Source organism: Polymorphobacter multimanifer (assembly GCF_014205635.1).
In the GTDB taxonomy this organism is placed as follows: domain Bacteria; phylum Pseudomonadota; class Alphaproteobacteria; order Sphingomonadales; family Sphingomonadaceae; genus Sandarakinorhabdus; species Sandarakinorhabdus multimanifer.
In genome coordinates, this window is record NZ_JACIIV010000012.1 from 56,073 (window position 1) to 137,320 (window position 81,248).

Here is an 81,248-nt window from a genome sequence, read left to right on the forward strand (position 1 = left end):
CGCTGCCGGGGCCGCCGGTGCCGCTCTCGGCGGAGACACGCTCGACACTGCGCGAGATTGCCGATCCGCAGCTGCGCGCCACGCTGGAGGCGCTGGCGCAGGCGATGGCCGAAGGGCGCGGACCGCCGGTGATCAAGTGACCCCACTTTCTTGGGCGGCGGCTCTCTGTTAGCGTCCGGCCAAACGAGGAGTGGTATTGATGCGGATGTGGATGGTCGCTGCGGCGGCTTCGGTGGTGATGGCGCCCGCGGCAGCGCAGAATTGGGCTGAGACGGTGAGCGTGACGCCCAAGGGCGGCGTGCTGATCGGCAATCCGGCGGCCAAGGTGAAGCTGGTCGAATATGGATCGCTCAGTTGCGGCACCTGTGCGCAGTTCCACACCAATGGTTTGCCGCCGCTCAAGGCCAAATATCTGGCTGGGGGCAAGGTCTCCTATGAATTCCGCAGCTTCGTGCGCAACGGGCCTGACTATGCCGGCTCGTTGATCGCGGCGTGCCTGCCGGCAAAGCCGCAACTGGGGATGCTCGATGCGATGTTCGAGGGGCAGGGCGCGTGGCTGCAGCCCTATATGAAGGTGCAGCCCGCCGACATGCAGGGCGTGGCGGCGTTGCCGATGGCGCAGCAGTTCGTGCGGCTGGCGGAGCTTGGGGGGCTTTACGGCTTTGCTGCGACGCGCGGGCTGCCCGAGGCGCGTGCCAGGGCCTGCCTCGCCGATGCGGCGCTGATCGAGAAGGTGGCGGCGAACCGCAAGGAGGCGGTGGAGGTGCATGGGTTGACGGGAACGCCGACCTTTGTGCTCGATGGCAAGACGCTTGATGGGGTGCTCGACTGGAGTGCACTCGATCCGAAGCTGGCAGCGGCTGTGGGCTGATATATGGCGGCTGACTTGTGGGGGCGATGGACTTTGCCCTAGGCAATGACGCGGATGGTTTTGACGGGAAGGTTGTTCATGCGGATTTCGGCGTTTTCTGTTGCGGTGGTGGCGTTGGTGCTGGCCGGCTGTGGCGACGACAAGGCGGCAGCGCCGGGTGCTGCGGGCGATGCCACTGCCGGTGCGACATCCGGTGCGGCCGTGGTGCCACCGCCTGCCGGGAGCAACTGGACCGAGGTGACCGCCATGACGCCCGAAGGCGGGTTTCGCATGGGCAACCCCGATGCGAAGGTGAAGCTGGTCGAGTTTGCGTCGCTGACCTGCCCGCATTGCAAGGATTTTCATGAGGCAGCCTCGGAGACGATCAAGAACCGCTATGTAGCTAGCGGCGAGGTGAGCTACGAATTCCGCAACTTCGTGCTCAACGGGCCGGACTATGCGGCGAGCCTGCTGGCGCGCTGCCAGGGCCCGCAGGCGTTTTTCGGGCTGCTCGGGGCTTTCTTCAACGACCAGGCGAACTGGCTTGAGCCGTTCACCAAGCTGACGCCCGAGCAGCAGGCGGCATTGTCCGCGCTGCCGCAGGAGCAGCAGATGGCGGGGCTGGCGGCGGCTGGCGAGCTTGATGGCTATGTTCGGACGCGCGGCATTCCCAAGGCGAAGTTCGACCAGTGCCTTGCCGATGAGGCCGCGATCAAGACGCTCGCCGACCTGCGCACCCAGGCGACCGACAAGTACAAGCTCACGGGCACGCCGGGCTTCGTGATCAACGAGCAGACGCAGGAAGGCGTGTTCGACTGGAAAACGCTGGAGCCCAAATTGCAGGCGGCGCTGCAGTAGACGCTGAAGAACTCAGGATTCAGGACTCGGGGGAGGGGCACACATTGGAGTTCAGGCGGCTGCGGCTGGCGGGCTTCAAGTCCTTTGTCGAACCCGCCGAGTTGCGGATCGAGCCGGGGCTGACCGGCGTTGTCGGGCCCAATGGCTGCGGAAAATCCAACCTCCTCGAGGCGTTGCGCTGGGTGATGGGGGAGGCCAGCCCGAAGTCGATGCGCTCGGGCGGCATGGATGATGTGATATTTGCCGGCACCGGCAAGCGGCCGGCGCGGAGCTTTGCACAGGTGACGCTGGGGCTGGCTGGGGCGGCGGGCGAGGAGCTTGAGGTCGCGCGTCGGATCGATCGCGGGTCGGGCTCGGAGTATCGGCTCAATGGCCGCGAAACGCGGGCGCAGGATATTCGGCTGCTGTTTGCCGACAGTGCGACGGGGGCGCATTCGCCGGCGATCGTGGGGCAGGGGCGGATCAGCACGATCATCGCTGCCAAGCCGGTCGAGCGGCGCGCGTTGCTCGAGGAGGCGGCGGGGATTGCCGGCCTGCACGTGCGGCGCCGCGAGGCGGAGATAAGGCTGCGGGCGGCCGAGGCCAATCTGCTGCGGCTCGATGATGTGGTGAAGGCGCTCGAAAGCCAGATCGGCGCGTTGCGGCGGCAGGCGCGGGTGGCGGAGCGCTACCGGGCCTTGTCGGACCAGTTGAAGGGGGCGGAGGCGCGGCTGGTCTATGCACGCTGGCAGGCGGCGCGGGCGGCGGCGGAGGCGGCGCAGGCTGCTGTGCAAGCGGCCGATGCGGCGGCGGATGAACGGACCAGGGCAGCGGCGGTGCTGGCGGGGCAGGGGGCGGATGCGCAGGCGCTGTTGCCGGCTCTGCGCCAGGCCGAGGCCGATGCGGCGGCGGGCGTGCAGGCGCTGCGGCAGGCGCGGGCGCTGCTCGATGCCGAGGCGGCGACGGGGGCGGCGCGCATGCAGGCGCTCACCGGGCAGCTGGCGACGATTGCGCGCGATGCGGCGCGCGAAGCGGGGCTCGCCGATGATGCGGCAGCGGCGGAGGCACGGCTGGTGGGCGAGGCCGATGCGCTGGCTGCGGCCCGGGCCGCGGCGGATGCGGCGCTGCCGGCACTGCGGGAGGCTGCGGCGCGCGACAAGGCTGCTGCCGATGACGCGGAGATTGCGCTGACGGCGGCGCTCGATGCGCATGCAGCGGCGGCGGCGGAGGGCCGGGCGCTGGCCGAGGCGGCGCGTGCCGCTGCGGGGCGGGTGGCGCGGGTGGAGGCGGAAGTGCTTGAACTTGCAGCGCGCCGCAGCCGGCTGGCGCCGCTTCCCGACACATCCTTGCTGGCGGCGGCGGTGCAGGCAGCGGACGCTGCGGCCGAGGCGGCCGGAGGTGCACTTGCCGAGGCGGAAGCGGCACGGCCGGCGGCGGATGCGGCGCGCGAAGCGGCGGCCGAGGTGCTGGCGGCGACGCGGGGGGGGCTCGCGGGGCTGAAGGCCGAAGCCGAGGCGCTGGCGCGGCGGCTGGCGGCGGATGCGCCGAAGGGGCCCGGGAGCCATGGGCGCATTGCCGACCGCATCGAGACCGATGCAGGCCATGAGGCGGCACTGGCGGCAGCGCTGGGGGACGAACTCGACGCGGGACCGGCGGATTCGGGGGCGCCGCGGCGCTGGGCGGGGGCTTTTGGGGAGGGTGATCCACCGCTGCCGGTGGGCGTGAGGGCATTGGCGGCGCATGTGCGGGCACCCCCCGAGCTGACGCGGCGGCTGGCGCAAGTCGGCGTGGTCGAGGCTGAAGCGGCGGAAGTGCTGCTGGCCCAGTTGCGTCCGGGGCAGCGGCTGGTGAGCCTCGATGGCCGGATGTGGCGTTGGGACGGATTCCGCGAGGCAGGCGGCAAGGGTGAGGCGGCGGCAGCGCGGCTTCGCGCTCGGCGGCGCGCGGGCGAGGTGGCGGCCGAACTGGCCGAGGCAGAGGCCGAGATGGCGGCCGCCAATGCGGCGCTGGCGGTTGCCGTTGCGGCGGCGGGGGCGGCGCAGGCGGACGAGCGCGGTGCGCGGGCGGCGCGCGACGGGGCGGCGCGGGGGCTGGCCGAGGCGCGGGCGCGGCTGGCGGCGGCGGATACCGCGGCGAGTCGGCTGGCGGGCGAAATCGCCAGCCTGGCGAGTGCTGGCGAGCGGCTCGACGGCGAGCGGGCGCGGCTGGTGGCGGATGCCGAGGCTGCGGCAGCAGCGGTGCCCGATGCGGGCGCGCTGGCAGAGTTGTCCGAGGCACTGGCGCGGGCGCGGTCGGCGGCGGATGCGGCGCGGACGGTGCTTGCGGGGGCAGCGGCGGCGGTCGATGGGCGTGCGCGCGAATCGGCGGTAGCGAGCAGCCGGCTGGCCGCGATCGCTTCCGAACGCGAGCGCTGGCAGGTGCGGCTGGCGGCGAGCAGTGGCCAGGCCGAGGAGCTGGGCCGGCGCCGGCTGGCGGTGGAAGCGGAGAAGGCCGCACTGGCGGCGCGCGCTGCGGCGATCGGCGCCGGACTCGCCGGGCTGGCGACGCGCACAAGCGATGCGGAGGCGGGGCGTGCCCTGGCTGCCGACCGATTGGCGGGGGCGGAGGCCGACGCCAATCGGCTGGCGGCGGCGGCGCGGGCGGCGGACGAGGCTGTGGCGGCGGCGCGCGAGCGGCGGGCGACGGTGCGCGCCGAGGCCGACCATGCTGCTGCGGCGAAAACCGAAGTGGAGCGTCAATGCGGCGAGCGCTTCGGTTGCCCGCCGCCGCTGCTTGCGGGGCGGTTCGATTTCGACCCGCACGGGGTTGCCGGTGGGGACGCTGCTGCCCTGGCTGCGGCGCATGAGGCGTTGCTGGCCGAACGCGAGCGGCTGGGGCCGGTCAATCTGCGCGCGGATATCGAGCTGCAGGAGTTGAGCGCACAGGCGGAGACCAGCGTGGAGGAGAAGGCCGAACTGGAAACGGCCATCGCGCGGCTGCGCGGCTCGATCGGCAGCCTCAACCGCGAGGGGCGGGGCCGGCTGCTGGCGACCTTCGAGGCGGTGAACGGGCATTTCACGACGCTGTTCACCGATCTTTTCGGCGGCGGCGAGGCGCGGCTGGCGTTGATCGATGCCGAGGATCCGCTCGAGGCCGGGCTCGAGATCATGGCCCAGCCGCCTGGCAAGAAGCTGCAATCGCTGACCCTGCTTTCGGGCGGCGAGCAGGCGCTCACCGCCACTGCGCTGATCTTTGCGCTGTTTCTCGCCAATCCGGCGCCGATCTGCGTGCTCGACGAGGTGGATGCGCCGCTCGACGACGCCAATGTGGAACGCTTCTGCGATCTGCTCGACCGGATGGCCGCCGATACCGCCACGCGATTCCTGATCGTGACGCACAATGCCGTGACGATGAGCCGGATGCACCGCCTCTATGGCGTGACAATGGGCGAACCCGGGGTGTCCCAATTGGTGAGCGTCGACTTGCAGGCGGCCGAAAGGCTGCTTGCGGATTCCTGAAAGGGTTCACCCCTCATTCAATCGAATCATGCGATTTCCAACTACAGATTGGAGATTGCCATGTTGCGTGCTCGTGTTTTTGGACTTGGATTGCTGGCGATTGCAGCCATGGGCGTCGGTGCATGTGCCGATCAATATGCTTATGGACGCGCGCCAGGGTATGGCAACACCGGTGGCTATGCCGACTATAATCAGTATTGGGGTGATCCTTATGGATACCGCAATGTCCCGGTCGGCTATGTTGGCCAGGGCTTTGGCTGGAACAATGGTTATTATTATCCTGGCAACGGCAATTTCGTTTACGATCGCCGTGGATCGCGCCGTGCGTGGAACCAGCAACAGCGTTCCTATTGGCAGCCGCGTATCGTCACGCAGCGGCCGGTGATCGGCAACCGTATCGGCGGTGCCATCGCCCGGCAGGGTGTGCCGCAGGGACAGATCCGGCAGCAGCGTCAGCTCAATCGCCAGCAGGTGCAGGTCGATCGCCAGCGCACGCGTGTCGAGCGGCAGGCCAATCGTGTCGAGCGGCGCGGCAACCAGGTCCAGCGGCAGGGCAACCAGGTGCAGCGCCAGCAGAACCGGGTCGTGCGTCAGCAGCAGCGACAGGAGCGTCGCAACGATCGTCGCAACTGAGGCGATCGGTATAGCGAGAAGGACAAGGGGCGCGTGGCCGAGAGGCCACGCGCCCTTTTGCAATGCAGCAACCAAAGGCTGCTGCGGTTGACAGTGTGGCAGGTGGCGGATAGACGCGCGCCGACAGCTTGGCAGGGTGCTTGACGCATTCGGCCGGGTGTCGATGCAGTGCTGGCGGATGTTTCGCGGGTGCAGCGTTCGAAGTGATCCACAGGGGTTTTCCCATCTTGGCCGAAGACAGCAAGCCTGATGATGCGCTCGCAAGGCGCATCGCGGCGGCAAGAGCGGCCGAAGCGGGGAAGCGCGACGAAACCAAGCGGGCGGAAAGCGCCAGCTGGTCGGTCGCTACCGAATTCGTGGGTGCGATGCTGGCGGGTGGTTTCATCGGCTGGTTCATCGACCGGCAGTTCGATACTGGCCCCTGGGGTTTGATCGGGCTGCTGCTGCTCGGGTTCGTGACCGGGCTGCGCAATGTCCTGCGCAAGCAGGATTCCGGGCAGACACCGGAGAATGAGGAGTAACATGGCCAACCCGATGCAGCAGTTCGAGATCGAGCGCATAGGCGCGCCGATCATCGTCGCCGGGCAGGACCTGTCGTTCACCAACAGCGCATTGTGGATGCTGCTGGCGATGCTCACTGTTGCCGCGTTCCTGTTCATCGGCACCGCGCGCCCGCAGCTGGTGCCGGGCCGCGCCCAGGCTGCTGTCGAATACATGTACGAATTCATCACCGACATGGTGCGCGAGAATGTCGGTCGCGAGGGCCTTCGCTATGCGCCGCTCATCTTTGCGCTCTTTGTGTTCGTGCTGGCGTGCAACCTGCTCGGCATGGTGCCGTTCGTGCACAGCTTCACGCCGACGAGCCATATTGCCGTGACGCTGGGGCTGGCGACGATCGTGTTCGTTCTTGTGCTGGTGGTCGGGTTTGCGCGGCACGGGCTGCACTTCTTCTCGCTGTTCCTGCCCGAAGGCACGCCCTTGTTCGTGCTGCCGCTGGTGGCGGTGATCGAGTTCCTGTCCTTCCTGTCGCGCCCGTTCACGCTCGCCATCCGGCTTTTCGCCAACATGACCGCAGGCCATGTGCTGCTGAAGGTCGTGGGCGGCTTTGTGGTGACGCTGGGCAGCATCGAGGCGCTTCCCTATGTGTTCGGGCTGGTGCCGCTTTCGGTCAACGTCGCGCTGACCGCGCTCGAGCTGCTGATTGCGCTGGTGCAGGCCTATGTGTTTGCACTGCTCACTTCGATCTACCTCAACGATGCAGTGAATTTGCACTGACAACTGGTTTCAACGGAAGGACTTTTTAAATGGACGTCGCATCTGCAAAGCTTATTGCTGCCGGTCTTGCCGCCATGGGTGCCGGCTTCGCAGCCATCGGCGTGGGCCTCATCTTCGGCATGTTCCTCCAGGGCGCATTGCGCAATCCGGCTGCTGCCGACAAGCTCGGCGCCCGCCTGATCTTCGGCTTCGCCGTGACCGAAGCGCTCGGCCTGATCGCTGCGGTGGTTGCGCTCGCCCTCGCCTTCGGCTGAGGCTGACCGACCGTGCCCCAGTTCGATACATCGACCTTTATCCCGCAGCTGTTCTGGCTGTCGCTGATCTTCGGCGTGCTCTATTTTCTGGTGGTGCGCCCCACCCTGCCCAAGGTCGGGCGGGTGATCGATGAGCGGGAAACGCGGGTGAAGGGCGATCTCGACGCGGCGGAAGCCGCAAAGGGCGCGGCAGATGCCGTGCGCCTTGCCTATGATGAAGGCATGGCGGCGGCGCGCAAGACCGCCCAGGCCGAAGTCGCCACCGCCCGCGCGGCGGCGGCCAAGGCTGCCGAAGCCCGCATGGCAGCACTTGCTGCCGAGCTTGACGGCAGGACCGATGCTGCAATGGCGACACTGGCCACGGCGCGTGCCGATGCCAGGGCCGCCCTTGCGGCGACGGCGGCCGACCTGACGGCGGATGCCGTGCGTCGGCTGGCCGGGATCGACGTGACTGCGGCCGATGTGGACGCAGCACTGGCGGAAGGCGTGCGCCATGGATGAGACCGTGCAGAATGACCCCGTGGCGCCGGCGCTCGAAATGCCGGGCGCTTTCGGCGCTGCGCCGCTCGAAGGGGCGGAACTGATGGCATCGACCGAGGCGGCACCGCACAGCGAGGCTTCCCTGCTGGGGCTCGAGGCGGAAACCTGGGTTTATATCTCGGTTGCGATCTTCATCGTGCTGGCGATTGTGCTCGGCAAGGTGCCGGCGCGCATTGCCGGCGCGCTCGATGCCCGCATCCTGGCGGTGCGGCGGCAGCTTGATGAGGCCAAGGCACTGCGAGCCGAAGCCGAAGCCTTGCTTGCCGATGCGCGGGCACGCTCCGAGGCGGCAACGAAGTATGCTGCCGCCATGGTGGCTCGTGCCGAGGCCGAGGCTGCCGAACTGATCCGGACCGGCGAGATTGCGGCGGCCGAGACGATTGCCCGGCGGACCGCTGCAGCGGAAGCGCGGATTGCCGCTTCCGAGCGCAGCGCCGAAGCCGAGCTGAAGTCCGAAGTGGCGCGGCGGGTGACCGCGGCGGCAGCAACGCTCATCGCCACCAAGGGCGACCAGTCGATGCACGACCGACTGACCGAGGATGCCATCGCCGGGCTGGAACGCCGACTGCATTGAGCGCGGCTGGCGGCATTGATTGCGCCGCGGCGCAGCACGTGATAGCGCGCTGCGGATGACGAAACCTTATCCGAGCCGACGAGACTGACCCGCCATTGCGTGCGGCGCCGTCTTGTCTTGTCGTTTCCGGAAAGAATTCACCTTCATGTTTGAACTGATGACCGCGCAGGCGACAGACCTGCCCGATATTGCAGCGTTGCTCGACGATCGCTTCGGCGTGTCGCGGCACGAGCGCACCGCCTATCGGCTGCGCGACGGGGTGCCGGCAATTCCCGAGCTCTGCCTGGTGGCGCGTGATGGCGATGGTCTCGCCGGATCGGTGCAGTGCTGGCCGCTGATGCTGGATGGCGAGGACGGACGTTGGCCGCTCGTGCTGCTGGGGCCGGTCGCGGTGGCGCGGCGGGCCGAGGGGCTTGGCCTTGGCTCGCAGTTGATGACATCGGTGTTGGCGCTGGCGGATGCGGCAGGCTTTTTCCCGCAACTGCTGATCGGCGATGCTGCTTATTATGGCCGCTTCGGCTTTGTGGCTGGTGCCGGCCTGCACTGGCATCTGCCGGGACCGGTGGAGCGCGAGCGGCTGTTGCTGCGAGGCGATCTGAAGGGGCTTCCGGCGGGAGGAACGCTCGGGCCCGCACTTGCAGGATCGTCGCGGGCAGCGGCCTGACGCGATTCGCGCCATGACGATGGCCGGCGCGGGCGGTATGAAGACCTCATGAGTGATGAACAGACAGATTCGGCGCACGGCTCGCTGGCAGCGCTTGCTGCGGCGGTGAGCGCAAAGGCGCTTCCCCCCGTGCATCTCTGGCACCCCGAGCGGTGCGGGGACAGCGAGATGCGGATCGCAGTCGATGGCACCTGGTTTCACCAGGGGACGCCGATCGGGCGGCCGGCGCTGGTCCAGCTGTTTTCGACGATCCTGCGCCGCGAGCCCGATGGCTCGTTCGTGCTGGTGACACCGCATGAGAAGCTGGACATTGCCGTGGAGGATGCTCCCTTTGTGGCGGTGGAGGTGCAATCGATCGGCAGCGGCGAGGAACGACGGCTGATCTTCCGGCTGAACACCGAGACGCTGGTCGAGGCCGGTCCGGACCATCCGCTGCGGGTGGATGTGGCGGCGGATGGGACACCGCGGCCGTATCTGCTGGTGCGCGATGGACTCGAGGCGCTGGTGGCGCGGCCGGTGTTTTATGAGCTGGCGGATATGGCGCTGGCGGAGGATGCACTGGTACCGCGGCTTTGGGCCGGGGGCGCCTGCTTCCCGTTCGGGCAGAGCTGATGCCGATCGAGGCGTTGCGGGCAGCTCTGCTCGCCGGCGCTTCGGCGGATGGTTTTGGTGGCGATCATGCAGTTTCGGGCCATCCGGAAGAGCCGCCGGAAATCCGGGGGGCGCTGGCGCGCGCGGCGGTGCTGATGGCGGTGACGACCGAGCGGGAGCCGCAGCTGCTGTTGACCCGGCGCCAGGCGCATCTGAAGCGCCATGCCGGGCAGATCGCTTTTCCCGGCGGCCGGATGGACGCCGGGGATGCATCGCTGGTGGTGACGGCGCTGCGCGAGGCGGAGGAAGAAGTGGCGCTGGCGCGCGAGCATGTCGAGGTGCTGGGGATGCTCGAGAATTACACCACCGGGACGGGATTTGCGGTGACGCCGGTGGTGGGGCTGGTGCCGCCGGGGCTGCTGCTGCATGCGCACGCCGGGGAGGTGGCAGAGATGTTCCATGTGCCGTTGGCGCATGTGCTCGATCCGCGCAACCATGAGTTGCGGATGGGCGAGTGGCTGGGCAAGCCGCGGCGGACCTTCGTCATCCGCCACGGCGGGCGCGAGATCTGGGGGGCGACGGCGGGGATGATCGTCAATCTGTCGAAGCGGATACGGCTGTGAAATTGCCGATCCCGGCCTGGGTGGGCACCGAGGACGGGAAGGCGCTGCTGGCTGCGCTCGATGCCGAGGCCGGCACCAGCCGGTTGGTGGGCGGCAGCGTGCGCGACCCGCTGCTCGGACTGGAGGCTGCCGACATCGATCTTGCGACAGCACTTGCACCGCACGAGGTGATGGCGCGGCTGCGGGCGGCGGGGCTGAAGGCGTTTCCGACCGGGCTGGCGCATGGCACGGTGACGGCTGTGGCCGGCGGCATCAAGGCCGAGGTGACGACGCTGCGCCATGATGTGACGACCGATGGCCGGCGGGCCGAAGTGGTGTTCACCGATGACTGGCAGGCGGATGCGGCGCGGCGGGATTTCACGATCAACGCGCTTTATGCGCGGCTGCCAGGCGGGGAGATCGACGACTGGTTCGGGGGGTTGGAGGACCTTGCGGCGCGGCGAGTGCGGTTCATCGGCGATCCGATGGCACGCATTGCCGAGGACCATTTGCGGATCTTGCGCTTCTTCCGCTTTTCGTCGCGGTTCGGGCAGGGGATGGATGCCGAAGGGCTGGCAGCTTGTGCGGCGCGTGCCAATGACCTGATGGCGCTCTCGCGCGAGCGGGTGGCGCTGGAGCTTCGGGGGCTGCTGCTGGTGGCCGATCCGCTGCCGGTGCTGGTGCTGATGATCGAGCACGGCATCTGGCGGCCGGTGCTTCCGGAGATCGGTCGGCAGGACGCGCTGGGTCGGTTGGCGGTGCTGATGGCGAGCGAAGCTGCACTCGGGCTTGCGCCGGACTGGCGCCGGCGGCTGGCGGCATTGTTGCCGGCCGATGCAAAGATGGCCGATGCGGTGGCGGCGCGGCTTCGTCTGTCCAACGCCGACCGGATGCGTGTGGCACGGGCGGTACTGCCGGCTGATTCGATGCCGGTTTATGCCGCAGCCTGGGCGGTGGGGGCCGATGTGCTGCTAGATCGGCTGCTGATGGCGGGCCGGGTCGAGGATGCGCGGCAACTGCTGGCCTGGGAGCGACCACGCATGCCGGTATCGGGCAAGGACTTCGTTGCGCGCGGGGTGGGGCCAGGGCCGGACGTGGCGGCGCGGCTCGTGCGCTTCGAACGCGAATGGGTGGCGGCAGGATTTCCGATGGATGCGGACGCCGTCGCAACATTGGTCGACCGGGCGATGGCTGCAGCGTTGTAGCGGGGCCCGCCCGACGTGGGGAACGCCGGGCGGGCAGGCTGTCAGTTGGCCTGGTTCGCGTGCTTCATCGCGCTGAACGTATCGTGCCCTGCGCGGACCGACGCATAGGCCTTCTCGACGACAGCGCGGGTGTTGGTGCTGATGTCGGCCGTCATCGCATCTTCATACTTGGCCTTGATGACGTCTTCACCGGCTTCTACTTCTTCGATCACCCGGGCGCGGCTCGAGCCGAAGACGCTTTTCAGTCGAAGGAAGCTGCGATGGGCGCCGGCAAGGATCGAACCATCGTCCTCGGGTTCGCCGCCGAGCAGCGAAACCTGCGACCGCAGATCGGTGACGGCGATGCGACGCTCGTTGCCGAAGCGGCGGAAGAGATCGGCGAGGTCGGCGCTTTCGGCGTCGTTCTGCGCGGTCTCGGCAGCCTGTTCATAGCCATCGGCCGAATCGATGGTGGTTTCGATTAGATCGTTGAGAATCTTGATGTCGTTGTCCTGGGTGGCCATTTGGCGCTCCTTGTTGAGAGGTGCCGGTGCAACGCGGATTATTGCCCCGCGTTCCGTGACTTACGACGAACCGCCGCATTGCGGGGTCCGGATATCAGCGGCGCGCTGCGGAGCGGTCATGATGCTGCCGGCGGGCGGCCGCGTTTGGGGAGATCCGCCGGGGCGAGGCGAATGCCGCGCCGCGCCAGCGCCTCGCGCAGCAGCACCTCGATCTCGGCATTGGTGCTGCGCAGGTTGCCGGCTGCGGCGCGCTGGATGGCGTCGTGGAGCGCCGGATCGAGGCGCAGGGCAAAGGCCTTTCGGTCCGCCACTATTGGTAGAGGCTCCCGGTGTTGACGACCGGCTGGGCTTCCCGGTCCCCGCAGAGGATGACCATGAGGTTGCTGACCATGGCGGCGCGGCGCTCGCCATCGAGCTGGATGATGTCGCGCGCGCTGAGCTGCTCGAGCGCCATCTCGACCATTGACACCGCGCCCAGCACCAAAGTTTCGCGCGCCGCGACCACGGCCGCGGCCTGTTGCCGGCGGAGCATCGAGCCGGCGATCTCGGGGGCATAGGCGAGATGGGTGAAGCCGCACTCGTCGACGGTGATGCCGGCGACCTTGAGCCGCTCGATGAGCTCGGTGCGCAGCTCGCCGGCGATCTGCTCATGGTCGCCGCGCAGGGTCACTTCCTTGTGTTCGAAATCGTCATAGGGGTAGCGCGCACCGATGGTGCGGACGGCAACCTCGACCTGCGCCAGCACGAATTCGGCATAATTGTCGACATCGAAGGTCGCCTGAGCCGTGTCGGTGATGCGCCAGACGAGCTGTGCTGCGATCTCGATCGGGTTGCCGCGCAGATCGTTGACCTTGATCTGCTGGCTGATGAGATTGTGGGCGCGGCAGGACACTTTCTTGCGGGCGATCCAGGGCCAGGTCCAGCGCAGCCCGGTGCCGCGGTCGGTGCCGCGATAGGCGCCGAACAGGGTGAGCACGCCGGCCTCGTTGGGCTGCAGCTTGTAGAAGCCGAGGATGAGGAAGATGCCCAGGATAGTGACCAGCGGGAGGGCGAGCAGGACCGTCGGATCGTCGGCGGCGACGATGGCACCGAACAGGCCGAGCAGGATGCTCGCCAGAAGCAAGGCAAGGGCTGGAAAACCGCTGGTGCCGGCGCCGGCGTGCTCGCGGCTGGGCGTGGAGGGTTGCATCGTTCGTCCCCGTTAAAGTGATATCAAATTGATATCACATTCAACGCGGCGTGCAAGATAACTCAGTCGGGGTCCCTGGAGCCGGGGCGATGGTCGTGGTCGACCTCGGCGGGTTCGGGTGCGGGCAATTGTTCGTACTTGGGCTTGGGGGCGCCGCGTGCCGCAAAGGCGATGACGACGAGCGAAAGCAGCAGCAGGCCGATGATGACCATCAGCGTGCCGGCGGATCGGTCGGGTCGACCGGCTTGTCGCGCCGCTTGCGCAGATTGGCGGGGTCCTTGACGATGAGCCGCACGACCCAGGCGCCGAAGGCGAGGTTGAGGAGGAGGACGATTGCGATGCCGATCATGTCGAAACCCTAGCGCGCGGCGGTGGGGGTGGCGAGAGGTTGTGGTTGTCGCGGGTCAGGCAAATTTGTTGTCGCGCGGGAAGCCCGTCGGCGGCATTCGCCCGGCACTCGCGCGCGCCCCCTGCCAGAATCCCAGATCGGCCTCGGTCCGGGTTCGCGCCGTGGCACCGCCCATCGGCCAGCTCAGTCCATCGGCCATCACGAAGGTGCGCGCATCGGCAAGCCCGCCATCCTTGAACTTCTGCAGTGCCACCCCCTGGCCGCGCGCCATGGCGGGAAGCTCGGCAAGGGCAAACACCAGCAGCTTGCGGTTGTCTCCGATGGTGGCGACCATGTCGTCGGTGGGTGCGACCGGCCGGACGAGCTTGAGGGTGGCGCCTGCGCGCGGCACCATCACCTGCCGCCCCTTGCGGGTTTCGGCGAGCACATCCTCGGCCTTCACCAGGAAACCGCGCCCGTCCGAGCTGGCGAGAAGCAGCGTCGCATCGGCGCGGTGGGGCATGAGGGTGACGACATGCGCCGTCTCTCCGAGGTCGATCATCAGCCGCAGCGGTTCGCCGAAGCCGCGCCCGCCGGGCAGCTTGTCGGGCGAGAGGGTGAAGAAGCGGCCATCCGAAGTGGCGAGCATCAGCTTGTCGGTGGTGTGCGCATGGAAGGCGAAGGCGGGGCCGTCCCCCTCCTTGAACTTGATCGCATCGGCGCTGCCGAGGTCTATATGGCCCTTCATCGCGCGCACCCAGCCTTTTTCCGAAGCGATGATGGTGAGCGGCTCGCGCTCGATCATCGCTTCCAGCGGCACGAAGCGCACGTCGGGGGCGGTGGCGAGGGTGGTGCGGCGGCGGCCGAGCTCGGTGTCCGGCCCATAGGTTTCGCGCAGCCTGGCGAGGATGGCGGTCAGCCGCTTCGTCTGCTCGCCCGGGCTGTCGAGAAGATAGCGCAGGTCCCTGGCTTCCGCCGTCAGGGCGGCGTTTTCGCGGGTGATCTCCAGCTCGTCGAGCTTGCGCAAGCTGCGCAGCCGCATGTTGAGGATGGCTTCGGCCTGGGTGACGGTGAGGTCGAAGGCGGTGATCAACTCGGCGCGGGCATCATCGGCTTTGCGGATGATGCGGATGACCTCGTCGAGGTTGAGATAGGCCTTGATGAGGCCGCCGAGGATCTCCAGCCGCGCATCGATCTTGCCAAGCCTGAAGCGGGCGCGGGCGATGAGCACCTCGCGCTGGTGGACGAGCCATTTGCGAAGGACTTCGCCCAGCGACAGGACACCCGGCCGGCCATGGTCGAGCACGTTCATGTTGAGGGGCACGCGCACTTCGAGATCGGTGAGCTTGAAAAGGCTCTCCATCAGCAGCTCGGGATCGACGGTGCGGGCGCGCGGCTCGATGGTGATGCGCAGCTGCTCGTCCGACTGGTCATCGAGATCGGCAACGAGCGGCAGCTTCTTGTCGTTGAGCAGATTGGCCAGCGTTTCGATGAGCTTGCCCTTGACGACCTGATAGGGAATCTCGCTGATCTCGATGTGCCAGAGGCCGTTCTTCGCCTCGACCTTGCGCCAGCGCGCGCGCAGCCGGAACGACCCGCGGCCCGTGGCATAGGCTTCTGCAATGCTGGCGCGCGGCTCGATGAGGATGCCGCCGGTCGGGAAATCCGGGCCCTGGACGTGCTCGAGCAGCCGTGCATCGGGAAGGTCGGGTTCGGCGAGCAGCGCAAGGGCGGCGGCCAGGATCTCGGCGGCATTGTGCGGCGGGATGCTGGTGGCCATGCCGACCGCGATGCCCGAAGCGCCGTTGGCGAGGAGGTTGGGGAAGGCGCCGGGAAAGACCTCGGGCTCTTCTTCCTCGCCATTGTAGGTGGTGCGGAACGGCACCGATTCCTCGTCGAGCCCGTCCATGAGTGTCGCGGCGGCGGCGGTGAGGCGCGCCTCGGTATAGCGCATGGCGGCGGCGTTATCGCCATCGATGTTGCCGAAATTGCCCTGGCCGTCGATCAGCGGATAGCGCAGCGCGAAATCCTGGCTCAGCCGCACCAGCGCATCATAGATGGATTGGTCGCCGTGCGGATGATATTTGCCCATCACGTCGCCGACGACACGGGCGGATTTCTTGTAGGCCGAGGCTGGATCGAGCCGCAGCAGCCGCATGCCCCACAGGATGCGGCGGTGGACGGGCTTCATGCCGTCGCGCAGGTCGGGCAGCGAGCGCGCTGTGATCGTGCTCAGTGCATAGACGAGATAGCGGTCGGACAGCGCTGAATCGAACGGGGTGTCGAGAACATGGTCGGCCGGAGGGCCGGCGGGTGGTGCAGGTGCTGTCGTCTTGGCCATGCGGCTTGCTAGCCGGATGTTCCGCTTTCGTCCACTGGCAGCCGTGCAGTGAGGCGGTCGCGGGCCGCGAACAGCCGGGCGGCGCTGCCGGCGAGGATGTCGCGCGCCAGGAAATGGCGGGTGAGGACGAGGGCGGCGTGCACATCGCTGGCATCGGGCCGATGGTCGGTGATGAGGAAGGCGGGGAGCGGCAGCAGCCGGGCAGCCCAGGGCAGGCCTGCGGTGCGGCTGACGGCCTGGCTGGACCTGGGCGAGACAAAGGCGAGGTCCTGCGTGGTGCCGGTGGCCGCACAGCTTGCAAGATCGAGCCCGAAGCCGGTTTCGGCGAGCAGCAGCAGCTCGTAGCGGGCGAGGGCTTCGGCCGTCTGCACCGGCGGCGCTTCGGCGGCGAGCATGGCGACGAGGGCATCGAGGCCGGCATGGAGGGCAGGGTGGGGTGCCCCCTCGGTGAGTGCTGCGGCGGTCAGGATTGTGGCCCATTCGAGCGTGGCGAGGCCGAAGCTGCCGGTGATGAGGGCAGCGCGGGCCTCGCCCAACTCGACCGTGGCGCTGGCGAGCTGGTTATCGAGGCGGGCGGCGAGGGTGAGCGCCACGATGTTGCCCGGCTGGAGGACCGGCCGGAGCCGGCGCCCGCGGCCGCCGCGGATATAGCCGGCGACAAGGCCATCCTCGGCGGTGAGGAAGCGGCCGATCACCCCATGCTCGCCGTGGCCCAGCAAGGTGCAGACGATGGCGCTGGTTTTGAGCTGCATCAGTGCAGTCTACTGCCCGGAGCGACTGCCGCAATGCGGTGGCCGGCTGCTATTCGACCCAGTCCAGGCCGGAGTCGCGATAGACGGCGCGGTCATCGGCCCAGTCTTCCTTCACCTTCACGTGCAGGAACAGGTGTACCGGGCGGCCGAGCAGCTCGCTGATGCCGGCGCGCGCGGTCGCGCCGATCTCCTTGATGCGGCTGCCGCCCTTGCCGAGCACGATGGCGCGCTGCGTCTCGCGCTCGATGAGGATCTGCTGGTGGATCGCCACCGACCCGTCGCGCCGCTCTTCCCACTTCTCGGTCTCGACCGTGCTCGCATAGGGCAGCTCGGCGTGAAGCTGGTTGTAGAGCTGCTCGCGGGTGATCTCGGCGGCCATCATCCGGCTCGTGGTGTCCGAAAGCTGGTCCTCGGGAAAATGCCAGGGGCTTTCGGGCAGGCGGGCGGCGAGGGCGGATTTGAGCTCGGGGATGCCGTCGCCGGTGTTGGCGGCGATGAAATAGGTCTCCTCGAAGGCGCAGATTTCATTGGCTTCGGCGGCGAGGGCCAGCAGCTTGGGCTTGGCGGTGATGTCGACCTTGTTGAGGATGAGGATGCGCGGCTCGCGGCGGGTGGCAAGCGCCTCCATGATGGCGCGCGGCTCGTCCTTGATGCCCGATTTGGCGTCGATCACCATCGCGATGAGGTCGGCACCCTCGGCGCCATCCCAGGCGGCCTTGACCATGGCGCGGTCGAGCCGGCGGCGGGTGGTGGAGAAGATGCCCGGCGTGTCGATGAGCAGCAGCTGCGCGGTGCCTTCGGTGGCGATTCCGATGAGCCGGGTGCGGGTGGTCTGCACCTTGGCCGACACGATGGCGACCTTCTGGCCGACGAGCGCGTTGACCAGGGTGGACTTGCCGGCATTGGGGGCACCGACAACGGCGATCGAGCCGCATCGAGGCGGGGTTGCGGGGCTGGTGGTATCGGTCATTTGGGCAGACTTTCGAGGAGGATGAGGGCAGCGGCCTTCTCGGCCTCCTGCTTGCTGGTGCCCGAGGCCTTCGCCGCAGGCTCGCCGCGCACGCTGGCTTCGATGGTGAAGATGGGGGCATGGTCCGGCCCATCGCGGCCCAGGACGACGTAGCGCGGCATTCCGCGCCGGCGCTTGAGTGCCCATTCCTGCAGACGGGACTTGGGATCGGACAGCGCCTGGCGGCCACCGGCTTCGAGCCGACCCCATTGCTTGAGGACGAAGGCCTGCGCCACCGGCCAGCCGGCATCGAGGAACAGGGCGGCGACCAGCGCTTCGGCGACATCGCCGAGCACGTTCTCCGAGCGGTTGAGGCCCTTGAGGCGCGCGCTCGGCTCCATGATGAGCCGGTCTTCGACGCCGAGGTGGCGGGCGACTTCGGCATTGGCGGGGCCTTCGACAAGCGCATGGAGGCGCGCTGTGAGCTTGCCCTCGGCCTCGTCATGGCCTTCGAACAGCATGGCGGCGATGGCGCAGCCGAGCACCCGATCTCCGAGGAATTCGAGCCGCTGGTAGCTGGCGGCGCCCTGGGCGGCGCTGCTGTGGGTGAGGGCACGGCGCAGCAGGCTCGGGTCGGTGAACCGGTGGCCGAGCTGTGCGGCTGCCCAATCCTGCAGGGCTTGCTCGGATGCGGTTGCGATCATGCCGGGATGCCGATGCGGCAGAGCGGGCGGGTGGGGCAGGCGGTGGAAAAGAGGATGATGTCGGCGCGGCCGAGAACATTGGCGAAGGGCACCATGCCGATCCCGCCCTCGGCGAGGGGGAAGCGGCTGTCCGCCGAGGCGCCGCGATTGTCCCCGAGCAGGAACAGCATGCCGGCGGGAACGACGACCGGCCCGAAGGGCGCCATGGCATCGGCGGCATCGGCGCGGATGGTGATGGTGCGGCCGGCGGGACCGGGCAGTACCTCGAGAAGGAGACCGCAGGGCTCGCCGGGGCAGGCCGAGCCATAGCCGAGCGGCGCCCCGTTGAGCCAGAGCTTGCGCTGGCGGATCTCCACCCTGTCACCGGGAAGACCGACGACGCGCTTGATGAAATTGGTGCGATTGTCGCGCGGGGTCTTGAAGACGATGACCTCGCCGCGGCCGGGGGTATGGGCGAACAGCCGCTTGGTTCCGTCGATGCCGAGAAGCTGCGGCCCGAGCGGGAGCGTGTGGACACCATAGCCATAGGGCCATTTTGCAACGAATACCGTGTCTCCCGGCACCAGCGAAGGTGCCATCGACCTGCTGGGGATCGAGAAGGGCGCGTAGAAGAGCGCGCGCAGCACCAGGGCGCCCACCACCGCGAACAAGGCGATACGCGCCAGCCGCGCCAGCCGGCGTCGCAGCCGGGCGGTTGTCGCATCGTGCAGGTCACGGGCTTGGGCGAGGTCCATCGCCGCATGGCGTGGCGCGGTGCGGCGGCAACGTCAAGGCAAGTGGGTGAAGTTGCGTGGGGCAAGTCGAGTGGGTGAAGTTCTGGGGTGATGTTGAAATGATGTTGCGGGCGGCCTTGGCGGCGCGCGGGCATTGCGCCATTAAGGCAGGATGGACGCAGGGGTATCATCGATCGAAGCTGCTCTGGCAGCGCATGCGGCAAGCGAGCGGCCGCCGATTCGCACCCGCTTTGCCAGTGAAGAGGATCGAATGGCGACGCTGCGCCTGAAGCTGGCGGGCATTCGCTTCGATTGGTCGCGGCTCGATATCGATACGCAGGCGCTTGCGTTGCTCGGCCGGCTTGCCGATGCGCGTGGCCTGGCCGGGGCGCGGGAACGGCTCGCAGCGGGAGGGCTGGTCAACACCAGCGAGCACCGTGCTGCAACGCACATGGCCGAGCGTGGATCGGGCAACGCCGCGCTGGTGGCCGAAGCTGCTGCCGGCGACGCGGCGCTGGTGGCGTTGGCGACGCAGTTGCGCGGCGGGGCGATGCGGCATGTGCTCCACATCGGCATCGGCGGCTCGGCGCTGGGGCCGGCACTGTTGCTCGATGCGCTGGCGCGCGACGGCGATGGCCCGGCGGTGGAGGTTGTCTCCAATATCGATGGCGAGGCGCTTTCGCGCGCGATGGCACGGTGCGACCCGGCAACGACACTCATCGTTGTTGTGTCCAAGACGTTCACCACTGCCGAGACGCTGACCAACGCCGCCAGCGCGGTGGCATGGCTGGAGGCCGCGGGCGTGGCGGATGCGCGCGCACGCTGCGTTGCGGTGACCGCCGCACCCGACAAGGCTCGTGCCTGGGGGGCCGGGCATGTGCTGGGTTTCGCCGAGACGGTGGGAGGGCGCTATTCGCTCTGGTCCGCGGTGGGGCTGCCGTTCGTGCTGCGCGCCGGGCCCGACGCCTGGGCGGCGCTCAAGGCGGGTGCCGCGATGATGGATGCGCATTTTCTCGGCAGCGAATGGACGGCCAATGCGCCGGTGCTGGCGGCGATGGCCGATGTATGGGCGGCGCGCTTCTGCGGGCAGGCGACGCGCGGCGTGTTTGCCTATGACGAGCGGCTGCGGCTGCTGCCGGCCTTTCTCCAGCAGCTCGAGATGGAGAGCAATGGCAAGCGGGTTACGGCGGAGGGGGTCGCTGTCGACCGGCCGACCGCGCCCGTCACCTGGGGGGGCACCGGCACCGATGCCCAGCATGCGGTTTTCCAGCTGCTCCACCAGGGGACGGTGATCGGCCCCGTCGAGCTTCTGGCGGTAAGAACGCCGGGGCATGCGCTCGATCCCGCGCATCATCGCCAGTTGCTTGCCAACTGCCTGGCGCAGGGGGCGGCGCTGCTGGCGGGTCGCAGTATGGAGGAGGCGCTGGCGCTGGCGGGCGGCGATGCGGCTCTCGCGGCAGCGCGGACCTTTCCTGGAAACCGGCCCTCGTCGACGATACTGCTCGATCGGCTCGATCCCCATACGCTGGGCGCGCTGCTCGCCTTTTACGAGCATCGCACCTTTGCAGCCGCGGTCCTGATGGGAATCAACCCCTTCGATCAATGGGGTGTGGAACTTGGCAAGGAATTGGCCGACCGGGTGATGGACGGTACCCTCGGCGACCTCGACCCCTCGACTGCGGCGCTGTTCGAGGAGGCACTATCGGAGCAGGCCGGACCCGACTGATCGCGCGAACGGCTGCCAATGGCCGCCGACAAGGATTTCGGCGGGCTGGTAGCGGGTCTTGTAGGCCATGCGCGCGCAATCCTTGATCCAGTAGCCGAGATAGACATGCGGCAGTCGCGCGCGGCCGGCGCGGATGATATGATCGAGGATGATGAAGCTGCCGAGGCTTTCACGCGCGCCCGGCTCGGTTTCGTAGAAGCTGTAGATCATCGACAGGCCGTCGGACTGCTTGTCGGTGAGGCAGGCGCCGACGAGCTTGCCGGGGCGGCCATCGACGCCGGGCTCGCGATATTCCACCACCACCGTATCGACCGGCGATTGCTCGACCATGTCGGCATAATCATGCCCGTCCATTCCGGTCATGCCGCCATGGGGGTGGCGAGTGCCGAGGTACCGGCGCAGCAGTTGCCATTGCTCTTCGGTGGCCCAGGGCTCGCAGGCATGGACTTCCAGATCGGCATGGCGGCGGAGCAGCTTGCGCTGGCTCGGGCTCGGCCGGAACGCCGTTGCCTGCACGCGCAGCGAGATGCACGCCTGGCAGAAATCGCAGCTGGGGCGATAGACGACGTTCTGGCTGCGGCGGAAGCCGATCCGGCCCAGCGCCTCGTTCATGTCGGTCGCGTCGCTGCCCTTGAGTTCGGCGAAGACCTTTCGCTCGCTGCGGCCGGGGAGATAGGGGCAAGGCGAGGGTGCCGTGACGAAGAAGCGCGGGAATCGGAAGGTCTGGTCTGTCATGCGGCCACGCCTGCTCTTGCTGATGATTCCCGGCCCCTCATCCTAAGGTGACCTTGCAGTGGGGGGCCATAGAGAAAATGGGCGAATCCAGGTTAATTTCATCCGGATTCGACCATCTGCACGTCATAGGCGGCGGCACGAAGCGCTTCGATGAGGCGATGGAGATGATCGCGGTCGCGGGTTTCACACTCGATCTCGGCGATAAGCCCCTTGGCGGGCAGGCTGGTGAACACCCGCTGGTGATAGACTTCGAGGATGTTGACCTGCTGCTGGTCGAAAATGCGCGCCACTTCGAAGAGCTGGCCCGGCCGGTCCTTGAGCCGGATGCGGAGCCGCGCGAGCCGGCCCGAGCGTGCCAGCTCGCGGAGCAGCACATTGGCGAGCAGCCTTGTGTCGATGTTGCCGCCGCACAGCACAAGACCGACCCTGGTGCCGCGGAAACGGCGCGGATGGGCGAGCAGGGCAGCGAGGCCGGCGGCGCCGGCACCCTCGACAACCGTCTTCTCGATGGTGAGCAGCAGCGACACCGCGTGCTCGAGATCGCGCTCACCGACGAGCAGGATTTCCTCGACCAGCGCCTTGACGACCTGGCGGGTGAGCATGCCCGGCGTCTTGACGGCGATGCCTTCGGCCAGGGTGTCCCCGTCGCAGGGGGCGGGCTTGCCGGACATCAAGGAATGCATCGAGGGGTAAAGCTCGGCCTGGACGCCGATAATGTCGATCTTGGGATTGAACGCCTTGGCATAGGTGGCGATGCCCGAGATGAGGCCGCCGCCGCCGATGGGGACGATGAAGGTGTCGAGATCGGGCACGGCTTCGAGCATTTCGAGGCCGACGGTGCCCTGGCCGGCCATCACCAGCGGATCGTCGAAGGGGTGGACGAAGACGAAGCCGCGCTTTTCCGCAAGCGCCAGCGCATGTTCGCCGGCCTCCTCGAACTTTTCGCCGTGAAGGACCACATCGGCGCCATGGCCTTCGGTTTGCTGGACTTTCACGATCGGGGTGAAGCGCGGCATGACGATGGTGGCGGGGATGCCGAGGCGCTTGGCGTTATAGGCCAGCCCTTGCGCATGGTTGCCCGCCGAAGCGGCGATGACGCCGCGGGCGCGCTCCTCGGGCGTGAGCGAGAGCAGCTTGTTGAGGGCGCCGCGCTCCTTGTAAGCCGCTGTGAACTGGAGGTTTTCGAACTTGAGCCAGACCTCGGCACCGGTCATCGCCGAGAGCGTTTCGGATTTGAGGCAGGGGGTGCGCACGATATTGCCCGAAATTGCCTTTGCGGCTGCCTCGACATCGGCGCGGCTGATGGGCAGGGAGGGGTTTGTGCTCATAGGGGATGCGCTTAGCGCGCGGCCTGCGACGTTGGAAGGGCTGGCATGAAGATCGGATTTCTGGGGCTTGGCGTGATGGGGGCGCCGATGGCGCGGCATCTGCTGGCGGCGGGGCATGAGGTGGCGGTGTGGAACCGCACCCATGCGCGGGCGCAAGCCTTTGTGGATGCTCATGGCGGGCGGTTGGCGACGAGCCCTGCCGATGCGGCCAGGGGTGCCGATGTGGTGGCGGCGTGCGTTGGTGCCGACGCCGATGTGCTGGCGGTGACGGTGGGCGATGCCAGCAATGGCGGCGGCGCGTTTTCGGGGATGCGGGCCGGGGCCTTGTTCATCGACCATACCACCGCCTCGGCCGAGGTGGCGCGGCATCTGGACGAACAGGCGGCGGCGCGAGGGCTGTTGTGGCTCGATGCACCGGTCTCCGGGGGCCAGGCCGGGGCGGAATCGGGTAGCTTGTCGGTCATGTGCGGGGGGTCCGAGGGGGCGTTTGCGGCGGCCGGGCCGGTGCTGGCGGCGTATGGCAAGACGATCGGGCACATCGGGCCGGCGGGGGCCGGGCAGCTGGCGAAGATGGTCAACCAGGTGGCGATCGCCGGGGTGGTGCAGGGGCTCGCGGAAGCGCTGGCATTCGGCCGTGCCGCGGGGCTGGACATGGAGAAGGTACTCGGCGTGATCGGTGGCGGGGCGGCGGCGAGCTGGCAGATGCACAACCGCGCGCCGACGATGCTGGCGGGCAAGTTCGACTTCGGCTTTGCCGTCGACTGGATGCGCAAGGACCTGGGGCTGGTGCTGGCCGAGGCGGCGCGGCTGGGGGTGGAGCTGCCGGTGACCGAGCTGGTCGATGGCTATTATGCCGAGGTGCAGGCGATGGGGGGCGGGCGCGACGATACCTCGTCGCTGATTCGGCGCTTCCCGGCTGGATGAACGGCTGGGCATTGGACGAAACCGGGCCTATCTTGCACGCAAACACGAAGACCTGTTGGGGGAACGACCGTTGAAGACCTTTGCGACCATGTTGCTGCTCGGCGCTGCGATGCCGGCCGGCGCGCAGACCGTTTACACCAATGCCAATGGCTACACGCTCGATGAGGCGGGCGCGCTGCAGCGCTTCGCGACGCTGGTGGTGGGGCGCGATGGCAAGGTGGCTGCGACGCTGCCGGCTGGCGCAGAACTGCCCCGGGGCAAGAAGATCGACGTGGGCGGCAAGACGCTGCTGCCGGGGCTGATCGATGCGCATGGCCATGTGATGAGCCTGGGGGAACTGGCGCTGCGGGTGGATCTGAATGGCACGGGCTCGCTTGCCGAGGCGCAGGCGCGGCTGAAGGCGTACAGGAGCAGCGGCGGCTGGGTGCTGGGGGGCGGCTGGAACCAGGAGCGCTGGAACCTCGGGCGCTTCCCGACTGCGGCCGAACTCGATGTCGCGATCGGCGACAAGCCGGCGTATCTGACGCGCGTCGATGGCCATGCCGCCTGGGTGAATGCACGGGCGCTGGCGCTTTCGGGGATCACCAGGGACACACCCGATCCTGCCGGCGGGCGCATCGAGCGTGATGCGCAGGGGAATGCCACCGGCGTGCTGGTGGACGCGGCGATGAAGCTGGTGCGTGACAAGATTCCGGCTCCCACGGTGAAGGAGCAGGATGCGGCGCTTGCCAAGGCGCTGGAGATCATGGCGTCGGTGGGGATGACCGGCGCGCATGATGCCGGCATGGGGCCGGCGGACTGGGCCCGCTACCAGCGCTTCCTGAAGCGCCGCAAGCTGACAGCGCGGATCTATGCAATGGCGCGCGGACCCGATGCCGTGGCGGCGATTGCGCCCAAGGGGCCGATCGGCTGGGATTCGAAGGACATGCTGGCGATGCAGGCGATGAAGCTGCAGGCCGATGGCGCGCTGGGCTCGCGCGGTGCCTGGATGCGCGCGGATTATTCGGACAAGCCGGGCGAGAAGGGCCTGCCTTTTTATGAGGAAGGGTTGCTGCGCCGCATGATCATCGACACCTCGGCCAAGGGCTTTCAGGTGAATGTCCATGCCATCGGCGATGCCGCCAATGGGGCTGTGCTGGCGGCCTTTGCCTCGGTGCCGGCGGAGCAACGGGGGGCGCTGCGCCACCGCAACGAACATGCGCAGATCGTCAGCCTCGATGATCTGCCGCGCTTCACCCGGCTCGGGATCATCGCCTCGATCCAGCCGACGCATGCGACGTCGGACAAGGGAATGGCCGAGGCGCGGGTGGGCGAGCTGCGGTTGCAGGGCGGCTATGCATGGAAGACGCTGATCGATTCGGGGACGAAGATTGCCGGCGGATCGGATTTTCCGGTCGAGCCGCCGAACCCCTTCTATGGCCTGCATGCGGCGGTGACGCGGATGGACCGCAACGGGGCGCCTCCGGGCGGCTGGCGGGCCCGCGAAGCGCTGACGATGGTGCAGGCGTTCCACTCGTTCACGCTGGGGGCGGCCTATGCGGGCCATGCCGAGAGCAAGGTCGGCAGCCTGACGCCCGGCAAATGGGCGGACTTCATCATCGTCGACCGGGATCCGTTTGTGGAACCCGCGGCCGGGCTTTGGCGGACGGGGATCGAGAGCACCTGGGTGGCGGGGAAGCCGGTGTTCAGGAAGAAATAGCCTGCTGCGGCCGCCGGGGGGCTCAGCGGCCGTAGAGGGTTTTCGTTGCGCGGCGCGCGAGCACCAGTCCGAGGATGAAGGTGACGATGGCGGCGATGAGCAGCGGCGCCATCCGCGGCGCGTCGACGATCGCCCAGGCGCCGAAGCAGCCGGACAGGGTGAAGCCGGTTACCGACCCGATGCGGGTGAGGACCGTCTGGCGATCGGTCTGGCGGCTGGTGCTGTTGCGCATGGCGATGGCCTAGCCGATTTGGCGGCGTGCGCAAAGGCCGGGGCGGCGCGGGTGCGGCGGGCGGTCGCAGCCGATGCGGTCGGGCCGCGATGGCCATCGGCGGACCCGGCCCACGATATCGGAACCCAAGTGGTGGTCGGGCTGTACTGTTGGTGTCAGCAACAAAGGAGATCCGCATATGGACGGCGCCGGCATTTCGCGACGGGGTTTCATCGGGCAAGCGCGCGACACGGCGGTTGTCGCGCTCGCTGCTGCGGGCGCTGCCGGATCGGTTCTTGCGCAGACCGGAGGCGGGGCGGGCGGGAGCGTCGTCGCTCGTGGCCGTCCGATGCCCGATGGCGTCAGCCTGCCTTCCTCGCCGCTGCGTCCGAAGCGGCAGGACAGCGTTGGCTATGCGGTCGTCGGCCTCGGAGATTACGCTCTCAACCAGATGATGCCGCGCTTTTCGCGGTCGGAACGGTCGCATATCGCTGCGCTGGTATCGGGCAATCCCGAAAAGCTGCGCCGCGTCGGGGACGCCTATGGCGTGCCCGCCGATGCTCGCTACTCCTATGAACACTATGAGCGCATTGCCGCCGATACGCGTATCGACGCGGTGTATATCGTGCTGCCGAGCGGGCTTCATGCCGAATATGCGGTCCGCGCCTTTGCCGCGGGCAAGCATGTGCTGTGTGAGAAGCCGATGGCGCTCAACAGTGCGGATTGCGAGCGGATGATTGCCGCCGGGGAGCGTGCGAACCGGCGACTGATGATTGCATACCGCGTGCATTTCGAGCCCCACAACATGGAGGCGATGGCGTTGATGCGGCGCCAGGCGGCGGGCAACATCCGCTTTGTGCGGACCGAGCAGCTTTCGCGCACCGACCCGAAGTCGCGGCCGGCGGAGAATTGGCGGATCGACCGGGCGCTCGCCGGCGGCGGGCCACTGGAGGATTTCGGCATCTACGGCCTGCAGGCGGCGCTGTACCTGACCGGCGAGATGCCCGAAGCCATCACGGCCACCACCTTTCAGCCGAGGAACGACCCGCGGTTTGCGCAGGTCTTTGCCTCGGTGGCGTCGCAGCTGCGCTTTCCCTCGGGCGCGATCGCGCAGCTGATGACGTCGTACGACTCGGACGGATCGAACATCGCGCATGTTCGCGGCGACACCGGAGCGCTGATCATGGATCCGGCAACGGGCTATGAGGGCCACAAGATGCGGCTGGAAGGGCGCGAGAGTCGCGACTTTTCGCTCGGCGATCCGACGGTGCAGTTTGCGCGGCAACTCGACAATTTTTCGGACGCCGTGCGCGACAATGCGACGATCCGGACCCCTGGCGCGATGGGCCTGCGCGACGTCCGGCTGATCGAGGCGATCTATGCTGCCGCCGGGACAGGGAGCGTGGTGCGCTTGAGCCCGGATGGCCGGATGCGCCGTTGACGAGGGCAGGGAAAAGGCTCCCGCGCGCTGGAGGGAATTCCGCTTTCTTTCGTAAGGTCCGGGCCCCCGCACTGCCGCTTCGCGACTGTCCCGCCTGGCGTGGGGGAGGGAGGTGTGGCGCTCGGTGGTCGGCACACTTCGGGGTTTCGTTAGTGCCCGTGCCCGTCGTCGGAACCGGCTTGCCAGGGGCGCGTGCTCCCCGGATTGTCTTTCAGCTCTGATCTGTTGAGCGCCGGTTTTCCGCTTCGGCGGACCAGTTTGCCGGGTGCTTCGACTTCCGTGAGGAGGTCGAGCGGGTGGTGATCAATGGGTCGCGCGCACATTGCCGGGATGATTCGGCGGTGACGATGCTCGACACGGTGGAGCTGCGGTTCTGCCGGCACGCTATCGAAATCGGGCTGCTGGGGACGAATCCGGCAAGTGCGACCCTGGTCGATCGGTTCGGCCGACATGACAAGGAAGGCGCCCCGCTTTCGGCGGCGCATTGCGGGCAGCGGCGGCTATTCGCGGAGGCGCAGCACCTCGCCGACCTGGGTGGCGGCGATTTCGGCCTTGGTGAAGGGGAGGCGGTTCCACTGCTTGGCGGAGTATTGGCGGGTCTGGTCCCCATACCATGGCGAGGCGGGATCGGTGGACTGGGAATAGCTGAGGACGGCGTCGGCGACCGGGCCGGTTTCATCGAAGGTGACGACCTGGATGTAGCTGGTGCCATGGACGGGGTTGAGGCCGCCGGGGACGGCCATGCTGCGCTGTACGTTGAGGACGCCGTGATCGCCCTCGCCGCCGTGGATGGCGATCTTCTCGCCGCCGCGCGGGGCCCATTGGACGTCGCCCCACGGGGCATCGAGCGCGAAGCCGGCCTGGCGCACGTCGGCCATGGCCTTGGCGATGATCGCCTTGAGCTTGGTGCTCTGTTCGCCGCTGGTGACGAGGGTGTGGGGGGTGTTGACCGGATCGGCGACGCTGAAGGGCGTGGCCCAGAGGCCGGGGATGTTTTGAGCGGCCATCCAGATGTGGTGGAAGAGGAAGGCGCCGCGGCTGCTGTTGTCGAACCGCTGGTCCCAGCCTTTGAGGGCGGTGGCGGCGGGGCCGAGGGCTGGATCGGATTCGGCCAGCGTGATGAGGGCGGGCAGCGCCAGTTCGGCGGCGAGGCTCTTGTTGGCGAAGGCCATGGTCTTGGCAGTTTCGGGGGTCATCTTGCCCGCGGCGAGATTGCGTTCGATTTCGAGAAGGCCCGAGCGGGTGCGGAGCGTGCGGACGGTTTGGGATGAGCCGAGAATTGGGGAGAGCGGCGTGGCAGGGGCCTTGGGAGTGGTGAGCCAGTAGCTGTCGTTGGAGTTCGCGACCCAGTCGCGGCGGGCGAAGACGGCCTGGTCGGTGGCGGGCATGAGGCCGGCGACGGGGGTACCCTTGGCTGCGGTCCAGTCGCAGCTCGACTTGCTGCCATCGAGGAGGACGAAGCGGGCGGCGACGCGCGGGCTGAGCGGGGTGGCGCAGGCCTTTATCTGGTCGGCGCTGACATTGGGGACGGCGGTGACATCGGCGAGCAGGGCGTTGCCGGCGCTGTCGGCGGCGATGGTGTTGACCCATGGGATGCCGAGCGTGGTTTCCACCGCCTGTCGGATATCGGCAGTGCTGCGTGCGGTGGCGATGCCGAGCCAGGCGGTGAGGCCGCGCTGGTTGCCGCGATTGGCCTCCTTGAGGGCATAGGCGGTGGTCTTGCTCCAGCCGAGGCCTGCGGCAGGGGCCATGACCATCGGGCCGAAACGGCTGGCGTAAACGGTGCGGGTGATGGGTTGGGCGCCGGCGGGAACGGGGACACTGATCGTCTGCGCGGTCATTTTTTCGGGTCGGCCGTCGACGATGTAGGTCATGGGGTCGGCCGCATCGAGGGTGAGGGCGTGGATGGTGAAGTGGCGGGCGGCGGTCACAGTGTGGGTCCAGGCGACATGCTTGTTGAAGCCGAGCGACGGGAAGGGGGTGCCGCCGATGCCGACGCCCATCACGTCGAGCATGCCGGGCACGGTGGTGTGCATCTGCCAGAAGCGCGCCGAGCCGAACCAGGGGAAGTGCGGGTTGCCGACGACGAGGCCGCGGCCATTGGCGGTGCTGTCCGCACCGAAGGCCCAGCCGTTGGAGCCGAGGCCCATTTCGGTGGGGATGTCGATGTTGAGCGCGGTCTGCCCGCTGGGGGGGGCGGCGTTGGCGATGGCGGGGGCGAAGACGAGACTGCCTGCGAGGAGCATCTGCTTTTCGTTGAGGCGGAGCAGATCGTCGGTGGTGATGGGGCGCACCCAGGGCTTGCCGCGGCAGGCCTCGGGGACACGCGCGGGGCCGAGATCGCGGAGGAGGCGGTTCCAGCCGGCGGCGAAGCCGGTGAACAGGTCGCGCTCGCGGGCGCCGGCGCGGCGCCATTGGGCCTTGAGGGCGGGGAGATCGAGGGTGCTGCGGAAGAACACGTCTGACGAGACATTGTCGACGGTCTGGAAGCCGAGCGTGGCGCTGCCCGCCGGGCCGAAGTGGAGGCTGCGGGTGCCTTCGACGGTGGCGAATTCCTCGGCGAGGAGGCAGAGATTGTCCTGCCCATAGGCATAGGCGACGCCATAGCCGAGGCCGGCGAAATCGGGCGCGGTGATGTGCGGGATGCCATGCGCAGTGCGGACGATTTCGGCGCGGAAGCCGCGGGCTTCGGCGGCGGTGCCGGCGAGAAGGACGATGATGACGGCGGCGGCGCGCATGGCTGTTTCTTCCCCTATTTTCTGGGGTGGGTAGGGTTTCAGCCGGGGGTTGGCAATGCTGACGTGCCTAGATGCCGATGCCGCCATCGATGGTCTGGGTGGTGCCGGTGATCATCGCGGCGGCGGGGCTGGCGAGAAACATCACCAGTGCAGCGATTTCGTCGGCACGGGCGTGGCGCTTGATGGCCATGGCGCTGTGCATGTGCCTGGCCATCGGGCCGGTGGCGGGGTTCATGTCGGTATCGACCGGGCCGGGCTGGACGACATTGACGGTGATGCCGCGCGCTCCGAAATCCCGCGCAAGGCCGCGACCGATGCCCTGGACGGCGGATTTGGAGAGCGAATAGGCGGTGGTGCCGGGCCATGGCACACGGTCCCCATTCACCGAGCCGATGATGATGATGCGGCCGTTGTCGGGCATCTTGCGGCTGGCCTCGACGGCGGCGTGATAGGGGGCGCGCACGTTGATATCGATCAGCCTGTCGACGGCGTCGGGATCGAGCGTGGCGGGATCGCCCATCATGGCGACGCCGGCGTTGATGACCATGATATCGAGCGGGCCGGCGGCGGCGACGGCGGCGATGACGGCATCGCGGTCGGCGCTGTCGGCCTGAACGGCCTCAGCCCCGGTTTCGGTGGCGATGGCGGCAGCGGCTTCGGCCGAGCCCATGTAGGAGAAGCGGACCTTGGCGCCGGCAGCGGCGAAATGGCGGACGATGGCGGCGCCTATGCCGCGGCTGCCGCCGAGCACCATGACGGACTTGCCCTTGAAATCGCTCATCGTCGCTGCTCCCGATGCGGCCTGGTTCAGCCGGGGTATTTGACCGAGCAACCATAGGGCTTGGTGACCGCCGGCGACGGTGCCTTGCCGGCCTTCACCGCAGTGAGAGCGGCGAGAGCATAGTTGGTGCCGGCGAGCGCATCGTCCTTTTCGGCGGTGGGGCGATCGTTGATGGCGCCGTTGTAGGCGAGCCGGCCTTCGGGGGTGATGACATAGATGTGGGGCGTCGTCTTGGCGGCGTAGAGGGTGCCGACAGTGCCGCGCGGATCGAGAAGGTAATGGGCAGGCGCCGACTTGTCGGTGGCAAGCTGGGCCCTGGCCTGGGTGCCGGTCATATGGCCCTGCTTGCCGGGGGCGCCGCTGTTGATGGTGAGCCAGACCGCGCCTTCGGCTTTTGCTTTTGCCTGGGTCGCCTGCATGTTGCCGCTGTCATAATGGCCGCGGACGAAGGGGCAGCCGGGATTGGTCCATTCGAGCACCACGGTCTTGCCCTTGAAATCGGTGAGGCTGACCGGCTTGCCGTTGGCATCGAGGGCAGTGAAGGCGGGAGCCGGCTGACCGACAACCGGGGCAGCCGAGGCGACGCTCGACATGGCGAAGCCCGAGGCGATGAGGGCGAAGGGGAGCAGCGGGTTCATTGGGGATCTCCGTGGGAATGCCCAGCCTATCTTGGGTGCCGCGGTTCAGGTCGCAAGGCTGGTGAGATCGGATTCGGAGAGAATCTGGGGCAGCTCGCGCTCGCTGCCATCGGGCGCGTAATAGGCATAGACCGGGATGCCGGCGCGCTTGTGCTCGGCGAGCCAAGCGGAGATGGCGGGATTGGGGCGGGTCCAATCGCCTTCGAGCACCTTGATGCCCTTGGTCTTGAACGCCTGTGCCACGGTGGCGCTGCCGAGCGCACCCTTTTCGTTGACCTTGCAGGTGATGCACCAGTCGGCGGTCATGTAGAGGAACACCGGCTGGCCTTCGGCGCGGAGTGCGGCAAGGGCTTCGGGGGTGTAGGGGCGGGCGTCGAGGCTGCCGGCGACTTCGGTGGGCGCGGCCGTCGCGGACGGGGTGGTGCCGACGGGGATGAGCAGCACGGCGGCGACGGTGGCGGCGAGGGCGGCGCCGGTCGGCAACCAGGTGCTGCTGCCGCCGTGCTGGCGCGCACCCAGCCACCAGAGGAACAGCCCGAGCAGGACGGCACCGAGCAGGCCGATCGCCATGCCATCGACCCCGGCCTGGCGGCCGAGGACCCAGGCGAGCGCAAGCGCGGTGAGGAACATCGGCACGCTGAGGATGGCGCGCAGGCGGTTCATCCAGGCGCCGGGTTTTGGCAAGCGGCGGCGCAGGGCGGGCACGAAGCCGATGAGGAGGAACGGCAGTGCCAGGCCGAAGCCGAGGCCGGCGAAGACGAGCAGGCCGGCGACGGGGGGCAGGACGAGGGCCGCGCCCAGCGCGCCGGCCATGAACGGGCCGGTGCAGGGGGTGGCGATGAAGGCAGCGAGGGCGCCCGTGGCGAAGCTGCCGACGGCATCGCCGCGCGCCGTGACGCTGCTGCCGAGGTTGCCGGTGGTGAGGTTGATCTCGAACAGCCCGGCGAGGTTGAGGGCGATCGCGGTGACGAGGAGCAGCAGGAAGCCGATGACGCGCGGATCCTGCAACTGGAAGGCCCAGCCGATTTCGCTTCCGGCGGCGCGAAGGCCCAGGACGAGGCCGCCGAGTGCGGTGGTGACGAGGATGACGCCGGCGGCATAGGCAAGGGCGTCGGCGCGGGCCTTGGGGGCTTCGACATTGCCCTTGGCGAGGCTGAGCGCCTTGAGGCTGAGGATGGGGAAGACGCAGGGCATGATGTTGAGCACGAGCCCGCCGAGAATGGCGAGGCCGAGGATCGGCAGCAGGCCCGACCAGTCGGCGGCTTCGCCGTCGCTGCCACCGGAGCCGGAGGCGGCGAGTGGTGTGCCGGCGGCGGGGACGGCGCCGGGCTCGGCGGTGAAGGTGAAGCCGAGGGTCTCGCCGGCCTGGCGGTCGATGCGGATGAGGCCGGTGAGGGGGGCGGCGAGATCGGGCATCGACGCGGCGGTGGTTTCGATGCGGAGCTCGTCGCCGATGACGGTGACGGTCTGCGGGGCGGCATAATCGATGATGCCGTCGCGATCGGGGAAGAAGTGCGCAGCCTTGACGTCGCCGGGGTTGGCGAAGGGCATGGCGAGGATGAAGCGGTCGCCTTCGGTCTTGTGGCGGATCTTCCAGTCGACCGGCTTGGGAAGGGCTTCGCGCGCCTTGGCGAAGGCGGCCGACGCAGCGGCATCGGCGGCGCCATCGCCGATGGTGAGTGGCAAGGTGAGGGTGGCGAATTCGGGGACGCACTGCTGGTCCGAGCACACGAGCCAATCGATCTTGACGCTGATCGGGAAGCTGGTCCCCGGCGTGAGGCCTGCCGGTGGCGTGACTTCGGCAACGAGCGCGTTGGGGTGGGCATAGACATGGTTCATCAGCCCCGAGACGAGCAGCGTTTCGGGCACCGGATAGCGCGGCTCGGCCGGGGCAGGGGTGCCTTCGGGCAGGGTCCATTCGAGGCGCGTGGGGGCGCCGGCATCACCGGGGTTCGACCAGTAATTGTGCCAGCCGTCCTTGGGGCTCAGCGTGATGATCAGGCTGAGCGGCTGGCCGGGGGCGGGGGTGCTGGTTTCGGCAGCGATGCTGATGCGCGTGTGTTCGAGATCGGCGGCGGGTTGCGCCGCTGCAGGAAAGGCGAGCAACGCCAGAAGGGCAATGAAGAGGCGAATCATGCGCGGCTTATGCCGCACTCGGGGGTGCGGTGGAAGCAGTGTGACTTTTCCGCCTTTGAAAGGATTTGTTTCAGGGCGCCGCGACGCTTCGCTGGCCCGAAGGCATGAAAAAAGGGCGCGCCGGCGGTGACCGACGCGCCCTTTCGGAAGATGGGAGAAGCGATCAGCGCTTCGAGAACTGGAAGCTCCGGCGGGCCTTGGCCTTGCCGTACTTCTTGCGCTCGACGACGCGCGGATCGCGGGTGAGGAAGCCGGCCTGCTTGACGACGGTGCGCAGCGTCGGCTCGTAGCGGGTGAGCGCCACCGAGATGCCGTGCTTGACCGCACCGGCCTGGCCGGAGAGGCCGCCGCCGACGACGGTGCACATCACGTCATACTGGTCCCGACGTTCGGCAACGTCGAAGGGCTGGTTGATGACGAGGCGCAGCGTGGGGCGGGCGAAATACACCGTCTGGTCCTTGCCGTTGACGATGATCTTGCCGGTGCCTGGCTTGAGCCAGACGCGCGCGATGGCGTTCTTGCGCTTGCCGGTGGCATATGCGCGGCCATGGGCATCGATTTCCTGCTCACGGATCGGCGGGGGCGGGTTGTTGCTGTTGGCGATGCTTGCGGGAACATTGCCCTCGGCATCCTTCATGGAGCCGAGATCGGCGAGGGACTGACGCGAGTCCTGGGCTTCGGCGGAGATGATGTCGCTCATTATTCAGCGGCCTTCGCGGTAAGGGTGGTGTTCTTGCGGTTCATTGCGGCAACGTCGAGCACTTCGGGGCTCTGTGCTTCATGCGGGTGGGTTGCGCCGCCGAAAACGCGCAGGTTGCGCATCTGCTGGCGACCGAGCGGGCCGCGCGGCACCATGCGCTCGACAGCCTTGATGAGCACGCGCTCGGGGAAGCGGCCTTCGAGCACCTTGGCGGGCGAGGTTTCCTTGATGCCGCCCGGATGGCCGGTGTGGCGATAATAGCGCTTGTCCTGCGCCTTGTTGCCGGTGAAGCGGACCTTGCCGGCGTTGATGACAATGACATTGTCTCCGCAATCGACGTGCGGGGTGTAGCTGGGCTTGTGCTTGCCGCGCAGGCGGTTGGCGATGATCGAGGCGAGGCGGCCGACGACCAGCCCTTCGGCATCGATGATCAGCCACTTCTTCTCGACTTCGACCGGCTTGATCGAAGCGGTGATGCGGGTGAGCGCACGGGTGGGATTTGGCTTGGACATGGGAGACAGCATCCGGTTCGTGAAATGAAGACGCGCCGGAGGGATGCCCCGACGCGAATGACGCGGCATATGCGCGAAGGCGGGAAATGCGTCAAGGAATTCCGTCGTTTTCGGATGCGGTATCAGGATACCGTATAATTCAGCGTGGCTAGGCAGGCGGCAAGGCGTTGCTGCAAATGGGGAATTGCTTGCGGGTGGGCCAGGAATTGCGTGACCGGCATGAGGGTTGGATCGCACCCTTCCGAGCCGAAGCGGATGGCAGGGATGTCGGCCGCTTCGAGGTGCAGTGCCAGGAAATGCGATGGCAGCGGGGTGTCGTGGCTGTTCGGATAGGACCTGGCATAGATGATGCGGGCGGGCGGCAGGTCGAGGCCGAACTCCTCGTGGAGCTCGCGGAGCGCGCATTGCACGGGGGATTCGGTGCCCTCGCGGCCACCGCCGGGAAGATCGATACAGCCGGGGAAGGGGATGGTGGGGATATCGTCGCGCCGATAGACAAGGACATGACCGTGGTGGAGGGCTGCGAGCTTGGCGCCGCCAAACGGTTCAGCTTTCAGCATGTGCCTGGAGATGGCCGAGGGCGGTGATCTCGAGGGTTTTTTCGTGGGTGGCTTCGAGGACGATGTCGGGGGCGAAGCCGGCGCGGCGGGCTTCCTCCCAGCGCGCGGCGCACAGGCACCAGCGGTCCCCGGGCTGGAGGCCGGGGAAGCCGTATTCAGGCCGCGGCGTGGACAGGTCGTTGCCGGCGGTCTTGCTGAACGCGAGGAACTCGGCGGTGACAATGGCGCAGACCGTGTGGATGCCGCGATCGAGCGCATCGGTGTTGCAGCAGCCGTCGCGCTGCCAGCCGGTGAGCGGATCGGTGCTGCACAGCTGCAGCGGGGTGCCGAGGACGTTTCTTGCGGTCATGATCGTGAGCTCACGGGTTTCTGCACCGACCAGTGCGCCGCCCAGACGGTGGCGGCCACAAGGAGCGCGCCGCAGGCCTGGTGGGCGACGCCGAGCGGCAGCGCCACGCCGCTGAGGACGGTGGCGACACCGAGGGCGAATTGCGCGGAAATGGTGACGGCGAGGGCTGCGGCCTGCGGGCGGGCGCCGGCCTGCCAGAGACGCACGGCCACCAGCAGGGCGGCGGCGGCGACGGCGAGGGCAAGGCTGCGGTGGATGAAATGGACGGTGAAGGGATCGGCCGTCAGCCCGGCCCATCCGCCGGCGAGACCCGGCGGGACGAGGGCGCCGGCCATCTGCGGCCAGGTGTCCGACGCATGGCCGGCGCGCAGGCCGGCGGTGAAGGCGCCCCAGACGATCTGCACGGCAAGGACGGCGGCGAAGGGGATGACCCAGCGATGCGGGCGGGGTGTGGTGGAGCGGGCAGTGCGGGTGAGATCGAGTGCAGTCCAGATCAGCCCGGCCATGATGGTGAGGGCGGTGCCGAGGTGCACGGCGAGGCGGGTGTGCGCGACTTCGGTGCGGCCGACGAGGCCTGACGATACCATCCACCAGCCGATCGTGCCCTGGAGTGCGCCCAGCGCCAGCAGCGCCAGCAGCCGCGGCTTGTAGCCGGCGGGTATGCGGCCGCGGAGCCAGAACCAGGCGAGTGGCAGGGCAAAGGCGAGGCCGATGACGCGGCCGAGCAGGCGATGAACATATTCCCAGAAAAAGATGCCCTTGAACGCGGCAAGGCTCATCCCGCTGTTCATGAGCTGGTATTGCGAACTTTGCCGATAGGCGGCGAATTCGGCGGCCCAGGCGGCGTCGGTGAGCGGTGGCAGCGTGCCGGACACGACATCCCAGCGCACGATGCTAAGGCCGGATTCGGTGAGGCGAGTGATGCCGCCGACCACGACCATCGCGAACACCAGTCCGGCGACGCCGAGCAGCCATCCGGCGACCGCTGCCGGTGCTGCACGCGAGGCCGGTGCGATGGAGGTGTTCAACCGGGAGGCGAGTGTGGCCATCCGCCGCTCTTAGCCGCAAAATCGACTTGCGTTCAATGTCGTCACGGTCGCAGAGCGGGGTGCGGCATCGGCAGCTTTGGTCGGCGCGGTCATGGCAGTTGTGCCGGCGCATGAGACAATGTAACAGAAGCTGATGAAGACCGGGAAGAATTCCAACCTCGACCGCGCCGCGATTCTCTTGTCGGGCCTGTGTCTTGTCCATTGCCTTGCAGGGGCGTTGCTCGTGGCGGGACTGACGCTTGCCGGCGGCTGGATGAGCCATGATGTGCATGCGATCGGCCTGGCGCTGGCGTTGCCGCTGGCAGCGGTGGCGCTCTGGCGGGGGTTCCGGCTGCACGGGCGGGTTGCGGTGCTGCTGCTCGGCGCGGCCGGGATCGGGCTGATGGCGGCATCGGTTTTCATGGAGCATGCGGAGCATGCCGAACTGACGCTTTCGGTGGCAGGGGTGATCGTGCTGGCGCTCGCGCATCTGTGGAACATGCAGGCCGTGAGACGCTGACGCCTTGCCGCAGCGGGAGGAAACACCGATATGGGAGGCATGGCTACGCATTCCATGAATTCACCGGCTGCCGATGGTGGCCGCGCGCATGATCATCGCGATCGCAAGGGCATGGCGCTGATCGAGGCGGCCGAGCAGGCGCTGGTGGCGACCGGAGAGCAATGGACGCCGATGCGCGCTGCCGTGTTCACGGCGCTGGCATCCTTCGATCGGCCGGCGAGTGCCTATGACGTGACCGACGCCGTGAGTGCAGCGCAGGAGCGGCGGGTGGCGGCGAACAGCGTGTACCGCATTCTCGATCTGTTCGTGGCGCGCAACGTGGCGATGCGGGTGGAGAGTGCGAATGCCTATGTGGCGAATGCGCACCCCGATTGCTCGCACGATTGCATCTTCCTGGTGTGCGACTCCTGCCGCCGGGCGACGCATGTCGATGACGATGCGCTGGGGCACATGCTTCGCGACCAGGCCGAGAAGCGCGGGTTCCGGCCGGCGAAATCGGTCATCGAGCTGCGGGGCCAGTGCGAGGCCTGCCGGGACGCGCCCGACCATTGATCGCCCCGCCGGTCGCCGTGCGGCATCGGCAGGCTCGTGACAGCGAGGGCGGTTATCGCTAGCAGTGTCGTATAGACTCAACAATTCTGGCAGGCCTGTGACTCAACGACCCCAAACGCCCTTGCTCGACACTGTCGATGTCCCCGCTGACCTGCGCAAGCTTTCGCACGGCCAGCTGCGCCAGCTGGCAGACGAACTGCGGACCGAGATGATCGACGCCGTCTCGACCACCGGCGGCCATCTCGGCGCCGGGCTGGGGGTGATCGAGCTGACGGTGGCGCTGCACTATGTTTTCAACACGCCGCAGGACCGGCTGATCTGGGATGTCGGCCACCAGGCCTATCCGCACAAGATCCTGACCGGCCGCCGCAAGCAGATTCGCACGTTGCGTCAGGGTGGGGGGCTTTCAGGCTTCACCAAGCGCGCCGAGAGCGAATATGATCCGTTTGGCGCGGCGCACAGCTCGACGTCGATTTCGGCAGCGCTCGGCTTTGCGGTGGCGAACAAGATGCAGGGCCGGCCGGGCAAGGGCATCGCCGTGATCGGTGATGGCGCGATGAGCGCCGGCATGGCTTATGAGGCGATGAACAACGCCAGCCAGGCGGGGAACCGGCTGGTGGTCATTCTCAACGACAATGACATGTCGATCGCGCCGCCGGTGGGGGCGCTTTCGGCGTATCTGGCGCGGCTGCTGTCGTCGCGAAGCTTCATGGAGCTGCGCGAGGCGATCAAGCAGATTGCCCGCAAGGCACTGCCCAGGCCGCTGATGAACGCGGCGCGGCAGGCGGACGAATATGCCCGCGGCATGGCGCAGGGCGGCGGCACGCTGTTCGAGGAGCTGGGCTTCTATTATGTCGGGCCGATCGACGGGCACAATCTCGAGCATCTTCTGCCGGTGCTGGAGAATGTGCGCGATTCCGCCGAAGGGCCGATCCTGGTTCATGTCGTGACGCAGAAGGGCAAGGGCTATGCGCCGGCCGAAGCGGCGGCGGACAAATATCATGGCGTGCAGAAGTTCGATGTGGTGTCGGGGGCGCAGCAGAAGTCCACACCCAAGGCGCCGGCCTATCAGAATGTGTTCGGCGATGCGCTGATTGCCGAGGCGCAGCGTGATCCGACGATCGTCGGCATCACCGCTGCCATGCCTTCGGGCACCGGGATCGATCGCTTCAACAAGGCATTTCCCGAGCGCACCTTCGATGTGGGTATTGCCGAGCAGCATGCGGTGACCTTTGCGGCCGGGCTGGCGGCCGAGGGCATGCGGCCGTTCTGCGCGATCTATTCCACCTTTCTGCAGCGCGCCTATGACCAGGTGGTGCATGATGTGGCGATCCAGAACCTGCCCGTGCGCTTCGCGATCGACCGTGCCGGGCTGGTGGGGGCGGATGGCTGCACCCATGCCGGCGCCTTTGATGTGACCTATCTCGCCACGCTGCCGAACTTCGTGGTGATGGCGGCGGCGGATGAGGCCGAGCTGGTGCATATGGTCCACACCGCCGCGATGCACGACAGCGGGCCGATTGCGGTGCGCTATCCGCGCGGCGAGGGCACCGGCGTGCCGCTGCCGGCGGTGCCGCAGCGACTCGAGATCGGCAAGGGCCGGATCGTGCGCGAGGGCAAGACCGTGGCGATCCTGTCGCTGGGCACGCGGCTTGCCGATGCGCTGAAGGCGGCCGACGAGCTGGAGCGCAAGGGCATTTCGACGACTGTGGCAGACCTGCGCTTCGCCAAGCCGCTCGATGTGGCGATGATCCGCTCGCTTGCGGTGTCACATGATGTGCTGGTGACGGTGGAGGAGAATGCCATCGGCGGCTTCGGCGCGCATGTGCTGACCTGGCTTTCGGACGAGGGGCTGACCGATGCCGGGCTCAAGGTGCGCACGTTGCGCCTGCCCGATATCTTCCAGGATCATGACAATCCGGCGAAGCAATATGCCGAGGCCGGGCTTGATGCGACGGCGATCGTGGCGACGGTGCTGGAAGCGCTGCGGTTCAATTCGGTGAATGTGGTGGAGGGTGCGCGAGCCTGAGTTTTCAGGATTGCGCTTCGTGCACATGCGCTTCGAGCAGCGCCGCGATACGGCGCTGCCAGCCCGGGCCGGTGCTGCGGAAATACGCCAGCACATGCGGTGGCAGCCGCATCGTGACGGGTTGGCGCGCGGCTGATCCGAGCGGCGGGCGGCCGATGGGGCGGATGCCATCCTTGGTGAGCACGCCGGTGGCGGGGCGGATGACCTTGTCGCCATGGCGGATCTCGGCGTGGGCGAACATTTCGTCGGTCCACTCGGGGGCATCATCAGGATCGATCCATTCGCCCGTATCGGGCTTGCTCGCGGTCATTGGCTTTCCTCATTGAAATGATGCGGCGTCCGGTCTTCGCTTCGGTCCAGACCAGCATGACGAGCCGGCCACGCAGCCAGCCATAGGTTTAAAATCGCTCCTCCCCATATTGTAGTCTGTCGTCTCGCAGCGAGACATGGTCACCCGCAAAGACCAACGCCGCATCGGCGAAATCGAGGCCGCGTTCAACCAGTGTGCGGTCGCGTTTCGCCAGGTCGAAGCTGATCTCCACTGGCGAATTAATGTATGCACAAAAATTGCGAAGTCAATGGTGGGGTTCGACAGGCCTCGACCGGAGGCGCTTTCATGCCTATGCCGCAGTGCATCATGGAAATAGCTGCTCCCTCCTCGCGTCAGCCCACAAGGGGCGAGCTGCTGCTGCTCGGTGCGCTGACCGCCTTCGGGGCGATGACGATCGATCTGTATCTGCCGACACTGCCGGTGATCGCGCGCGATTTCGGCGCGACGCCGGCGGCGGTGCAGCTGACTTTCACGGCGTTTTTCATCGGCATGGCGGCGGGGCAGCTCGTTTATGGTCCGGTGAGCGACCGAATGGGGCGGCGACCGGCGATCCTGTTCGGCTGCGTGCTGTATGTGGTGGCGTCGCTGGCGTGCGCTTTCGCGCCGACGATCGAATGGCTGGTGGCAGGGCGCTTCGTGCAGGCGCTGGGGTGCTGCGCCGGCATGGTGGTGGCGCGCGCCGTGGTGCGCGACCGCTATGACCATCGCGATTCGGCGCGGATCTTTTCGTTGCTGGTGCTTGTGCTGGCGGTGGCGCCGATGATCGCGCCGAGCGTGGGTGGTTGGCTGGCGGCGGTGGTGAGCTGGCGAGCGGTGTTCGTGGCGCTGGCGCTTTTTGGTGGCTGCATTCTGGCGGCGGTGTTCTGGCGGCTCGACGAAAGCCGCTCGGCGGCAACCGAGGCCAAGGCGCGCGGTGAGAAATGGTGGGAGAGCTATGCCGATCTGTTCCGCCACCGGCGGCTGATGGGCTATGTGCTGGTGGGGGCGGCAAACGGCGCCACGCTGTTCGGCTATATCGCGACAGCGCCCGACCTGGTGATCGATGTCTGGGGGTTCACCAGCGGCCAGTTCAGCATGATCTTCGCATTCATCGCCTTCGGGGTTATCGGCTCGTCGCAGGTCAATCGCGCGCTGCTCAAGCGGCACTCGCCCGATGCCGTGCTTGCGGTTGCGGTGCTGGTGGCGGCACTTTTCGGCCTGGGGGTGCTCGGGCTGGCGCTGGCAGGGGCGGGGCATTGGTGGATGATCGGCGCCTTTTTCGCGGTGCTGACGTCGAACGGATTCATTGCCGCCAATGCGCTGGCGGGTGCGCTCAACGTCGATCCGCTGCGTGCGGGTGCAACGTCGGGCCTTTATGGGGCGGGCAATTTTGCGGTGGGCGCGGTGGCGTCGGCGGTGGCAGCCGTGCTCCACGATGGCACGGCACTGCCGGTATCCTTGGTGATGGCGGTGGCGCTGATCGGGGCGGCCCTCGCCTATTACGGACTGGCGCGGCCGCGCTGAGCGATCACTTCAGGTGGAAGTTGTACGGCTCGGTTTTTGTGGCGGCCGCGATCCAGGCCGGGCGCGCCTGGATGCGCTTGGCATAGGCGAGCACATTGGGGAAATGCGCGCCAAGCCCCTGCATTGCGGCGATTTCGGCGATGAAGCTCATCATGATATCGGCACCTGAGAGGCTGTTGTCGATGAGCCAATCATTGTCGCCGAGGCTGGCCGACAGAAAGCTGACAAACGAGCCGATCTGTTCCTTGATGCGCGGCTGCAGCGGGGCACCCGCGTCCCCGAGGCGGGCGGTGTAAAGCGCCAGAAGGAACGGTGTCATTGCCGAGCCTTCGGCGAAGTGCAGCCATTGCAGATAATCCTCATGCGCCGGCGTGCCGGGAACGGGCATCAGCTTTCCCTGGCCGTGATGGCGGAGGATATAATCGGTGATGGCGCCCGATTCGATGATGACGCGGTCCCCATCCTGCAGCACCGGGGATTTGCCGAGCGGGTGGATGGCCTTGAGCTCGGGGGGGGCGAGGCTGGTTTCGGCGTCGCGGGAATAGGCCTTGATCTGATAGGGGGTGCCCAGCTCCTCGAGCAGCCAGAGGATGCGCTGCGAGCGGCTGTTGTTGAGGTGGTGGACGATGAGCATGGCAATATTCTCCGCTGGTTGGACCAAGGTTAGCCGAGGGATGCGGGCATGGGTATCGTGATTCCGGAGGACGAGCTGCAGGAGGCTTTCATTCGCGCTTCCGGCCCCGGCGGGCAGAACGTCAACAAGGTGAACACAGCGGTGCAGCTGCGCTTCGATGTGCGGCACTCGCCGAGCCTGCCCGACGATGTGGCGGTGCGGCTGATGCGGCTGGCCGGGAGCCGGATGACGCGCGACGGAGTGCTGGTGATCGAGGCGAGCCGGTTCCGCACGCAGGAACGCAACCGCGCCGATGCGAGGTTGCGGCTGGCGGCGCTGGTGGCGGCGGCGGAGGTGCGGCCGGTGAAGCGGCGGCCGACGAAGCCGACAAGGGCGAGCGGCGAGCGGCGGCTGGCGGGGAAAGCGGTGCGGTCGGGAGTCAAATCGGGACGTGGACGCGTGCGATCGGACGACTGATCGGCGGCACGAAATTGCAACGCAATACGCTCACGTCGGGTTTCTTTCCACGGCGTGCCCTTCAAATGCAACGATAGGCACCCTATTTCTGTTGTGGTGGACACCAACCGGTTTGGCACAACATATTTGAAGGGAACGAACTATGGCTATCAACAAGGATTCGATCGAGGGCAATGTCGACCAGCTTTCGGGCAATGTCGGCCAGATGGCGGGCAAGGGCGAAGCGTTTGTCGGCAATGCGATCGGCGACACCGAGACCGAAGTGAGCGGCAAGGTTCGCGAGCTCAAGGGCAAGGCGCAGGAAGTTTATGGCAAGGCACGCGAGAGCTATGGCAAGGCCAGCGAGCAGGTGAAGGATTGGGCTGACCACGCCCCCGAGAGCGTGCGAGAAGCCCGCGAGAAGGCCGCGCGTGCTGCCGAGGACGTGCGCCACCAGGTGCAGGAGCAGCCGCTTGCCACCCTCGCCGGCGGCATTGCACTCGGCTTCGTGGTCGGCTGGTTGCTCAACCGCCGCTAAGCGTTTCGACAGACCGAAAACCGGGGCCGCAGGAGATGATCCTGCGGCCCTTTTCGTTTCAATAGTGATCCGGCGTCGCCATCAGCTCGATGAGCACGCCGCCGGTGTCGCGCGGGTGGACGAAGATGATCGGCACGCCGTGCGCGCCGATGCGCGGCTCGCCGGACCCGAGCACGGTGGCGCCGCGGGCGCGCATGGCATCGCGCGCGGCGATGATGTCCGCAACCTCGAAGCAGACATGGTGCTGGCCGCCGGCCGGGTTCTTCTTGAGGAAGCCGTGGATGGGGCTGTCGGGGCCGAGCGGCTCGATGAGTTCGAGCTGGCTGTTGGCGACATCGATGAAGGCGACGCGTACGCCCTGGGCGGGAAGATCGAAGGGCGGGGTGCTGACGGTGGCGCCGAACAGCCGCGCGTACATGGCGATTGTGTCGTCGATGCTGGGGCAGGCGATGCCGACATGGTTGAGGCGACCCAGGAGAAGGGGGGGCAAGTCGTCGGTCATGGCAAACTCCTTCATTCGGGCATGTGAACGGGCGTGGCAGCGCCAGCCGCCGGGCGCAAGAGCAGCAGCAGCGGCAGCATGGCGATGGTAAGCCAGAACATCAGCATGAACACATCGATATAGGCGATGAGCAGCGCCTGGGCGTTGATGATGCCATCGAGCCCGGCGATGACCGCGACGCCTGAGGCGCCGGCGGCGGCGGCGAGATCGGGATTGGCGATCGGCGTGTTGTAGGCGGTGATGCCGCCGGCGATATCGGCATGCGAGGTCTGCTGCTGGTGCGCCAGCATCGAGATGGCGAGGCTGATGCCGACCGAGCCACCGATGTTGCGCATCAGCATGTAGAAGGCCGAAGCCTCGGTGCGCAACATGGTCGGCAACGTGCTGAAGGCGATGGTGTTGAGGGGCACGAAGATGAGGCCGAGGCCGAAGCCCTGCAGGGCGGCGGTGGTGATGAAGGGGGTCTTGTCCATCACCGGCGCGAAGCCTGTCATCATCCAGAGGCCGGCTGCCGTGCAGCCGATGCCGGCGAGGATGACGAGGCGTGGCTCGACCTTGCCGATCAGCCGGCCGGCGAGGAGCATTGCGAGCGCCATGCCGAGCCCTCGCGGCATTTGCAGGATGCCGGCCTCGACGACCGGATAGCCATAGAGCGTTTGCAGGAGCGTGGGCATGAGGGCGGTGGTGCCGACGAGCAGAACGCCGACGATCGCGATGAACAGGAAGCCGAGCATGACGTTGCGATCGGTGAGCAGGCGGCGGCTGAGGATGGCGTTGTCCGCCGTCGTGAGGTGGACGCCGAAAGCCCAGAGGGCCGCGACGGCCAGTCCCATTTCCAGCCGCACTTCCCAGCTTGCGAGCCAATCGAGCTGGTGGCCGCGATCGAGGCCCAGTTGCAGCGCGCCCATGCCGATGGCGAGCAGGGTGAAGCCGAGGAGATCGAACTTGCGCGGCTGGCTGGCCGGCTTGGGCAGCACGGCGCTGGCGAGCAGGATGGTCAGGATGCCGACGGGCAGGTTGATGAAGAAGACCCAGCGCCAGTCGTAGCGATCGGTAAGCCAGCCGCCGATGACGGGGCCGAGGATGGGGCCGACCATGATGCCGACGCCGAACAGTGCCAGCGCCTGGCCCTGGCGCGCGCGCGGCCAGGCATCGAGGATGAAGGCCTGCGAGAGGGGTGCGATGACGGCGCCGGTGGCGCCTTGCAGGATGCGGTAGAGCACCATCTCGGGAAGCGACTGCGCCAGCCCGCACGCCATCGAGGCGAGAGTGAAGGCGGCGACGGCGAACAGGTACAGCCGGCGGCGGCCGATGCGGTCCGCCAGCCAGCCGGTGAGCGGTGTGGCGATGGCAGTGGCGACGATGTAGCTGGTGAGGACCCAGGTGACGCTGTCGGCCGCGGCGCCGAGGCTCGGCTGCATGTGGGGAAGGGCGACATTGGCGATCGTCGAATCGAGGATCGTCATGAAGGTGCCGAGCATCACGGCGAGCGTGATGAGCCGGCGCTGGCCGCTGTCGGCCAGGGCTGAGGCGGGCAGCGCTGCGGTCGTCAAGCTCAGCGACTCGTGTCGATGGTCACGGTGGCGGACAAGCCGGCGATGAGGGGGACAGTCGGCGGGCCCACGAGGGCGATGCGGACGGGCACACGCTGCACGACCTTGACCCAGTTGCCGGTGGCGTTCTGTGCCGGCAGCACGGAAAATTCCGAGCCGGTGCCGGCACCGATTGACTCGACTCGGCCCCTGAGGGGAGAGCCGGGATAGGCGTCGAGCACGATCTCGGCGGTCTGGCCGGGGCGCATCGGCTCGAGGTCGGTCTCCTTGAAATTGGCCTCCACATACGGATTGGCGCCGAGCATGATCGCCATGGTGGGAATGCCGGTGGCCATGACCTGGCCGGGAAGCACCTTGGTGGTCTGCGTGGCAATGCCGTCGGCGGGCGCCTTGATGATGGTGCGCGAGAGATCGAAGGCGGCCCGGTCGCGAGCCGCCTGTGCGGCGAGGATGAGCGGGTGGGTGCCGCGCAGCGCCACATTGGCGCGTGCCGCGGCGCCGGCTTCGTCGGCGAGCGCCGAGGCGAGGGCGGCCTGGGCCTGGGTGAGCGCGGATTCGGCGGCCTGGAGGCGGGCGCGGGTGGCGAAGCCATCGGCAACGAGCTTCTGCTGGCGGTCGAGCTCTTGCGCGGCGAAGCGCACGGCATCGCGCCGCGCATCGACATCGGCGCGGCGGCCGGTGGTGCCGGTGGTGAGCTCGGCGACTTGCAGCCGGGCGCTGGCGAGGCGCGCTTCGGCTTCGGCGAGTGCGATGCGGAATGGCTCGTCGGCGAGGCGGATGATGACCTGGCCGCGCTGGACGGGCTGGGATTCGCGGACCAGCACCTGCTCGACGCGGCCGGTGACATCGGCGCTGATGCTCACGCGGTCCTGCTGGACATAGGCATTGTCGGTGCTCACCGAGCCGGTTTGGCCGAGCCAGAGCCAGCCGCCGACACCGGCGAGCAGCAGAGCGGGGGCCGCCATCAGCAGCCAGGGCTTGCGGCGGCGCGGAAGCACTTCGGCCTGGATGGTGGCAGGATCGGGAAGGGCGTTCATGCGCTGGCCTTGGCGGCCGCGCCGGGGGTGGTGAGGTTGGACCGCACGCGGAGCAGCAGGCCGGCGAGTTGCTCCTGCTCGGCGTCCGACAGCCCGTCGAGCGTTTCGGCCATCACATCGGCGCCGATGGTGCGGAGCGCCTCGAGGATGGGGTGGGCGCGGGGGCGAAGGAAGAGCCGCCAGGCGCGGCGATCGGCGGGATCGGCACGGCGCTCGACGAGATCGGCATCGGCAAGGCGATCGACCATGCGGCCGACGGTGATCGTCTCGACATCGAGCGCCTCGGCAAGGCCGGCCTGGTTGATGCCCTCGACGCGGCTCAGTGCGAACAGCACCTGCCATTGCGCGCGGCTGACCCCGAGGGTGCGGGCGCGTGCGTCGAAGCGGCGCCGGAGCAGACGCGACGAATCGCCGATGAGGACAGCAAGGCTATCAGACATGCCTGCTGATAATATGCATGCTTATGATTGCCAAGCTTGGCAAATGTCTCAGCCTCATCGCGCGATTGCTGGTTGCGCTGAGGCGTGCGGGCGGCTATGCGCGCCCTTCGGTCGGAGCGTGGCGCAGCCTGGTAGCGCACTAGACTGGGGGTCTAGGGGTCGCAGGTTCGAATCCTGTCGCTCCGACCAGCTTTCCCCCCAGAATTTCATTTGACGGCAGGCATCGGCGTATCGTCGAAAAGCCAGGGCAGGTCGCTGTCGTTGCCGGTCATCTCGTAGCGGATGAGCGACATCGGGATGCGGCCGCGGCGGATGAAATCATCGTGGAAGGCCTTGAGCTCGAACTTGTCCCCGAGCTGCTGGCGGCGCTCGGAGAGGAGGTTCCACATCTGCACATTGCCGATGGTATATTCGAGGCCGTGGCCGGGGAGGGTGCGGATATGGGCGTATTTGCGCGCGACATCGGCATCGAGCAGCGGTGTGACCTTGAGCCAGTAGGCGGACACTTCGGCCGCGGTCTTCTCGTTGCGCTGGTTCCAGACGTCTCCGAGTGCACGGGCGGCGCGCCACAGGCCGAAGAGCTGGATGAGCTCGCGCTGGCGGGGCTGATCATCGAAGAAGCCGGCCTGGAGGGCTGCTTCCTCCAGATAGACCGCCCAGCCCTGCCAGCGGGCGCCATCGACCACCCCGGCGCGGATGGGATTGGGGTTGGCGTTGGAGATGAGCAGATCGAAGCGGTGGCCGGGGATGACGGCGTGGAGATGATCGGGCGAGGGATCGCGGAACTGGATCTGCTCCCAGTAATTGGGCGGCGTCGCGCGGGTGATGAAGGGGACGTTGATCGGCTCGGAATAGGTGCCCGGCACGATGAGCTTGCGCCAGTCGGCGGGGATCATGTCGGGGATGGAGATGAAATCTTCCTCGACGAGGAAGCGCCGGACGCGGGCATCGGTCGCCTCGACGCGCGCCATGTATTCGGCGTCCGAGGCGGCGAGCTTGATCTCGGGAAGAGCGCGGTTGCGGTGGCGCTCGAGGGCGTAGAAGCCCCATAGCCGGTCGAGTTCGCGCTGGCTGAGCGTGGCGGCATCCTGCGAGGTGTAGGGCATCAGCAGCACATGGCGGAGGTACCAGTCGAGCGCTTCCGTGCCGACGCCGGCGCGGCCTTGCATGCGCGGGCGCTCGGAGGCGAGCCAGCGGCGATAGTCTTCCAGCGCCGCAATGGCCTTTTCGATATCCGGCACGAGGGCGGGTGCCTCTTTGGCGGCGCGGCCCTGCAGATCCTTGTACCAGCCGATGACGCCCCTGGGCGGATCGGCGCGATAGGGGTAGCCGTCCTCGACACCATCGGACTGGACGAGCGAGCGCAGCGCCAGGTCGGCATGGTCGGCGGCGACATCATCGAGCGTTGCGCGCGCATTGGCGAGCGTCGTCGGCACGCCGCGCAGCTTTGCGGCAAAGGCCGGGTCGCCGGGCAGGGTGGTGAAGGCGAGACGCTGGATGGGCTCGAGAACGAAACCGGGGTCGCGTGCCCAGGGACGCGTGATCTTGTGGACGAACTCGGCTTCATCGAGCCGCGAGCGCACCACCAGCCAATCGGCCTTCTGGTGGCGTGGCCAGCCCTGGACACCGATGCGGTTCAGCCGCGCGCGAAGGGCGCCGAGCGTTTCCAGTCGAGCGGCGACGGCCTGCGGGGTGTGCTCGGTGCCGATGCCGGCTTTCCAGGCCTGATATTCGCCGAAAAGCGCCACCAGATCGGTATGGTTGCCGCGGCCGGCCGGCTCGCCGGCACTCGCCGGACTGGCAAGCAGCAGCGCCAATGTGGTGGCCAGGATTGTTCCTCGAATGCGCATGATCATTCCCCTTTTCCCGAGAAGAATGTAACGCAAAAAAATGACGCATGGCGAACATTTGTTCGCCAGCAAGTAGAATCTGCCACTGCCGGTACGGCGCGCCTACCTGCACCAGGCGTTGAATGAAGCAGGCAGAAGGACTTAGCCGACGTCTACCTTGTCGGCGGAGAAGTGCAGGGGTGCGGTCAGAAGTGCGCGGAAGGCGTTGTAGCCACCGGTGCCGGGGAAGAAGGCGTGGAAGAAGAGCTGCGGCTCGCCTTCGAGATTGCAGGCCACCGAGGCATGGCCGGGGGCCCACCAGCTTCGCGTCGACTTGAGGAGCGCCCCTTGCTGCTTGACATAGGGGCCGAGCGGATGATCGGCGACGGCGACGCCGATCCCATAGGCCGGGGTGCCGAAATCATTGCCGGCATAGAACATCCAGTAGCGGCCCTTCTGCAAGGTGACCCATGGGCCCTCGATCAGATGGCCTTCCCACTCCTGGTCGTTGGTGAGAACGATCGAGTCCTCGCCGATCAGTTCGCCATCGTCGCCGAGGCGCTGGACGTGGATCGGCGTGCTCATGGCATCGAGAATGTCTTCCGCACCCTCGATGGTGGCGAGAAACGCCTTGGCATGGCTCCAGTTGGCGATCACCGCCTCGATCAGCGGCTGCATCAGGAAGAAGCGCTCGATCGGCCGGCGTCCGTTGGCCCAGGGCTGGATGGCGGCGGCGAAAGCGGCGGTGCGACGGTCGGCTTCGCTCGTGAAAAGTTGGTCGATCAACTCGGGCTGGCGGCGGAGCAGGCCTGCCAGAGGGCGGGGCCAGACGCCGTTGGTGTCGCGCTTCCAGAACAGGTAGCGCTCGCCATTGGTGTCGATGAAGATGTGGGAATCGATGACGCCGCCGCTCATCATCGGCTGGGTCGGATCGTCGGGCATGCCGCTGGTGTTGTAGGCATGGCTGTTGACCAGCGGGTGTCCAAGGTCGGTCCAGGGCCCGGTCGGATGCGGCGCGCGGGCGAGGCCGATCGCGAGCGCGTTGGACTTCTGGCGGGCAGTGTAGACGATCCAGTATTCATCGCCGCATTTGGCCATTTCCGGTGCCCAGAAATCTCCGACGAACCGCCCATGCGCTGTCCAGGCCGGAGCTTCGCCGCTGGGGAAGACAAAGCCGCGATGGGTCCAGCTCATCAGGTCGTCGGAGTGGAGGATCGGAAAGGCATCGGGCGCATCGTTCGACGTCGCGACGAGGTAATAGCCTTCTTCGGTCTTGAGCACGGCGGGATCGCCATAGCCGGCCGTGGTGAGGGGGCTGAGGTTCTCGAGGATGAGCGGGCGCCATTCGGGTTCGACACCTTCGGTCGGAGGCAGCGACCGGTGCATGTCGGGCGAGCGGGTGCCGAAATCACGGGAAAGCTCGCTGTGGAACAATGCGTAATGCTGATGCTGTCCGGTGGGGATGCGATATGTGACCGATCTTTCGCCATGACGAACCGTCAGGCGGGTGGCGATGCCATCGGCAACGGGTTCGACCTGGAATGATTCGCTCTTGCTCATGGCCTTCAAATAGCCGTCTCGCCATCGACTGGAAAAGAGGATAAATCATAATTGTCATACAAAATGGAATTTTGTGCAGATGAATGGTGGTGCTGCCGCGACGATCGAGCCGTCCGAGATCATGGGCGGGCTCTTTGGCGACGGGATCATCGGGTTGAAGGGGGCTTTCGAGCCGCGTTTTGCCGATGGTCTTCATCATGACCTGATGACGCTTTTTGCCGAGGCGCGGCAGGTAACGGGCGGCGCGCTGCCGCGTGGGCCGCAGCGCTGGTATGTCGAGGTGCAGCCCGAGCGGATCGGCGGGTTTGTCGCCATCGTCACCCATCCCTGGTTCGTGGCGGTGTGCGAGACGGTGCTGACGAAGCGCTATCGCATCGTCGAGGTCGGGTTCGACATTCCGTTTCCCGGCGCTGCCGACCAGCCGTGGCACCGGGATTTCGCGGTGCCGGCGGCGACCAGCCGCGATCGCCGCCTCGATTCCCTCGCGTTCAACCTGACGACGGTCGACACCAGGCCCGAGCATGGGCCGTTCGAGATTGCGCCCGGCACCCAATGGGACGAGTTCGACGGCTGCGAGCAGGGCATGTTTCCGCCGCAGGCGCTCTGGGAGCGCTACCGGGCACGGGCGGTGCGCAAGATGCCGCAACGTGGCGATATTTCGGCACGTTCGGCGCTGACCGTGCACCGCGGCACGGCGAACCGGTCGGACGAGCCGCGACCGGTGCTGGTGATCGGTGTCGATGCCCCCGACGCCTGCAACGCCGACCACCATGATCTGCAGGTGACGCGCGGCTGGCTCGACGCGGCTCCGGCGCAGGTGCGCGAGCATCTTGCTGCGCGCGTCGTCGAGCGGCTCGAGCCAGTCATCCAGCACCATGTCATCGAAGGCCTGCTTGCGGCTGACGATGATGGCGGGGCGTTGACGCAGGCCCCGATCTGCTCGACAACCGAATAAGTATGATAATAAGGGAGAGCCCGTGGCCAGCCTTGCGCTGAAGGACGTCCACAAGTCGTATGGCGATACGCTCGTGCTCGATCGTGTGTCGCTCGAGGTTGCAGCGCGTGAGCTGATCGCTTTTCTGGGGCCTTCGGGAAGCGGCAAATCGACGTTGCTCAGGATCATTGCCGGGCTGGAGACGGCCGATGGCGGCGAGGTGTGGCTGGAGGGCCGCCGGATTGATGCGCTGCCGCCGGGGGACCGCGGTGTCGCGATGGTGTTCCAGCATTATGCGCTCTATCCGCACATGACCGTGCGCGAGAACATGGCCTTCGGCCTGCGCAACGCCGGCGTGCCGAAACCCGAGATCGACGCGCGGATCGCGCAGGCGGCGCATGTCCTGGAGATCGAGGCGCAGCTCGAGAAGAAGCCCGGCCAGATGTCGGGCGGGCAGCGGCAGCGCGTCGCGATCGGCCGGGCGATCGTGAAGCAGCCCAAGCTGTTCCTGCTCGACGAGCCGCTGTCCAACCTCGATGCGGCGCTGCGCACGCGGACGCGGGTGGAGCTTGCGCAGCTGCGCCAGCGGGTCGATGCGGCGCTGATCATGGTGACGCACGACCAGGCCGAGGCGATGACGCTGGCCGACCGGATGGTGGTGCTGAACGAGCGCCGGATCCAGCAGGTGGGCACGCCGATGGACATCTATGCCCGCCCGGCCAATGCCTTTGTGGCGCGGTTCGTGGGGTCCCCGGCGATGACGCTGGCTCCGGCGACCGTGATGCCGGGGAATGACAGGTTCGCACGCGTTAGGCTGGCAGGTGGTGCCGAGGTGATGACCCGGGTGCCGCGGAACGGGCTGGTGGATGGCGCGCCGGTGTCGCTCGGCCTGCGGCCCGAGCATGTTTCGCTGGCGCCTGCCGAGGCGGCGACCTTGCAGGCCGAGGTCATCCTGGTGGAGCGGCTGGGCGACCGGACGTTTGTTTATGCCTGCCTTGCCGATGGGCTCGAAATGATCGCGCAGGATATCGGCAGCAGCGCCGTGCGCGTCGGTGACCGGGTGGGGCTGCGGATCGATGGCGATGCGGCGCATCTTTTCGAGGCGGACGGCACGGGGCGGCATGCGGATGCGGCCACATGAAGTCCGGCGGCGCACCCCGGCGGCTCGAGGGCCTGGCCTTTGTGGCGCCGTTCCTGCTGCTCTATGGCGTGGTGCTGATCTGGCCGCTGCTGATGGGCATCGGCATCAGCTTTCACCGCGCCGACCTGTTCGGCGCGCGCGAATGGATCGGGCTCGGCAATTATGCCACCGCCTTGGCCGACCCGGTGGTGCATCAGGCGATCGGCAACACGCTGCTGCTGGCGCTGCTGATCGTGCCGCCGCTGACGGCGCTGGCGCTGCTGCTGGCGCTGGCGCTCAACCGCGCCACGCGCGGTGCGGCGGTGTTCAGGGGCATCTTCTTTTCGTCCTCGGTGCTGTCGGTCACCATCGTCACGCTGATCTGGCGCTTCATCCTGACGCCCGATGCCGGGCTGCTGGCGGTGGCGGCGGATGCGCTGGGGCGGGAGCCGCTGCCGTTCCTGAGCGACCAGGCGCTGGTGATCCCGGCGATCGCCATCACCACGATCTGGTGGTCCTTGGGCTTTCCGATCATGCTGTTTCTGGCGGGGCTGCAGCAGGTGCCGGCGGATGTGTATGAGGCGGCGGCGCTCGACCGCGCCGGGCGGTGGACGACCTTTCGGCACATCACGCTGCCGGCGATCCGGCGCACGCTGCTGCTGGTGGTGATGCTGCAGACGGTGGGACAGCTGCAATTGTTCGGGCAGGCGCAGCTGCTCACCGGCGGCGGGCCGGGGGGCGGGTCGCGGACGATCGTGCTCGCCATCTTCGAGGTGGCGTTCGGGCGGTGGGAGCTGGGCTATGCGACCGCACTTGCCGAGATTCTGTTCGCGATGATCCTGGTGGTGACGCTGCTGCAATATTGGCTGGTGACGCGCCGCGAGGATGCGGGGTGAGCGCGACATCACCGCGAGCCGGGCTTTCGGGGCCGGTGCTGGCGTTGCTGCTGGTGGGGGCGGCGGTGATGCTGACGCCGATGGTGTGGACGCTGCTGCTTTCGGTGAAGAGCAATGCCGCTTTGCTGGGCGACAGTGGCGCTGCGCTTTCGCCACCCTATACGCTCGACAATTACCGGGCGATCCTTGCGGACCGGCTGACGTCGCGCTGGCTGCTGAACAGCCTGATCGTGTCGCTTGGCACGACGGCGGGGGTGCTGGTGCTGTCTTCGCTGGCGGGATTTGCCTTTGCGCGGCTCGAATTTCCGTTCCGCCGGTCGCTGTTCCTTTTCGTGCTGCTGGGGCTCGCGATTCCGGAGCAGGCGGTGATCCTGCCGCGGCACCAGCTGTTTGCAACGCTGGGGCTGCACAACAGTTATCCGGGGCTGATCCTGCCGGGGCTGACAGGCTCGTTCGGCGTGTTCTTCATGACGCAATATTTCCGCGCCATCCCGCGCGACCTCGATGAAGCGGCGCTGCTGGACGGGGCCTCGCGCCTCCGGCTGTTCTGGAGCGTGTTGTTGCCGCTCACGATCCCGGCGCAGGCGACGCTCGGCGTCTTCACGTTCCTGGCTTCGTGGAACGATTACTGGTGGCCGCTGATCTCGGCGACGACGAGCGACTATTACACGCTGACCGTGGGCCTCGCATCGGCGCAGATGAACTATGCCCAGACGAGTGGTCTCGGCTTTCTGATGGCGCAGGCGGTGTTTGCATCGGTGCCGATCCTGATCGTGTACATCGTCTTCCAGAAGCAGATCGTGCGCGCCATGGCCGGGACCGCGGTGCGATGAGGTGGTGCGGGCTGTTGTTGCTGCTGCTGGCGGGGTGTGCGGCGCCGGACCAGCGCCCCGAGATCGTGGTGCAGCGCTTCTTCGGGGAATGCGGCGTCATTCATGGCGGCAGCACCGATGTCGCTGCGGCCGACACCGAGTGCGGCATCCTGACGACGCTGTTCAACCGGTTCGAGGCCGAGAATCCGGACATTCGGTTGAAGGTGAATGTCGTGGCCTGGCCGGGTTATCCGCAACTGGCCGCCCAGATTGCCGCCGGTGACCCGCCAGACCTGGTAACGATGCACCAGTCGGTGATTTCGGACTATCAGGACCGGGGCCTGCTCGAGCCGATGGACGGCGTTCTTGTGGAGGCGGGCGTGGACGCTGCGACCTTCACCCCTGCCGCGCGGGCCGGGGTGGTGAAATACGGGCGGGTTTATGCCATGCCCTGGGACACGATCGGGCGGCTGTTCCACATCAACACCCGGCTGATGGCACAGGCCGGCTTGATGCGGGATGGCAAGCCGGTGCTGCCGCGATCGCCCGACGAGCTTCTTGCCCAGGCCCGGCAGTTCAAGGCAGCGACGGGCAAGCCCTATCTTGTGCAAGCGCATGTCAATGCGCCCGATTTTCATGTGGCGCTGCTCTACACCTATTTGCTGGCACAGGGTGATACGATCTTCCCCGATGCGCGGCATGTGCGGCTCGACACGCCGGCGGCGCGGCAGGTGGTAGCGTTGTTCCGCCAGCTGCATGCCGAGGGGCTGACGACGCGCAACCAGGATTTCCCCGCCGCGACGGCGCGCTTCGTGCAGGGCGGCGGCGGCATCTTTCCGGTCGGCACCTGGATGATCGGGCCCTATGATGCGGAGGCGGCGCGGCCGGGATCCGCACTCTACCGGAGCTATGCGATCGCGCCGTTTCCGAGGTTGTGGGGGCAGGATGCCGCCTTTGTCGATGGCCATGCCTGGGTGATGCCGCGGGCGGCGCGCAGCCGCAGCGAACGGGCCGCGATCGCGCGGTTTCTGGGGTTTCTCGCGCGGTACAATGCCGATTGGTCGCGGACGGGGCAGCTGCCGGCGTTTCAGCCGGTGCTGGAGACGGACAGCTTCCGCGCGCTTCCGCACCGGGGCGACATTGTTGCCATCGCAAGCACCGGCACCCAGCTTCCCGAGCATGTGCGGCGCCAGAGCGCGATCCAGGGCCTGATCGGCGAAGAGCTCGAGGCGGCGGTGACCGGGATAAAGCCGATCGACCGGGCATTGGCGGACGCCGAGCGCAGGGTGAACCGGCTTTATGCTGAACTTCCCTGACTTGTGCCGTCAACATCATCGTGTTTCCATGAAGGTTGCGCACGACGCGATTGCGGGGGGTTGCCGATGAGCAGGACGATCAGGGACTATGTCGTGATACCCGAAACAGCGTCGCTCGACGCGCTGATCGAGCGGTTGACGGCCATCCGCGACGGCGCGGCGCACGGGCTGGATGCCAAGGTGCGTCTGCGCGGTGATGATGATTTCGGTCGGCATATTGCCGTGGTATTCGATCGGCCATTGACGGCTGTGGAAGCAGGGCTGGAGCGTCGATACGCCGAGGTTGCGCTGAAGGTCGCGGCCTGAAGCGGATGTGATGGGCGAGGTCAGGGTGCGCTGACGAGCCCCATCGATTTGATCGGCAGCGCAAGACAGTGGCTGGAGGCGGGCAGCAGATCGCGCCAGTCTGCAATCAGCTTCTTGTAGGCGTGGCCGACCGGGCGGCATTTGCGATCGAGATCGAACAGGCCGACAGGGTGGACGCGATTGTTGACCTCGCGCAGCGCCGTGTCCCAGTCGGTCTGGTCGGTGAGCGAATACCAGGTGAAGCCCATGGTGGGAATGCCGACGTTGCGGATGCGCAGCACGTTTGCCCATTGCTTCCAGAGCCATTGCACCGCCTCGAGGCCGGTCGGGCCTTCGCGCATGTTGGTTTCGGTGTGCATGATCGGCAGGCCGTAGCGCTCGTGATACTGGCGGGTGATCTCGCCATAGCCGAACACCTCGCCGGCGGATTCGGTGTGGCCATCGGCGAAGACGCGATGCTCGTTGGTGGCATAATAGTCGTTGCCGAGAATGCAGTGCTGTTTCAACCGGTGCGACAGAAACCACTTGTATTCGTCGCGGGTCATGCCGTTGTCGAGCAGATACTCGTACATGTCGCTGTTGACGCGGTTGCCGTAGTTGAGATCGAGCGACAGAAAGCGCCAGCGGTTGCGCAGCTCGGCGTGATGGATGGCGGCCGGGCTGTCGGCATGGAAATATTCGGAAGATTCGCTCTGGATGAAGATGGCGTCGGGACGCCGCTTGAGGATCTCGGTCATCGCCATGACATTGGCCTTGACGATATGCTTGAGCGCCGTGACGAAGCCGGTATCGCTTTGCAGCTGTTCGTTCCACCAGCCGTACATGCCGGAGAAGACCGCGCAGACGAACATCTCGTTGATCGGTGTGTAGAGCTGGACCCAGGGAAAGCGTTCCGCGAATTCGCCGGCATAAAGCGCGAACAGCTGGGGAAAGTCGGGGTTCTGGAAGTTGCCGATCCAGTCGGGGACGCCGAAATGGCACAGGTCGATGATGGGCACGATGTTGCGGCGCCTGAGATCGGTCAGTGTCTCGTCGGCGAAGGCCCAGTCGTGACGGCCGGGACCGAGATAGGTGGTGTGGAGTGGCGGGCCGTAGCGCAGATAGTTGATTCCGATATCCTCGACACAGTCGAAGTCGGTGCGCCAATGGCGATAATGGCCACAGGACTCCATCTGGTCGACACGGGTGCGCCCGCCATTGATCGTCGGGATGCTGTTTTCGATCCCGGTCGCGAACAGGAAATTGGCGATGATCTTTCTCCTTTGACTGGCAATCAGCCTTGGAAGGGCACGTCTGCGATGCCGCTGACACCCGGTCTGGCCATGAACAGCCCGCCGGCACAGGGCTGGTCGGCGCGCTCCTGTGCCGAGAGGTCGCGGCTGGCCGATGTGATGAAAAGGCAATCGAGATCGCGGCCTCCGAAGGTGCAGCTGGTCGGCCGCTGAACGGGCACTGGAAGTTGGGCAATGCACTCGCCGGTCGGGGCAAAGCGCGCGACGCGCCAGCCGTCCCAGAAGGCGATCCAGAGACAGTCCTCGGCGTCCACCGTCATGCCATCGGGGTAGCCGTCGCCAGCGCCGAACTGCAGATGCACGCGCCGGCCGGTGGCCGAGCCATCGGCCGCCAGATCGAAGGCATGGACAGTCTGGCGGGCGGAATCGGTGTGATAGAGGGTTCGGCCGTCGCGGCTGAAGGCCGGGCCGTTGGTCACGCGGTAGCCGCTGTCGATGCGCTGCCAGCTAAGGTCGGGGTCGAGGCGGTAGAGCGAACCGCTGTCCTTGCCCTCGGCATTGTCCATGGTGCCGGCCCAGAGCCGGCCCTGGCGGTCGAGCTTGCCATCGTTGAAGCGGTTGCCCGGCAGATCGGGCTCGGGATTTCCGATCAGTTCGACCGCGAAATCGGCGCTGATCGCCAGAAAGCCGTCATGGCCGCCGCCGATGAAGCCGCCGCGGGCGCGCGGCAGCAGCGAGCAGACGTCTCTGGGGAGTGCAATGGCGCGGTGGCCATCGGCGTGCGACCAGCGAAACAGGCGCTTTGCGGGAATATCGACCCAGTAGAGTGCCGCTTCGCGGCTGTCCCACACCGGGCCTTCGCCCAGCGTGGCGCCGACATCGGCGATGCATTCCATCTCAGGCCTTTCGTTCGGCGTCATCGATGAGAACCATCACATCGGCGATAAGCTCCACCATTGCTGTCTTCGCGGTTTGGGAATCGCCATCTTCGATCGCTCCCAGCACGGCATAGTGCTGGGAAAGGCTGGCGGTTCGACCCTTGAAGCGGTTGGTGAAGCGGATCGAGGTGCGCAGCGCCGTGGTCACCACATCCTGGAACTGCGCATAGAACGGGTTTGCCGAGGCACGGAGGACCGCGATGTGAAAGGCGATGTCGGATTCGAGCGGATCATCGTCCCCGGCTTCGGCGGCGGCCATGCGATCGAACCCGGCGTGGATGGCGGCAATGCGCTCCTGGTTGGCCGCACGGGCAGCGAGCGCTGCCGCTGCCGGCTCGATGGCGATCCTGAGCTCGGTGAACTGGCGCAGCAGATCGAGCGAGAACTTGCGCTCGAGCAGCCAGCGCAGGACGTCGGGATCGAACAGGTTCCAGTTGACCGCGGGCTGCACGCTGGTGCCCTTGCGCGGACGTGCCGTGAGCAGACCCTTGGCGGTGAGCATCTTGACGGCCTCGCGCGTGACCGAGCGGCTGACGGCATATTCCTTTGCCAGATCCGATTCGGTCGGAAAGGGCGCGTCGTCGTAGCGGCCGGTGACAATGGCCTTGCCGAGTGTGTCGAGCATTCCATAGGTGAGATTGCGGCCGGCCCCCGCCGGCTCAGATCGCGCGCCAGTGCCGTCCAAAATGCCATCCCCCCGGATATCGTGATTCATGCCCTGTTATCCGGCATCATGCGCGATCACTCCCCTGCGGTCCATACGAAGGGCTCGACCATGGTGCGGCGGGCGAGGAGAAGCGCGTCGGCAACGATGCGCAGCGGTTCGACATCGACGTCGCTCTGACCGGCGGCGACCAGCTCGGCGAAGCGGGCATAGATCGACGGGTATTCGGCTCGCGGCTCGACGGGGTGCGCAATGCCGTCGACGAACAGGCTGGCGCCGCTGTCCCCGAGCTTGATGTGCCGATTTGTAGTCGTCTCGATCTCGATCGTTCGTTCCTCATCGCCCTGATGGCGCCAATCGAACGCGGCCGAAAAATCTTCGCCGGCGAAGGTGAGATCGGCTGCGATCGGCGTCTGCCGGTTGCCGGGCAGCTGCAGATCGGCGGCGCGCACGATCAGTCGTTCGGGCAGGATCGCGGTGGCGATCGAAAGCGCGTTGATGCCGGGATCGAAGACGCCGAAGCCCCCCGGCTCCCAGATCCATTCCTGGCCGGAATGCCATTTGCGCACGTCCTCGCGCCAGGTGATGCGGAGGCGACGAACGACCGTGCCGCGGAGCAGCGCCGCGGCGGCCCTGACGGTGGGGGCGTGCTGCGAATGCCAGCTGGCATGGAGCGGCTGGCCGCATGCGGCGGCGCGTTGCACGAGATCCTCGATCTCGCCCAAGGTTGCGGTCGGGGGCTTTTCCAGAAGCACGGCAAGGCCCGCATCGAGCGCATCGGCGGCAATGGCGTGGCGGACATCGGGGGGGGTGCAGATGGCGACTGCATCGATCTGGCCGGGCATGGCGGCGAGCAGCGCGCCGAGATCTGCAAAGCAGGGGACGCCATCGGCGGTCTCGCCACTGCGGCTGGTGACCGCCACCAGCTCGAAATGCGGATCGGCTGCAATGGAAGGCACATGCTGATCGCGCGCGATCTTTCCGAAGCCGATGAGAGCGATTCGGATTGTCATGCGCAGTTCCCGTGCACCGCGTTGATCACAGCGTTTCCACCAGCTGGTGCATGCCGGCGAGAAAGGCTTGCGCTCCATCGACCATCGATGTTTCGCGACCGGCGCGGGCGATGGCAGCGGCATAAAGCGCGCAAAGATCGGGCCGGCCGATGAGTGTCACGTGTCGCGCATCGCCCAGGGTCAGGCCGACGCGGACATCGCAGCCGATGAGCAGGCCGCTGGCGTAGGACGCGCCCTCGCCGCTGCGCTTTTCCTCGCCGAGCAGGTGACGGGCGCGGATGCGGAACAGGCCGGAGAGGACATCGCCTCCGGCAAGAGCCTCGTCGACGCCGGCATGAAAGGCTTCGCCGGCAGTGACGTCCGCCTCGAGCTGGGCGGCGAGAATGCTGTGGCGGCTGAGGAGGGCGAAGAGCTCGCCGGTCATCATGGTGCGGAACATGGTGATCTGCCGCTGCGCGATCCGGATCCATTTGGCGTGGGTGCCGGGGTGGCAGACGAGGCCATCGGGCGCCATCAGGCCGGCGGCAATGGCGCCGAAGACCTGCACCTCCTCGCCGCGCATGACATCGGCGCCTGCGGCGCCCTGCTGGCTGATACCCTGCTGGCTGATTCCGGGGACGATCCCGGTCCGACCAGATTCGATCCACAGGATGTTTTTGGCGACGGTCTCCATCCCGGCGGGAGCGGAGGCATAGGGTGCTTCGCGCCAGCCACGGTTCGAGCCGACCATGCCGCCGAGCAACATGGGGAGATCGCCGAGGCGAGTGCGTACCTCTGCTGCGGCTTGCTCGAAGCGCCCGGGTGGAACGGCCATGATGCCGATATCGTCATCGAACTGAGCGACGATTTGCCCATCGGGCGCGACATGCCAGGCGCGGCGGTTGGTCGTGCCCCAATCCACTGCGATATAGCCGTCGCGCCAATGCATTTTCGAGATCCTCCGTTCGGGCTGCCGTTTGATCTGGCGAGCGGTTTGTCGCAATAGCGCTTGCTGCCGCAGATTTATCATATAATTGTCGTTGGGGCCTGCGCCAGCGATAAAGTGCCCAAGATGAAGATTGCCCGTATCGAGACTTTCTTTGTGCCGCCAAGGTGGCTGTTCGTCCGGGTCGAGACCGGCGATGGTGCAATCGGCTGGGGGGAAGCCAGCCTGGAGGGCCATGCGGAAGCGGTGGACGGCGCGTTTGCAGCACTGCGCGATCGCTTCATCGGTGCCGACCCGCGGCGGATCGAGGACATATGGCAGATCGCCTATCGCGGCGGCTTCTATCGTGGCGGGCCTGTGCTGATGTCGGCACTCTCGGGGCTGGACCAGGCGCTCTGGGATCTGAAGGGCCGGCTTCATGGCCTGGCGGTGCATGAGATGTTCGGCGGCAAGGTGCGCGAGCGGGTTCGCGCCTACGCCTGGATCGGCGGCGACCGGCCCGATGATGTGGCCGAGGCCGCAGCGGCGCGCAAGGCGCAGGGCTTTTCGGCGGTGAAGATGAACGCCACAGGCGAGATGGACTATCTGTCGCCGCCCAGAGTCGATGAGGTGATTGCGCGGGTGCGTGCGGCGCAGGCGGAAGGCGTCGATGTCGGGCTCGATTTTCATGGGCGGCTGCACCGGGCGACGGCCAAGCAGATCGCCAAGGCGCTCGAGCCTCTCGGCCTGATGTTCATCGAGGAGCCGCTGCTGTCGGAGAATGCGGAAGGGCTGGTGCAACTGGCGAGCCATGTCACGACCCCGATCGCGATGGGTGAGCGGCTTTATTCACGCTGGGACTTCAAGGCGATCCTTGCGAGCGGTGCTGTCGACATCATCCAGCCCGACCTCAGCCATGCCGGCGGGATCAGCGAGTGCCGGCGGATCGCCGCGATGGCGGAGAGCCATGATGTCGCTGTCGCGCCGCATTGTCCGCTGGGACCGCTGGCGCTCGCGGCCTGCCTGCAACTGGCGGGCTGCACGCCGAATGTGGTGCTGCAGGAGATGTCGCTCGGCATCCACTACAACGAGGGGCATGATCTCTACAGCTTCGTGAAGGATGCAGGTCCGTTGACGCCGGTCGATGGGCACCTTGCCATTCCCGAAGGCCCGGGGCTGGGGATCGAGATCGACGAGGACAAGGTGCGGCTGGCCGACAAGGACCGTCACCGCTGGAGAAACCCGATCTGGCGCCATGCAGATGGCAGTTTTGCCGAGTGGTGAACGCTCGTGATGCACGAAACACATTAATATGATAAATACCTTTTCCTCTCGGGAGCCTTCGGGTATGAACGCGTGTTGAACAAAGCCGGCTAACGGCGTTCGCACCTGGGGAGGTGATCATGCAGTTCGAAATGATAATGCGGTCGTCTGTGTCCTTGGCCGCATTGGCAATGTGCCCTGCGATCGTGCATGCACAGGAGGTGGGGCCGACCACTGCCGGCCAGCAGGGCACTGCCGCGCCGCAGGGCGCTGTGGCGGCAGACGCTGCAGACGACGAGACGATCCTCGTCACCGGCTTGCGCAGTTCGTTCGAGTCCATCCGCAATATCCGGCGCAATGCCCCGCAGGTGATTGACGCGATTGTCGCCGAGGATATCGGCAAGCTTTCGGACCTCAATACTGCCCAGACTGCGGCGCGCATTCCGGGTGTGCAGGTGTATCGGCAAGGAGGCGAGGCACAGAATGTGGTGGTGCGCGGCCTGCCGAACTTCACCACCACCTACAACCGCCGGGAAATCTTCACGGCCGAGACGCGCTCCGTGGCGCTGCAGGATTTTCCATCCGCGAACGTGGCGGCGCTCGAAGTGTTCAAGACGTCGAGCGCTGATCTGGTCGAGCCCGGGCTCGCCGGACTGGTCAATGTGCGGTCGCGGATGCCGTTCGATTTTCGCGATGGGCAGATCGCCGGGTCGGTCTGGGGGCTCTATACCCGGCAGGGCGACAGGCTTTCGCCGAACTTCAACGTGTTGGCGACGAAGCGCTGGGACGTGGGTGACGGCGAGTTCGGCATCCTGGTGAACGCCTCGCGCACCGAGATGCAGTATCTCGATGCCGAGATTTCCAACACCGATTTCCTGCAGACCTTCCGCAACGAGAATGGCCAGATCATCGCGGATGGCGGCGCCGGGACCGCGGCGCGCTTTCCCGACATCCAGCGAATGTTCTACCGCTCGGGCAATCGGGTGCGACCATCGATCAACGGCGCCATCCAGTACAAGCCGAACCCGGACGTGGAATTCTATCTCGATGGCCTTTGGCAGGGTTTTCGAAACAAGGTGGATGACCGGCTGCTCGCTGCAGAATTGTTCAACGGGGCGCAGGCTTCGAGCCTGACGTTTCGGGAGGGCACGAACATCGTGAACAGCGGGACGGTCAATGCGCCGCCCGGCTCGCTGTTTTCGTTCCAGGGCGGCACGCTGAACGAAACCGACACCTTCCAGTTCGCCGGCGGCGCCCGCATCAAGCTGGAGCAGCTCGACATCAACATCGATGTGGCGCGAACCCGGTCGACGTTTCGCGGATCGACCGAGTCGGTCGACCGCCGATGGATCGGCGCGCCGACGATCCGGTTCGACACCGCGACGCCGCGGTTCGACATCGACCGCATCGATTTTCTCGACCCCGCCGCGCAGTCCTTTGACGGCTTGTTCGAGGAAAACCAGCGGTCGACCGGCGGCGACTGGCAGTTTCGTGGCGACCTCCAGTATAATTTCGACAGTCCGTTCATCAAGAACATTGCGGTGGGCGCGCGCTATACCGACCGCAAGGCTGACCGCCGGTACAGCAACCGCTTCGGGCAAGCGTCAGCGCCGGTGAACGCCGCAGCGCTTCCGCTCGAGTTCCGGGTGTTCGATGGGGTGAATCTGGGCGGCACGACGGTATGGGCCGCACCGACATATGAGAGCATTCGCGAGAACCTTGTTCCACTGCGACGGCTGGTCGGGTTCAGCGATGAACCGGTCAACGCAGCGCTTCTTTACACGGCGACCGAAAAGAACCTGGCGGGCTATGGGCAAATCACGCTTGGGAACGAGGATCTCGAAGCCATAGCCGGCGTGCGCGTGACTCGCGTCAGGACCAGGGTTGCCGGCCCGCAACCGACGGGAATTGCTGACATCGATGATGGCAGCAGCAACACGTCGGTGTTGCCCAATGCCAGCTTCCGGGCCCGGCTCAGCGAGGTGGTGCAGCTGCGCGGAGCGGTCTCGAAGACGCGTACGCTGCCGACTTATGCCGATCTCAATCCGGCGCTGGTGATCGGTGCGCCGCCGCCGGGGGGCATCGGCACGCCGAGCGCGCCTTTCCAGGCCTTTGGCGGCAACCCGTTCCTGACGCCGTTCACCTCTTGGAATTTCGACGCGGCGGCCGAGATCTATTTCTCCCCGACCGGCTTTGTGTCGCTGACCGGCTTTCATCGGCGGATCGACGGGTTCATCCAGCAGGATAGTTTCCGCGTCGAGGATCCGACACTGGGGACGGTGCAGATCTCCGGCCCGGTGAACACCGGCGAAGGGCGCATCTATGGCGTCGAGCTGCAGGGGCAGGCGTTTGCCGATTTCGAGACCCTGCCGGACTGGGCGCGGGGCTTCGGGCTTCAGGTCAATGTGACGTATCTGGATGCCAAGACCGAGCAGCCTGACGGGCAGGGTGGCCTGACCTTCCAGCCGATCACCGACCAGTTCAACGGTGTGTCGCGGTGGAACTACAATCTAGTCGGCATTTATGAACGCTACGGCTTTTCCACGCGACTCACATACAATAATCGCTCGCGCTTCCGTGCGACACAGCAGTTTCGCGGGGATGATATCTATACCGAGACTGCACGTCCGGCAGGCCGGCTCGACCTTTCGATGAGCTATGACCTGAACGAGCGGTTTGCTTTGTTCGGGGACTGGACCAACATCACCCAGGAAGCGTTCAGGCAGGATTTCACTTCGGCCCGCAACGGGGCGCCGCCGGCGGATTTCATCAAATATCTGCGGTATGACGAGAGCACGATCTCGGTGGGACTGCGCTTCCGCTTCGGCGGCTAGAGCGACTATAATTTTTGGTTCCGGGGCCGCAGGCTCTGGCCGAGGACGGGTTCGCCATCCTGCCAGAGCAGCGGCGCCACATACATCTGCCGGCCGGAATGGGCGTTGCGGCAGCCGGGCCGCGCGGCATGTGCGTGGAAGACCATGTACTGGCGCCCGCCCGCCTCGAAGATGGCCTGGTGGCCAGGGCCGCTCAGGCACCCTGCCTGCCGGTTGTTGACGCTTTGCAGCAGCGGGTTGCCCGGAGCCTCGGTGCACGGGCCCATCGGGGTATCGCAGCGGGCATGGCCGATGGCATAGGGGGATAGTCGCTGGTGCTTCTCCCAGCCGAAATGGTTGGCCGAGTAGAAGAGGATATAGCTGTCGCCTTGCCGGACCATGGTGGGCGCCTCGATCACATGCGCTTCCCACGGCTTGTCGTTGCGCAGCAGCAGCTCCTGCTCGCCGACCAGCTGCAAGCCATCGGGAGTGAGTCGCTGAACCATGATCTCGGTCGGCTTGCCCACCGCGTTGGCATCGGGCTTGAAGTAGAGATACAATTGTCCGTCGGCATCCTGGAAAGGGTTGGCGTCGATGGTGCCGCCGAGCTCGCGCTGGCAGAGCAGCGGTTCGTCCGCTTCGGACACGAACGGACCACGCGGGTTGTTGCTGTGGGCGACGCCGGTGCATTGCCGCTGGCTCGTCCGTTCGCGCGCGGTGAAATACATCAGGTAACGGCCACCCAGTTGCATGACCTCGGGCGCCCAGGTCCAGCCCTGCTGCGCCCAGCGCGGCAGCTCCGGCATCGCATCGTGGAGCTTGCCGTCCCGGCGAAGCGGCGCCCAACTCACCAGGTCGTCGGACACGGCCATCTGCACGTTCGCCTGCAGCCGCTCGGCATTGGTCGCATAGGCCAGGAAGCGGCCGTTATGAGGCAGGATGAAGGGATCGGGAAAGTTTGCCGCATAGACCGGCACGAACGCCGGGGAGGGTGAATCGAGATCGGGGGCCGCGCATCCGGTCGCCGATATCGCCAGCATCAGTGTGGAAAGCATTCTGATTGCAGGTATTCGCACTTTCGCTCCCTGTGCTGGCGCAGACGGACGACGCAGGCGCCGCTTTCGGGTTGTGGCATTACGATATTATCATATAATTGGCCATGGCATGAAAGGGTGTTGGCGTGACAGGCAGACGAGAAGGTGACCTGTCTGGCGCGGACGTGATCCGCGCGCCGTTCGGTCGGCTGCCCGATGGCCGCATGGTCGAAGCGATCACGCTTGTGAACGGCGCTGGCATGCAGGCGACGATGATCAGCCTCGGTGCGGCGGTGCAGTCGGTCCTTGTCCCTGGTCGCGATGGCGTGATGGCCGATGTGGCGCTTGGGCATGCCGACCTCCGACCGTATCTCGACCAGCCGCAGTTCCTTGGCGCCACGGTCGGCCGCGTCGCAAATCGCATCGCCAGCGGTCGTTTCACGCTCGATGGCGTGTTGTACCAGGTGCCGGTCAATGATGGCCCCAATGCGCTGCACGGCGGCCCATCCGGATTCGACAAGGCCAATTGGGAGGTCCTGGAGATCACCCGCGACCCGGTTGGCGTGACGTTCGGCCTGACCAGTCCCGACGGTGACCAGGGGTTTCCGGGCGCCTTGCAAGTGACTGCGACCTACACGCTGACCGAGGCCAATGCGCTCTGCGTCGATTATCGCGCCGAGACGGATGCGCCGACACTCGTCAACATCACCAACCACAGCTACTGGAACCTCGCCGGCGAAGGTGCGGCGGGCGGTGCCATGGATCAGCTGCTGACCATCCAGGCCGAGCATTTCCTGCCGACGGATGCCGGTGCGATTCCGACCGGCGAGATACGGCCGGTTGCGGGGACGGCGTTCGATTTTCGGACGCCTGTTCGTATCTGCGAGCGTGTGCGCGATGCACGCGACGAGCAGATCCGCATCGGGCGGGGCTATGATCACAACTGGGTCGTTGCGCCCCGGCCGGCGCTCGAAGTGCAGCGGGTCGCGCGGGTCGAGCATCCGGGCAGCGGGCGCGTGCTGGAGCTATTGTCCAACCAGCCAGGCCTGCAATTCTATTCGGGCAATTTTCTCGATGCGACGAGCATGGGCAAGGCCGGCTGTTTGTATCGCATGGGGGATGCGATCGTGCTGGAGCCGCAGCAATTCCCCGACACGCTCAACCGGCCGGCGTTCGGCTCGCTCCGGCTCGATCCAGGAGAAACCTATCACAACCGCATGGTCTTTCGGTTCAGCGTCGCGGCCACACGCTGACATGCGCCGCGTCGCACTCGCCCTCGCAATCGCCGTCACGGGCTGTGCTTCCGTAGAGGCGCCCATCGCGCGCTATTCCAACCCGGTGCTCGATGCCGAATTCGCCGATCCAGCGGTGGTGCGCGCGGCCGACGGCTTCTTCTATGCCGTTGCCACGCAGGGCCGTGTCGACGGTCGACAGTATAGTATCCAGCTGGCTCGCTCCTCCGATCTCGTCAGCTGGCAGCGGTTGGGAGATGCGCTGCCTGAAAAGCCGGTCTGGGCACGTCGAACGCAGGACTTCTGGGCGCCCGATATCTCGGTGCATGAGGGCCGCTACTTCCTGTATTTTTCGGCCAAGCCCGATGCAGCGCTGGAGGACAAGGATCGGGGGCTATGCCTTGCCGTCGCGACGTCGAACCGGCCGGAAGGCCCTTTTGTCGACAGTGGCAAGCCACTGGTGTGCGGCGAAAGCTTCATCAACATCGACCCTTTTGCCTTTTTGGACCCGGCAACGGGGAAGCGGCTGCTCTACTGGGGATCAGGCTTCGGTCCCATCAAGGTGCAGGAGCTTGGCCTCGACGGGCTGGGCTTCGCCTCCGGCAGCAGCCCGATCGATCTGGTGGCGCCTATCCGCAACGAGGACCCGTCGAACTACCAGCGGTTGGTCGAGGGCGCCTGGGTCGTGTTGCGCGATGGCTGGTATTATCTGTTCTTCTCGGGCGACAATTGCTGCGGTCCAGACGCGCATTATGCCGTGATGGTCGCGCGATCGCGCAGCGCCACCGGCCCGTTTGAATCGCGTGCAGATGCTACCGGATCGGGGAACAGTGTGGTGATCGAGCAGGGGGGACGCTGGCTGGCACCTGGCCATAACGCCGTCATCACGGACAAGGCCGGCGAGCACTGGCTGCTCTACCATGCGGTGGACCGCCGGCACGACCGGGCCGCGGAAAGCGATGCGCCGAACTCGCGGCGCGTGATGCTGCTCGACCGGCTGGTGTGGCGCGATGGCTGGCCGCAGGTCGCCGGCGGCGTACCATCCGGGGGTGATACGCCGGCGCCGGGCGAGAGGTGACCGCGGCTTGCGGTCAGGCGGGCGAGTTTGACCGGCTTCAGCCGCGGGGGTGAGTTGTGAGCCAGCGCAGGACCGTCTCCGGGTCCGAGACCTCGTAGGGGTCCTCGTCGGTGCCTTCGTCGTTTCGACCGGGCTCCTCGAAGAAGGCGCGGATCACGCCGTCATCGACCACCATGGAATAGCGCCAGCTTCGCTCCCCGAAGCCCAGATGGTCCTTGTTGACCATCATCCCCATCGCCCGCGTGAAATGGCCGGAGCCATCGGGCACGAACCGGATGCGTTGCACGCCCAGCTTCTGCTTCCACTGGTGCATGACGAACGCATCGTTGACGGCGATGCAGACCACCTCGTCGACGCCGGCAGCCGCGAAATCGTCGAAATAACGCTCATAGGCCGGGCATTGCTCGTTCGAACAGGTGGGCGTGAAGGCGCCGGGCAGCGAGAAGACAACCACGCGCTTGCCGGCAAACAGCTCTTCGGTGGTAAGGTCCTGCCAGCGAAACGGATTGTCGCCGCCGACACTGTCGTCACGGACGCGCGTCTTGAAGGTTGCCGAAGGAACAGGCTGCCCCTCCTTGCTTGCATTTCTGTCCATCGTCATTCGTATCCCTGACTTGCTGTGTACATTGTAGTTGAGTCTTACTGCGACCGACGGCATGGGTCGAGTGAAACGGGGCGAATTGCTGCGTGGCGCGAACGGCCATTTCTTGGCAGGACGATGCCCATTGTGCGCGCAGCCGCATCGGATCGTGTAAACTCGCAATCCTGGTGGACAAGTGCAGGCGCCGCCCATTTCTCCATGGAAGAAACAGACATCTTTGGCGCGAAAATGCCAACACTCGGACGTGCCGATGGCAACGCCGCCATCGCTCCAGCTGTGCCGAACCAAGGACATGAGCAGGATTTCAGGCGGCAAGCCGTCCAGATCGCGCACGGCGTCGAAGCCCAATCGTCGCAGGGAGGAGCACGGCTTGCAATTTTTGCCTGCGCAGAGCCATGAGAAGTGGACGCAAAAACGTCGCACCGCGAACAATTGTTCGCTATTGAGTGAAAATGCCGTCGGGCAGCGTTGCGTCGCCGAGGGTGATATGCAAACCAGGCGGGATGCCGACGCACTCCTGCATACCAAGTATCGAGGCCACATGACTTCCCCCATCGATCTCAGCGGCAAGACGATTTTGCTCACCGGCGCCAGCAAGGGCATCGGGGCGGCAACGGCGGCGATCCTGGGGGCGAGTGGGGCATATCTGGTTGCGCATTATGGCAGCGACCGGGCCGGGGCGGAGGCGGCCACGGCGGCGATTCCGGAGGAGCGGAAGCTGCTGCTGGGGGCTGATCTGGCGGATCTGGACGCGGTGGAGGCGATGTGGGCGGCGGCACTTGCGTGGCGTGGGCGAATCGATGTGCTGGTGAACAATGCCGCCATCATGCCCTTTGATGGTGGCTTCGATGCGCCGCTGGCGGATTTCGACCGGGCCTGGGCCGATGCGCTGGCGATCAATGTGATGGCGCCGGCGCGGATGATGCGCGCGGCGGTGAACCATTTTCTTGAGAGCGGTGGCGGCAGCATCGTGACCATCAGCAGCTGGGCGGCGCAGCGCGGGGTGACCAACCCGGCGACGATTGCCTATGGGGCCTCGAAGGCGGCGGTGAAGTCTGCCACCCAGTCAATTGCGCGGGCTTATGCCAAGGATAACATTCAGGCTTATGTCGTGGCGCCCGGCGTGGTGCGGACCCGACTTTCCGAGCAGTTTGCGGCGACCCAGGGGGGCGAGGAGAAGATTTCCGCCACCTTGGCGACTGGCGAGTGGGTGACGCCCGATGAACTGGGGCGGCTGGTGGCGTTTCTGGCGAGCGGGGCGACGCCGCAGCTTTCGGGCAGCACGCTCGATGTGAATGGCGCGAGCTACGTCCGCTGATGCGCGTCGAGCAGGCCGGCATTTCGCGCGGGGCGGCGTTCGACTTCCGGTTCGAGGGTCGGGCTGTGACGGGCTATGCCGGGGAGTCGATTGCAGCGGCGCTGATCTCGGCGGGCGAGGCGGGGCTGCGTGAGACGGCGGGGGGCGGCCGGCGCGGGGTGTTTTGCGGCATGGGGGTGTGTGGCGAATGCATGGTGCTGGCGGATGGCGTGCCGGTCCGGGGGTGCATGACCGGGGTGCGGCCGGGGATGGATGTGCAGCCGGCACCGGCGCGCGCCGTGGCGCATGCCGAGCCGCAAGTGGCTGCGCAGGTTGAACTTTTCCCCGATCTTCTGGTGATCGGTGCGGGGCCTGCGGGGCTGGCGGCGGCTTCGGCGGCAGCGGCGGCGGGGCTCGATGTGCTGGTGGTGGATGAGCGGGGCCAAGCGGGGGGGCAGTATTTCAAGCAGCCGGGCAAGGGCTTCGGCATCGAGCGGCGGCGGCTCGACGCGCAATTTGCCGAAGGGGCGGCGCTGGCGGAATCGGCGGTGCTGGCTGGGGCGGAATTTCGTTTTGGCACAAGTGTTTGGGCAGCGGCGTTGGTCGATGGGGCCTTGTGCATCGACTTGTCGGCAGCCGGCTCCACGCAGCGGGTGCGGCCGAAGCGGCTGGTGATTGCGACGGGTGCCTATGAGCGGCCGATGGCGTTTCCGGGGTGGACCTTGCCGGGCGTGATGACCACCGGGGCGGCGCAGACGTTGCTGCGGGCTTACCAGACTTCGCCCGGAAAGCGGGTGCTGGTTGCGGGGAATGGGCCGCTGAATTTGCAGGTAGCTCAAGAGCTTGTGCGCTCTGGCGTAGAGGTGGTGGCGGTGGTGGAGAGTGCCGCGGCGCCGGGCCCGCGCCATGCCGGCCAGATTTTGCAGATGGTTGCGACGGCGCCGGGGCTGGTGGCGGATGGGGTGCGGCATGTGGCGGCGTTGCGGCTGGCCGGGGTGCGGATGCTGCATGGTCAGGTCGTTGCCGAGGCGCGGGGTGAAGGGCGGGTTGACGAGGTGGTGCTGAGCGGGGGGCAGCGCTTTGCGGTGGATGCGCTGTGCCTGGGCTATGGCTTTGTTCCGCAAGCGGAAATTGCGCGGGCGCTGGGGGTGCGCGAGGGCGTGCGCGATGGCGATGGGCGATCGAGTATCGCTGACGTTTTCATTGCCGGGGACGGTGGCGGGCTGGGCGGGGCGCGGGTTGCGCTTGCGCAGGGGTTGCTGGCGGGGGCGGCGGCGGCGGCGGACCTTGGCTGGCCGGTGCCGCCGGCTGAAATTGCGCGGGCGCGGCGCGATCTGGTGCGGCATCGGCGGTTCCAGGATGCGCTGTGGCAGCTGTATGCGCCGGTGGTTCCTGCCCCTCGGCCGACGGCGGAGACGGTGATTTGCCGGTGTGAATCGGTCACTGCAGGGGTCGTCGAGGGGCATCTGGGGGCAGGAATGGGCGATCTGGGGAGCATAAAGCGCATGTGCCGGGTCGGCATGGGGCGCTGCCAGGGGCGCTATTGCTCGGTGCTGGTGGCGGATGTGCTGGCGGCGCATGGCCATGTGCCCGACGAGCCGGGCTTTGCGCCGCGGCCGCCGTTCAAGCCGGTGACGATTGGCGCGGTGGCGGGCAATTCGGCGAACAATCGTTCGACATCCGCACAAGTTTCTTGACGATTTGTCGCGGCCCTGAAAGGTTGCCTCGCATCATGCGGGTGCTTTTCATTTTGTTGCTCTGGCTGGTCGCGATGCCGGCTGCGGCGCGGCCGATGGCCGAGATTGCGGCGAGCGGCGAACTGCGCGTGGGGGTGAACCCCAACTTCCCGCCGATGAGCAGCTATGGCGCCGACAACACGCTCGGCGGGTTCGATGTCGATGTGGCGCGGGCCCTTGCGGGCAAGCTGAAGGTGCGGCTGGTGCTGGTGCCGACCGAGGCGGCGCAGCGGGTGCCGTTCCTCACCGCGGGGCGGATCGACATGTCGATGGGGGCGCTGACGATCACCCCCGAGCGCGCCGCGCTCATCGATTTCACCATGCCGCTGCACTCCGAAGCGATGGGGGTGATCACCACGTCGCGCACCAACATCACGCGGTGGCAGGAGCTGGACCGGGCGGACATCACCATCGTCAACATGCGTGGCAACCAGTCGGTGGAGCTGCTCAAGGAAAAGCTGCCCAAGCCGCAGCGGCTGCTGGTCGATGGCAATGCCGATACCATCCGCGCGATTGCGCAGGGGCGGGCAGATGCGCTGGTGGAGAATGTCGACTTCTTCCTCGGCTTCACGCGCAACTATCCGGAAACGCAGTGGAAAGTGCTGTCTGACCCGATTTATGTCGCCTGGTGCGCGATCGGGGTGGGCAAGGGGAATGACAGCCTGCGCATCGCCCTCGATACCGCGCTGGCGGGGCTGCACCGCGATGGGACGATCCTGCGGCTTTGGAGCAAGCATTACAACGCGCCGATGACGGTGCCGGTGAGCGAGGCGCAGATCGAGGACGCCGGCAAGACCATCGTGGCGGGGGGGAGCGGGGCCTATCGCTTCGATTTCAGCGATGTGCTGGGGCGGGTGCCGTATCTCCTCGGAGGCGCAGTGATTTCGCTGCAGATCGCGTTCCTGTGCTTTTGGCTGGGTGCTGCGATCGGGCTGGCGGGGGCGATCGGGAAGCTCTATGGGCCGGCGCCGCTAGCGAAGGCGATCAACGTCTATGTGCAGGGGTTCACCAACACGCCGGCGCTCGTGCAGATTTTCCTGCTTTATTATGCGCTGCCCGATGCCGGGGTGATGCTCGGCGCCTTCACGGCGGTGGTGATCGGGCTGACGCTCAATGCAGGCGCCTATCTGACCGAGATCTTGCGGGCCGGGGTGGCTTCGGTGCGGCGGGCGGAGATCGAGGCGGCGCAGGTGCTGGGGCTCTCGCGGCTCGGCATTCTGCGGCATGTGATGCTGCCGCATATCTTGCAGACGGTGTACAAGCCGCTCGCCAATTTCTTCATCATCCTCATCCTCGGCAGCTCGATGGCGGCCCTCTTCGGGGTGGAGGAGTTGACGGGGCGGGCGATCAACATCAGCACGGTCAATCTGCGCACGATCGAGACGTTCAGCGTGGTGGCGCTCATCTATATCGGGCTCACACTCATCGCCTCGGCGACGCTGGCGGTGATCGGCCGGCACTGGTTCCGCATCGGCGTGAAGCGGGTGGCGGCATGATCGAGCGGATTGTTGCGGAAGCGCCCGCGTTCTTTTCAAGCGCCAATCTGGGGTTTGTGCTGGCGGCCCTCGGGCGCACGCTGTTCATGACCTTTGTCGGCTGCGGGCTGGGGTTCGGGATCGGGCTGGGGCTGGCGGTGCTGCGGCGCACACAGGCGCCGATGCTCGCACCCGCGCGCTGGCTGGCGATGCTGTGGGTGGAGACGTTCCGGCGGATACCCTTCCTCGTCATCCTCATCATGGTGCTGTTCGGGGTGCAGCCGCTGGTGCCGGAGATTTCGCTGATCGGCATTGCCACGATTGCGGTGACGCTGGTGGCGACGGCGTTCCTTTCGGAAATCATCCGCGCCGGGCTGGAATCGGTGCCGCGGGCACAGGTGGAGGGGGCGGCGGCGATGAATTTTTCGGCCTGGCAGTCCTTCTGGCTGGTGGTGCTGCCGCAGAGCTGGCGGGTGATCCTGCCGCCGGCCGCCGCCTTCATGGTGATGTTCATCAAGGATACGTCGCTGGCGTCGCATCTGGGGGTGGTGGAACTGACGTTTTCCGGCAAGATCCTCGTCAACCGCGGCAGTTCGCCGGTGCTGGGCTATGGCATCGTGCTGCTCGGCTATTTCATCCTGTCCTGGCCGCTGGGGCGGCTTGCGCGAATGCTGGAGGTTCGGCTTGCGCCATCTCGAAATCAATGACCTGACCGCCGGCTATGGCGGCACGCCGATCCTGCGCGGGGTGAGCCTGGGCGTGGACAAGGGCGAGGTGGTGAGCCTGATCGGGCCATCGGGATCGGGCAAATCCACGCTGCTGCGCGTGCTGATCGGCCTCACCCCGCCAAGTGCCGGCGCTGTGCATGTGGGCGGCGAGGCGGTGGACTATGGCAAGCGCGCCAGCGTGGCGGCGCTCAGGCGGCGGATGAGCATCGTGTTCCAGCAGTTCAACCTGTTCCAGAACATGACCGTGCTCGGCAACATCACCATTGCGCCGATCAAGACACGCGGGCTTGCGGCGGCGGCGGCGGAAGCGCGGGCGCGCGCCCTGCTCGACAATGTGGGGCTGGCGGACAAGGCGGACCAGTATCCCGACCAGCTTTCAGGCGGGCAGCAACAACGCGTCGCCATCGCTCGCGCGCTGGCGATGGACCCGGAGATCCTTCTGCTCGACGAAGTGACCTCGGCGCTCGACCCGGAGCGAGTGGGCGAAGTGCTCGATACGATCCGCACGCTGGCGGGCGGCGGGATCACGCTGATCCTGGTGAGCCACGAAATGCACTTTGTGCGGGAGATTTCGACGCGGGTGGTGATGATGGACGCGGGCGCCGTGGTGGAGACGGGGCCGCCGTCACAGATTTTCGGCGAGCCCGAGGCGGCGCGGACGCGGGCGTTTATTGGGTCGATTGTTGGGGGGCTTTGAGGGAGGCGCTTGAGGAAGGGCCTCCGGCGGCTGGGGCCTTAGGCCCCAGACCCCAATTCTTGAGCGCCAAGTTTGCCGAGCCGTAAATGCAAGCAAAAAAGCCGATGCAGCGTCGCAGATGGTTCTGTCTGAATATGGGCTTGTATCTTTGCCCTCTGCGAATATGAATTACGCAATGGCCCACCCATTATCACATCGTACACCCGCCTCAGGGGAGGCTCTTTATTATCAGCTGGGGCAGATAATTGCTGTTGAGCCCGAGGTGCCTACTGGTAACGAGCGAGGATCCAGCGAAGTACTTCGCTGGTTAGGCCAAGCTCAACATTTGATTGAAACAGTTAGTGGTATTGTTGATCATAATCGATTCTGCAGTATGCGCAGCACGATGTTGTCGGCCACTGCCATCAGTGCCGAAGTTCAGATGAGGCATATTCGTGGACTGCTCTACTCAGCTTTAGCTAAAGCCGAAATGATTGCTCCGACGGCTGCACGTGGCGCGTTCATACCAGCAGGAAATACGTTCGACGCGCTCACGGCGATCGGAGGAGTTTTGCGGGATTGCAAAGGTTTTGTGCTTGTTGTGGATCCATATCTGGATGTTGTTGCGCTTACGGACTTTCTACCGATGGTGCCAGCGGGCGTTCCGCTCCGTCTGCTTGCAAGTACCAAGCAAAGAAATAATGGCCTTGCTGAGGCTGTCGCACGCTGGGAAGTGCAGTATGGACCAACCCGGCCATTGGAACTTCGGTTTGCGGCACCACGCCTTCTGCACGATAGGCTGATAATAGATGAGGAAAAAATTTGGTCTCTTTCTCAATCGTTTAACGCAATTGCTCAGCGATCTCCCGCGATGGTACAGCGCGTGAGCCCTGAAATCGACACAGTCAAGCGTGCAGCGTTTTCTGATATCTGGGATAATGCTGCATCTACTACGTAAACAGCGGGTCAGTCAACTTCGAAACGGAAGGCACGCATCGGTGGACGCATACGAATTATCGGTTCGCGATATCGGTCGCATGTACTTTATGCCTGATGACTTATACTATTTTCACGAGCATTTTGTTTGCAAATCGATGGCAGACGGGTGGAGCGCACCGCGTTTCACTGTAGTTCGTAAGAGAACGAGACCAGCCGACTTCTCGTCATGGATGCTAAATGCGCCTGTCGTGCGCGAAAACGTTCGGATCATTCTAGAACCATTCTTGGGGTGCTGTGTCGAATTTCTAGACTTTTACACTACAGATCGCGGGGAACGGCTTTATGCGATGAACGTTCTTACAACCGATCAGTCAGTCCCGCTGTTCAAGACACACAGGAATAGCGTCGTATATGCGCGCCATGAATTTGGAATAATTGCAAGAGACAATAAATTCACTGGCTTGGCGTTAGCCGACCCAAACGCAAATAATCTGAAGATGATCGTGCATCGGCAAAATATCAACGTATTTCCTGGCTTGTAGATGTTGCAAGTGAAATTGAAATTCTGGCAAAGAGAGTTACTGCTAGAGAAATTATTGTTTCTGTTTTTGTTGGGGTCTGGGAACCGAGGCCCCAGCCGCCGGAGGCACCCTTACTTCGGCGCAAAAGCCGCGAATTCTGCTGCCACCGACGGCGTGCGGCCTTGGACCATGTCGGCCAGCGCGCGGGCGACGGCGGGGCCTCGGGAGAAGCCGAGCCAGGGGACGTAGTTGATGTAGGCGCCGGGGCTGCCGGGGAGGGGTCCGAGGATGGGGAGCCAGCCGGCGATGCCGGTACCGTCGGAGATAAGTCCACTTGTTGTGTCGATGCGAACCTGCCTGATACACATGGCGTTCTAACGGTGTGAGAGGAAAGCGATGCGTAAACCAAAGTCGCACCGCATCCGCTTCTCGAATTGGCGTAAACTTGGCGGCAAGCCGTTGATGACGATGGCATCTCTTGTAGAGCAGCGGTTGGTCGAGCCGCTTCTTCAGGACGGGTTCGAGTGGACAGACGTCTATTTGCGCGATCCAGACTTTCCCAACAACGGGAACGAGATCGTGCTGGAGCGCGGTACGGGCGGTGAAATCGCGGTCATCATATTCAACTTCGACAAATATCATCGTCCGGCGTTTGAGATGCATCTGGCTCGGCGGGAGGCACAGCCTCCATACGCGTTTATCCATTCTGCAAGCTTGGTGCGGCGGACGAGCCAGTATTTCCACTTTTGGGGGAAGCCCTGGTGGTTACCGGTGAGGTTCTGGACCGAGGGCATGTCGGAGCGTGCTGTCGCCCGGCTTGCAGGAAAACTGGATCAGGCTCTGGCGTTTGTGGAGCGCGGTGAATGCGGGCCAAATATCGGCCGGCTTGTGCACATGGTTCAGCGCACGACGAATGCATCGTAGGATTGCGGCGGCCTATGTTTCGGGGTCTGGGGCCTAAGGCCCCAGCCGCCGGAGGCATCCTTCTTCTCCCCTCACTTCGGTGCAAAAGCCGCGAAATCCGCTGCCACGGACGGCGTGCGGCCTTGGACCATGTCGGCCAGCGCGCGGGCGGCGGCGGGGCCTCCGGAGAAGCCGAGCCATGGGACGTAGTTGATGAAGGCGCCGGGGCTGCCGGGGAGGGGTCCGAGGATGGGGAGCCAGTCGGCGGTTCCGTTGACGAAGGCGGCCCAGGTTCGGAGCAGGGTAAGCGAGGCGACGCCGGGGACGACGGCGCAGGCGAGGGCGAGATTGCTGGCGAGGGAGTCGCTGTCGACGACCGGGCGGCCGCGGGGGTCGATACGGGCGTTCCAGCCGCCGCCGATAAGGACGCTGCCGATGCGGGTTTGCTTCATGGTGAGCTTTTCCCCGGCGCAATAGACGAGGTGGGGGATGAAGGGGGTAGCGGGCTCGGTGACGCTGACCTGGATGGGGAAGGCCTGGATGGCGAGCTGGAGGCCGAGCATTTCGAGGAGGGCGGGGGTGCCGGTGCCGCCGGCGATGACGATACGGCGGGCGCGATGCGTCTGGTTGTTGGCGGTGACTGTGTAGTGGGTGGCTTCGCGGGTGATGGTGGCGTTGCCCTGGGCTGACAGGATTTCGGCGCCGAGGCGGGTGGCGGCACGTGCGTAGGCGGGGGCGACGAGGAGGGGGTTGGCCTTGCCTTCCTGCGGGCAGAAGGCGCCGCCGATGGCGCGATCGGAGAGGTAGGGGGCGCGACGCCGGGTTTCCTCGCGGGTGAGGAGCTGGATTTCGAGGCCGGCGGCGCGTTCGATTTCGGCTTTGCGGGCGAGCTCGGCCATTTCGGATTCTGATGTGGCGACCATGAGGCCGCCGCCGAACTTGATTTCGAGATCGGTGCCGAGCTCGGCTTCGAGGCTGCCCCACATGCGGAGCGATTCGACATAGAGGGTGAGGGCGGGCTGGAACTGGCGGGCCCAGGCTTCGCCGAGGTGGCGGAAGGGGTCGGCGGGGATTTGCGCGTGGAGGCTGCCGGCGTTGGCGCCCGAGGCCTCCCCGCCGAGGCCGCCGCGCTCGATGAGGGTGACGGAAACGCCGTCCTGCGCCAGATAGAAGGCGGTGGCGGTGCCGGCGAGTCCGCCGCCGATGATGATGACATCCTTTTCAGCCACTTATCATGATCCCATCCGCCACCAGAGGCTTGCGCCGGAAAAAGTGGGCGCTATGCTGACATTTGTTCGCATTTCGCATAAACCCTGATCAACGAACAGGGGCAATCAGGCCCCGTTATCAAGCTCGGAAGACTTACATGCCCAAAGAATTTCGCGGGAGCTATACCGTTGCCGTCACCCCCTTCACGGCCGATGGCCGCGATGTGTGCGAGGGGAGTTTGCGCGCTTTCATCGACTGGCAGCTGGAGTGCAAGGTGCCGGGGATCATCGTGCTGGGCACGACCGGCGAGTTTCTGACGCTGACGCCCGAGGAGCGGCGCACGGTGGTGGAGACGACGGTGCGCCATGTGGATGGCCGGATGGATGTGCTGGTGGGGACGATGGATGCCTATACGCCGCGCGCGGTGGGGTTCAGCGCCGATGCGCAGGCGCAGGGCGCCGATGGGCTGATGATCATCCCGCCCTATTATTATACGCCGACCGATGACGAGATCTTTGAATATTATCGGGCGATCTGCGATGCGGTGACGCTGCCGATCATGGTGTACAACAACCCGGTGACCTCCAACCGCGACATGAGTGCGAAGCTGGTGGGCAAGCTGACGCGCAGCTTCGAGAACATCCGCTACATCAAGGAAGCGAGCATGGATGTGGCGCGGGTGTATGATGTGATCGAGGAAACCGGCGGCGTGATGAACGTGTTCGCCGGCGAGCGGCCGGTGGAGAGTTTTCTGCTGGGGGCCGTTGGGTATGTGAACCCTTATGGCAATTACCTGCCCTATGCGACGACGCGGATGTGGGATTTGCTGGTGGAAGGGCGGATTGCCGAGGCGGGGCATATCCAGCGGCTGGTGCACAAGGTGGACATGATCATCGCCGAGGGGCACCCGACCTATGGGCACCAATGCTATTCCAAGGCGCTGGCCAAGGCGATGGGCTATCCGGTGGGCGATGTGCGGCCGCCGCTGACGAAGTTCTCGAGCTTGGGCGCCGAGGGCGAGGAGCGGCTGGCGAAGATGCTGGTGATCTTCGAGGAGATCGACGCGCTGATGGTGGACATCGATGCGCGGAGCAAGGCGGCGTGAGTTCACCCGTACTGTTCACGCCGTTTGCCTGCCGGGGGGTGACGTTTCCCAACCGGATCGTCGTCGCGCCGATGTGCCAATATGCGGCCGAGGAGGGGCATGTCGGGCGCTGGCACCGCGCACATCATTCGCGGTTTTCGCTGGGTGGTGTTGGGGGTGCCATCCTGGAGGCGTCGGCGGTGACGCGCGATGGGCGGATCACGCCGGGGTGCCTTGGCATCTGGGATGATGCGCATGTGGCGGGGCTGGCCGAGGTTGTCGAGCTTTACCATGACCATGCGATTCCGGTGGGAATCCAGTTGGCGCATGCCGGGCGCAAAGCGAGTGCCGCGGTGCCGTTCGAAGGCGCGCAGCCGCTGCCGGCGGACGATCCGCGCGCCTGGGTGAGCGTGGCGCCGAGCGCGCTGCCGTTCGGGGAGAAGTGGCAGACGCCGCAGGCGCTCGACGAAGCGGGTATTGCGGAGATCATCGACGCATTTGCCGATGCTGCGAAGCGGGCGGTGACGGCGGGGTTCGATTTTCTCGAAATTCATGGCGCGCATGGCTATCTGGTCAACAGCTTCATGTCGCCGCTGGCCAACCAGCGTGAGGATGCCTGGGGCGGCAGCCGGGAGGGGCGGTTTCGTTTTGCCGTGGAGGTTGCGCGCGCGATCCGGGGCGTGGTGCCGGGGACGATGCCGTTGTTCTTCCGCACGTCCTCGGTCGACGGGCTGCCGGGTGGGATCGAGATCGAGGACAATGTGGTGCTGGCGCAAATGCTCAAGGCCGAGGGAGTCGATGTGATCGATTGCTCGTCGGGGGGCATCGCCACAGCCTCGGGCCTCGCCGGGCGCAAGCCATCGCCGGGGTATCTCGTGCCCTATGCGGCGCAGATCAAGCGCGAGGCCGGGATCGCCACGATGGCGGTAGGGCTGATCATGACCCCCGAACTCGCCGAAGCCGTGGTTGCGAGCGGCGATGCCGATCTCGTTGCCATGGCGCGCGAAATGCTCGCCGACAGCAATTTCGCGCACCGGGCCGCCGTGGCGCTCGGCCGTGAGAATCCGCACCAGGTGCTGCCGCGCGAGTTCAGCTTTTATCTCGATCGGCGGCGCTGGGAGTGATGCTTCCCGCCCCGGGTTCGAGCCCGGGGCCGGAGCCTGACCAGGCTGCAAGCCCTTGCAATGGAGACAACAGGTCCTGACCCGAGGTCAAGCGCGCATGAATGATCATTTTTGCCCGTCGTGTGGGCAGTTTTCTGTGCCACATGTCGATTGTAATATTTGCGCCCTGATCTAAGAACCGCCGTGCCGGAAGCTTTTGGACAAAATGTGGACCTCATGGATTCTGCGAACACCGAAATGCCATTTCAAGGACCTGTTGCTGCCACTGGCCTACCCGCATTGGTGCCGCGCAAGCTGGTTTCGCAGCTCAAGCCGTTCTCCCGGCCTCACACTGTCCGCAGCATCTGGGAACTGGCGATTACGCTTGTCCCGTTTTTCGGTGTTGTGTCAGCCATGCTGGCCGCCATCAACGCAGGCTATCTGATCGCCCTTGCGCTTGCGCCGCTGGCGGGGTTGCTGTTGCTGCGCATCTTCATTATCCAGCATGATTGCGGGCATGACGCGTTTCTTTCCAGACGCTCCGGCAATGACTGGATTGGCCGCGCGCTGGGCGTGTTGACCTTTACGCCATATGATTGCTGGCGGCGCTCGCACACGCTGCATCATGCCAGCACGGGCAATCTCGATGCCCGCGGCTATGGCGATGTCGACACGCTGACGCTGAGGGAGTTTCAGTCCCGCAGCAGGCTTGGGCGACTGGGCTATCGGCTGTATCGTCACCCGGCGGTGCTGCTGGGGATTGGCCCTGCTTACTTGTTTTTGCTGCGGCACCGTTTGCCGATCGGGTTGATGCGGGCCGGGGTGCGATATTGGGTCAGCGCCATCGCCACCAATCTGGCGATAGCCGCCATGATGGGCGGGCTGATACTCCTGGTTGGATGGGGCACGACCCTGTTGGTCGTGATCCCCACCTTGCTGATCGCGGCATCGACCGGTGTCTACCTCTTCTACATCCAGCATCAGTTCGAAACGGCGCATTGGGACAAGGCTACGGCCTGGTCGTTCCACGATGCCGCCTTGTACGGGAGCACCCATCTCGATTTGCCGCAACCGCTGCGCTGGTTCACCGCCAATATCGGCGTACATCACGTCCACCATCTCGCCAGCCGTATCCCCTTCTATCGCCTGCAAGAGGTGCTCAACGCCTATCCCGACCTGCGACATCTCAACCGCTTCACCTTCGCGCAGATGATCCGGCCGCTTGCACTCACCTTGTGGGACGAAGATCGCCGCCGGCTGATCTCCTTTCGCGAGGCGGCGGCAGTCGCATAGCGCTCGCGTCAGGTCAGCTCCACCTCGTCGCGCGCCCCGGATCGGACAGTCGGTTCCCGGCCCGATTCTGTTGAAAAACCCTGCTTGATCGATGGTTGATGGCGTGATTCACTCTGCTTGAGGCGAGCGGAGACGGTCTCATGATGGGTGAGCGAACG

General features: G+C 66.3%; 84 protein-coding genes and 1 tRNA gene (1 of these 85 only partly in view). 45 read left to right on the plus strand and 40 right to left on the minus strand.

Annotated features, from left to right (window positions below):
* The 14 genes from FHS79_RS09355 to FHS79_RS09420 all read left to right on the plus strand — a co-directional run.
* Nucleotides 1-140 carry the final stretch of a DUF721 domain-containing protein gene (locus FHS79_RS09355; RefSeq protein ID WP_341534433.1) on the plus strand. 322 nt of this gene lie to the left of the window's left edge, so only the last 140 of its 462 coding nucleotides appear in the window; its start codon lies off the left edge, out of view; it ends in the stop codon at nt 138-140.
* 59 nt (nt 141-199) lie between these two features.
* Nucleotides 200-871, plus strand: coding sequence for a DsbA family protein (locus FHS79_RS09360; RefSeq protein ID WP_184198796.1), 672 nt, complete (start codon nt 200-202; stop codon nt 869-871).
* 78 nt (nt 872-949) lie between these two features.
* Nucleotides 950-1,708 carry a thioredoxin domain-containing protein gene (locus tag FHS79_RS09365; RefSeq protein WP_184198799.1) on the plus strand — a complete coding sequence of 253 codons (759 nt, stop codon included), beginning with the start codon at nt 950-952 and terminating at the stop codon, nt 1,706-1,708.
* A gap of 44 nt (nt 1,709-1,752) precedes the next feature.
* The gene (locus tag FHS79_RS09370) at nt 1,753-5,184 is read left to right on the plus strand and encodes a chromosome segregation SMC family protein (protein ID WP_184198802.1); all 3,432 of its coding nucleotides are present in this window, start codon (nt 1,753-1,755) and stop codon (nt 5,182-5,184) included.
* A gap of 48 nt (nt 5,185-5,232) precedes the next feature.
* The gene (locus FHS79_RS09375) at nt 5,233-5,817 is read left to right on the plus strand and encodes a hypothetical protein (protein ID WP_184198805.1); all 585 of its coding nucleotides are present in this window, start codon (nt 5,233-5,235) and stop codon (nt 5,815-5,817) included.
* A 227-nt stretch (nt 5,818-6,044) separates the two neighbouring features.
* Nucleotides 6,045-6,338 carry an AtpZ/AtpI family protein gene (locus FHS79_RS18520; protein ID WP_207792290.1) on the plus strand — a complete coding sequence of 98 codons (294 nt, stop codon included), beginning with the start codon at nt 6,045-6,047 and terminating at the stop codon, nt 6,336-6,338.
* A gap of 1 nt (nt 6,339) precedes the next feature.
* Nucleotides 6,340-7,092 carry a F0F1 ATP synthase subunit A gene (locus FHS79_RS09385; protein ID WP_184198807.1) on the plus strand — a complete coding sequence of 251 codons (753 nt, stop codon included), beginning with the start codon at nt 6,340-6,342 and terminating at the stop codon, nt 7,090-7,092.
* 29 nt (nt 7,093-7,121) lie between these two features.
* On the plus strand, nt 7,122-7,346 hold the full coding sequence (locus tag FHS79_RS09390) for an ATP synthase subunit c family protein (protein WP_184198809.1): 225 nt from the start codon (nt 7,122-7,124) through the stop codon (nt 7,344-7,346).
* Nucleotides 7,347-7,358: 12 nt separating this feature from the next.
* Nucleotides 7,359-7,847, plus strand: coding sequence for a F0F1 ATP synthase subunit B family protein (locus FHS79_RS09395; RefSeq protein WP_184198812.1), 489 nt, complete (start codon nt 7,359-7,361; stop codon nt 7,845-7,847).
* The gene (locus FHS79_RS09400; RefSeq protein ID WP_184198815.1) at nt 7,840-8,460 is read left to right on the plus strand and encodes a F0F1 ATP synthase subunit B family protein; all 621 of its coding nucleotides are present in this window, start codon (nt 7,840-7,842) and stop codon (nt 8,458-8,460) included. Before FHS79_RS09395 ends, FHS79_RS09400 begins: the two co-directional genes overlap by 8 nt.
* A 145-nt stretch (nt 8,461-8,605) precedes the next feature.
* Complete coding sequence (locus tag FHS79_RS09405) at nt 8,606-9,124, plus strand: GNAT family N-acetyltransferase (protein WP_184198818.1); 519 nt, start codon at nt 8,606-8,608, stop codon at nt 9,122-9,124.
* A 48-nt stretch (nt 9,125-9,172) separates the two neighbouring features.
* A complete protein-coding gene (locus FHS79_RS09410; RefSeq protein ID WP_184198821.1) occupies nt 9,173-9,736 on the plus strand; it encodes a DUF1285 domain-containing protein in 564 nt (187 codons plus the stop codon).
* Nucleotides 9,736-10,338 carry a CoA pyrophosphatase gene (locus tag FHS79_RS09415; protein ID WP_184198824.1) on the plus strand — a complete coding sequence of 201 codons (603 nt, stop codon included), beginning with the start codon at nt 9,736-9,738 and terminating at the stop codon, nt 10,336-10,338. Before FHS79_RS09410 ends, FHS79_RS09415 begins: the two co-directional genes overlap by 1 nt.
* On the plus strand, nt 10,335-11,522 hold the full coding sequence (locus FHS79_RS09420) for a CCA tRNA nucleotidyltransferase (RefSeq protein ID WP_341534434.1): 1,188 nt from the start codon (nt 10,335-10,337) through the stop codon (nt 11,520-11,522). Before FHS79_RS09415 ends, FHS79_RS09420 begins: the two co-directional genes overlap by 4 nt.
* A gap of 41 nt (nt 11,523-11,563) precedes the next feature.
* On the opposite strand, the gene FHS79_RS09425 is transcribed toward FHS79_RS09420, so the two are convergent.
* The 10 genes from FHS79_RS09425 to lepB form a co-directional block, all read right to left on the minus strand.
* A complete protein-coding gene (locus FHS79_RS09425; RefSeq protein WP_184198827.1) occupies nt 11,564-12,025 on the minus strand; it encodes a PA2169 family four-helix-bundle protein in 462 nt (153 codons plus the stop codon).
* Between the two features lie 116 nt (nt 12,026-12,141).
* A complete protein-coding gene (locus FHS79_RS09430; protein WP_184198830.1) occupies nt 12,142-12,336 on the minus strand; it encodes a type II toxin-antitoxin system antitoxin in 195 nt (64 codons plus the stop codon).
* Nucleotides 12,336-13,214, minus strand: coding sequence for an SPFH domain-containing protein (locus tag FHS79_RS09435; protein ID WP_184198833.1), 879 nt, complete (start codon nt 13,212-13,214; stop codon nt 12,336-12,338). Before FHS79_RS09435 ends, FHS79_RS09430 begins: the two co-directional genes overlap by 1 nt.
* A gap of 62 nt (nt 13,215-13,276) precedes the next feature.
* Nucleotides 13,277-13,426: a hypothetical protein gene (locus FHS79_RS09440; RefSeq protein ID WP_184198836.1), complete on the minus strand. Its 150-nt coding sequence runs from the start codon at nt 13,424-13,426 to the stop codon at nt 13,277-13,279.
* Entirely contained in the window at nt 13,426-13,563 is a 138-nt protein-coding gene (locus FHS79_RS09445) for a hypothetical protein (protein WP_184198839.1), read from the minus strand. The genes FHS79_RS09440 and FHS79_RS09445 overlap by 1 nt, the downstream gene beginning before the upstream one ends.
* Before the next feature lie 55 nt (nt 13,564-13,618).
* Entirely contained in the window at nt 13,619-15,883 is a 2,265-nt protein-coding gene (gene parC, locus FHS79_RS09450) for a DNA topoisomerase IV subunit A (protein WP_184198842.1), read from the minus strand.
* A gap of 8 nt (nt 15,884-15,891) precedes the next feature.
* Complete coding sequence (recO, locus tag FHS79_RS09455) at nt 15,892-16,638, minus strand: DNA repair protein RecO (RefSeq protein ID WP_184198996.1); 747 nt, start codon at nt 16,636-16,638, stop codon at nt 15,892-15,894.
* Nucleotides 16,639-16,684: 46 nt separating this feature from the next.
* A complete protein-coding gene (era, locus tag FHS79_RS09460; RefSeq protein ID WP_184198844.1) occupies nt 16,685-17,605 on the minus strand; it encodes a GTPase Era in 921 nt (306 codons plus the stop codon).
* Nucleotides 17,602-18,288 (minus strand): ribonuclease III, encoded by a 687-nt coding sequence (gene rnc, locus FHS79_RS09465; RefSeq protein ID WP_184198847.1) that lies wholly within the window; start codon nt 18,286-18,288, stop codon nt 17,602-17,604. Before rnc ends, era begins: the two co-directional genes overlap by 4 nt.
* Nucleotides 18,285-19,022, minus strand: coding sequence for a signal peptidase I (gene lepB / locus FHS79_RS09470; RefSeq protein WP_184198850.1), 738 nt, complete (start codon nt 19,020-19,022; stop codon nt 18,285-18,287). The genes rnc and lepB overlap by 4 nt, the downstream gene beginning before the upstream one ends.
* A 151-nt stretch (nt 19,023-19,173) precedes the next feature.
* Between lepB and pgi the strand changes: the two genes are divergently transcribed.
* Complete coding sequence (gene pgi, locus FHS79_RS09475; protein ID WP_184198853.1) at nt 19,174-20,727, plus strand: glucose-6-phosphate isomerase; 1,554 nt, start codon at nt 19,174-19,176, stop codon at nt 20,725-20,727.
* On the opposite strand, the gene FHS79_RS09480 is transcribed toward pgi, so the two are convergent.
* Together FHS79_RS09480 and FHS79_RS09485 are read right to left on the minus strand one after the other, a co-directional pair.
* Nucleotides 20,701-21,462: an arginyltransferase gene (locus FHS79_RS09480; protein ID WP_184198856.1), complete on the minus strand. Its 762-nt coding sequence runs from the start codon at nt 21,460-21,462 to the stop codon at nt 20,701-20,703. The genes pgi and FHS79_RS09480 overlap by 27 nt on opposite strands.
* Nucleotides 21,463-21,560: 98 nt before the next feature.
* The gene (locus tag FHS79_RS09485) at nt 21,561-22,790 is read right to left on the minus strand and encodes a threonine ammonia-lyase (RefSeq protein WP_184198859.1); all 1,230 of its coding nucleotides are present in this window, start codon (nt 22,788-22,790) and stop codon (nt 21,561-21,563) included.
* A 45-nt stretch (nt 22,791-22,835) separates the two neighbouring features.
* Between FHS79_RS09485 and FHS79_RS09490 the strand changes: the two genes are divergently transcribed.
* A complete protein-coding gene (locus tag FHS79_RS09490; RefSeq protein ID WP_184198862.1) occupies nt 22,836-23,714 on the plus strand; it encodes an NAD(P)-dependent oxidoreductase in 879 nt (292 codons plus the stop codon).
* A gap of 70 nt (nt 23,715-23,784) precedes the next feature.
* Nucleotides 23,785-25,413, plus strand: a complete 1,629-nt coding sequence (locus tag FHS79_RS09495) for an amidohydrolase (protein WP_207792291.1) — start codon at nt 23,785-23,787, stop codon at nt 25,411-25,413.
* Between the two features lie 22 nt (nt 25,414-25,435).
* On the opposite strand, the gene FHS79_RS09500 is transcribed toward FHS79_RS09495, so the two are convergent.
* On the minus strand, nt 25,436-25,645 hold the full coding sequence (locus tag FHS79_RS09500) for a hypothetical protein (protein WP_184198865.1): 210 nt from the start codon (nt 25,643-25,645) through the stop codon (nt 25,436-25,438).
* A gap of 178 nt (nt 25,646-25,823) precedes the next feature.
* On the opposite strand from FHS79_RS09500, the gene FHS79_RS09505 reads away from it, so the two are divergent.
* Complete coding sequence (locus tag FHS79_RS09505) at nt 25,824-27,065, plus strand: Gfo/Idh/MocA family protein (protein WP_184198868.1); 1,242 nt, start codon at nt 25,824-25,826, stop codon at nt 27,063-27,065.
* A 500-nt stretch (nt 27,066-27,565) separates the two neighbouring features.
* Here the strand turns inward: FHS79_RS09505 and FHS79_RS09510 are convergent, their stop codons facing one another.
* The 9 genes from FHS79_RS09510 to FHS79_RS09550 form a co-directional block, all read right to left on the minus strand.
* A complete protein-coding gene (locus tag FHS79_RS09510) occupies nt 27,566-29,803 on the minus strand; it encodes a penicillin acylase family protein (RefSeq protein ID WP_184198870.1) in 2,238 nt (745 codons plus the stop codon).
* A 67-nt stretch (nt 29,804-29,870) separates the two neighbouring features.
* Nucleotides 29,871-30,584: an SDR family oxidoreductase gene (gene bdcA / locus FHS79_RS09515; protein WP_184198873.1), complete on the minus strand. Its 714-nt coding sequence runs from the start codon at nt 30,582-30,584 to the stop codon at nt 29,871-29,873.
* Between the two features lie 26 nt (nt 30,585-30,610).
* Nucleotides 30,611-31,222: a redoxin domain-containing protein gene (locus FHS79_RS09520; protein ID WP_184198876.1), complete on the minus strand. Its 612-nt coding sequence runs from the start codon at nt 31,220-31,222 to the stop codon at nt 30,611-30,613.
* 45 nt (nt 31,223-31,267) lie between these two features.
* Nucleotides 31,268-33,358, minus strand: a complete 2,091-nt coding sequence (locus FHS79_RS09525; RefSeq protein WP_184198879.1) for a protein-disulfide reductase DsbD family protein — start codon at nt 33,356-33,358, stop codon at nt 31,268-31,270.
* A 163-nt stretch (nt 33,359-33,521) separates the two neighbouring features.
* Nucleotides 33,522-33,995 (minus strand): 30S ribosomal protein S9, encoded by a 474-nt coding sequence (gene rpsI / locus FHS79_RS09530; protein WP_184199002.1) that lies wholly within the window; start codon nt 33,993-33,995, stop codon nt 33,522-33,524.
* A gap of 62 nt (nt 33,996-34,057) precedes the next feature.
* On the minus strand, nt 34,058-34,570 hold the full coding sequence (rplM, locus tag FHS79_RS09535; RefSeq protein ID WP_184198882.1) for a 50S ribosomal protein L13: 513 nt from the start codon (nt 34,568-34,570) through the stop codon (nt 34,058-34,060).
* A 122-nt stretch (nt 34,571-34,692) separates the two neighbouring features.
* A complete protein-coding gene (locus FHS79_RS09540; RefSeq protein WP_184198885.1) occupies nt 34,693-35,130 on the minus strand; it encodes an NUDIX hydrolase in 438 nt (145 codons plus the stop codon).
* Complete coding sequence (locus tag FHS79_RS09545) at nt 35,117-35,479, minus strand: DUF2237 family protein (RefSeq protein WP_184198888.1); 363 nt, start codon at nt 35,477-35,479, stop codon at nt 35,117-35,119. The genes FHS79_RS09540 and FHS79_RS09545 overlap by 14 nt, the downstream gene beginning before the upstream one ends.
* Nucleotides 35,476-36,528: a COX15/CtaA family protein gene (locus FHS79_RS09550; protein WP_184198891.1), complete on the minus strand. Its 1,053-nt coding sequence runs from the start codon at nt 36,526-36,528 to the stop codon at nt 35,476-35,478. The genes FHS79_RS09545 and FHS79_RS09550 overlap by 4 nt, the downstream gene beginning before the upstream one ends.
* Before the next feature lie 133 nt (nt 36,529-36,661).
* Between FHS79_RS09550 and FHS79_RS09555 the strand changes: the two genes are divergently transcribed.
* The 3 genes from FHS79_RS09555 to dxs all read left to right on the plus strand — a co-directional run bounded on the left by FHS79_RS09555 (nt 36,662) and on the right by dxs (nt 39,608).
* Entirely contained in the window at nt 36,662-37,027 is a 366-nt protein-coding gene (locus tag FHS79_RS09555) for a MerC domain-containing protein (protein ID WP_184198894.1), read from the plus strand.
* Between the two features lie 39 nt (nt 37,028-37,066).
* Nucleotides 37,067-37,579, plus strand: a complete 513-nt coding sequence (locus FHS79_RS09560) for a Fur family transcriptional regulator (RefSeq protein ID WP_243452790.1) — start codon at nt 37,067-37,069, stop codon at nt 37,577-37,579.
* Nucleotides 37,580-37,676: 97 nt separating this feature from the next.
* Nucleotides 37,677-39,608 carry a 1-deoxy-D-xylulose-5-phosphate synthase gene (dxs, locus tag FHS79_RS09565; RefSeq protein ID WP_184198896.1) on the plus strand — a complete coding sequence of 644 codons (1,932 nt, stop codon included), beginning with the start codon at nt 37,677-37,679 and terminating at the stop codon, nt 39,606-39,608.
* Between the two features lie 4 nt (nt 39,609-39,612).
* On the opposite strand, the gene FHS79_RS09570 is transcribed toward dxs, so the two are convergent.
* A complete protein-coding gene (locus FHS79_RS09570) occupies nt 39,613-39,918 on the minus strand; it encodes a BrnA antitoxin family protein (protein WP_184198898.1) in 306 nt (101 codons plus the stop codon).
* An 88-nt stretch (nt 39,919-40,006) separates the two neighbouring features.
* Complete coding sequence (locus tag FHS79_RS18820; protein ID WP_243452791.1) at nt 40,007-40,150, minus strand: BrnT family toxin; 144 nt, start codon at nt 40,148-40,150, stop codon at nt 40,007-40,009.
* Nucleotides 40,151-40,224: 74 nt separating this feature from the next.
* On the opposite strand from FHS79_RS18820, the gene FHS79_RS09580 reads away from it, so the two are divergent.
* Nucleotides 40,225-41,442, plus strand: a complete 1,218-nt coding sequence (locus tag FHS79_RS09580; RefSeq protein ID WP_243452792.1) for a multidrug effflux MFS transporter — start codon at nt 40,225-40,227, stop codon at nt 41,440-41,442.
* 4 nt (nt 41,443-41,446) lie between these two features.
* On the opposite strand, the gene FHS79_RS09585 is transcribed toward FHS79_RS09580, so the two are convergent.
* On the minus strand, nt 41,447-42,076 hold the full coding sequence (locus tag FHS79_RS09585; RefSeq protein ID WP_184199008.1) for a glutathione S-transferase family protein: 630 nt from the start codon (nt 42,074-42,076) through the stop codon (nt 41,447-41,449).
* A gap of 48 nt (nt 42,077-42,124) precedes the next feature.
* Between FHS79_RS09585 and arfB the strand changes: the two genes are divergently transcribed.
* A complete protein-coding gene (gene arfB / locus FHS79_RS09590; protein WP_184198902.1) occupies nt 42,125-42,532 on the plus strand; it encodes an alternative ribosome rescue aminoacyl-tRNA hydrolase ArfB in 408 nt (135 codons plus the stop codon).
* A gap of 142 nt (nt 42,533-42,674) precedes the next feature.
* Nucleotides 42,675-43,049, plus strand: a complete 375-nt coding sequence (locus FHS79_RS09595) for a CsbD family protein (protein ID WP_184198904.1) — start codon at nt 42,675-42,677, stop codon at nt 43,047-43,049.
* A gap of 58 nt (nt 43,050-43,107) precedes the next feature.
* Here FHS79_RS09595 and mce read toward each other — a convergent pair whose 3' ends face one another.
* From mce to FHS79_RS09615, 4 genes are read right to left on the minus strand one after another with little or no spacing between them, the layout of a single operon-like run.
* On the minus strand, nt 43,108-43,551 hold the full coding sequence (gene mce, locus FHS79_RS09600; protein ID WP_184198906.1) for a methylmalonyl-CoA epimerase: 444 nt from the start codon (nt 43,549-43,551) through the stop codon (nt 43,108-43,110).
* 11 nt (nt 43,552-43,562) lie between these two features.
* Nucleotides 43,563-45,104, minus strand: a complete 1,542-nt coding sequence (locus tag FHS79_RS09605; RefSeq protein WP_243452793.1) for a DHA2 family efflux MFS transporter permease subunit — start codon at nt 45,102-45,104, stop codon at nt 43,563-43,565.
* Between the two features lie 2 nt (nt 45,105-45,106).
* Complete coding sequence (locus FHS79_RS09610) at nt 45,107-46,141, minus strand: HlyD family secretion protein (RefSeq protein WP_184198908.1); 1,035 nt, start codon at nt 46,139-46,141, stop codon at nt 45,107-45,109.
* The gene (locus tag FHS79_RS09615) at nt 46,138-46,581 is read right to left on the minus strand and encodes a MarR family winged helix-turn-helix transcriptional regulator (protein ID WP_184198910.1); all 444 of its coding nucleotides are present in this window, start codon (nt 46,579-46,581) and stop codon (nt 46,138-46,140) included. Before FHS79_RS09615 ends, FHS79_RS09610 begins: the two co-directional genes overlap by 4 nt.
* Nucleotides 46,582-46,693: 112 nt before the next feature.
* Between FHS79_RS09615 and FHS79_RS09620 the strand changes: the two genes are divergently transcribed.
* Nucleotides 46,694-46,770, plus strand: a tRNA-Pro gene (locus tag FHS79_RS09620).
* Between the two features lie 17 nt (nt 46,771-46,787).
* On the opposite strand, the gene FHS79_RS09625 is transcribed toward FHS79_RS09620, so the two are convergent.
* Both FHS79_RS09625 and FHS79_RS09630 read right to left on the minus strand, forming a co-directional pair.
* Nucleotides 46,788-48,437, minus strand: coding sequence for a DUF885 family protein (locus FHS79_RS09625; protein WP_184198912.1), 1,650 nt, complete (start codon nt 48,435-48,437; stop codon nt 46,788-46,790).
* Nucleotides 48,438-48,572: 135 nt separating this feature from the next.
* Nucleotides 48,573-49,970: a glycoside hydrolase family 43 protein gene (locus FHS79_RS09630; protein WP_207792293.1), complete on the minus strand. Its 1,398-nt coding sequence runs from the start codon at nt 49,968-49,970 to the stop codon at nt 48,573-48,575.
* Between the two features lie 79 nt (nt 49,971-50,049).
* Between FHS79_RS09630 and FHS79_RS09635 the strand changes: the two genes are divergently transcribed.
* The 6 genes from FHS79_RS09635 to FHS79_RS09660 all read left to right on the plus strand — a co-directional run bounded on the left by FHS79_RS09635 (nt 50,050) and on the right by FHS79_RS09660 (nt 55,354).
* Entirely contained in the window at nt 50,050-50,925 is an 876-nt protein-coding gene (locus tag FHS79_RS09635) for a phytanoyl-CoA dioxygenase family protein (protein WP_184199018.1), read from the plus strand.
* 22 nt (nt 50,926-50,947) lie between these two features.
* Nucleotides 50,948-52,045 (plus strand): ATP-binding cassette domain-containing protein, encoded by a 1,098-nt coding sequence (locus tag FHS79_RS09640; protein ID WP_184198914.1) that lies wholly within the window; start codon nt 50,948-50,950, stop codon nt 52,043-52,045.
* Nucleotides 52,042-52,920, plus strand: coding sequence for a carbohydrate ABC transporter permease (locus tag FHS79_RS09645; protein ID WP_184198916.1), 879 nt, complete (start codon nt 52,042-52,044; stop codon nt 52,918-52,920). Before FHS79_RS09640 ends, FHS79_RS09645 begins: the two co-directional genes overlap by 4 nt.
* Nucleotides 52,917-53,753, plus strand: a complete 837-nt coding sequence (locus tag FHS79_RS09650; protein ID WP_243453396.1) for a carbohydrate ABC transporter permease — start codon at nt 52,917-52,919, stop codon at nt 53,751-53,753. Before FHS79_RS09645 ends, FHS79_RS09650 begins: the two co-directional genes overlap by 4 nt.
* Before the next feature lie 14 nt (nt 53,754-53,767).
* Complete coding sequence (locus tag FHS79_RS09655; RefSeq protein ID WP_207792294.1) at nt 53,768-55,048, plus strand: ABC transporter substrate-binding protein; 1,281 nt, start codon at nt 53,768-53,770, stop codon at nt 55,046-55,048.
* Nucleotides 55,049-55,114: 66 nt separating this feature from the next.
* On the plus strand, nt 55,115-55,354 hold the full coding sequence (locus FHS79_RS09660) for a hypothetical protein (RefSeq protein WP_184198921.1): 240 nt from the start codon (nt 55,115-55,117) through the stop codon (nt 55,352-55,354).
* A gap of 20 nt (nt 55,355-55,374) precedes the next feature.
* Here FHS79_RS09660 and FHS79_RS09665 read toward each other — a convergent pair whose 3' ends face one another.
* The 5 genes from FHS79_RS09665 to FHS79_RS09685 all read right to left on the minus strand — a co-directional run bounded on the left by FHS79_RS09665 (nt 55,375) and on the right by FHS79_RS09685 (nt 60,129).
* The gene (locus FHS79_RS09665; RefSeq protein ID WP_184198923.1) at nt 55,375-56,526 is read right to left on the minus strand and encodes a family 1 glycosylhydrolase; all 1,152 of its coding nucleotides are present in this window, start codon (nt 56,524-56,526) and stop codon (nt 55,375-55,377) included.
* A 101-nt stretch (nt 56,527-56,627) separates the two neighbouring features.
* Nucleotides 56,628-57,482, minus strand: coding sequence for an SMP-30/gluconolactonase/LRE family protein (locus tag FHS79_RS09670; RefSeq protein ID WP_207792295.1), 855 nt, complete (start codon nt 57,480-57,482; stop codon nt 56,628-56,630).
* Nucleotide 57,483: 1 nt separating this feature from the next.
* A complete protein-coding gene (locus tag FHS79_RS09675; protein ID WP_243452800.1) occupies nt 57,484-58,149 on the minus strand; it encodes a FadR/GntR family transcriptional regulator in 666 nt (221 codons plus the stop codon).
* 116 nt (nt 58,150-58,265) lie between these two features.
* On the minus strand, nt 58,266-59,201 hold the full coding sequence (locus tag FHS79_RS09680) for a Gfo/Idh/MocA family protein (protein WP_184198933.1): 936 nt from the start codon (nt 59,199-59,201) through the stop codon (nt 58,266-58,268).
* A gap of 25 nt (nt 59,202-59,226) precedes the next feature.
* Nucleotides 59,227-60,129 (minus strand): 2-dehydro-3-deoxygalactonokinase, encoded by a 903-nt coding sequence (locus tag FHS79_RS09685; RefSeq protein ID WP_184198936.1) that lies wholly within the window; start codon nt 60,127-60,129, stop codon nt 59,227-59,229.
* 123 nt (nt 60,130-60,252) lie between these two features.
* Here FHS79_RS09685 and dgoD point away from each other — a divergent pair, with 123 nt between their 5' ends.
* Both dgoD and FHS79_RS09695 read left to right on the plus strand, forming a co-directional pair.
* Complete coding sequence (gene dgoD, locus FHS79_RS09690; RefSeq protein WP_184198939.1) at nt 60,253-61,389, plus strand: galactonate dehydratase; 1,137 nt, start codon at nt 60,253-60,255, stop codon at nt 61,387-61,389.
* A gap of 155 nt (nt 61,390-61,544) precedes the next feature.
* A complete protein-coding gene (locus FHS79_RS09695; RefSeq protein WP_184198942.1) occupies nt 61,545-64,202 on the plus strand; it encodes a TonB-dependent receptor in 2,658 nt (885 codons plus the stop codon).
* 5 nt (nt 64,203-64,207) lie between these two features.
* Here the strand turns inward: FHS79_RS09695 and FHS79_RS09700 are convergent, their stop codons facing one another.
* Nucleotides 64,208-65,221, minus strand: coding sequence for a glycoside hydrolase family 43 protein (locus FHS79_RS09700; protein WP_243452794.1), 1,014 nt, complete (start codon nt 65,219-65,221; stop codon nt 64,208-64,210).
* Between the two features lie 140 nt (nt 65,222-65,361).
* Here FHS79_RS09700 and FHS79_RS09705 point away from each other — a divergent pair, with 140 nt between their 5' ends.
* Both FHS79_RS09705 and FHS79_RS09710 read left to right on the plus strand, forming a co-directional pair.
* A complete protein-coding gene (locus tag FHS79_RS09705) occupies nt 65,362-66,468 on the plus strand; it encodes an aldose epimerase family protein (protein ID WP_243453397.1) in 1,107 nt (368 codons plus the stop codon).
* A gap of 1 nt (nt 66,469) precedes the next feature.
* A complete protein-coding gene (locus tag FHS79_RS09710) occupies nt 66,470-67,525 on the plus strand; it encodes a glycoside hydrolase family 43 protein (RefSeq protein WP_184198946.1) in 1,056 nt (351 codons plus the stop codon).
* Nucleotides 67,526-67,562: 37 nt separating this feature from the next.
* Here the strand turns inward: FHS79_RS09710 and FHS79_RS19505 are convergent, their stop codons facing one another.
* Nucleotides 67,563-68,474, minus strand: coding sequence for a peroxiredoxin (locus FHS79_RS19505; protein ID WP_308430099.1), 912 nt, complete (start codon nt 68,472-68,474; stop codon nt 67,563-67,565).
* A 193-nt stretch (nt 68,475-68,667) separates the two neighbouring features.
* Here FHS79_RS19505 and FHS79_RS09720 point away from each other — a divergent pair, with 193 nt between their 5' ends.
* From FHS79_RS09720 to FHS79_RS09745, 6 genes are all read left to right on the plus strand, one after another.
* Nucleotides 68,668-69,444: an SDR family NAD(P)-dependent oxidoreductase gene (locus tag FHS79_RS09720; RefSeq protein ID WP_184198949.1), complete on the plus strand. Its 777-nt coding sequence runs from the start codon at nt 68,668-68,670 to the stop codon at nt 69,442-69,444.
* Nucleotides 69,444-71,120: an FAD-dependent oxidoreductase gene (locus FHS79_RS09725; protein WP_184198952.1), complete on the plus strand. Its 1,677-nt coding sequence runs from the start codon at nt 69,444-69,446 to the stop codon at nt 71,118-71,120. Before FHS79_RS09720 ends, FHS79_RS09725 begins: the two co-directional genes overlap by 1 nt.
* Before the next feature lie 35 nt (nt 71,121-71,155).
* Nucleotides 71,156-72,655 (plus strand): ABC transporter substrate-binding protein/permease, encoded by a 1,500-nt coding sequence (locus FHS79_RS09730; protein ID WP_184198954.1) that lies wholly within the window; start codon nt 71,156-71,158, stop codon nt 72,653-72,655.
* On the plus strand, nt 72,652-73,341 hold the full coding sequence (locus tag FHS79_RS09735) for an amino acid ABC transporter permease (RefSeq protein ID WP_184198957.1): 690 nt from the start codon (nt 72,652-72,654) through the stop codon (nt 73,339-73,341). The genes FHS79_RS09730 and FHS79_RS09735 overlap by 4 nt, the downstream gene beginning before the upstream one ends.
* The gene (locus tag FHS79_RS09740) at nt 73,319-74,059 is read left to right on the plus strand and encodes an amino acid ABC transporter ATP-binding protein (protein ID WP_184198960.1); all 741 of its coding nucleotides are present in this window, start codon (nt 73,319-73,321) and stop codon (nt 74,057-74,059) included. Before FHS79_RS09735 ends, FHS79_RS09740 begins: the two co-directional genes overlap by 23 nt.
* A 163-nt stretch (nt 74,060-74,222) precedes the next feature.
* Nucleotides 74,223-74,996 (plus strand): hypothetical protein, encoded by a 774-nt coding sequence (locus tag FHS79_RS09745; protein ID WP_184198963.1) that lies wholly within the window; start codon nt 74,223-74,225, stop codon nt 74,994-74,996.
* A 633-nt stretch (nt 74,997-75,629) separates the two neighbouring features.
* On the opposite strand, the gene FHS79_RS09750 is transcribed toward FHS79_RS09745, so the two are convergent.
* The gene (locus FHS79_RS09750) at nt 75,630-75,866 is read right to left on the minus strand and encodes an FAD-binding oxidoreductase (protein ID WP_184198966.1); all 237 of its coding nucleotides are present in this window, start codon (nt 75,864-75,866) and stop codon (nt 75,630-75,632) included.
* 28 nt (nt 75,867-75,894) lie between these two features.
* Between FHS79_RS09750 and FHS79_RS09755 the strand changes: the two genes are divergently transcribed.
* On the plus strand, nt 75,895-76,422 hold the full coding sequence (locus FHS79_RS09755; RefSeq protein ID WP_184198969.1) for a hypothetical protein: 528 nt from the start codon (nt 75,895-75,897) through the stop codon (nt 76,420-76,422).
* Between the two features lie 71 nt (nt 76,423-76,493).
* On the opposite strand, the gene FHS79_RS09760 is transcribed toward FHS79_RS09755, so the two are convergent.
* On the minus strand, nt 76,494-77,630 hold the full coding sequence (locus FHS79_RS09760; RefSeq protein ID WP_184198972.1) for an FAD-dependent oxidoreductase: 1,137 nt from the start codon (nt 77,628-77,630) through the stop codon (nt 76,494-76,496).
* 137 nt (nt 77,631-77,767) lie between these two features.
* Between FHS79_RS09760 and FHS79_RS18525 the strand changes: the two genes are divergently transcribed.
* The 3 genes from FHS79_RS18525 (at nt 77,768) to FHS79_RS09770 (ending at nt 81,090) form a co-directional block, all read left to right on the plus strand.
* Nucleotides 77,768-78,715: a dihydrodipicolinate synthase family protein gene (locus tag FHS79_RS18525; RefSeq protein ID WP_207792297.1), complete on the plus strand. Its 948-nt coding sequence runs from the start codon at nt 77,768-77,770 to the stop codon at nt 78,713-78,715.
* The gene (locus FHS79_RS09765) at nt 78,712-79,818 is read left to right on the plus strand and encodes an NADH:flavin oxidoreductase/NADH oxidase (protein ID WP_207792298.1); all 1,107 of its coding nucleotides are present in this window, start codon (nt 78,712-78,714) and stop codon (nt 79,816-79,818) included. The genes FHS79_RS18525 and FHS79_RS09765 overlap by 4 nt, the downstream gene beginning before the upstream one ends.
* A gap of 282 nt (nt 79,819-80,100) precedes the next feature.
* Entirely contained in the window at nt 80,101-81,090 is a 990-nt protein-coding gene (locus FHS79_RS09770; protein ID WP_341534436.1) for a fatty acid desaturase, read from the plus strand.
* The last annotated feature ends 158 nt before the right edge of the window (nt 81,091-81,248 follow it).

What these genes read in the sequence shown, in the direction of transcription:
- FHS79_RS09360 (WP_184198796.1), top strand. Translation starts at nt 200, where the DNA reads ATGCGGATGTGGATGGTCGCTGCGGCGGCTTCGGTGGTGATGGCGCCC.
- FHS79_RS09585 (WP_184199008.1), bottom strand. Translation starts at nt 42,076, where the DNA reads ATGCTCATCGTCCACCACCTCAACAACAGCCGCTCGCAGCGCATCCTC.
- FHS79_RS09400 (WP_184198815.1), top strand. Translation starts at nt 7,840, where the DNA reads ATGGATGAGACCGTGCAGAATGACCCCGTGGCGCCGGCGCTCGAAATG.
- FHS79_RS09555 (WP_184198894.1), top strand. Translation starts at nt 36,662, where the DNA reads ATGAAGACCGGGAAGAATTCCAACCTCGACCGCGCCGCGATTCTCTTG.
- FHS79_RS09440 (WP_184198836.1), bottom strand. Translation starts at nt 13,426, where the DNA reads ATGGTCATCATCGGCCTGCTGCTGCTTTCGCTCGTCGTCATCGCCTTT.
- FHS79_RS09485 (WP_184198859.1), bottom strand. Translation starts at nt 22,790, where the DNA reads ATGAGCACAAACCCCTCCCTGCCCATCAGCCGCGCCGATGTCGAGGCA.
- FHS79_RS09435 (WP_184198833.1), bottom strand. Translation starts at nt 13,214, where the DNA reads ATGCAACCCTCCACGCCCAGCCGCGAGCACGCCGGCGCCGGCACCAGC.
- FHS79_RS09405 (WP_184198818.1), top strand. Translation starts at nt 8,606, where the DNA reads ATGTTTGAACTGATGACCGCGCAGGCGACAGACCTGCCCGATATTGCA.
- FHS79_RS09445 (WP_184198839.1), bottom strand. Translation starts at nt 13,563, where the DNA reads ATGATCGGCATCGCAATCGTCCTCCTCCTCAACCTCGCCTTCGGCGCC.
- FHS79_RS09735 (WP_184198957.1), top strand. Translation starts at nt 72,652, where the DNA reads ATGATCGAGCGGATTGTTGCGGAAGCGCCCGCGTTCTTTTCAAGCGCC.
- mce (WP_184198906.1), bottom strand. Translation starts at nt 43,551, where the DNA reads ATGACCGACGACTTGCCCCCCCTTCTCCTGGGTCGCCTCAACCATGTC.
- FHS79_RS09545 (WP_184198888.1), bottom strand. Translation starts at nt 35,479, where the DNA reads ATGACCGCAAGAAACGTCCTCGGCACCCCGCTGCAGCTGTGCAGCACC.
- FHS79_RS09390 (WP_184198809.1), top strand. Translation starts at nt 7,122, where the DNA reads ATGGACGTCGCATCTGCAAAGCTTATTGCTGCCGGTCTTGCCGCCATG.
- FHS79_RS09510 (WP_184198870.1), bottom strand. Translation starts at nt 29,803, where the DNA reads ATGCGCGCCGCCGCCGTCATCATCGTCCTTCTCGCCGGCACCGCCGCC.
- bdcA (WP_184198873.1), bottom strand. Translation starts at nt 30,584, where the DNA reads ATGAGCGATTTCAAGGGCAAGTCCGTCATGGTGCTCGGCGGCAGCCGC.
- rpsI (WP_184199002.1), bottom strand. Translation starts at nt 33,995, where the DNA reads ATGAAGGATGCCGAGGGCAATGTTCCCGCAAGCATCGCCAACAGCAAC.
- lepB (WP_184198850.1), bottom strand. Translation starts at nt 19,022, where the DNA reads ATGGACCTCGCCCAAGCCCGTGACCTGCACGATGCGACAACCGCCCGG.
- era (WP_184198844.1), bottom strand. Translation starts at nt 17,605, where the DNA reads ATGACCGATACCACCAGCCCCGCAACCCCGCCTCGATGCGGCTCGATC.
- FHS79_RS09410 (WP_184198821.1), top strand. Translation starts at nt 9,173, where the DNA reads ATGAGTGATGAACAGACAGATTCGGCGCACGGCTCGCTGGCAGCGCTT.
- FHS79_RS09610 (WP_184198908.1), bottom strand. Translation starts at nt 46,141, where the DNA reads ATGAACGCCCTTCCCGATCCTGCCACCATCCAGGCCGAAGTGCTTCCG.
- FHS79_RS09750 (WP_184198966.1), bottom strand. Translation starts at nt 75,866, where the DNA reads ATGTGTATCAGGCAGGTTCGCATCGACACAACAAGTGGACTTATCTCC.
- FHS79_RS09505 (WP_184198868.1), top strand. Translation starts at nt 25,824, where the DNA reads ATGGACGGCGCCGGCATTTCGCGACGGGGTTTCATCGGGCAAGCGCGC.
- FHS79_RS09675 (WP_243452800.1), bottom strand. Translation starts at nt 58,149, where the DNA reads ATGCTCGACACACTCGGCAAGGCCATTGTCACCGGCCGCTACGACGAC.
- FHS79_RS09570 (WP_184198898.1), bottom strand. Translation starts at nt 39,918, where the DNA reads ATGACCGCGAGCAAGCCCGATACGGGCGAATGGATCGATCCTGATGAT.
- FHS79_RS09560 (WP_243452790.1), top strand. Translation starts at nt 37,067, where the DNA reads ATGGCTACGCATTCCATGAATTCACCGGCTGCCGATGGTGGCCGCGCG.
- FHS79_RS09710 (WP_184198946.1), top strand. Translation starts at nt 66,470, where the DNA reads ATGCGCCGCGTCGCACTCGCCCTCGCAATCGCCGTCACGGGCTGTGCT.
- FHS79_RS09385 (WP_184198807.1), top strand. Translation starts at nt 6,340, where the DNA reads ATGGCCAACCCGATGCAGCAGTTCGAGATCGAGCGCATAGGCGCGCCG.
- FHS79_RS09700 (WP_243452794.1), bottom strand. Translation starts at nt 65,221, where the DNA reads ATGCTGGCGATATCGGCGACCGGATGCGCGGCCCCCGATCTCGATTCA.
- FHS79_RS09580 (WP_243452792.1), top strand. Translation starts at nt 40,225, where the DNA reads ATGCCTATGCCGCAGTGCATCATGGAAATAGCTGCTCCCTCCTCGCGT.
- FHS79_RS09745 (WP_184198963.1), top strand. Translation starts at nt 74,223, where the DNA reads ATGAATTACGCAATGGCCCACCCATTATCACATCGTACACCCGCCTCA.
- pgi (WP_184198853.1), top strand. Translation starts at nt 19,174, where the DNA reads ATGGACGCAGGGGTATCATCGATCGAAGCTGCTCTGGCAGCGCATGCG.
- FHS79_RS09730 (WP_184198954.1), top strand. Translation starts at nt 71,156, where the DNA reads ATGCGGGTGCTTTTCATTTTGTTGCTCTGGCTGGTCGCGATGCCGGCT.
- parC (WP_184198842.1), bottom strand. Translation starts at nt 15,883, where the DNA reads ATGGCCAAGACGACAGCACCTGCACCACCCGCCGGCCCTCCGGCCGAC.
- FHS79_RS09635 (WP_184199018.1), top strand. Translation starts at nt 50,050, where the DNA reads ATGAATGGTGGTGCTGCCGCGACGATCGAGCCGTCCGAGATCATGGGC.
- FHS79_RS09490 (WP_184198862.1), top strand. Translation starts at nt 22,836, where the DNA reads ATGAAGATCGGATTTCTGGGGCTTGGCGTGATGGGGGCGCCGATGGCG.
- FHS79_RS09540 (WP_184198885.1), bottom strand. Translation starts at nt 35,130, where the DNA reads ATGCTGAAAGCTGAACCGTTTGGCGGCGCCAAGCTCGCAGCCCTCCAC.
- FHS79_RS09720 (WP_184198949.1), top strand. Translation starts at nt 68,668, where the DNA reads ATGACTTCCCCCATCGATCTCAGCGGCAAGACGATTTTGCTCACCGGC.
- FHS79_RS09615 (WP_184198910.1), bottom strand. Translation starts at nt 46,581, where the DNA reads ATGTCTGATAGCCTTGCTGTCCTCATCGGCGATTCGTCGCGTCTGCTC.
- FHS79_RS09630 (WP_207792293.1), bottom strand. Translation starts at nt 49,970, where the DNA reads ATGAGCAAGAGCGAATCATTCCAGGTCGAACCCGTTGCCGATGGCATC.
- FHS79_RS09625 (WP_184198912.1), bottom strand. Translation starts at nt 48,437, where the DNA reads ATGATCATGCGCATTCGAGGAACAATCCTGGCCACCACATTGGCGCTG.
- rnc (WP_184198847.1), bottom strand. Translation starts at nt 18,288, where the DNA reads ATGATCGCAACCGCATCCGAGCAAGCCCTGCAGGATTGGGCAGCCGCA.
- FHS79_RS09660 (WP_184198921.1), top strand. Translation starts at nt 55,115, where the DNA reads ATGAGCAGGACGATCAGGGACTATGTCGTGATACCCGAAACAGCGTCG.
- FHS79_RS09425 (WP_184198827.1), bottom strand. Translation starts at nt 12,025, where the DNA reads ATGGCCACCCAGGACAACGACATCAAGATTCTCAACGATCTAATCGAA.
- FHS79_RS09415 (WP_184198824.1), top strand. Translation starts at nt 9,736, where the DNA reads ATGCCGATCGAGGCGTTGCGGGCAGCTCTGCTCGCCGGCGCTTCGGCG.
- FHS79_RS09685 (WP_184198936.1), bottom strand. Translation starts at nt 60,129, where the DNA reads ATGCATTGGCGCGACGGCTATATCGCAGTGGATTGGGGCACGACCAAC.
- arfB (WP_184198902.1), top strand. Translation starts at nt 42,125, where the DNA reads ATGGGTATCGTGATTCCGGAGGACGAGCTGCAGGAGGCTTTCATTCGC.
- FHS79_RS09665 (WP_184198923.1), bottom strand. Translation starts at nt 56,526, where the DNA reads ATGGAGTCCTGTGGCCATTATCGCCATTGGCGCACCGACTTCGACTGT.
- FHS79_RS09480 (WP_184198856.1), bottom strand. Translation starts at nt 21,462, where the DNA reads ATGACAGACCAGACCTTCCGATTCCCGCGCTTCTTCGTCACGGCACCC.
- rplM (WP_184198882.1), bottom strand. Translation starts at nt 34,570, where the DNA reads ATGTCCAAGCCAAATCCCACCCGTGCGCTCACCCGCATCACCGCTTCG.
- FHS79_RS09520 (WP_184198876.1), bottom strand. Translation starts at nt 31,222, where the DNA reads ATGAACCCGCTGCTCCCCTTCGCCCTCATCGCCTCGGGCTTCGCCATG.
- dgoD (WP_184198939.1), top strand. Translation starts at nt 60,253, where the DNA reads ATGAAGATTGCCCGTATCGAGACTTTCTTTGTGCCGCCAAGGTGGCTG.
- FHS79_RS09670 (WP_207792295.1), bottom strand. Translation starts at nt 57,482, where the DNA reads ATGGAATGCATCGCCGATGTCGGCGCCACGCTGGGCGAAGGCCCGGTG.
- FHS79_RS09550 (WP_184198891.1), bottom strand. Translation starts at nt 36,528, where the DNA reads ATGGCCACACTCGCCTCCCGGTTGAACACCTCCATCGCACCGGCCTCG.
- FHS79_RS09595 (WP_184198904.1), top strand. Translation starts at nt 42,675, where the DNA reads ATGGCTATCAACAAGGATTCGATCGAGGGCAATGTCGACCAGCTTTCG.
- FHS79_RS09365 (WP_184198799.1), top strand. Translation starts at nt 950, where the DNA reads ATGCGGATTTCGGCGTTTTCTGTTGCGGTGGTGGCGTTGGTGCTGGCC.
- FHS79_RS09755 (WP_184198969.1), top strand. Translation starts at nt 75,895, where the DNA reads ATGCGTAAACCAAAGTCGCACCGCATCCGCTTCTCGAATTGGCGTAAA.
- FHS79_RS09680 (WP_184198933.1), bottom strand. Translation starts at nt 59,201, where the DNA reads ATGACAATCCGAATCGCTCTCATCGGCTTCGGAAAGATCGCGCGCGAT.
- FHS79_RS18525 (WP_207792297.1), top strand. Translation starts at nt 77,768, where the DNA reads ATGCCCAAAGAATTTCGCGGGAGCTATACCGTTGCCGTCACCCCCTTC.
- FHS79_RS09645 (WP_184198916.1), top strand. Translation starts at nt 52,042, where the DNA reads ATGAAGTCCGGCGGCGCACCCCGGCGGCTCGAGGGCCTGGCCTTTGTG.
- FHS79_RS09525 (WP_184198879.1), bottom strand. Translation starts at nt 33,358, where the DNA reads ATGATTCGCCTCTTCATTGCCCTTCTGGCGTTGCTCGCCTTTCCTGCA.
- FHS79_RS09725 (WP_184198952.1), top strand. Translation starts at nt 69,444, where the DNA reads ATGCGCGTCGAGCAGGCCGGCATTTCGCGCGGGGCGGCGTTCGACTTC.
- FHS79_RS09500 (WP_184198865.1), bottom strand. Translation starts at nt 25,645, where the DNA reads ATGCGCAACAGCACCAGCCGCCAGACCGATCGCCAGACGGTCCTCACC.